The organism is Mesorhizobium sanjuanii (assembly GCF_002529485.1).
Classification (GTDB): Bacteria; Pseudomonadota; Alphaproteobacteria; order Rhizobiales; family Rhizobiaceae; genus Mesorhizobium; species Mesorhizobium sanjuanii.
The window spans coordinates 1-112,815 of the sequence record NZ_NWQG01000010.1; the positions used below are offsets into that span (position 1 = coordinate 1).

A 112,815-nucleotide genomic window follows, 5' to 3' on the forward strand; every position below is an offset into this window, starting at 1 on the left:
GCGGTCAGCCCGCCCGACGACATCATGAACATCAGATTGGGGCCGTCCGCGTCCTTGGCGCCAAGCTCCCCCGCCACCCGCCGCACATAACGCGTCAGGATCGGCGAGAGGTAGGCATCGACCACGGTCGTATCGCCCCGCCCGACCAGCTTGATCAGCGGCGAGACGGCATGGCTGGTCGAAATCTGCGCGAAGCCGATATCGCGGCAGAACGCCTCGGCCGACTTCTCGTGGTCCGGGAACTTCCAGGAATGCATGAAGACGATCGCGACGGCCTCGATGCCGTCGGCCTTCGCCTTGGCGACCTCGTCCTTCACCGCGTTAAGATCGAGCGCAGCCTCCAATGTCCCGTCGACACGCGCGCGCTCCGGAACTTCGATGACCTGCTCGTAAAGCTGCTCGGGCAGGATGATCTCCTTCGCGAAAATGTCCGGCCGCGCCTGGTAGGCGATGCGAAGCGCGTCGCGAAAACCCTTGGTGATCAACAGCAGCACCCGGTCGCCCTTGCGCTCCAGCAGCGCGTTGGTCGCAACCGTCGTGCCCATCTTCACGTCGCCGATCAGGCCTGCGGGTATCGCGTCGCCTGACTTCAAACCCAGCAAGTCGCGGATGCCTTGGACGGCGGCGTCGCTATACGCCGCCGGATTCTCCGACAGCAGTTTGCGCGGGTGCAGTGAGCCGTCCGGCGCGCGGCCAATGACGTCTGTGAAGGTGCCGCCACGGTCGATCCAGAAATCCCAGTGGTTCATTCACCGCCCCTTATTTTTTTATTTGACGAGGTTGGGATATCAGCGCAATTCACGTGCGTTGCTTCGAGATCGGGCTGTCAGATCAGAAGATGCCGTCGGATACTCTCGGCGTTCATTTCGAGGCCATGGATTTCTGATACAATGCGGCCCTTCTCCATCACGTAACAGCGCTCGGCGATGGAGAGTATTGTATCCATGTTCTGCTCCACGAACAGGATGGTGGTTCCTATCTCCACGCGGATTCTCTGCAGCGCGGCGCAAATCATCTGCACGATCGACGGCTGAACACCTTCGGAAGGTTCGTCCAGCAACATGAATGTCGGGCGCCCGATCAATGCACGGCCGATCGCGAGTTGCTGCTGCTCCCCACCGGACATGGTTCCGGCGATCTGACGTCGCCGCTCGGATAGCCGCGGAAAGACCTCGAAGACGAAATCGCGCAACTTGGTGCCTCCAGTCCCGCCGATAAGTTCACCGACGGTGAGGTTCTCGTCCACGGTCATGCGCGGAAAGACTTCGCGCCCCTGGGGAATATAGCCGATCCCCAGTCGCGCGCGCGCGTCGGCCGTGGCGGACGTTATGTCTCGGCCGTGAAGGCGGATCGCGCCGGCGTCGGCGCGAAGCAGGCCGGTGAGCGTGCGAACTGTCGTAGTCTTGCCGACACCGTTCCTGCCGATCAGCGCGACGATCTCGCCAGGCGATATCCGCATGTCTACGCCCTGAAGGATAGGCGTTGCCCCATAGCCGGCGCGCAGGCCGGTCACTTCCATTGCGAGTTCAGTGGCCATGACCCTTGCCCAGGTAGATTTCGGCGACGCGTTCGTCGGCGATGATGTCTTCGATCTTGCCGCGCGCGAACACTTCGCCCAGATGCATGACAGTGACGTTGTGCGCGATCTGCCTGACGAATGACATGTCGTGCTCCACTGCGAGTATCGTCATGCCGTCGTCGTTGAGCCGCTTAATGAGTTCGCCTGTCCTGAAAGTCTCTTCTTCCGACATGCCGGCGGTCGGTTCATCAAGCAACAACAGCTTCGGAGACAGCGCCAGCGCCATACCGATCTCCAGCCATTGCTGCTGCCCATGAGACAGAAGGCCGGCATCCTTTTGCGCATGCGTTTCCAGGCCAAGCAGCGACAGGAGCTTCTCCTCCTCGGCCGCAATGTCGTTCCTGCCGGCCTTCTGCTGGAGCGCCACATGCAAGTTGAGCCGCGTGGAAAGCTCCTTGAACACGCTGGGCTTTTGCAACTTGATGCTCATGCCGCGCTGCACGCGGGCGAACGACTTGGCGCGGGTGATGTCCGTGCCGTCAAAGTCGATCTTGCCACCGTCCGGCTGATGATAGCCGATGATGAGCTTGAACATCGTGCTCTTGCCGGCCCCGTTTGGACCGATGAGGCAATGGATTTCACCGGGAATGATTTCCAAGTCGACGTTCTTGACGGCTTTCATGCCGCCAAACTGCTTGGAGACGCCGTAAGCACGCAGCAGCGCGGTCATCCTTCGTTGCTCCTCATTCCGGCAGTGGGAGCATCTCCCGGCCGTCTCGAGAACAGGTTCTGCACGGCCCTGAAGATCCCGAGGAGGAACCCATCCGGTGCAAACAACACCGTGGCGAGCAGGAGGGCACCCATGAGAATCAGCGCCCATTGCTGGCTGTAGATCGTGATGGTCTGGAAGGCGAGGAGCAGGACGAATGTCCCGAGCGTTGTCGCGGTGATGTCCTTGCGCCCAGAGAACGCGACCCAGACAATCGGCATCGCCGCGGCGGGGAGACCGACACTGGACGGCGTGATGAACTGGCCCCAGGCCGTGTATAGGACTCCGCTGAGAGCTGCCAGCGCGCCGCCGACGATGAAGACTATCAGTTGATAGAGCCTGATATCATAGCCGAGCAGTTCGACCCGGTCCGGATCTTCGCGGATGGCTACAAGGACGTAGCCTATCGGCGAGTTGAGGAACATGCGCACCGCGAGATAGACCACCAGCAGCAGTGAGATCACAAAGTAGTAGAGCGCGGTGTCGAGGAGCTCGATACTGCCGCCGAACCAAGGGAGGGTGAGCGGCGGCATGCCCTGCATGCCGTTGAAGCCGTTGAGCCTGGCCTTGCCAATAGCCCATTCAGGCCCTGCCGTCTGACCGAGGAAATAGGCCAGGGCCAGCGTCATCGAAAGCGTCATGATGCCGAAGAATACACCGGCGACGCGGCCGTAGATCATGAAATATCCGAAGATGACGGCAGCAGCGCAGGCGAAGCCGATTGCCAGGAGCAGCGCGACGATGGTCAAGCCGTAGTCCGCTCCCATCAGGATCGAAAGCACGCCATAGCTATAGCCGCCGATGCCGAAGAAGAAGGTCTGGCCGAACGACATCATTCCGGTGTAGCCCCACATGACGCATAGGCCCATCGCCATGAATATCCAGAGCAGGAAGTAGGCGAAGTTGCCGACATCGTAGGGATCGGCGAACAACGGATAGCAGACAGCCGCCACGCACAGCGCCACAAAGGACGCCCAGAAGGCTGGGCCAGTACCGAGCGTCTGCGGACCGTTGAGATATCTAAGCATCGTGGCCCCTATACGTTGCGCGCCCACCGGCCAAGCCATCCCGAGAACCCGTTGGGAAGAACCCGGATCATCACCATGACAGCCAGAAGCATTCCGATCTGTCCGGCTATCTGGCCGTTCCATCCGATCAGTGCTGTCCGGACAACGGCGAGCGCAAAACCGGCCGGAGCCGTCCCCAGCAGCACATTCGTGCCTCCCACGACCACGGTGACAAACGACTCCACTATGAAGGTCGCTCCCATTGTCGGTATGAGCGTCATCGTCGGCGCGTAGAGAGCACCGCACAGCCCAGCCAAGGCGGAGCCCAGGCCGAATGTCAGCGCGTAGACGACATTGGTGCGCATGCCGAGCGCACGCGCCATTCCCGCATTCTGCATGGTCGCTCGCGCGTGAATACCAAAGCGGGTCTTCATGAAGAGCAGATAGATGAAGGCGAGCACGCCGATCGACGCCAGGAACAGGATGATCCTGTAGGTCGAGAACGTGTATACGCCGACCTGGAAACTGCCCTCGGGCGTGCCGACACCGGCGAAACTGGAGCCTACCATCACCAGCATGCCTTGCGTGACGATCAGGCTGACTGCCCATGTCGCAAGAAGCGAATCCAGGGGACGCGCGTACAGCGAGCGAACCACGGTGAACTCGAGGATCATTCCCACGACGCCGGCTGTGAGAGCGCCGCACGCCTGAGCAGGCAACAACGGCATGCCGCTATGCACAAGTGCCGTCGTGACGTAGGCGCCGCACATTATGAGTTCGCCGTGGGCCATGTTGATCACGCCCATCATTCCGAAAATGATTGCGAGCCCTGCGGCGGACAGGATGAGGAAGGCGAAGACATCGGCGAATTGATAAAGGACGGAGAAGAACTCGGCATCCATTGCACGGACTCTCTGAGATTGGCGAAAAGTCGCTTCCGACTGCTCCCGCATGGAGAACCACGCGAGAGCAGGGAGTCGCGCCGGTTACTGGGCCGGGAGGTTGCTCGGCGAATACTGCGCCTGCGGATTGTCCTTGGTCAGGTCGCAGCCGATCTCGCCCAGCCAGTAGGGCTTGATCACACCGAAGTCGTGACCGGTCTCGACCTCGTGCTTGTCGTTGACGGAAATCAGCCGCATCTGATGCGACGTGTGCTGGCTCTTTGGATCGATGCAGATCTTGCCTTCGGGGCTGTCCACGCAGGCCTCGCCGGTCGCGATCACCTTGCGGATGTCTTCCAGCTTCGTCGACTGCGCCTTCTCGACCAGCATCTTATACTGGAAGAGCGCCACGTACGCATTGTAGCCCATATCATTGATGTAGGTTTCGTCCGGATACTTGGCGTGCCAGCGCTTCTTGAAGTCTTCCGCCTCAGGCGTATTCAGTTCCTCGTACCAATTCGCCACGGCCTTCAACCCCGCGAGGGCGGGCGGTGCGAAGCGCTTGTGCTCGAAGCCGAGCATGACCTTAACCGGGCTGGCCATCGGATAGTCTAGTTTCGCGGCAGCCGCCTGCTCGAAGAACGAGTCCTGAGCCGCGCCGACATTCAGCATCATCAGCCAATCGGGCTGAGCCTTCTGAATATTCTGGATGGTCTGGGCGAACTGCGACACGCCCAGCGGAATGAACTCCTTGCCGATCACTTCGCCGCCCGCGTCGCCGAGCAGCTTTTCGGTCCATTCGGTCGTCAGGTGGCCGAAATTGTAGTCCGCCGCGACGACATAGACCTTCTTGCCGAAGTTCTCCACCATGTAGGGCACGAGCGTGGACAACTGCTGCTCGGGCACGGCCCCGTTGGAGATCATGTTCGCGTCGCACACACCTCCCTCATATTGGTTGGTGTAGATGTACGGCGTGTCGGTCCGGTCGATGATCGGCCTCACGGCTTCGCGCGACGCCGAGGTAATGCCACCGATCAGCACGTCAACTTTGTCGCGCGAGAGCAGTCGGCGCGCGAACTCCTGATAGCGGGCATTGTCGCCCTGAGGATCGAGATGGATCAGTTCGATCTGACGGCCCATGATGCCGCCGGCCGCGTTGATCTCCTCGACGGCAAGTTCCGAGCCGTGCAGCTTGGGCAGGCCGATGAGGGCAAGATCACCCGAGACGTCCTCCAGCAGGCCAACCTTGATAGGATCTTCCGCCCGCACAGGAGTAGCAGTGATCATTCCCGCCGCGGTTGTGGCGATAAGGCCAAGCAATACAACTTTCATTCGCATGACATCGTTCCCCATTATTGGATTGGAATTGTCCGCGGTTCAGCCGCCGACGTACTTTTTCAAGATGGAAGCCCCCATCGTGTATTTGGGGTCTACCATATTGCCGAGCCGAACTCGGCCCACCTGTCCAAGGAGCATGTAAGCGTCGAGCTCTTTGAACCCGTAGTCTGTTGCCATCCACCGCGTCAGCTCGCGGTAGGCGATCCGCGCGGCGTCTTCCATCGGTCGCGCGCTGCCGATCGTCATGATGAAATCCTCGGTCTCGAGCCGTGGCCAGGCGAACGTCCAGTCCTTGATGAGATCGACCGTTGCGGTGATTGTGGCCGCCTGTTCCATGGCCACTCCCGTCAGTTCGCCATCTCCCTGGGTGGCATGGCAATCACCGACGAAGAGCAGCGCGCCGTCGACGTGAACGGGCAAGTAAATTATCGCGCCAGGCCGGACATCCGGCAGGTCCATGTTGCCGCCGTGATAATCGGGCTGCAGCGAGGAGATCGCCTCAATCTGTGGCGAGACACCGATGGTGCCGATGAAGGGCTCGTAGGGGAGAATGAGGTTGTCCCAATGGACACCCTTCTCATCGATCACCACCTTCTTGACGATTTCCGGCAACGGCGCGTTCAAGGTCGCGGTCATGGAAGTGCCGACGAGGCCGCCGAATTCGGGGATGAGGCATGTCGTTCCCGCCGGCTGAGGCCCGCGCGTCTCGACCGCCTTGATGTGGACGGCCAGGCAATCGCCCTTCTTTGCCCCGCGGACGAAGATCGGTCCGCTTTGGGGATTGAGATAGGGATGGTTGGTTTTCTCGCTCGGCTTGTCGCTTTCCGACTTGATGGCGCCGCCGAATGCGTCCTGCGTCTCGACCACCACTGTATCGCCTGGATCGACGGTAAGCGTCGGGGCGGCATAGGGACCATAAACGTAGTGGAACGTCTTCTGGTCGGCCTCGGTCAGGACATGCTTCTTTCCCGTTTCCTTTCCCGCGACGCCGCGCGCCGCCATGATGGAACGGGTGACCCAATGTTTGTCGTTCACGGTGCTCTCTCCATTTACAGAGCTGGATGTCTGCGGTGCCATTCGGTGGCCTGTTGAAAGGCGTGGCCCGCACGGAACAGTTTGGCTTCGTCCCAGTGGTTCGAGACGAACTGAAACGCGACCGGCGTACCCTGCTCGGTGAATCCGCAGGGCACTGTGATCGTCGGATTGCCTGACATGTCGAAGATGCAGGTGAAGCGCAACAACCCTTGGAGCAGGTCCGCGTCCTCACCGAGCGTGGCCATCTTCTCGACGGTGGGCGAGGCGAAAGCCTGCGCCGGCACGATGAGCAGGTCGATTTCTTGGAACATAGCCGCGACACGGCCCCGGAAGGCGTTGCGACGCAGGGCGATTTTCTGGAGTTCCATGCCGGAAAGGCCGCGGCCAAGCTCGATGAGGCCCGCCAGGCCCGGCCCGTATTCACTTTTTCGGGTGGGATAGGTGGCCTCGTGCGCGACGGCCGTCTCCACGCCGCAGGCCGGCAGCCAGTCGGCCACGATCGCTTCGCTGTCAGGGAACCTGATCTCCCTGACATCGCCGCCAATCGACCTGACAATCTCGATGGCGGAAGCAAGCGCCGCGGTCGTCGCCGCGTCAAGGCCGCGTGCGTTGAAAGTAGGATCGATGCCGATCCGCAACCCGTTGAAGCCATCGGCGATCCCGGCGAGATAGTTTGGCACGGGCACCTGCGCGGCGGTGGGATCGTTGGGGTCGGAACCTGCGATCGCGGTCAGCATCGCGGCAGCGTCCTCGGCATTGCGGGTCATCGGTCCGATATGGTCCAGCGTGGCCGCGAGCTCGAAAACACCGTAGCGGCTTACGCGCCCCCAAGTAGGCTTCAGCCCGGTAACGCCGTTCGCAGCCGAGGGGAACCTGATCGAGCCTCCGGTATCGGAGCCCAGGGAACCGAAGCAGAGCCCCGCCGCCGTCGCCACGCCCGACCCGCTGGAGGAGACGCCTGGCCAGTGGGCGGCGTTCCACGGATTGACCGGCGACGCGATCTCAGGGTGATGGTCCGCGAACGCGCCTTCCGTGTTCTGCAGCTTGCCGAGGCAGATCGTGCCCGCGGCCTGCAATCTCCTTGTGACGGTCGCGTCCTCCTCCGGCCGGAAGTCCGCATAGATTGTCATGCCGCCGGCGGTCGGAATTCCCTTCGTCCAGCAGAGATCCTTCAGACCTATGGGGGCTCCGTGCAAGGGCCCGCGAATTTCGCCGCGCCGGATTTCCTCTTCTGCTGTCCTCGCTTGGGCGCGCGCCAGTTCCGGCGTCACCAGCGCGAAGCTTTTGAGGCCATCGTCTAGCACTTCGATGCGCCGTAGCTGGGCTTCGGTAACCTCAACCGGCGAGAGCTCGCCCGCGTGCATTCTTCGCGTCAACTCCAAGAGGCCGAGGTAGTGGATGTCGTCGTCCATGGTGGTCCTTCCTCAGTTGCTCTTGCGCCTGGTCGTGCGCTCGACAGCGGACGCAGCCGAAATCAGCGTCATTTCAGCGAAGCGGCGACCCACGAGCATCATCCCGACCGGATGCGGGGTGCGTGTCGGGGATGTAGGCAATGAAAGCGCCGGCAGATCGAAGAAATTGAAGACCGAAGTATTTCGAAGAATGAGCGAATTCGCCCGATCGAGATTGTCCATGCCCTGCAGGTCCGTGAACTTGGGAGCGATGAACGGTACGGTCGGAAGCAGAAGGACATCGAAGCCCTCCATCGCCGCGTCGAGCTTGGGCAGGAGAGCCGCCCGCTCCTTCTGTATCGCGAGATAGGTCGCGGCATCCAGCGATTGCCCCCTGCGGATGCGCGCCAGGACGAAAGGATCGAGCCGGTCCGGATTGTCGAGGTGCCTGGCGTGTATGAAGGCCGCTTCGGCTCCGACGATGGTGCCTTTTTGCTGAAGGCGGAACGGTTCCCTTAGAAGCTCATCCAGGTCCAGGTCGCAGATAGCGTATCCGGCTCCTGCGAGCATTGTCACCGTGTCCTCGAACGCAACACGGGTGTGTTCGTCCATCTCGGTGAATAGGAAGCCGCGGGGGACACCGAAGCGAGGCTTCAAAGGCGTTGGCTCCAGCAGCGCGTCATCGTCCGCGAGCGCGCTGTATGCAGCCTTGATCTTGTCAACGTCGCTCGCAATAAAGCCCGCGCAGTCCAGGGTGAAGGACAACGGGTACATTCCCCTACGCGAAATGCGATTCTGCCCGGGTTTGAAACCGACGAGCCCGTTCAGCGCCGCCGGTATGCGGATCGACCCGCCGGTATCCGAGCCGATCGCGATATCCGCCAGGCCAAGTGCGACGGAGAGTGCCGCTCCCGACGACGATCCGCCCGGAATCCGCTCGGGATCGCGAGCGTTCGCGGGTGTTCCGTAGTGAGGATTCAAGCCGAGGCCGGAAAAGGCGAACTCGGTCATGTTTGTCTTGCCGATTATGACGGCGCCGGCATCGCGCAGGGCCGCCACCGCCGCCGCATCGCTCGTGGCGGGCTCCGTCTCGGGAAAAGGCAGGCCTCCCGCTAGGGTCGCTTCCCCCTTGACGTCGAAAAGGTCCTTGATCGAGACGATGGCTCCATCCAGGGGGCCTAGCACGGCTCCGCGTTCAGCCCGCATGTCCGCAGCTTCGGCCTCCAGACGGGCCATATCGAAATACACGCGCGTGAATACGCGTTTATCGTCCAGTCCTGCGCGTTGCAACGTCGCAAGCACGGCATCTAGCCTGTCTTTCGCAGTCAAGTTGGAGCGACCTTCCAAAACCCACGCCACCGCCGTCTCCTATGCGACCAGAGGCAGGGTTTGGATTGAATAGCTGTGGAGGATTGAGCGTCGGATTCGGGGGTCGCACAACTCCATTTCGAACACAGAGGAAGGCCGTATCCGTCCAATGACGCCGACAGTCCCACAGAACAATCCGGTGCCGTCGGAGAGACCTGGAGAGTTGGAACCATACCCGGCAATCAGGTCGTCGGGTCGCAGCAGAGTGGCCAGCTGGCCTTCCTGGTATAGCGTGCGCCCACCTTCCTCCTGGATCCATGACCTTATGTAGAGCTCGTCCCAATGGTCCGCGATGTCATTGTAGCGCCACGCGGTTCGGGCGATCGGCTTGGGGCATACCTGCTTGGATTGCGCCACGCCGTGCGCTTCGAGTTCGCGGTCGGTGTGATCGGAGGCCAGTGTGACATAAAGCTGATCTGCCGCAGCGAAAAGGAAGCATTCGACTTCACCGGAAGAGGCGCCCCCAAGAACCTGGATGCGATCGCCTTGGGTCAGATTGTTTTCGGCGACCCGATAGTAAAGTGGAACCCTGCTTGGACGTGATACGCCGAGCGCTGCAAGCTCGGAGATATGATGTTCGACTGTCGCCTTGTCACGACCTGCCCAACCCGCGACCACCAGTTCGGAGATCTCCGCCTTGAGAACCTCCTTGGCCTCGCCTTCGACAACAAATTCGAGCTGCATCAATTCCCCGATCTACACTCCGTATTCGGGCAAGGCCGACCGTCATCGCCGACAGGTTGCTCGTTGAACGGTGTGTAAAATTTCACCGTGATACTACATATCTCTATGTAGCATTTCAAGCCTGTGACGTGATAAATGACGACGCGCTATTCGAGGTGTCGTGGAAGTTGGGGAGGATCATGAAGAAGCGCGGTGGAGGAGATATCGACAAAGGTATCGTATCCCGGAACGAACTTGCCTATGGCATGCTCCGGGAGAAACTGATTACGCTCGCCTATCGTCCGGGCGAATATCTTAACACGGCCACGTTGGTCGACGAACTCGGACTGGGAAGAACGCCCATCAATCACGCGCTGCATCGGTTGGAGACCGAGCGACTGGTGCAAATTCTTCCGCGAAAGGGTGTCATCGTCGCGCCGCTATCGATCGACGACGCGCTCGATCTCATTGAAGTTCGATTAGCGAACGAGACCTTGTGCATGAGGCTGGCGGCCGACCGCATCAATGGCGAGCAGATCGAGGGGCTCGCCAAGTCTTGCGATGCTTTCACCGAGGCTGTCGCGTCACGCGCCATGCTGAAGGTTATGGAGTTCGACCGCCAGTTTCACGAAGGGATCGCCCAAGCCTCGGCAAATCCTATTCTGATCGACATTCTGAACGTTCTGCACGGGCGGGCGCAGCGCTTCTGGGCGCTGTCCTTCGAGAATGAGGCGCATCTTGCAGAGATCGACGAAGAACATAGGAGTATCCTGCGCGCCATGGAGCGTCGAAATGCGGAGGAGGCGGCGGTGGCAATGCGTGCCCACATCGAATCCTTCCGCGATTCGCTCCTGCGCAGCAATCGACGCTGAGTGGCGGGAGCGAGACGCCCGATAGCCTATCCGACTTCAGATCACCGCGCCGCCGAACTGCCTGTCTGGCTGCACAGATACAATTGGCATCGCCCACACGGCAGCCTAAAGTCCAAACCACGCATCAGTCGCCTCGATCTAACCCTGGACAACCTGTTGAGGCTCCACAGCTTAGTCTAGGTCTCGAATGACCGCAGTGGGCCGAAACCTGCGGCGATCTGGGCCATCCGGCGACGGCCCTGTTCTAGCCTCGGTCACGCCGCCAAGCCGGCGATCCTCGGCACCAGCCATAGCATCGCCGCCGTGCCGATCGCGTAGGCGCCGGCCAGGCGGGCCGGGGCAGGCGGCACCCTGACCAGCGCGCCCGCCGCCGCGATCAGCACCAGCGTCGCGGCGACGAAGATCAACTGGCCCGCCTCGACGCCGAGGTTGAACGTCAGCAGGCTGAGCGGCACGTCGGCTTGCGGCAGGCCGATTTCCTTCAGCGCGCCGGCGAAGCCGAAGCCGTGCAACAGCCCGAACGCGAAGGCGACAACCCATGGATAGGTCTCCGAAAGCCGCCGCTCGCCCGGCTTCATCTTGACCAGTTCGCTCGCCACGAAGGCGATGCTGAGCGCGATCGTCGCCTCGACCGGCGCCTGCGGCAGGCTGAAATAGCCGAGCGATGCACCGGCCAGCGTGATACTGTGCGCCACCGTGAAGGCTGTGATCGTCTTCACCAGCATCCAGCGGTCGCGGATGAGCAGCATCAGCGCCAATACGAACAGCAGGTGGTCGAGGCCCGACAGGATATGGTCCACACCGAGCAGGAAATAGGTCCGCGCCACTTCGAGGCCGGTCTGCGTTCCTGCCGCGACGAAGGCCGGCTCCTCCGGCAGCAGGCGAGCGACCTCCGTGTCGCCCGTCGCGTACTGGATGCGGACCAGCGCGTCGGTCATCGTCGATCCAAGCCCGTCGACGCCTATCTCGCGGCCTTTCAGACCGCCGGGGCAGGCGACGGACCATCGCTCCAGATAGGCCCCGGCCTCGATAGAGCCGACCGGCTCGGTCTTCTCCACGCAGGAGCCGGGCAGGCGGGCATGGAGCCCGAGGCGCATATCGCCCACAGCGGGGACCTTCCAGACGATGGCGAACGCGTCGCTCGCCGTCTCGCGCATGTCGAGATAGGCCGGCCGGACCTCATGAGCGATCGCGGGTACGGTGAGAAGCACCGTGACGACGGCGGCGAGCAAGGCGGTGAGTATCGCACCAAGTCGCGTCACTGGCTGGCGTCCGTGCCGTCCGTGCTCTCGATGGTGACCTGATAGCCCTTGAGCAGTTCAGCCAGGCGCTCATCTTCGAGTTCCTTGCGCCTGGCGTTCGTCCACTCCCGTGCCACCGCCTCGCGCACCTCGACGAGCGCCGGCGTCCGGCCTTGCACGCGTTCCGTCACGCGCACCAGGTGCAGCCCGAAGGTGGAGGTGACGGGACCCGTCCAATGGCCCACGGGCGCCTTGCCGAGCGCTTCGGTGAAATCGAAGCCGAAGGTCTGGGCGATCGATGCGGCGCCGGAAAGCGGCAGCCCGGGCGGCAGCAGGGTCGGGTCACCGAGCGGAGAAGGGTCCGCAGCCGGGTCGGCCAGCAGCGCCTCCAGTACAGATGCGGCGTCCTGGTCGATCGCGTCGCCGCGCCGCTGCGGGTTGAGGAACACCTGCTGGAAGGCCAGCATGCCGTCGACCCTGAACGCGTCCGGATTGGCGGCCAGATAGGCTTGCAGCTCCACCTCCGTCGCGTCCTCCGTCTCGGCGTCGGCGTCGTTCAGGAACTCCATCTTCTGGCGAAGACGCCGTCTGACGACCGTGTCGTCCTTGTCGAGGCCGAGTTCAAGCGCCCGGCGGACGAAGATTTCCTCCTTCACGTGATCGTCGATCAGCCCCTTGAGTTCGTCAGCAGTCGGCGGGCGCTGCCAGGTCTTGGCGAACAGGGTGGCCATCTGCTCGATCTTCGGCGCCGTGACGACGATGCTGGCCTTCTTCTCCTCCGCGTCATCGCCCAACAGCCCGTGGACCGCGAAGATCGCGAGAGCGATCAAGAGGAAGTGGAGGAGCGGTTCTTTCAACAGCGGCTTCAGCATTGGGCCGTGCGCCCATGGCCGGGGGGCGGTGCGGACGCCAGGGTTCATCTGCGAAATAGGGCTCATCTGCGAAATCTCGTTCTAGATGTTCGGCTCGACGCCCGGCCCGCGTTCCGGCGCTGCCGAATCTGGCCGTTTCGCTCTCGCCAAGACGTTCGGTATGGTGGCGATCTTCTCCTGGCCGCCGTAGAAGCGCAGCAGCCCATGATCCTCGGCCTCGGCCGCGTTCAAGCTGCCGTCCACCAGAGCCCGAACGACCTTCTCGCTGGTGACGATCACGACGTCGCCGCTTGCCGGCCCGTCGGCGTGGCTCTTGGCGCCGACGCCTTCACGGCCGACTTCGAAACGCGTCCACATGACCTGCGGAATGAGCACGACTGACATGGCCTCGCCCGCCTCGGCCAGCTTCGCCTCCGCCAGACTCGCTCCAAGCTGCTTCATGAGTGCGGCGGCGCGGTAGAAGGCGACCGGTCCCGGGCCATCGCCGTCAATCCGCGGAGGGTACTTTTCGTTTTCATTTGAAACCGGATCCTTCGCAATGCTTCCAAGCATCGTTGCCTAGAAATATACCACGACGTAGCCGCCACCGGATCTCTGATAATAGACGCCCCCGCAGTAGTAGAGGCTATAGCCGTAGTAGCTACCATACCGACAGCCGGCGGGAATGGCGCCGATATAGGCGCCGCGGCGGATCACGCGGCGCGTGGTCCTGCGAGCGACGCCCGCAACGCTGCCGGGGGTCGCCGGACGCCCAACGCGCGCTTCGGCATCGGAGACCGGGTTGAAGAGACCCATGCCCACCCGCCAGTCGGCGATGTGGAAGTCCGAGGCGCCGAACAACAGCGCGAATGATGCGATTACCGCCTTGGTGGACGACCTCATTGCGCGTCTCCTTCTTCAAGCAGGCCGGCGAGATCGTCCAGCCCGGGCATCTCCTCGATCTTCACTTCCTTGGCATCCCCCGTCTGCAGCATGAAATCGTCAGCGGCCACGTCCTTGCCGGCCTTCCAGTCGGAAATCTGCACTGTGTATGACGGCGCCATGGCCATCATCCTGCTGGTGATGGTGAAACGGCAGGGACGGGGCGTATCGCCATCGGCGATCCATATCTCCCAGTCGGTGTCCTTGGTGCGGAAGGCCAGGTGGTTGCAGACCTCGCCACCGATCACGCCGCTTCCCAGGTCCTTGCCCGCCGTGACGTTCTCCATCATGATCGCGAAGGCGTTGGCCGACAGAAGGTCGGCGGCCGGCGCTTCGACGCCATGAGCGAAGCGGAGCGTGTCGATCATGTCGTCGACCGAGCCCTCCAGGGGGATCTTCGTATAGACGTTCAGGTTCTTCCCGATCGCTGACACTGTCTTTCCGTCATAGGTCAGTTCGACATCGACCACGCCGGTCCTGGTCATGCGCGCCTTGTCCGGGCGTTGCAGCGCGAGTGAGCCGGAACTCGCGAGGCCAACCTTCATCATGTCGGCCGTGACGACGTCGACTGTCGCGTCATAGTTGAACGAGAAAGCCTGCTGACCGGCAAGGTAGTCGGTCATGGCCTTGAACATTTGCTTCGCCCCGGCGTCATCGGCCGCGGCGGACTGAGTACCCGTCACGCCGGCCAGCCCGCAAAGCGCCAGCACCGTAATAACGGTCCGAACTGTCTCGCTCAGACTTCTCGATGGATGCATCATGTTACCATTCCTTGTTCTCACGCGTTGGCGGCAAGGCTTTTACGGCGTGTACCAGATGGGCGAGGTATAGGCGCGCTCGGTAACGGTCATCAGCGTGCCTTCGAGCGGCTTCGTGCCGAACCGCTTGGCGTCGTAGGCGGTCCAGCGCGGCGTCGGTATCTCGATGACGCGCCCGTAGTAGAAGGCCTTCAGCTTCGGGTCGAAGTCCGGGTCCTTCCACACCGCAATCAGCTCGGGCGCGCCGATCGTGTTGGTCCATGTTGCGTTCTCGATATCGACCGTGCTGCCGACCGACGGCACCTTGCCGTCAGTGCCACGCTTGCGGTCACCGCCCCACACCACGTCGTAGACCTGCTCATGGGTCTCGCCCTTGTCGTCGAGCCAGCCCTTGATGATCTGATAGCGGTCGAGATTGGCCCCGATCGGATCCTTCAGCGCCGCCACGAGGAAGGTCGGCGTCTTGCCTTCGGGCGCCTTGGTCAGGTCGCCGCCCATGGGAACGCCCTTGCCGTAGCCGATCGCGCCGGGGTTGCGGGTCTCAGCATCGGCCGGCTCGAAATCCCAGCCGCCGAAAAGGCGCACCGCCATGCGTGGCCCTGTTGTGGCGTAGGTCTCCTTGCGCTGCATGGCGTCCCACAGCGACTCGCGGGTGTTCTCCGCCGCCCACACGGCGGCGTAACCCGACGCGCCGACCTCCCAGTCCATGACCGTAATGCCGGTCTTGGCATCCTTGACGAACGTCGCCGTCAGACGCTCGCGGCTCGGCTCCTGCGGCGTCGTCTTGCCGAAGAAGTTTTCCTCTTCCATGGCAGCAAGGCCGGTATGCGCATCGGAGCTGCCGACCAGCCCGAACTTATAGGGGTTCGTGCCGAGTTCGGCTTCGAGCTTGAGGCCGTTCTTTAGCGCGGACCGCGTATATTCGAACTCGAGCATGTCAGGCGTCTTCGGCTCGCTGGCATCGAGATTACCAAAATCCCAGGTCTCGAAATCCGCAAACTCGTCATTGGGCGATAAGACCGGGTGCGCCTCGCCGTCGCCCTTTGTCTGGGTTGTCTCGTAGAGGCGTTCCCACCTGGAGCGCTGCTCGACATATTCCTTGTCAACCGGCTTGCCGGTGAAGGATTCGATCAGCGGGAACATGCGGCCGTTGGACAGATTGCCGTTGTGCGCAATCGCCAGCACGTTGCCGCCGGTCTTGTCCTCATAGGCCTGCATCCACTTCCATAGATCGCGCGGATTGTCGCTGCCCAAGGGCTTAAGCGTCGTATAGGGCACGACCTGATCGGCCTTGTCGGCATTGTCGCGGAAGATGATATTGCGGTGCAAATTGTTGCCCGCCGTGTTCGAGGTCCATTCATAGCCGATGAAGGCGGTGAACCGGCCGGGATCGTTGTATTCCTCAGCGGCCTTTACCGTATCCTGCCAAGCGTTCTTGTAGGGGCGCGTGTCCGGGCCATAGATCATCGCCTTGGGCAGCGTGCCCTTGCCGAAACTGAAGATGATCTCCAGCGCCGCCTTGCCGCCCTGTCCCGCCTTGATCTCCTCGTACCAGGACTTGGCCTGCGGATCGGCAATGACCTCCGGCTTGCCGGCGAAAAGGTCGGGGAACATGCCCATATTGTCGGAGTGGTCGGCCACCACCAGGAAGTCGAGCGGCCGCGACAGCTTGGCAGGCTGGCCGCTCGACGCCGTGATCTCCTCGCCGCGGGCGAAGCGGTAGGCGTCTCGCGGCGTCAGCCGCGCGCCGAACGCGCCGGCGTCGAACGAGGCTCCAGTGTGCAGATGAGTGTCACCGAACAGTGGGCGGGTCGGAAAGTTGCGCCCCGCATAGGGTGAGTAGATCGGCTTGCTTGAAAACGCCTTCTCCGCCTTCGCCGCGTCGAGGGTGCCGACATCGGTGGTCTCCTGGGCGGTGGCTGGCCGTGCAAGTCCAAACCCGGCAATCCCGAAGGCGGCGAGCCCTGCTAGAATCGAAATTGCGCCTATTTTCCTCATTATTCCCTCCCTTTTCGCCAACACTGGTATTTGTCGACGAGCACGTCTCGTTTCCTTGATCTGGATCAACGACGCTCCCGGTCCGTCTGGCGTCGCCCCCTCGGGACCTGCCGGTATCAACTTGGACACATGGAACGCTTTTCTCTCAATCGGCGACGACCTCCCAAGTTTCATCTGGATTGAAGCGATCGATGTATTTGACGATCTGCCCGGTAGTCGGACCGAGGTCGGTTTCGTAGACGACGCCGTGCTGGTTCACGGCGAAGGTCTTGACGCCCGTCTCGCCGTATTTGGCTGGCCAGGCGATGAGGCCGAAGCCGGCGATCATGTTGCCGTTGATGAGGTAGTCGTAGGCGCCGCCGGCGATCCTGTCGCCCTGTCCGGTCAGGATCTTGTACTTGTAACCGAAATAACCTTCGCCCTTGGCCGCGTCGTCGAGCTCGGACAAGCTGAGGTCGCCCGCCGGGCTTTCGCCGTTGACCGCGTCGGTCGGCCAGTAGATCCCGTCGGCTGTGCCTTCCGAGCTGATCAGCTTCTGCGCGAACTCCGCGACGCCGTCCGCGTCGCGATCCCGGGAGGCATAGTCCTCCTGTGCGTCGACATAGGCGCGCATCGTCTCGATCGCGGTGAGTTCATTCTCACCGACGCGACGGTTCACGATCTCCTCCAAACCCGCATAAGTGTCGAAGGCCCATTTGCCGTCCTTGCCCTTGACGATCGGGAACGGCAGGGGCCACAGCTTCTCGCCGATCTGCACCGTGCGGCGGTCACCCTCGCCGTCGAGCACCAGCTGCTTTGCGGCGCCTTCCTTGATCGCCGCGAGCGTGTCGTCGGTGTTCTCGTCGGCCTTGAGTTTTGCGGCGTCGAGGCCGAGCAGTGCTGCGACCGCGTCCGAGCCTTCCGCCTGAAGCGCCTGTTTAAAGGCATCGAGCGCCGCCTCCGGCGTGTCGAAGAGGGGTGGCTCGGTGGCGGCCGCCAGCGAAGCGATCTCGGGGGTGGCGGCATCCGGCGCCGCCACATCCTGCGCGGAGGCGACTGGCGACAGCGACAGAGCGAGGCCGAAGGCGATGGCGGCTGCGCAGACGCGGTGATGAAGACCCGTGAAACGGGTGGTGCCGAACATCCTGGTCATGATCCCGTCCTCCCGTTGCCTCAACGCCGCCGCCCGCCGCCGCTGGGTCGCCTGATCTGCTTGTGGGCGCCGCCTCCGCGACTGCCACCGCCCATCGACTTGTGGCCCCGGTTGGAGCTGACCCTGGTTGCCTTGCCGCGGTCGACGTTGCCGAGCCCGGACGGCTTCTTCGGGCGATTGTCGACCCTCGTCGCCGGCTTGGGCTTGCCGGCCGGGCGGCTGACATTGGCCGGCTTGGCTGCTGGACGGTTGGCGGTCGGCTTCGCCGCAGGGCGATTGATGTTCGACTTGTTGGCCGGCCTGTTTGTCGCCTGACCTCCCTGGCCCTTCAGCCCATCCAGCGTGCTCTTGCGAATGTCCCTGGTTCCAGCCGCCTTGCCCGGCCCCCTGTTGGCGACATGGTCGCGCTTCTTGATGTCCTTGGCGCGATCGCGAATGGCGTTGTCGCCGTTCTTTTCGATCCGGTTCTTGATGTTGTTCTGGTTGAACTGGTTGCGGTCGATGTTGATCTTGTCGCGGTCGACGTTCCTCCAGTCCACGTCATTGAAGTTGACCTTGCCGTTGAAGTCGCGGTTGTTGAAGCAGTTGTTGCAATCGATGTCGATGTCGCCGCCGTCCCAGCGGCCGCCCCACACGCCCCAGTCGTCCCAGTCGACGGCGGCCGCCCAGATGGCGCCCGTCACCGCCCCGGCGAAGAAGGTAGCCCCGGGATACCAGTAATAAGGGTAGGGGTCGGGATAGTAGCGGATCGGCTCCCACACATAGTCGGGCTCATAGAGCATCTGAGGCGGATATTGCGGCACGTAGATCACCTCGGAACTCGCCGACTTGATGACGACGTTGTCGTTCTCCTTGACCACCTGTATCTTGTCGTCGGTCTTGATGACGCCCTTGGCGACCGCTTCGTCGCGCAGTTGCTGGATGGCTACCAGCACGTCCTTCTGCTGGTAGGCGATGGCGTCGCCGAGCGCCTGCGTCCATTCAAGGTCGTCGCTCATCATCTTGACGATGTCCGGATAGTTGAGCAGCGACACCACGGAGCCGTCCCAACTCTCCTTCGGCTTCAAGCTCTTGTCCTTCGCGTACCGGTCGAGGAAGCGAGCCGCCTCGACGATCTCAAGCGGATAGAGCGCTGCCGCCGTGATCACCGCGATCAGCTCGTCCGGATAGAGCGCAATCCGCGCAACCAGGACCTCCATTTCGTCGGCGCCCAGTGGCTCCGGGGAAGTCATCGCAGCGCCCGAAGCGTCAGCCGCCGCGACCTGTTCTTGTGCAAGGACAGGGTGCGCCGAACCAAGCCCGGCAAGCAGCAGCGCCAGCGCCGCAGCGCCCGCCTTCAACATGTCACTGCCCGTCATGCTTTGATCCTCCCTGCTTGTCGTCGTCCCGGCAGGCCTTTGTGCCGGCCCGCCTATCCGTCTGCGAAAAGCAGTCCCGGAAATAAGAAAGCCACGACAGCTCCGGCGGCAAGAAAGGTCCCCATCTCACCCCCTCCTCCCAGGCGGCAGAATGGCTTTCCAGGCGGCAGAATGGCTTTGAGGGCCGGCGCCAGCGTCCTTAGTTGGGGACGCTTGTCCACAGGCGAAAAGATGCGCCAATAGGCCCCGCTGCACCAGCGACTTTATGTAACTTACGTCGAACGCACGCAGCCCAATGCGAGGCAACAGCACAATTGACAGTGGGGGAAAACTGCACTTTGCCGGGGCCATTACTCGACATATCGCGCCGATGAGAGATGTTCCGGGCAAGGGTTTGTGGAGGTAAGCGATGCAGCCTGCTTCAAGGGCCTCCGTCCCAGGAGCCTCGTCGTCAACGGCGTGATGAAAATGACCGGCGAACTGAAGCCGGCGTCGCGAAAGCGAACTCGCTGAAAGCGCCGATGACGTCGGAAGGCAAATTGAGCTTTGACGCGCTGTCGCGACCAAAGCCGCAGAATACGCGTCGCCACAGCATCGGAACTAAGCAGAGCAGACCGGATCGCACAGAGCCGGCGATCTTTTGATCCACATAGCTGCCTTAGCCAGCCAGCCACGTAACTTACATTCCCCACAGCCCCTCCACGCGGTACCCTGACGCCAGCCTCCCGGCCGTTGCCGAAAGCCGCAAGAATAAGAATTGCTCAGGTCGCGCCCCTAAACTAGACGAATCGGCCCCGCCGCGCCTCTACGAGAGCGCGACTTGCGCCGCTTCAGGCGGCCAACGGGCTGATGATGTTCGGGGTTACCACGGCCCTCTTCATCGCCGCTGTCCGGTATGCCACGGTTAAGTGGTCCGCTGCGCATCCGGCCCGCCGCAGGATGCAGGTTGAAATTCTGCATGCCGAGCCGCGCTTAAGCGGCCGAGGCAGTGGGACGGGTCCTCATAAATCGAAAACCACCTCTGATGCTGCTAGTTGCCAGGCATTGCAACGAGGAAGCCACTGGCCAGCAGATATTCATAAAGATGCAGTAGAGGGGGTGCGGGGCGCAACTGATCGGCAGTTATCCATTGCCGGCTGCCGTCAACCTCCCATCCGCGTCCCAGCTCAGTTTCGAGCAGGGGAAGCAACTCGCGAGGGCATGGATAGGCCAGTACACGCACGTTGGAGCCGAAAAGCCGCGCGATACCCTCGAGCAGGCGGCCTTCCAGGTGCTGGTATCTCACATCGTCGAAAATCCGTATCAACGCAGGCAGCGGCACGGCAAAACGCAACGGAGCCTGCGTATATCGACGCGCAAATGCGGTGGCACGGTACAACTGGCGATGCCGCGTCATCATCGCCGCGCCCTTGCCCATTGCAGGCAGCGGAGCATCAGAATCGACGACCATCAGGCGCACGCCGATGACGTCCTTCACCTCAGGATTCCCAACGACCTCGCGGCGGAGCGTTTCCAGGCACGCCGCAATCGCCTCCGGTGAAAGATCGTCGCGCGGGTCGCTCGCCAACGGTATGATAGCCACAGACTTCTTATAGAGAAATTCGTTGGCAGCGACAGCCACACCGTCACTGTCTAGCGTCACCGCCTGAGCCCGGCCGTCGCGTGCCAAGGCCGTGTGCAGTTCGTCCATCTGGCATCCCGCGAACGCGCTGCCTCGCATCACGATCTGATCAATTTCGAGGCGATCATTCGCAAGGTTGTCGAACATTCTCGCCGGCAAATCACCGGGGGCTGCCCGCTCATTCAGCAACGCATGTAGCAGGTTCACACCCAGAATGCCGACCGCCTCTTGCTGAAGCAGGTTGGCATTATCGCGAAGGTTTACGTGCAGCAGAATGTCGCTCGCCTCAGCCCGCGGGTGATCCTGAAAGCGGACGCCGATCCAGCCGTGGCAATCGTTGGTGCCGGCAAAGTTGCGGGCGGCGATGGTATCGGCGAAGGCGAACAAGCGTGTGTCTTTGCCGCGCGCATCTCCGACCTGTTGCACGAGGGATTTCCATTCACAATCGAGCATCGTCTCAAGCCGCGGTCTGGACACGTAACGTGTCCCGGAGCCGTAAAGGTCGTCACTCACTTCCTTGTCGTAGGCTGAGACGGTCTTGGCCACTGTGCCCGACGCGGCGCCGACGCGCAGAAACCATCGCGCCACTTCCTGACCCGCCCCGATCTCGGCGAACGAGCCGAAACTCGTCGCATCGAGATTGACCTCCAGCGCCTTCTGATGCGTGTCAGCAACGGTAGTGGCGGTATTGTTCATGGCGGGATGGCGAGCACGAAATCAGTGTGTGACGCTCGCGGTGATGATCCCAAGTTTGACCAATCCGCTAACGACCAGTTGGACGGCAACCGCGGTCAGCAGAATGCCGAAGACAACCTCCGAGACGATAAGACTGGCCGGCTTCATTCGCTTCGCCAGCGCGTCGATGTTGGTGAACACCAGGTAATCAAATGCGGCGACGAGCAGGATGAGCCCCACCACGAGCGCCGCACTTGCAACCGAGACCACTTCGCCGGAGGCAATGATAACGACCGTGATGCCGACGGGGTTGAGCAAGTAGGGAATGGCAAGTGGAAAAATCGCGATCTTTTCCGGGTCCTGCGGCAGGCCCGAATCCTCCTCGTGCTTTTCGGTCGGTCCAGACGCCATCTTGATCGCGAGGAGCGCCAGGATAATGCCGCCAGCGACCGCAACCGCACCGCCAGTGATATGTAGCAGTCGCATCAGCAGAGCGCCGGTGGCAAAGAGGATCAGAGCCGTGACAAGAGCCGCCAAAACCATCTGGCGGCCTATCTTGACCTTGGTTTCTGCGTCGAACTTCTGGGTCTTTTCCAGAAATGGCACCAGCGCGATCTTCGGTCCCATGCCAATCAGCAGGAGCAGGAGAAGTTTTGTCACGAGAGCTGCATCAATGACTGCGAAATCCATCGGAAGGTCCCTCGATCTCGACAACACTGCTAGTGAGGAATTGTCGGTTATCGGAAACGGATTGTCTAGCAAATCCGAAAATCCGGCAGCTCCCACATGTAACTTACCCCCGATTGACTGGAACCATCTGAAGACAGTGTATAGTGTGGATACGATGAGGGGTCGCTTAGCTCTTGCCTTCGCGCAGTTTATCCTTGCGGGGTTTTCCGGGCCGAAGCTGACAATCAAGCAAGCATCCGCCCATGGCGCGATATTAGTCTGACTGGGAGAAGATGCCATGGCGTCCGACGCAACCGGGACCTCTCAAGACAACGCCGCTGACGGGCCGGATACGCCTGCGACGAAGGGCAACCCGCTGCGCCGGGTCGCGCTTGGCGTGCTGCTGCTGGCTTGCCTGCTGTTCGTGATAGCTGTCTTCATGGAAAGGCGCACGCCTTCTTCATCGCAGGCGACGGTCAGCGCCTATGTCGTCGGTATCGCGCCGGAGGTCACCGGCCGGGTCATCGAAGTGGGCGTGGCCGACAACAGCGGCGTGAAGCCTGGCCAGGTGCTGTTTCGCATCGATCCCCAGCAATACCAACTGGCCGTCGCAGAGGCTGAAGCTCGGCTTGCCCGGGTAGGCCAGACGATCGGCGCTTCGACAGCCTCCGTCGATGCCGTCCAGGCACGCCTCGTGGAAGCAAGGGCGATCCGCGACAACGTCCAGGAGCAGGCCAACCGGGCCATGGAGTTGGTCAAGCGCGGCGTCTATGCCAAGGCGAAGTACGACGAGGCCAAGGCGGCGGTGGACCAGGCAAATGCCTCGGTCGTCGCCGCAGAAGCGGACCTCAAGCAGGCGCAGGAAGAGCTTGGGCCAGCCGGCGCCGACAATCCGCAGCTGAAGGAGTCGCTGGCCGCGCTTGAACGCGCGCAGCTCGATCTCTTGCGCACTACGGTCCTGGCGCCGGCCGAGGGCGTCGTCACCAACCTGCAGCTTTCCGTCGGAGGCGTTGTCGGCGCCGGCCAAAGCGCCATGACCTTCATCGACGTCGGCACGGTGTGGATCACCGCGGCGTTCAAGGAGAACAGCCTCGAGAACGTCGCAGCCGGCAACCACGCGGACGTCTTGTTCGATCTCTTGCCCGGCCAGGTCTTCGGTGCGACGGTCGAGAGCGTCGGGATGGGCGTAGCCCAGGGAAGTGTCGACCCCAAGACCGGGCTGCCGAAGATCTCCACCGAAAGCGGATGGGTGAGAACGCCACAGAGCTTTCCGGTCCGCCTGATCCTCGACGAGGGCAGGCCCAAGGGCGTGCGCTACGGCTCGCAGGCGAACGTGGTGATCTATACCGGCGACAATCCGGTGACCAACGCGATCGGCCGCATCTGGATGCGCGTGTTGTCGGTCCTGACCTATGTCAGCTGATGGCGAGCTTGCGCACGCCAATGCCAGGCGCAAGGGTTTGCGCATCGCGCTGGCCGTAGCCGTCGGCTTCACGTGGTCGGTTCTGTCGGGGGCGATCATCCCCTTTCTGGGACCATTGTTCGCGGCGCAGTTCCTGATCACCAGTTCCCGCCCGCTGCAGCTGAAACAGGCGCTGGGAATGGCGATCCTCATTCTTGTCGCCGGCGCGCTTCTGCAGGCCGTCGCGGTACTGACAGGCGACCGGCCGCCAGTCCTGCTGCTGCTGCTCGGGCTCGTCTATTTCGTCTGTTTCTACCTGCAGGCGAACGGCAAGGGCGGCGGGGCGATCTTTCTTGTCCTTGTGGTCGCCGTAATGGTGCCGTTGCTGACCGTGCTCAACCGCGATCTCGGCGATTCCATCCTGTCGATCCTTGTACAGGGCGTGGTCAGTGGAGCGATCCTGATGTGGATAGCCCATGCGATCATACCCGACCGAGGTAGTTCTGATATCCAAGCCCCGGCACCTGCTGCAAACCCTCGCGCCGTGCGCTATGCCGCCGCCAATGCCATCATTCTGCTGATCGCCGTGCTCGCTTGCCTGACACGGGACGGCCTCGCCACGGCGATCGTCATTCCAATCACCGTCGCATCGCTGTTGTCGCAGCTCGATGTCATCGCGAGCGCAAGGGCAGCCTTCGGCCTCGTCATGGTCAATCTCCTCGGAGGCGTGGCTGCATCCTTTGCGTTCGCCTTGTTGCAGGTTCGTCCCACTACCCCCTCGCTGTTCGTCCTGGTGCTGGTTGCCGGCCTGGTGTTTGGCGGCCGCGCGGCGCTGAGCAACCCTGCCGCCAAGCTCTACGCAGGCGCGCTTACAATCTTCCTCATCCTGTTCGGAACCGGTGTCTCGCCGTTGCCGGGATCGGCAGCGGAATCCTTTGCCACGCGGGTCAACTACATATTGGTGGCCATCGCCTATACGATCTTCATGACGGCGCTGCTTTGGCCAGGACCGAGGCGCAGCGCTGAAGACAGGGTGCCGTCATGAAGTGCTTGCGACCGCTCGGGCCGTCGGTCTTTTGTTCCTCTGCAAGTCGTGAAATTGATGAGTATCTGCGCACGGGACATTCGATCCGAAAGCCGGCCTCGACGTCGACTGATCCGCTGGCAGGGTCTCCCAGTTCTGGACGTAGCATACAGTTACTTACCTTCCGCATCGGAAGGCAATGCGCCAACGTTGCGCCAAGGCAGGAACATTCGCCCTGGACTCGGCGCCGCGACGTCGCTGACAACCGGGTTGACACAACCTGGAGGATGACGATGCAGATCAAGTTCCGCGCTGGCATGCTGGCGCCGTGGCCATGATCGCGATCTTGATATGCTCCGGCCATAAAGCATGACAAAATGGCAGCTAACAGATGACTAGCTTCAATTTGAAGCCGTGGGTCCAGTCGCCAGTCCCCACCTCGCGGCCAGAGGACATTTCATGATCAACCAGAACTGGTGGTTCACAACCTTACTGACCAAGCAGTTCAAATACTGCCCGCCGCTAAATCGGTCGATCAAGTGCGACGTGTTGATCGTTGGCGGAGGAATGAGCGGCATCAGCGCCGCAGTGGGATTCCTGCAACGAGGGTTCAGCGTCGTCCTGATCGAAAAGAATATCGTTGGCGGAAGCTCTTCGGGCCGCAGTGCCGGATTCTTGACTCCGGACAGCGAACTGGAATTGCACCAACTGGTTCGCAGATACGGGATCGATGCCGCGCGAGAGATATGGGAGATGCCCTGTCGGGGAATCGATCGCATCGTGCAGGCCATCAGGAAGAACGGTGCGCCCTTGGCTTACAGCCGCTCTCCCCGGAGACGTAGCATGCAGCCAGAACAGTTGCCCATAAAAGGGCGAGGAGCCAATATGTGCAGCTACGGCATTCAAAACTCGAGGCGCTCATGAAGAACAAGCTACGGCTCGGGTTCTTGCCAGTTGTCGTCGTGCTCTTGCTAGCGCTCTTGCGGGGAACTTCGCTAGCTCAACAGCCTTCCCCCGACCTTCCGCCCGAAAAGGCAAAGCAGTTCCTCGAGCTTTTGTCCGATCCGGAACTAAAGGCATGGCTCGAGGGAAAGGTTCCAGCGGCCACGGACAAGCCCGGCCTGTCCATTTCCGAGGACATCTTGAGCCTGGAGGCGGGTATTCGCGCCCGTATCGGTGCGCTCGGCGCCGCTATCCCGCGCCTGCCGGAAGAACTGTCGCGCGCCGCCGACGTTGTCTCGCGTGACGTGAACACCGGCAGGCCAGGGCTGGTTATGGGCATCCTGGCGGTCTTGATCGCGGTCGGATTCGGAGCCGAGTGGGCGGTCCGGCGAGTGCTCGCCAGGACGAGGAGCGCGGTTGCTCGGGAAGACGCCGGACAAGCGATCCTCTTTGAGACTGTCGCCTTGCTGACTTTTGCGCTCGCCAGCGCCGGTTCGTTCTTGGCATTCGGATGGCCACCCTTACTCCGCAGGATCATTCTGACCCTGCTTCTTGCATTCATCGCGTTCCGTGTCGTTCGTACGGCAGCCCGATTGCTGTTTGCGTTCGGCGGTGCGACGAGCGACCCCTCGGACAGGCCGACTCCGCTTTTCGAAAGCGAGGCTTCGACCCGTTTCTGGCATTGGCGAGTCAGCCTTGTGGCCGGGTTCCTGTTGTTCGGCTGGGCGATCGCCAGCCTCATGCCTGGCCTGGGCTTCCCTCTAGAGGTTACGGGGCTCGTCGCCTTCCTGTTCGGGCTTGGCATTCTGGCAACCGCAATCGACGTCGTCTGGCAACGGCCCGACGGGCGAGGTTCTCTGGTCAAGCAATCGTTTCTCACCTTGTTACTGATCGTGCTCTGGGTAGCTTGGGTCGCCGGCCTGCTCGGCGTCCTGTGGGTGGGGATTTTCGCCCTGGTGCTGCCGACGGCCTTGCGTGGCGTCGGCGCCGCGGCACAGGCCTTCGCCGGCAGGTCGAAGCGCAGCGGCGCGATGGGTGTCGTACTCAACGTGCTCATTGTCAGGGGCGCCAGGGCGGCGGTCATTGCCGCGGCGGTCGCATGGCTCGCCCATATCTGGCGGATCAGGGCCGCGAGCCTCGCCGGCAGCGAAACCGGCGGCTTCCTGATAACCGGGCTGCTCAACGGCATCATCATTTTGCTGATCGCCGACCTGCTCTGGCAACTGTCGAAGGCCTTGATCGAATATCAGATGAACCTCGCGCCGGCGGATGGGAGCAGCGCCGACCAGCTGGCCCGCAGCGGCCGGCTGCGCACGCTGTTGCCGATATTCCGCAACGCCCTTGCCGTGTTCATAGCCGCGCTCACCGCGCTAACGATCCTCGCTGGGCTCGGCGTGCAGATACTCCCGCTGATTGCGGGCGCCGGCATCTTCGGCATCGCCATCGGCTTCGGCTCGCAGACCCTCGTCAAGGACGTGCTGAGCGGCGTGTTCTACATGATGGACGACGCCTTCCGGGTCGGTGAATACATCCAGAGCGGCAGCTACAAAGGCACGGTCGAGTCCTTCAGCCTGCGTTCGGTGCGTCTGCGTCATCATCGCGGCCCCATCTACACCGTCCCGTTCGGTGAGCTCGGGGCGGTCCAGAACATGAGCAGGGATTGGGTGACCGACAAGATCACGATCGGCGTGACCTATGATTCCGACGTGGACCTGGCGCGCAAGCTGATCAAGAAGATAGGCCAGGAACTGGCAGCCGATCCTGAATTTGCGGCCGACACGATTGAGCCGCTCAAGATGCAGGGCATCGACAATTTCGGGGACTATGCGATCGTTCTGAGGATAAAGTTGACGACAAAGCCGGGTACCCAATTCGGCATCAAGCGGCGCGCCTTCATGATGATCAAGGCGGCATTCGCGGAAAACGGCATCAAGATCGCGGTTCCCACCGTTCACGTCGAGAGTGGCGGGGAGACCGCGGCCGCTGCTCATCAGGCAGACCAAATCCTGAAAAAGAGCAAGGCCCCCTTGGAGGCGTGAGGGACACGCCATAGAGCTGCGCGGTCGTGTCCACGTCATCCGAACTCGGCCTGACCTCTCTGAGAAAGGCATCGATGAATTCGGGCCGTGCCAAAACCGACATCCGACCAAGGGCAATGGCTGTCGCGCGATAGTCGTTCGCAGAATGCCGGCTATCTCTCGGGAACGGCCGCGATGGGAGTCAAACCGGGACATCATGCCGTCGTTGCGGACGTTCTGACGAACATAGCCGGATGGCAAGACATTAGGCGGCGTGCGTATGTGTGCCAACCGCCATTTGTCGATGGCGTCGAGGACTAAGCGGCCCGCAGTGAGCTGGCCAGCATTAGCCCGTAGGTTACAGTTAGTTACGTTCCCTGACGTGAGCCGATCGGCCAAGGTCACTCACAGCGCGCAATACCGCCTCGCCCGCAAGGGGACACCAGCCTCCGAGCAATCGAATAGGGCGCCCATAATAGCCATAAGCAATTTAGCCTGCGCACAAAAGGGGAATATCGATGCGAAAATTCATGACACTGATCGCGGCAACGTCAGTAGCACTTTCGTCTGGGATGGCAGCCTACGCACAAGATCAAAACCCCCTTCCCAGGGCCAGCGATGTGCTTGTCCGATACGGGGACGATGTCGAGGGCTGGACCGTCTATGCCAATCAAACCCGCGGAGATTGCTTGATCGTGCGCTCAGATGGCCCAAGTTCGGTGCAAATGGGCGTTACCGCAAATCGGGAGGTCGGGTATCTTGGCGTGTTCACGAAGGTGGATATCGGCCTTCAGAACGGGGCCAAGTCGGACATCTTCGTCTCCATTGACGGCCATCTCTATCGTGGTGTGGCCACTAGCACGAGCGGCGAACTCAAGGGCGGATACTCTGGCGGCTACATCTTGACAGATGACCCGAAGTTCAAGCGCGACGTAGCGAAGAAATATAAAATGACCGTGTTTCCGGAAACCAAGGGGGCCTTTGTTGTCGATCTGAAGGGGACTTACAAGGCAATGGCAATGGGCCACAAGTGCCTCACGCAGTGACCCCGCTGCTGAGCGGCTGGAATTGTCCACGGCGGCGGACCACCGGCATCCTGGAATCCTTGCATATATCGTCGGTCCTTGCCGGACATGATGCAGATCAATGCGCATTTGGGATGGGAGAGGGCACGCCAATCCGGATCAATTCCGAAAAATCTGGCGAAAGGCCCGACTCTCGCGCACGGCCGTCAATGTGAGCTGCCTCCCTCAAAACCGACATCGGCAAGCTGACATCGAGTGCACCCCGTGCATACGCATATTCGGGAAGATAACCGTTAACGATGAGGCGCCAGTCAAGCGGGACCACGTCACCGACCGCTCGCATCATCTTGACGATGGTGGTCGTGCAGTTCGTCGTGATGGAATTATAGAACTCCGGAGTCGTGGAAAGTGTATTTGCGTCCAAGACGTATTCCAGCAAGAGCGCCCGGGCCGCCTCCGGTGACGCTTTTAGCCGATAGATTTGGACATCCTCTCCGCGAACGTTTGACCTGACGCCGACGACGTCTTGCTCGTCAGCCGCAATAATGACCAGGGTATTGCTCTTGAACAGGTCTGCCATGGGAGAAAACTTGCCGCCTCCATGGCGTCGCACCTCAATCGACCAGGCAAGATAGTCACCTCCTGCAAAGCCGAAGCTCATGATGACATGGGCGATTTTGGTCCCGGACCAATAAGACATGAAGAGGTCGACCGTCTGAATGGTGGAGAGGTCGTAGGTCCGCTTTGTCCAGCGTTCGGTGAAATCAGTAGCGCTACGCCATTCGAAGTCGCGCACATCAGTCAGCGTCAACAGGTTCCCGTCGCGGGTGCCGGTCACCTGACGGGCGACGTCTGGCGCCCAGTCCGCGTGATCGAAAGGCCTGATGGTGCTCCACCAAACCAGAACCACAGCAAACGCAGCGGCAAACGGGACAAGCGCCCTGATGCGAAACCGGCTGAAGAGTGCGATGATGGTGGCGAGGCCGAACAAGATGAAAAGGACGCTGGCCAGAGCCCGTCCAAGCTCAGCCACAGGCAGACGATACCACATGGCAAGTCCGGCCCAGGCAGTCAGGATTGCGACGGCGAGCGAAAGGATGATGGCAAGCGAGATCCGAGCGATGCGACGCATCCATTCCCCTTTCAGCCAGACGGGATCGCGGCGACGTTCCTGCGGATGCGGTTGACTCTCCCCGTAATCGGCTTCAGTGCCGCCGCTCGGCTTCGACGAATGATTGCTTCTTGCAGTCTTTGATACTCCGGGAGGAGACAGCGCAATCCTCACTGCCAGGGACAGATTTCTGGCTGGTCTCGGAACCTGTCAGGGCGCCGATGTGATTGCCCAGATTTTCCCTGCTGTTTTGATCGACCGCTGCAACAGGTGCCGCGATCACCAACCCTGCGGCGCTGCCCGCCGCTGCCGCCGCACCGGTCGTTGCGTTAATGATCGTATCGCCCAGGCCTATCCTGTTGTCGGTCAACGTCTGGCCGCCGGTCATACGCCTCCCAATCAGTTGCACGATCTGCGGTGACGACGCGAACTTGCCGTGATGCAAACGGTCCCCGGATTTGACCTTCGTCAGATCGATGACGGTTATATTGTTGTTCGCCAGTTCTTCCCTGTATGGAGCTTGTTCCGGATCGATCGATCCGAGCCGGGGGATATTGCCCCAGACCCGTCGCGAAACTTTGAGCGCGCGATCGTCCTGCGAGACAAAGAGGGTGAATTGCGGGTGCTGTTTGCCCATGTCGGCAATCTGAGTGCGAAACACGTCGACATCGACATCAGGCGCGGCCAGCATGACGTTTTTGAACTTCGCCGGGAGGCCGCCATTGCGGATGGCCATCTGCCGCAAGCCTTCCAACGCAAGCCAGTTGCCCATCGAATGGGCGAGGATCGACACTTCCTTGATTTCAGCGTCGCGTGCAAGATATTGGAACAGCAGTTCAAGCGCATTTCGCGTGTAGTTGGTGCTTTCACGATCGTAGCCATAGGCCAGCGCACTGCCTCGGGAGGGCCATGTGACCAGGATCGGGACGCTCTGCGTGCCCGTGTCCTTTGCGATCTGCGCAAAACGATAGACCGAGTCTTCAAAGCGATTGTTGAATCCGTGAATAAAGACGAGGACGCTGTGATCCGGGCTCTTCCTGACAGAGGCGTTAAGCCACCCCTTCGCTGTCTCGACCGTCAATTCTTGGGCCTGCACGACTGCGAAATCAGTCGCCGGGTTTGATGGCAGTTTCTTGGGCCATGCGACCTCTCCAACCTTGCGGACCGATGCTGGAGGGATCGACACCGTGATCTCCGTGAACGAGGGGGCCAGTCCGCGCTCGCCCGTATACATTTGTGCCGGATTGGAGGAACGACTGCGTGTCGTTGTGACCAGCATCTCCACCTTGCTGGAGGAAGGGGAGGTATCGGCCACGGGCAGCAGCACATTCGTCGGACGGGACGCGCACCCCCACAGCAGGCCGACCAACGCCGACACCAACAAAGCGGTGCTGATACGCCTGACCTTGGACAGGCTCGCGAAACAGTTCCCCAAACTCTCCTCCCGTTTCGAAGTCGTCCCAAAGCGTCCTCGGGCTGCAAAAGCCGCCCCGCAACCGGGAGCGAAAACGATCAGCACTGTACTGCTAGCGCGAACTTCGCGATGCGATTACTCCGACAAGCGACCATGATCTATTTGAACCCCCGGCCCAGATCCGATCAGAACCGAAATCTGGCGCCGATGATTGGTCCCTGCATTGCTATGTCAAACACAAATCCGTCGTCCTCGTAGTCCACGGCAAGGTAGCGATAGCCGGCTTCCAGCGTGACCGAATCACTGTACCGGTATTGAAGCGTGCCCTGCACTTGCCAGTCGATGTCGGCGCCAACGCCGAAGCCACCGACATCCGCCTCGCCATGGAGTCCGAATCCGTTACCGAGAGCAACGTCGCCGGCCACACCAATCAAGGGGTCGACCCAGGTCTTGCTGCCGCTGGCCTCCCTTACGGCGAGAGGGCCAGCAACAGTCAAATCCGTGTCCAGGTACCAAAGCCGTCCGCCGGCCAGAACGTCCAGGGTCGCGGTGCCATTGTCGATGACCCGATAGGAGCCTCCGAAGGTCCACACCACCGTGTTCATGTCCGCCTCGGCCGAAAGCGGCAATGGGCCAGGCGACGATCCATCGGCCTCGAGTCCCAGGTAGATGAAGTCGGTGAAAAGAGCATAGCGGCCATTGCGCGCCTCACCGGCAAGCATGACCGGCGGAGGGGACCAATCGATGCTGTTGAAAATCTGGCTGAAATCGACGTCGATATCGACCGGCGACAGGCCCCTGACGCCGACCCTGCCCTTCATGCCTGCCATCCAGAAATAGGGCTCTGCGGTGAAGGTCCAGACCGGCGCCGGCGCGGCTTCAGCAGGCGCGGGTGCGGTTTCAGGAAGTAGCGTCGCAGCGTCCGCGGCGACCGCCGGCACCGCAAGCAGCGCTGCCGCCGTTCCCGCCGAAGCCAACACGAGAGCTCGGATGATTCCCATATGAAGTCCCCTCCAATTCCGAATTTTACTTCATGTCCGATGATCGTCCTGCATGCCCGCAGTGACAACATATATGTATTCGTGCGGCTCAGCTAATGGATATCGGATCTCGATCGTTTTCATGTCGACAGCGGTCCATTTGTTTGTTCGTGGCTATCACGGACAGTGCTGGTCTACTTTGGGAACAGCAGGGCAATTCCCGTGCGAAATCCGAAGCCGTCCGGTCCGCTATCGGGGCTTACCGCCCAATACCGCACACCGGCGAAGAGGCTGATTGGCTGCTTGTCGATCACAACCAGCTTCGAGACCTGGAAGTTGACCGGGACCGACCACTGATGTGCTTCCCAATTGTAGGCGCTTTCGGTATTGAGCGTGAAGGTCCAGGCATCCTTCGTCGTGTAAGAGACGAAAGGCTGCAGGAAAGTGGAATTTATATCGCTGCGGTCGCTGTCGCCTGCAAATGACCAGATGTGGTTGGCCAGCATGCCGACCGTCCACCCATCGAATTGCTTCAAGACGACGCCGGTCGGTCCTGCCCCCCATTTTTTCCCGCCAAGCAACTCGTCAGTCGCAGTGGGCAACAGAAACACCGGGCCGACACCCCAGATGATCCCGCTCGCGGTGGGGTGGGAAGGCGAGAAGAACAGGCTTTGGGTTATGTCGCCGAGGCCGAACTGGTCGCCGGATGGTCCTGCAATGTCGTGCTGCCAGGCAATCGGCAAGATGGTGCGCGATATCAGGTTCCAGTTGTCGTTAAGCGTGATCGGCATGACCGGCTGCACGTTGACGTAGGCTTTGTCACCATCGCTGGGGCCATAGCCGCTGTCGTAGTTGAACTGGAACGGCACGCTGATCAGCGAGGCGATCGGATTGGACAGCTTCTTGGCGAGATCCTGGGTGTTGTCCTGAGCCGACGCGGCCGTGACGACAAGCAGGCACGAGAACAGGGCTGCTACGGTTTGCAGAGGTCGATTGCCTAACAGAAATTCCAAGCCAGCCTCCGCAAATTCTGGCCACTCACCGTGGCGGCCAAGGAATGACACGCGATTTTCGGGTAGCGTCGGCGTGCAGCACGGCTCCGATTTCCCCAACCAACCGGTCCACCAGTTCCTGCCATTCGGCTCGTCTGGACTCGCGCAATGCCGGCGGAACCTTGTCGATCCTCGAGAGTGCGAGCTCCGCTTCAGCAAGTTCCTCGCACATATCCTGAAAGCCCTCGCTTCGGTCCATCAGCCGATGGATCGGCAGTTCAAATTGCGGGAACCGGCGGATTGCCGCCGAGACCGCTCTTTGTCTATCAGCCGGTTCGCCGTCCATCCTCGTGGCGCAAGTTCGTGTTTCCCGAAACCGCCGTAGCCTATCGCATGGAGGCGGCTGCGGAATGTAAGTTACGTGGGCGATAGGGTAATTTCTGAATATCCCGAAGCGGTCTCGGTCGGCACCAAGGCCCATAAAGTCGAAAATTCAAACTGCGTTGCCAGCGAGGTCGCCTATCTAATTGACCCGCTGCAATTCGCCGCTGCACGCGCGACCCGTCGCCTCCATCCGAACGTTATCCGTTTAGACTATTAGGAGCATTGCACGAACAGGCTCGCGCATATAAATTAGGCATCGAGAGGTAACCGGCGAAAAAGAAAATATAACTGGGGAGTAGTCACCCCAGAACGTCAGGTGAGGGAACCAAGGTGATCCCGGCGGAGACAGCCGCAGAGGGGGGGCATACGCTCCCCGCAGAGGTTTGTCGTGCCCAGCTTGCCCTGATCCTCAACAGCGCGGACTTCGATGCAACTGGGCGCGAGCGCCGCTTCCTCAGCCATGTGGTGGAAGAGACGTTGGAGGGTCGCGGTGATCGTATCAAGGCCTATTCGATCGCAGTCGAAGTGTTTGGCCGCGACATGTCCTTCGACCCGCAGACGGATCCGATTGTCCGCATCGAGGCTGGCCACCTCCGGCGCGGGCTCGAGCGTTACTACCTGACTGCCGGACACAACGATCCAGTTCTCATCACGATTCCGAAGGGCGGTTACGTTCCAACGTTCTCGGTGCGATCGCCGCCCGAGACCTTTGAGCCGCCCTTGCCGGTGGCAGAGAAAGTCACGACCCCTTATCGACGGATGAGGGCATCATGGCTCACAGTGGTTCTTGCGGCTGCCGTCGCGGCATTGGCTGTTCTGGCGTTGGGGTTGGCGAGCAGCGGCGTCCGCCCAACTTCGCCTGAGATTCCGCGACTGCTGGTCGAGACGTTTGACGATCTTTCAGGAACGGAAGCCTCCAGGGCGATTGCGAGCGGATTGACACAGGAAATTGTCGGGCAACTCTCCAAGTTCAAGGATGTCATCGTCGTCCAGTCTTCCGAAAATTCGGTCGCGCCGTCGCGCTTTGTTCTTGCGGGAAGCGTCCATCTGTCGGCGGATGCCTTCCGGCTTCGGGTCAGGTTTATCAACCGCGCCGACGGCTCCGTCCTGTGGGCGGACAGTTATGATGGAGAGATGAAAGTCGCCGCGCTTCTCGAGACCGAGACGAGTATCGCACAGAAAGTGGCGACGAGCCTGGCCCAGACATACGGCGTGATCTTTCAGGCCGACGCCTCGCTCAACGTCTCGAATCCTCCCGACGATTGGGCTGCCTATTCCTGCACGCTTTCCTTCTACGCATATCGGGCAACGGTCGATCAAACGGCACTTCCATCAGTGCGTGCGTGCCTGGAGAAGGCCGTTGAGCGCTTCCCGGGCTACGCCACGGCCTGGGGTCTGCTGTCGCAGGCCTATATCGACGAGATTCGATTCCTCCCTTTCGACGAAGCCGCGACTTCGGCCTCGATCGCCAGCGCTCTTGCCACGGCCAAGCGGGCCGTGGAACTGGACCCGCTCAACATCCGCGGCCTGCAGGCGGAAATGTTCGCGCTCTATTTCAGCAAAGAGATCGAGGCGGCGCTGTCCGTGGGCAAACGTGCTTTGACCATCAACCCCAACGATACCGAACTGATGGGCGAGTACGGATATCGGCTGGCGCTCTCAGGAGAATGGGATGACGGCTGCCCGCTGGTCGAGGAAGCTCGCACGCGCAATCCGGGTCCGTTAGCCTATTACGAGACCGCGCTTGCCCTTTGCGCCTATTTTCGCGGCGATTATCCGCAGGCGGCCATGTGGATCAGGAAAGCAACGGTTCCCGGCAATGCCAACTATCACGCTATCGCGGCCGCGATTTTCGGCGAGGGCGGATATGAAGCGGACGCCCGGCGCGAGCGTGTCTGGCTTGAAGAAAACGCGCCAGGCTTGATCAAGAACCTCCGGCAGGAGGTCGCGATGCGGATCATTCGACCAAAGGACGTCGATTTCTTCCTCGGTTCGCTCAAAAAGGCCGGGCTCGCATTCAAGGACTTGGCCGGGCAGACCTGAACTCTGCCCTAGGACACGGCAACTTACATTCCCCTCCGCCGCCTTATGCCGCAACGTCAGCCGATTCGTAGCGCCCGTGGAGGGCATCATGAACATGCCGGGCTGGAGGCATTGGCACTCCCCGATATCGCGCCGATGCTGTTCGGCCGCACGCCTAACCGCAACCTCGACCATCGCGACAATTGGCCGATCTTCGAGACGGCGGCAGCCCTTCGCGCGCCGCTCTATATCCATCCGCAGTCACCGGTGCCGGCCGTGCGCGACGCCCTTTATGGCGGATTCGGCGACGATGTGGACGCTGCCTTTGCGACCTTCGGGCTCGGCTGGCATTGTGAGACGGGCGTGCAGATTCTCCGCATGATCCTCGCGAGAACAGCATCAAATTCTATCAGGCCATGCTTCAACATTGTCCCGCTTTCCGCAACGCCACATGCCAGTTCAGCCCAGTTATCAGGAATGATGTCTATCGCTAAATTGTCCTTGTCACGTCAAGGAGCCGAGCGATGCCGATCGAACTACCCAAGCCCATAGCCAACTATGTCGAGGCGAACGCCCGTCTCGATGTGGACGGAATGTTGAGCCCGTTACGCGCGACGCGGTCCTTTTTGCTGATGGAGGCCGTCACGAGGGCTACGCCGGGATGCGGGCCTTGTTCGAAGAAGCGGTGATCCCGGTCAGGGCGATCTTCACGCCAGATGCCGTTCGCCACGAGAACGGCCACGTCGTGGTCGAAGGCCCCGCCCATGGCGACTTCAAGGGCAGCCCGATCCGCTTCGCCTACCGCTTCACGCTCGAGAACGACGCCATTAAGGCCTTGGAGATCACGGCATGACCATCAAGGCTGATCCGACCGAGTTCGAGGGAAAGCGCGTGCTCATCAGCGGCGGCACCAAGGGCTTGGGCGCGCCACCGTCGACCGCTTCCTGGCTTGCGGCGCCCGGGTGATCACCTCCGCCCGCGGAGCCCTGGAACCTATCGATGGCGTTGAGTTCGTCCAGGCGGACCTGACGGCGGCCGAGGGCGGCGAAGCCCTGGCCAAGGCGGCGCTAGATGTGGAGCCTCAACAGGTTGTCCTCGGTTAGGCCGAGGCGGCTGATTGGTGTTTTGGACTTTAGGCTGCCGTGCGGTCGATGCCAATTGTATCGGTGCAGCCAGACAGGAAGTTCTCCGGCACGATGATCGGAGGTCGGGTAGGCGAGGGGCTGAGGTCAAAGCGTTTTGACACGCTTGTTCCGATTGGGGAGCAAGATCCGCCATCTCCACCTCGATCAACGGCCGGAACTTCTCTCCGATTTCGCGCGCCTCGGGCTGCGTCCGACTACCGGAACAGAAACACCGGGATCTTACAGGACCGGGTCATCTCCGCCATGGTCGAGCCGAATATTGAGCTGCGGATAAGCGAATGCCCATAGGCGCCCATGCCGACCGCCTAAAGTGGAAAAAGCAACGCTATGACGGTCGCCAGCGTCACGATGCTGAAAAGGGTGCTCGCGATGACCATCGAGCCGATTGCAGCGTAGTCGAGGCGATAGTTCACGGCAAAGAGAATGCCGAAGAAGCCTGACGGCACAGCGGAGATCAGGATGGCGATCTTCGCCGTCTCGATGGGAATCGGCAACGCAAACACGACTGCCGCAGTCAAAACCGGTCGACCGACGTCGGCAAGCCCCGTCGCAGCAACCACCTTCCAATTCAAGCGAAAGGGTTGCGACGAGAGGATGAGGCCAGTCAGGAATAGCGCCACGCCGGGAGCGACGCCTCCGATGAGCATCAGGCTCGTCCTGGCGAGAGAGTCCAGTTCCAGTCCCGCAAGGGAATACAGGACGCCGACCGCGGGAGCCAGAACGACCGGCTTCGTCACTGAGCGCAGCAATGCCTTCGGAATCTGCTGCGAGGACTCGGTCGGGATTCCTTCCTTCGGCTTCCTGGAATTCAGTTCGACGAAAATCAAAGACAGAGGGCTGACGATGATCGAGCCGGCGGCAAGCGCGACAGCGATGGGGACCGTGCCGCCTGGTCCGATGACGGCAGCCGCTATGGGGAGGCCGACGCCGGCCAAATTCGGGAAAGATACGGTCAGGGCCTGAAGGGCGGCATCCGCCTTAGAAACGTCCGAAGACGCACGGACGAAAAAATACCATGCGAGATGAACGAGCAGCATAACGACACCGAGGATCAGGAAAAGCGGCGCTTGCTCGAGCATCTCGCTTCGCGGCGCGGATGCGGTCGCCACGAACAGCGAGGCAGGCAGGGCGAAGTTCATCACGAGAGCGTTGAGGCCGTCCACGTGATGGTTTTCAACTATGCGGAGCCTTCCGGCAGCGTAGCCTACAAGAATAACGAAAAAGACCGGGGCGAGTGCCAGAAGGATCGTATTGGCTGTCATGTCGGCAGCCTCCTGAAGATGCAAGTCGCCTCGTGGGTGTCGCCCAGGATGCTCCAAACGCGTTTTGCGCTGCTGACAATGTGCCGGACCGACTGATTCAATTCGGCTTCAGTCGAGCTCCCAAATGCGTCCCTCAATCGGATTGCTTCGGCTTGGAAAACGATGGCCGTGAGGGCGTCTGCTATCTGAGATCTCGCGCAGTCCGGGGCAGCTTGCCCGGTGCAATGCCCGTTGCTGCCTCGTCCGTTCGGTGCGGACGCGCGGCCAGCCTTGTCCGTGTCAATCAGAATGCTCTTTGGGGGCTGCATCTGGATAACGTCCTCAGCGTCACGATCATATAGGCTCGCCATCAGAAGCACAGGCTTGCACAGGCTCGCGCGTGCCGCGCGTAAATTGTTGGAAAGTGTTGTTGAGGGCCGAAGGCAGAGGGCTCGACCAGTTTGCGTTCCGCGGTGCCGTGCTGAGACGATCAGATCGCCGGCCCGAGCCGACATTCCGATATAGTAACCGAACCGAGCGCGGTTTCGGTGCCGCCGAAGAAGCTTTCCTATCGTAGCCTTGCAGTTATTTACGCAACTTAACGGGCGCGCTGCTCCTTCGCGTGTCAGCATCCTGGTCGTTCACAGTGTCCGAACGTCAACCAAACACTGAGGTGCTGCCATGCCATTTCGACGCATCTGTTACGCCGCCATGCTGGCGTCTTCCCTCGCCCTGATCGCCCCTGCTGCGGCTATGGCCGAACCCATCAAGAACATTGTCCTGGTGCACGGCGCCTGGGTCGATGGATCGGGCTGGAAACCGGTCTACGACATCCTGATGAGGAAGGGCTTCCGTGTATCGATGGTCCAAGAACCCGAAACATCGTTCCAGGACGACGTCGCCGCCGCGACGCGCGTCCTCGACATGCAGGACGCCCCGGCCATCCTGGTCGGACACTCCTACGGCGGCTCGATCATCACCGAAGCCGGCATGCACCCGAAGGTCGCGGGCCTTGTCTACGTCGCTGCTCACGCTCCCGACGTTGGCGAGGACGAGGGCGAACTCGGGAAGAAAATGCCGAGCGTGCTGGGCAAGACCGAAGGCGCGATCAAAGCCACGCCGGATGGCTACACCTACCTCGACCCGGAACTGTTCCCCAAGCTGTTCGCCCCTGACCTGCCGCGCGAACAGGCCGAGTTCGCCGCCCGCTCGCAGGTGCTGGCCAAAGCCGAGGTGTTCGGCACGCCGCTGACCACCGCTGCGTGGAAGACCAAGCCGAGTTGGGGCATCGTCGCGGGCAACGACCAGATCATCAACCCCGACCTCGAGCGCTTCTACTATGAACGTGCCAAGGCGCCCTTCATCGTCGTCGAAGGCGCCAGCCACTCGGTCTACGAATCCCATCCGGAGCGCGTTGCCGATGTGATCGAGGAAGCCGCGCGGAAAGTCGGCGAGAAGACGAACTGAACGCAGTCCAAAGCCGTCGTAGAGCGCGAGCCATGCGACGGCTTCCTTCAGCGCAAGAGGGTCGGCCATGGTCGCTCTTTCAAATCTCTCGCCAGGCAGAATCTGGGACACATCGCGTCAGTCGCGCGCGCAACGCATCGCGGCCGGCAGCACTTATGCCCGCGGCAAACTGGTCGCGCCGAAGGATGCGACGAAGCTGCTGGGGGCAGTGATACGGCCGGGTGACCGCGTCTGCCTGGAAGGCGACAACCAGAAGCAGGCGGACTTCCTCGCCGCCCGGCTGGCGGAAGTCGATCCCTCCGTGGTGAAGGATTTGCACATCGTGCAGTCCGGCGTGGTATTGGCCGAGCATCTCGACATGTTCGAGGCCGGTATCGCGAGAAAGCTCGACTTCTCCTACTCCGGCCCGCAGGGCGAGGCGATCGCGCGGGCGCTCAAGGCCGGCAAGATCGAGCTCGGCGCCGTCCATACCTATCTCGAGCTGTTCTCGCGCTATTTTGTCGATCTCACCCCGCATGTGGCGCTGACCGTGGCGCGGTGCGCGGATCGCGACGGCAACCTCTACATGGGTCCGAACACCGAGGACTCGCCGGTCGTCATCGAGGCGACGGCGTTCAAGCAGGGTATTGTCATCGCCCAGGTCAACGAGTTGGTCGACAAGGTGCCGAGAGTTGATGTGCCGGGCGACCGGGTCGATTTCGTCGTGGTCGCGCCCGAGCCCTTCTATGTCGAGCCGCTTTTCACCCGTGATCCGGCGCAGATTACCGAGACGCAGATCCTTGGCGCCATGATGGCGATCAAGGGCATCTATGAACCATATGGCGTGAAGCGGCTGAACCACGGCATCGGCTTCAACACGGCGGCGATCGAGTTGATCCTGCCAACCTATGCCGAGCGGCTGGGGCTTAAAGGCAAGATCGCCACGCACTTCGCCCTCAACCCGCATCCGACCCTCATTCCCGCCATAGAGTCGGGCTGGGTCGAACAGGTCCACAGCTTCGGCTCGGAAGTCGGCATGGACGACTATATGCGCGCCCGGCCGGACATTTTCTTCACCGGCCGAGACGGCTCGATGGCGTCCAACCGCATGTACTGCCAGTCGGCGGGGCTTTACGCGACCGACCTGTTCATCGGCTCGACCCTGCAGATCGACTTGGCCGGCAATTCCTCAACCTTCACCAAGGATCGCATCGCCGGCTTCGGCGGAGCGCCGAACATGGGCTCGGACCCGCGCGGGCGCCGCCATGCCAGCGAACCCTGGCTGAAAGCCGGGCGCGAGGCCGCGAGCTTGGGGACGGTGCTGCCGCGCGGGCGCAAGCTGGTTGTGCAGATCGTCGAGACCTTCGGCGAGAAGCTCGTGCCCACCTTCGTGGAAACACTGGACAGCATCGAGCTCGCCAAGTCGCTCGACCTCGCGCTTCCACCGGTGATGATCTATGGCGACGACGTCAGCCACATCGTCACCGAGGATGGCATCGCCAACCTCCTGCTCTGCCGCAACGCCTACGAGCGCGAGCAAGCGATCCGCGGCGTCGCCGGCTACACAGATGTAGGTCGCGCCCGCGACGCCAGGGCGGTGGAGGGACTGCGGGCGCGCAAGGTGATCCTGCGGCCGGAAGACCTTGGCATCGATCCGCTCGATGCCAACAAGAGCCTGCTCGCCGCGCGCTCGATCAAGGAACTGATGCACTGGTCGGGCAATCTCTACGATCCGCCGGCCAAGTTTCGCAACTGGTGAGGAGGTGTCAGATGGAAACCCTCAAATTCCGCCATACGACCCCCGCTCCCGCCGCCGGCGAGATGCGAAGCGCGCTGATCGGTGTCGTCGCCTCCGGCAATCTCGAAGTCCTGCTGGAGCGCACGTTGCCCGAGACCGAGTGCACGGTGGAGATCGCCACTCAGGTGCGCGGCTATGGGGAACTGTGGGAGGCAGTCGTCGCCGATTTCGTAGAGCGCGCCTCGCCTGGCGGCCTGCGCATCTCCATCAATGACGGCGGAGCGCGGCCCGACACCGTGATGCTGCGGCTGCTGCAGGGCGTGCGGACCATGGAGGCCGGCCGTGAGTGACACGGAGAATTCTACATCCGATACCGGGAGTTGGTTCCTCTCGACCGCCCGCGAGCGGCTCGCGGGGCTGCTCGACCCGGGCAGCTTCACCGAGTTCCTGCAGCCCACGGAGCGTGTCGTGAGCCCGCATCTCGCCCTGTTCGACCTGCCGGCGGCCTTCGACGACGGCGTGGTGATCGGCCGCGGCAGGCTGGAAGGCCGCGAGGTGCTGGTCGCCGCACAGGAAGGGCAATTCATGGGCGGCACCTTTGCCGAGGTGAGCGGGGCCAAACTCGTCGGCCTGCTGCGCGCCGCGCGCGCCGATGCGAAGCTGCCGCGCACAGTCCTTCTGCTGCTCGACAGCGGCGGGGTGCGCCTGCAGGAGGCCAATGCCGGCGAGCTCGCAGTGGCCGAGGTCATGCGTGCTGTCGTTGAGGCGCGCGCCGCTGGCGTCACGGTTGTCGCCTTGGTGGGAGGGCGGGCCGGCGCCTTCGGCGGGGCGGGGCTGACCGCGGCGACCTGCTCGCGGATCGTCCTCTCAGAACAGGGGCGTACCGGCGTGACGGGTCCAGAGGTTATCGAGACCAATAAGGGCGTCGAGGAGTTCGACTCGCGGGACAAGGCGCTGGTATGGAGCGTGACCGGCGGACGCAGCCGCCGCCTGATCGGCGGGGCCGACGCCTATGCCGACGACACCGTCGCCGGATTCCGCAAGACCGCGCTCATTCTGATGGAGAGGGCGCCGGCCTTCGACCTCGCTACGCTGCAGGCCGAGCAGGCAAGGCTCGCGGCGCGCGCGCAGCGCTTCGGCGCATGCGAGAGCGCCGCGCAGATGTGGAAGGCGCTCGCGATTCCCGATGCCCAATCCGTGCGGAACATGGACGATGAGGCCTTCACTGCGCTCGTCGCCGGTGTGGGAGGTGCCGATCATGACGCTCGCTGAGATGCTCGCCGGCCTGTTTCCCGCCGGCCACGACGTCGTCACCCGCCCGGATCATCTGATCCTCGGTACCGGCCGCCGCGCGAACGGAAGCTCCGTAGAGGTTATCGGCATCGCCGACGGCGAGGCGCTCGGCATTGCCGGTGTCCTGCCGTTGTCCGCGCGCGTGCTCGACGTTGTGGCAGTGGGCGGCAGTGCCCCGATCCTCGTCCTGGTCGATACGCAGGGCCAGCTTATGTCTCGCCGCGACGAGATGCTGGGGCTCAACGAGTATCTCGCCCATCTGACGAAATGCCTGCTGCTGGCAAGCCATGGCGGCCACCCCACCATCGGGCTGAACTACGGCAAGGCTGTCGCCGGCGCTTTCCTCGCTACTGCGCTAGCTACCGACATCCTGGTCGCGCTGCCAGACGCCTCGCCGGCGGTGATGGACCTGCCTTCCATGGCGCGGGTGACCAAGCTGCCGATCGAGAGGCTGACCGAGTTGTCGAAGACAACACCGGTCTTCTCTCCGGGTCTCGCTTCCATGGTCGCAGTTGGCGCCGTGGCCGAGGTCTGGGACCCGGCGAAGCCCCTCGCCGATCAGCTCGAGGCAACGCTGGCGGCCGTTCCCACGCGCGATATGCGGGACGAACTCGGCGCTGAGCGCGGCGGCCGGCGCCTCGCTGCCGACATTGCCTTGCGCGTGGCGCGCCAGGCGTCAGGTGTCCACCATGCCTAGCCAGGCGTATAGCCGCCACGACCTGCTGCGCGTGGATCCGGAAGCCTGGAGGCGGATACTTCTCGCCACCGACGGTCTCGGCCCGCTTGCCGCTGAGCCCCGTCGGCTGGTGGAAGGTTGGGCCGGGCGAGGCTGGCCGGTGATCGTGCGACGGAGCACGACGGGCGACGATGAGAGCGCAATCGCCGTCGGCCTCCCACTGCCGCCAGCGCTCGGCAAACTGAGGCTTGGTCTCGCAATTCCGGCCGGGTGCGTGGTCACCAGGGTTGCAGCCCTTCGCCCGGCTCAAGCAATGCGGTCTGCCCCCGCGCACCTGCGACCGCAACTGGCAGCCGCTGCCGATCTTGGCGCGCGGCTCGGGTTGCGGCCGGCTGTCTTCGGCGCGCTGCTCTGGCAGCATCTGACCGGGCTCGACTATCTGCGGCCCACCTCCGACATGGACCTCATCTGGCCGATGCCGTGCGGTGGGGTGCTGGAAGAGTTGCTCGACGGTCTCGCGGCGCTCGACGACGCCGGTCCGGCCCGGCTCGATGGGGAGATCATCCTCGGCAAGGACGAAGGCGTGAACTGGCGCGAACTGCGCGGCGAACTCGCCCGCCCTGGCGGCACAGTCCTGGTCAAATCGATGCACGGAACGGAGCTCAGATGCGCACGACATCTCTTCGTGTGACGGAAGGTTTGGCGAAGCGCGCTCCAGCCCACGGGCGAGCATCGCTCGCACCTGGTGACGCCGAGCGGATCGGGCAGATTGCGTCGGATGCGCTGCTTGCCGAGCTCGAAACCTGGCCCAAGCCAGGGCTCGTCAGTCCGTTTGACAATGGAAGCCATGACGACATGGACTACGGCACCTTCCTTCGCAGCATCGACGTGCTTCGGCCTTACTATGCCCAGCTAGCCGCAGCCGGGGGCGCTGGGGCCGACATGGACGAGTTGCGGCGGATAGGCGGGCTGGCAGAAGACGCCATGCTGGCCGTCACCGGCGGCGTAAACACGCATCGCGGGGCAATCTTCGCGCTGGGGCTGCTCTGTGCGGCCGCCGGCGTCGCACGCGTCGAGCGCTCCGGTCTTTCGGCAGGGCGGCTGGCGCGGACAGTCGCAGAGCGTTGGGGCCGTGGCATCATGCGCGGTCCGATCAACTTGACCAGCCACGGCAGTGATGCGTTGCGCCGCTTCGGCGCCGGCGGCGCCCGGGCGGAGGCGGCGAACGGATTTCCGCATGCCCTGCGGATCGGCCTGCCCGCACTGCGGGCCGGACGGGCGCTCACGGGCGAAGAGGAGCCTGCGCGCGTGCACGCCTTCTTCGCATTGCTGGCGGCGATGGACGACACCAACCTCCTCCACCGCGGCGGCATGGAAGGGTTGCGCGTCGCGCGCCGCGCGGCCAGCGATTTCCTTCTCGCGGGAGGCGTCGGCGCGGCGGACTGGCTCTCTCGTGCCACGGCCGTGCACCGCAGGTTCGTGGCACGGCGGCTCAGCCCGGGCGGCTCGGCCGATCTCTTGGCCGCGACCATCTTCCTTGATCGCCTTGAGAAAAGACGATGAGCGGCGTCGCCATTGTTTGCTCGGGGCAAGGTAAACAAGGGCCTGGAATGTTCGACGTCGTCGCCTCCGAGCCTGAGGCTGAACCCATCTTCGCTGCCGCTGGCCGCGTGCTCGACAGCCGCGATCCGCGCGATCTTGTCCGGCAGGGTGGCGACGTCATACACCGTAACGACGTTGCGCAGGTGCTGTGTTGCACCGCGGCGCTTGCTGTTTGGGCGGTAATCGGCACGTCAATTCCACGCCCGCTCGTCGTCGCCGGCTACAGCGCGGGGGAAGTGCCTGCCTGGGCGATTGCCGGTGTCATCGAAGCGTCGAGCGCCTTCGACCTCGTGGCACACCGTGCCGCCGCCATGGACGAGGCGACGCACGAGCCCTCCGGGCTAGCCGCCATCGTCGGCCTGCGGCGCGATGTGGTCGACGGACTTTGCCGCGCCTACGGGCTCGACGTCGCCATCATCAACGGCCTGCTGCACTTCATCGTCGGCGGACGCGCGGCGGACCTCCGGCGGGCGCTCGCGGACGCCACGGCGCGCGGCGCCATCCGTGCGACGATGCTGCCTATCCATGTCGCCTCGCATACGCCGTTTCTCAAGTCAGCGAGCGAACGGTTCGGCGGGCTGCTGTCCGAAACCGGCGCTGAAGCCGTTTTACCGCGCGACGTGCGGCTGATCAGCGGGATTGACGGCCGGCCCGTTCGCAGCGTCGCCGAAGGTCTCGTCAAGCTCGCCGTGCAGATCTCGACGACCGTTGACTGGGCGGCCTGCATGGATGCATGCCGCGCTTCCCGGCCGGCTCGCGTGATCGAACTCGGGCCTGGCGACGCGTTGGCGCGAATGATGGCCGAGTTCGAGCCCGGTATACCGGCGCGCAGCGTCGCCGATTTCCGCTCCGTTGCGGGCCTGCGCCGCTGGATGGAAGCGGCAGTTTGAACTCCGCAGGATGATGAAGAGAAGTGCATGCGAGGAAACGACGAATGACTATTCTCTACTCGACCAGGGTCTCCGCGACCGGCGGTTCACAAGGTAGAATCCGCAGCGAGGATGGCGTCCTCGACCTGGACTTCGCCGTACCGACCGAATTGGGCGGACCGGGCGGCGCCACCAATTCCGTGCAGCTCTTAGCGGGCGGTTACGCCGCGTGCTTCGAGGATTCCCTGCTTCGCGTTGCCCTGCAGTTGGGGCACCGATTCTCCGCGGGCGACCTGACGGTGGTCGCCGAAATCGGACTGAGCTGCACCGAGCCGGAGATCTTTATCATGCACGCCAGCCTTTCCGTGACCATCGCCGGCGTTGACCAGACGACGGCCGACACACTGGTCGCCAAGGCAGACGCAATCTGCCCCTACACATATGCCTTTCGGGGAAACATCGATATCGTCAAGACGGTGACTACGTGGTGATCTACCCGCCTCGGGTCTCCTGATTGTCGCGTTCTCGCAGTCGCGACCAAAGGGGTACCGGACGGGAGGCTGGCCGGTCACCGAATGCCAGGACGTCGAGCAAGCAGAAAGCCAAGGATCCAACTCACCAAGGCACGGACGCTGCAATTCTTGAACGCTTGGGTGTTTAATGCCATCATTCCTCTGCAATCCGGGATTGTGCAATTCGTGGGTGCCCAAATGAGCGAGACACCGCTCTCCGGAAATCAGACTATCAGAGGTCGCGCCTACGGTTCGCAATTGGGCGAACGCCTCGGTTTGCCGAAGCCCCTGACTCACGTCAATCGCACGTTGAATCGGGGTTTTCTGGCTGTCACGGAATTGCAATCCCGAGCGCCGCCGCGGGATCCGACTCCGTCCTTCGGCTATGACGACGCCTATCAGGTGATTGTAAACCTAGGGCATATGAGGCTGGGACTTTGGCTGAACGATAGTTTCCTCTTGAGTGACGCCTTCCAGGCGGGGAAGACCTATATCGCCGATCTAAGACAGGAACCACGGGTCCTTATACAGGATCCTTTCCACACCGTGAATTTCTACATGCCCATCCCGACCTTGAGGGCGTATGCCGAGCAGAACGACATGCCGGTCTTTGCAGATTTTCCTCAACCTCCCAATCTTGGCCAGGACGATCCGGTGATGCGCAAACTTGCCGGGGCGGCCTTGGCCGCATTTGCCCATCGCCACCAAACGAGCGAACTGTTGCTCGACGCAATCCTCGATGCCGTTTGCGCCAATGTGCTCGGGCGGTATGGCGCCTCAAAGAGCACTGCACCCGTCCGGTTCCATGGTCTGGCGCCATGGCAGGAGCGTCGCGCCAAGGAACTTATGGACGAGCGCCTGGATGTATCAATGGCGGAACTGGCCCAGGAATGCGGTCTTTCAGCCGCCCATTTCGGTCGGGCCTTCAAGCGATCCACTGGTATTACGCCGCATCAGTGGCAACTCGGCCGTCGCATGAATCGGGCGCAGGCGCTGCTGTCGGGCTCATCCCTTCCGATTGCGGATATCGCTCTCAAGTGCGGGTTTTCGAGCCAAAGCCATTTCAATGTTGCCTTCAAGGAGAATACGGGGCTCAGTCCTGGGAACTGGCGTAGGTTGCAAGCCACAGGTCTCCGCACCGCAGACCCTCACTGAGGCGGCTCTTGCGGGCTGTCCCGGCGGAAGCCGGAAGCAAATGTCGTGTTTTTGGAACCCGCGCCTATTTTCCGGAAGACGGCTCTGCCGGATCCCCAACATGTTGCTGCTCTGGGCGTGTCAGAGCAGGCAGGGAAGGCAGGCGGGACACTATGAGTCGAATGGATCGAATGATCCCTTCGACTCATGTCGGGCTGCCACCATGCGTATTGCGGATGGCGCATATGACGGTCTCGTTTGGGAACTTTCGCCTGGACCGCGCGAGCCGCCTGCTTTTGCAGGATGGCGAACCCGTGCGCGTAGGCTCGCGCGCTTTGGATCTGCTGATCGCCCTTGTAGATCGTGCCGGAGACGTCGTCGGCAAGCACGAATTGTTGGAACTCGTATGGCAGGGGGTGGTCGTCGACGAGGCTGCCGTCAGAGTGCACCTGGCATCCCTTCGCCGCGCCCTTGGAGACGGTCGCGATGGTGCCCGATACATCGTCAATGTGGCCGGCCGGGGATATAGCTTCGTCGCGCCCATCACGCAGGATGAACCCAAGGCGCCCCCGCCGCAGGCCGGGCTTCAGGTTCGCCGATCTACAGGCAGTATGCCGCCGCCGCCGCGTCCAATTATCGGCCGAGAGCATGTCATCGACAGCCTGAGCGAACTCGTCCTGGCGCGAAGGTTTATCAGTATCGTCGGATCGGGAGGCATCGGCAAGACGACCGTGGCGGCAGCCGTTGCGGAGAAACTGCTATCCGACTTCGACGACGAGAATGTCGTCTTTGTTGATTTCGGAGCTGTTTCCGATCCGGACCTGGTTCCCGGCGCCGTCACCTCGGCGGTCGGCTGTGCGATCGGAGGGGCCGATCCGGTTGCAGAACTGCTTACTTTCCTCTCCGGCAAGCGGATGCTGATCGTCTTCGACAGTTGCGAGCATCTCGTCGACCGGACCTCACACCTGGCAGGCGAAGTTTATCAGCGCGCGCCCAGCGTCCATATGCTGATCACTTCCCGGGAGTCGTTGCGTGTCGAGGGAGAGACCGTCCATCTGCTCAGCCCCCTGGCCTACCCGACCGACGAAATGCCGACCGCCGCCGAGGCGCTGGCGACCCCGGCCGTGCAACTCTTCATGGATCGGGCAGCCTTCAGCGGACTTCATGGAGAATTGACCGACGGTGATGCGCCGGTCGTAGTCGAGATATGCCGGCGGGCCGACGGCATCGCGCTCGCCATCGAACTTGCCGCCAGCCGTGTCGGGACTTACGGCATCCGGGGTGTCGCCAGTCTGCTGGCAAATGCGGAACTGCGCCTGGTTGGCCGACGCAACGTCGTTCCGCGGCACCAGACACTGGAAGCGATGCTCGACTGGAGCTTCAATCTGCTCGCGCAGGACGAGCAGCGTATCCTTTGCCGGTTGTCCGCGTTTGTCGGCCTCTTCACGATGGAGGCTGCCGGCTCTGTCGCGGGTGATGGAGAGCAGGATGCAGAAGTCGCGGCGACGCTGGCAAGTCTTGTCGACAAGTCCCTTGTGTGGGTCCATCTCGTAGGTGAGAGCGTCTTCTATCGGCTTCCCGACATGACGCGCGCCTATGCGAGGGCCAAGCTGGACGATAGCGATGCTTCGGGATCGATCGCCGAGCGTCACGCGCGCTATTTTGCGGCCTTGTTCAAGGCAATTGCGCTGGAGCACGGCGCCTACACCGATATCGATCGCTATGTGCCGCACGTAGGCAACGTTCGCAAAGCACTGGAATGGAGTTTCTCCAGTGACGATCGGCACGCGGTCGGCGTTGAACTTGCCGCCGATTCCGCATCGCTGTTCCTTGGTCTCTGGCTGCTTGCCGAATGCAGACATTGGTCACGTCTTGCATTGGGGGACATAAAGGGCACAAGCGACAAGACGGAGCGGGAGGTGCGCTTGCTGGAAGTGCTAGCGCTCTCCTCGATGCATACACAAGGCAACTCTCAGGAGGTTCGTGCCGCCCTCGAGCGCGGGCTGGATCTCTCAGAGGCGGACGGCGGCAGGTTGACGCGGCTTCACCTCTTCGCCGGGCTGAACATCTTTCTCACCAGAGTCGGAGACTTTGAGGGCGCATTGGCAGTTGCGAAGAGATTCGATGTGATCGCTCGGGGCAGCGACTCAAGAGGCGACCATGCTATAGCTGAGTGGATGCTCGGTTCCGGTCACCATTTGGCAGGAGATCAGGTGGCTGCATGGGAGCACCATGAACGAGGCTTCCGAATCGAAGCCGATACTGGCGACTTGGATGCCGACATCTTCGGGTACAACCATCGGCTGCGCGCTTTGCTAGGACGCGCGCGCCTTCTATGGCTTCTCGGTTCACCTCGGAGCGGGTGCGAGCTTGCTCGCGCAGTCATCGACGAAAGTGCAAATGCGCGTCATCCGACGAACTATTGCATATGTGTGCTTTATTGCGTTCCTGTCCTGCTCTGGAGCGGCGATACAGAATGGTCATATACGCACATCGAGCGCGCGCTTGCGCACGCCGAACGACATTCCCTCTTCCCTTACGCAGGCGCGGCGCTGGCCTTGAAGGGAGAATGGCTTGTGATGACCGGCGAGGAATTGCCCGGAGTGGAAGATCTGCGCCGGGCGCTCCAACTGTTGCATCGCGAAAACTACGGCATCGTCGTTCCGGCGACCTTGGGGGCGCTGGCGCGAGGTCTTGTTGACTGCGGCCGGTATGACGAAGCCCGGGCCACGGTAGATGCTGCTATTTCCTCGGCGATTGAAGTGGGCCAGAAGTTCTATCTACCGGATCTGCTGCGCACCCAAGGCGAGATCCTATTGAGACAGCCTTGTCCCGATGCGGAGGCGGCTGAATTAGCTTTCCGCAGGTCCATCGAGCATGCCAAGGCTCAGGGCGCCCTCGGTTGGGAGCTGAAGGCTGCCGTTCCGTTGGCTCACCTCTTGTTTCAACAGGGACGTGACGCCGAAGCGCAGGCACTCCTGGCGCCCATCTATGACGCTCACGCGGAAAAGGACGGCACGAGGGACCTCACCGAAGCCGTGAATATATTGAGGAGAGCGCCGCGGGAACCTGATTGATCTGACCCATTCCAGTTTGCGTCTCTTTACGCCGCTTTGCGCCTCTTAGCGCCTCAAGTTCCGCCGTCCGGCCTATATTCGTGAAGACACAACCGTCCAGTGGCTAGACGATCCGATGATCGCCAGTCGGCGAGGGTCGAGTGACACCGCCACGAGACGGAGGCATGAGATGACGGGTATGGTCACACTATCCCAAGCGCAATCCCAAGGGGCCACTGGCCGCCATAGCGTCACGCTGACGGTCAATGGCGCCGTCCATGCTCTTTCCATCGACGCACGCACAAGCTTGCTCGACGCTTTGCGCGAGCACATCGGCCTGACCGGCGCCAAGAAGGGGTGCGACCATGGCCAGTGTGGCGCCTGCACCGTGCATGTCGACGGTCGCCGCATCGTTTCCTGTCTGACGCTCGCGGCGCAAGCTCAAGGCCACGAGGTCACCACGATCGAAGGCCTCGGGGGCGACGACGGCGCGCTGCATCCGATGCAGCAGGCGTTCATCGATCACGACGCGCTCCAATGCGGCTACTGCACACCCGGACAAATCATGTCCGCGGTCGCTTGTGTGCATGAAGGCCACGCCGGATCGCTCGACGACATTCGCGAATACATGAGCGGCAACCTCTGCCGCTGCGGCGCCTACGTCGGGATCGTCGCGGCGATCGAGGACGCTGCAGTCAAGATGCAGGGGTGAGCTATGCAGCAATTCGACTATATCCGTGCGGTCGATCTCGGCGATGCCCTGCAAGCCCTCGGCGGCGGCGCGAAGCTGCTCGCGGGCGGAACGACGCTCTATGACCTCATGAAGCTGCGCATCGAACGACCCGAGCAAATCGTCGATATCAACCATCTGAGCGAGCTGAGTTATTTCGACACTTCGGGAGATCGCGAACTGGTGTTCGGAGCGCTCGCGCGGATGAGCGACGTTGCGGCCGATCCCCGACTCGTGCGGGACTATCCCGCCATCTCGGAATCGCTTTGGCGGGCGGCATCCCAGCAACTGCGCAATATGGCAAGCCTCGGCGGTAATCTGTTGCAGCGAACGCGGTGTCCCTACTTTCGCGGTGGCGAGCCCTACGCTTGCAACAAGCGCCACCCAGACAGCGGCTGCGCGGCGATCGAAGGGCTCGACCGCGGGCAGGCCCTTCTCGGCGCAAGCGGAGCCTGCAGCGCGGTATATCCCGGCGACTTGGCCGCGGCACTCGTCGCCTTCGACGCTGAGGTCGACGTGGTTGGTTCCCAAGGCGCACGGTCAATTCCGGTCGAGGAACTCCACCGCGAGCCGGGCGATACACCACATATCGAGACGACGCTTGCGCCTGACGAGATCATCGTTCGGATACGTGTTCCGGCCACGCCGCTCGGCCGGGGTTCCACCTATCTCAAGGTGCGGGATCGCGAGTCCTATGCTTTCGCACTCGCCTCGGCCGCGGTCGCGCTCGTCATGGACGGCGAAGTCGTCCGCGACGCCCGCATTGCCCTGGGCGGACTTGCAACGCGACCCTGGCGTGTTCGCGCAGCCGAACGTCTGCTCATCGGGCGCCGGTTCGACGAGGACGCAGCACGCGCGGCGGGCGAAGCGGCGCTCGAGGGCGCGACACCGGGCCGCTTCAACGGCTTCCGGATCGAACTAGGCGTCCGCACCGTCGTCGACGCTCTGACGATCGCACGACAGAGGGCCTGACACCATGACCGAAATTTCCTTCCCCGATATTCTCCGTATCGACGCGCGCGACAAGGTTCGCGGCGCGCCGATCTTCGCGACTGACCGCACACGGCCAGACCTGCTGCATGCCGCGCTGGCGGTCTCAACCATCCCAAGAGGGCGCGTCTTGAACATCGATACGCAGAAGGCGCGCGGCGCAGCTGGCGTGCGCCTGACCCTCACGCATGAGGATCTGGGCGAACTCCAGCTTCCCGGTTTCCTTCTTGGAGGCTACGGCTTCCAGAATTTCCAGCCGTTGCGTTCGCCGGAAATAGCCTATCGTGGCCAACCCATCGCCATAGTGGTCGCCGATACATTCGAGGCGGCGACCGAAGCGGCCGCGCTGATCCAAGCCACATACGCCGAGGAGCCGTTTTGCCCGACGATCGGTACGCCTGGTGCGGAAATCCTCGACCAGGCCGATACCCCTCTCGCTCCGTTCCTTCATGAACCGCTGGCCGGCGACGCCGACGCGGCGTTCGCGGCGGCCCCCGTCAAGATCGACATTGAGTTTTCTTGCCCGACCCAACATCAGAATCCCATCGAGCTTGTCGCCACGGTAGCCGAGTGGGAGGGCGATAGGCTGATCATCCACGAAGGAACGCAGAACAGTGGCAGCGTCCGCCACGGCGTTGCGCAAGTGCTTTCGATCCCGGCCGCGCAAGTGGAGGTGATTTCGCCTTTCGTGGGTGGTGCCTTCGGCCAAAAAAACTCATTGCAGATGCAGACGGCGCTCGCCGCCGTGGCTGCTCGGCGCGCCGGTGCCCCCGTGAAGCTGGTCGTTCCTCGAACCCAGCTTTTCCAGGGTGCGAGCTTCCGCCCCGCCAGCCGGCATCGCATCCGGATCGGGGCGGACAGTTCAGGCACCCTGCTCGCCGGCATCCATGAGTCGGACGCTCAGACATCGCGCCACGATTTCTTTCCCGGTGAGTATGCGGCAACCAGCGCTCGCCTGTATGGCTGGGGCGCTTTTCGCGGCCGCCACCGCCTCGTGCGCACGGACACGCAGACGCCGGGCTTCATGCGTGCTCCGTTTGAACACCCGGCCTGCTTTGCCATGGAAACAGCTATCGACGAACTAGCCTACGCGATCAAAATGGATCCCGTCGACCTGCGCCTCGCCAACGATACCGCCATCGATCCGATCACCCGGCTTCCTTTCTCCTCCCACCACGCCGCCGCCTGCCTCACGCGGGGTGCCGAGCGCTTCGGCTGGTACGCACGAAGCGCCGAGCCGCAATCCATGCGCGCCGCCGACGGAGCGTTTGTCGGCTGGGGTGCCGCGCTCGGCGCCTATCCAGGCATGATGATCGCAAGCATCGTAAACCTACGCGTCAGCCACAATGGCAGCGTCGAGATCGCCCTCGGCGCCCATGAGATGGGACAGGGCATTCGAACCGTGATCGCGGCGGCTACGGGCCGCAGACTGGGAGTGTCGCCAGGCGAGATCACCGTGCTCATCGGGGACACGCGGGCAGCGCCCCAACAACCGACTGCGGGCTCCTGGGGTGCTGCCTCCGCCACCCTCGCCGCTGAAACCGCTGCAGACGCGATGCTGGAGGCGTTGGCCAAGCTTGTACCAGAAGGAACCATCAAAGGCCGGACCCCCGCGGAGATTCTCAAGGCCATCGGCCGGGCATCGCTCGAGGTAGAGACGATGGTGAAGGCGCCAGGCCAGTCTGATGAGGTGTTCGCCCTGATCCGTTCTGGCAAGATGCTGCGGGCCGGGCCGGTGTTCGAGGATCGCGTCACCTTCAGCTTCATCTCACATTTCGTTGAGGTACGAGTGGAGCCCCACCTCAAACGCATTCGCATACCCCGCGTGGTCAGCGTGGCGGACTGCGGTCGTGTAATCAGCCCGCGGACTGCGGCGAGCCAGATGCGCAGCGGCGTCGTATGGGGCATCGGCGCGGCGTTGCGGGAGGCAAGCGAAACCGATCCGCGCTACGGCGGGTTCTTGAACGCAGACCTTGCCGAATATGCGGTCCCCGTCAACGCCGACATAGGCCGGATCGACGTGGACTTCATCGACGAGCCCGACTCTCTCTTGGCCAGCGGCGTCAAGAGCCTTGGCGAGGTGTCACTCTGCGGTGTGGCGCCGGCGATCGCCAACGCCGTGTTTCACGCCACCGGCCGGCGCCTGCGCAAGCTGCCGATCCGCATCGAGGACATGATCTAGAGGTCCGACAACCCGCGTGATCGGCGCACGCCCTGAAGACCTGGCATTCCGTTCTCGGACTGTCTCATCACGCAATCAGTCCCCTCTACGAGAGGTCGGAGCACTGTCCGGCATTTGGGGATCTGCGCGAATGCCACTCTCGGGACTGCGGCCGTGACTGCCAGCAAAGCGCCGGCTGCGATGACATGACGGCGGTTCGACCGACGGGCGGCCAGTTGACAGATATTTGCAACTCTTAACTCGCGTTGCGGGAGCCGGACGCAAAGATTGCATGCGTGGAGCCGCGGACGTCTCGGACCCAAGTCGGGTCGGGAGTGGACGAGCACTGGAACCCGAGAGGACGAACCCGAAAATGAAGATCGATGTTCACGCTCATTTGTATCCCGTCGCGTACCTGGATTTGCTGGACAGCTTCGGCGGCTCAGGCGTCGGTACCGCGATCGCGCGCGGTCGCCACGCCGACCAGACGCCCGATGACCTCGACCGACGTCTGGCGATGATGAACAAGGCGGGCGTTGACGTTCAGGTCCTCTCCGTTTCGCCTCAGGATCCTTATTTTTCCAACGCGGATCAAGGGGTGAGCGCGGCGCGCCTCGCCAACGACATTCTTGCGGACGTCGTGCGACAAGGTGGAGGCCGCTTTGCCGCTTTCGCCTCTTTGCCGCTGCCACATATCGACGCCGCGATCGCCGAAATGAGACGCTGCTTCGACAAACTGGGGATGGTCGGCATTACGGTCTCAACAACCATCTTGGGTAGGCCGTTGGCTGACGCCCAGTTCGATGGCCTGTTCTCCGAACTCGATCGCCGCGAGGCCGTCGTGTTTATCCACCCTTCCGGCGTGAGCCTCGCCTCCAGCATCGTCACGAACTCACATCTCGACGGACCGATCGGCTCCCCGTTCGAGGACACGGTGTGCACCCTCCAGCTGATACAGGCGCGCGTGCCCGAGCGTTTTCCCGGAATAAAGTTCATTTCGTCGCACCTGGGCGGATGTCTCCCATTCCTGATGAAGCGCATTGACATCCAGGCGCCCGTCTTCATGCAGGGCCCGGTGTTGCCGAGCACGGAAGCGAAGCGCTTCTGGTACGACACCGTAAACGCCCATCCCGCGGCGCTTCGGTGCGCATGCGAGACATACGGGAGCGACCGCCTTCTGCTCGGGACCGACACGCCCTATTGGCAGGACAGCCTGTACCAGCTTGCAGTGGACTATGTTCGTCAGTCGGGCCTCTCCAATGAAGTTGCGGAGAGAATCTATCACGAAAACGCCTTGGCCTTGTTTGGCGCGAAGCTGTCGAAACCCCTCAATCAATCAGACGCGTAGAACCCCGATGACCTTTCGATAGGAGAGCATGTCATGAGCAGCGACTTCATCAAGACCGAGGACGGCACTGAAATCTTCTACAAGGATTGGGGTCCAAAGGACGCCCAGCCCATTCACTTTCATCACGGCTGGCCGCTGTCGGCGGACGACTGGGACAACCAGATGCTCTTCTTCCTGGCCAACGGCTATCGTGTCGTTGCCCACGACCGGCGCGGTCATGGCCGCTCCACGCAGGTGGATACCGGCAATACGATGGATCAATATGCGGCCGATGCTTCGGCCGTCGTCGAGCATCTCGATCTCAGGAACGCTATCCATATCGGCCACTCGACCGGCGGAGGCGAGGTTGCTCGCTACGTCGCACGCTATGGTCAGCCGCAGGGCCGCGTAGCCAAGGCGGTGCTGATCAGTTCGGTTCCCCCGCTCATGCTGAAAACCGAGCAGAACCCCGGCGGCACGCCAATCGAGGTCTTCGACGGCTTTCGCAAGGCTCTCGCCGCCAACCGGGCGCAGTTCTATATCGATGTCGCCTCCGGCCCGTTTTATGGCTTCAATCGCCCGGGCGCCAAGATCTCCCAGGGCATCATCGACAACTGGTGGCGTCAGGGCATGATGGGAGGCGCGCTGGCGCACTACGAAGGCATCAAAGCCTTCTCGGAAACCGACCAGACAGACGATCTGAAGGCAATCACCGTGCCGACCCTCATCCTGCAGGGCGAGGACGACCAGGTCGTGCCCTACAAGGACGCTTCGGTGCTCCAGCATAAGCTGATCAAGGGAAGCACACTGAAGCTTTACCCCGGCTACCCGCACGGCGCCTTTACGATCCACGCCGATGTCATGAATCCCGATATGCTCGCCTTCATCAAGAGCTGAGCCGCGTGCGGGGCGGGTGCGAGCGTCCGCACCCGCCCCGCACAACCAACGTCATCCGCGGCAGTCCATGACCATCGACCACATCGAAACCGAACCGCCGCGTCCATCAAGGCAGCAACACGGGGATTGGGGAAACGACCATGAGCATCTCCGAGCGGAAATCCCGCCACGTCGCATCTCTGGCGCGCCTGACGCCGCGTTTTGAAAATCAGGAAGGCTCGGTCAGCTGCGTGGATTCCAGCGATCTGCCGATCCTGCGTCGGCTTTCCATCCGGCGCCTGCTTCTAGAAGTACACGGCGTACGCGAGCCGCACTGGCACGCCAACGCCCATGAACTCGGGTATTGTGTGCGCGGCGAGGCCCTGGTCACAATCGCCGGCAATCATGCCCAGCGCGAAAGCTTCACAGTCGCCGCCGGCGAGATGTTCTTTGTTCAATCCGGCGCCATGCATGCCATCGAAAACATAGGCGACGCCGCCGCGGAATTCGTTCTGGCGTTTTCACATGAGAAACCCGAGGACTTTGGAATGAAATCCGCCTTCGGGGCGATGTCGGATGCGGTGCTTGGAAACACGTACGACCTCCCTGCCGCGGCATTTGCCGGCTTCGACCGCTTGGCCCGCGGCAGCGAGATACTGAGCATTCCCCGCACCACCAAGGTCGAGGCCCAGGCCCGCCACGTGAACCCCTACAAATACAGCATCGAGGCGATGCCACCGCAGATCGATTTTCCGGCCGGCACGGCGCGCACCGCGCGTGCGCCGCTGTGGCCCGTCCTGCGCGACATCGCGATGTATTCGGTCACCATCACCCGCGAAGGGATGCGCGAACCCCATTGGCACCCGGAAACGGCCGAGATGGGATTCGTCGCCGCAGGCATGGCTCGCATGACTATCCTCGATCCCGACGGAAGCACCGACACCTACATCATCGGGCCGGGCGACACCTATTTCATCCCGCGTGCGTACCCTCATCACATCGAGAATGTCGGCGAGGAGACGGTCCACCTCCTCATCTTCTTCGACCAGGCCTCGCCAGGCGACGTCGGCTACAGATCGCTGATCGACATGTTCCCCGGCGGCGTCGTCGCCGCCGCTCTCGGGATACGGGAAGACGACCTGCCGGCCTTTCCCTTCACCGAAATCGACCCGTTGCTGGTGGCGCGCTGCAACCCAATTGATCCGGTTCCTTGAAATTCTAGCGCGCCCGCAGGCGAGCTTGAAGATTGCCCAGGAGAGGAACTGTCGGGCAACGAACCCACGGAGATATCCATGAATGTCGTGATCCATCCCGCAAGCTTGAAAGCGGACGCTTCGCGTCCGGTCACTTTGCCATCGGAAAGACCAGGCATGTCGCCCGTGCGTCGCGTGTTGTTCGCCGCCGCCGGGGTCGCGGCACTTGGCGTTGGGGCATGGCTCGGCTGGGAATACTGGACGGTCTGGAGCTTCGAGGAAACGACAGACGACGCCTATGTTCAGGCCGACATCGTCGCCATCGCGCCGCAGGTGGCAGGATATCTTGCTAGCGTTGTTGTTTCCGACAACCAGCATGTCAAGGTTGGCGATATCCTGGCCACGATTGATCCTCGCGACTATCAGGCGGCCGTCGACCAGGCCAAGGCCGACGTTGCCGGAGCCGAGGCTGCCGTCGAGAGCATCCAGGCGCAACTGGGGGAGCAGCAGGCCCTGATCGAGGAGGCGACCGCCACCCTCGATGCCGACCGGGCGGCCGAGACCTATGCCCAGCAGAACAACAAGCGTTTCGGCACGCTCGCCGGCACGGGCTACGGCTCGGTCCAGAATGCCGAGCAGGCGGCCTCCCAGATCGCGGTGGCCTCGGCGATGGTCGCCAAGGACAAGGCAGCGCTCGATGCCGCGCAGGCGCAGGTCGGCACCCTCAATGCTCAGCTCGCAGGCGCCAGAGCCACGCTGCAGCACAACAAGGCCGCGCAGACGCAGGCTGAATTGAACCTTGGCTATACGGTGTTGCGGGCGCCGGTCGACGGCGCGGTCGGCATGCGCCAGCTGAGAGTCGGCCTCTACGTCCAGCCCGGCACGCAACTGCTCGCGGTCGTGCCGTTGGCAAATACGTATGTCGTCGCCAACTACAAGGAAACTCAGCTCGCCGATGTCGAGCCCGGCCAGCCCGTTCGGATCGATGTCGACACTTTCGCGGGCACTCCCGTGCGAGGCACCGTCGAAAGCATCGCACCGGCGAGCGGACAGGAATTCTCGCTGCTGCCGCCTGACAACGCAACGGGCAACTTCACCAAGATAGTCCAGCGCATACCGGTCAAGATCGCCATCGATCGGACGGATCCTCTGGCGAGACGACTGCTGCCGGGCATGTCCGTAACCACCACCATCGAAGTCGGCCACTCTCCTTCGGCCAAGTAAGGGCGCAGGTTTCATGTCCGGCTCCGAACAGTCCAGCGCGCCGCCGGAGCAACGGAACGCCAGCTTCCGGGAATGGGTATCCGTCTTCGGATGCATGCTCGGCGCGCTGATCGCCGTCCTCGACATCCAGATCACCAACTCTTCGCTGCCGGAGATCGAAGGCGGCATCGGAACGGGCGCCGACAACGGGACGTGGATTTCCACCGCTTACCTGATCGGCGAGATCATCATGATCCCGCTGACAGACTATTTCAGCCGCGTCTTCACCGTGCGCCGCTTCCTGCTTACGAGCGTCTGGCTGTTCCTTCTCTTTTCTGTCGCCTGCGCCTTCGCGACCAGTCTTCCCGAGATGATCGTGCTGCGCGGCATGCAGGGCTTCTGGGGCGGCGTGTTCATCCCTCTGGCGTTTGCACGCGTGCTGACCACATTGCCCAGGCGCCAGCAGCCGGCGGGGCTCGCTGTCTTCGCGATGACCGCGACCTTCGGACCCTCCATCGGCCCCACGATCGGCGGCTATCTGACGGAGAACTACGGATGGCAGTACATCTTTCTGGTCAATCTGGTCCCGGGCGCCGTGATGCTGACGCTGCTCTATCCGACGCTCGAACGGCAGAGCATGAATCTCGGTTTGCTTAGACATGGCGACTGGTGGGGCATTGCCTTCATGGCGATCGGCCTTGCCTGCCTCCAGACGGTCCTTGACGAGGGCAACACCGACGACTGGTTCGGCTCGCCGCTTATCGTGCGCCTTTCCATCATCGCGGGTGTCGCACTCGCAATTTTCGTCGCAATCGAGCTCAGGAGCCACAACCCGGCGGTTCACCTCAGGCTTCTCGGCCATCGCAACTTCGCGCTCGGCACGCTGGCCAATATCGCTGTAGGGGTCGCGCTGTACGGTTCGGTCTATGTGCTGCCGGCCTATCTGCAGGAGATTCAGGGCTACAATGCCGAGCAGGTTGGCCTGGTGCTGGCATGGGTAGGCCTGCCGCAGCTCCTGATCATACCGTTCGTGCCCTTGCTGCAGAAGCACTTCGACGCGCGCGCCATCGTCGTTGCCGGCCTGTTGGTCTTCGCCGCCAGTTGCTTCATGAACATTCATCTTAGCGCAGACAGCGGGGCCGACCAGTTCATGTCGTCCAACATCGTTCGCGCGCTTGGTCAGGCGGTTGTGCTGGCGCCGCTTGCGGGCATCGCCCTCATAGGCATTCCGAAGGAGATGTCGGGCGCGGCGTCAGGCGTATTCAACATGATGCGCAACCTGGGAGGCGCGGTCGGCACGGCGGCGCTCGCCACAGTCATCACCAAGCGCGAACAATTCCATTCCAACATCGTTGGACAGTCAGTCACGGCCTATGACGCCAACGTCGAGCAATTCCTCGCGGAAGCGCAACACAGGTTCCTGCAGCAGGGAACCGGTGACCCAGCCCTTGCCCGTCATCAGGCCGAGGTTCTCCTGGGCACGCTGGTCGAGCAGCAATCCCTGGTCATGGCCTTTTCGGACACGTTTCTCGTGCTGGGATGCATTCTACTCGTAGCGGCGGTAGCGGTGGTCTTCACGCGCAGCCGCGAGCCGGTCAGCTCAACCTGACGATCACGCAAATATGCCGCGAACCAATTTGGCTTTGTGGTTTTGGCGCCAGACTTTGAAGCTTGCCCAACGTCGAGCCTCGGCTGGACGTTATACGGCCGCAGGTTGAGCGCTGCCCTCGTGAGCAACGCTCAACCTTCATTTCGGAAGTGCGGCCGCCGACAACGGGCGTTCTCACACTATTTACTCGAAATCTGCCGGATTTGGCGACGTGGCTTTGCCTGAACCAGATCCTCAGCGCTTACGCCAGTCATCACTTGAAGATATCAAGTGGGCAAAGTGCATAGCTAACTATTTGGTAAACAAAGAGAAATTGGCGCACCGCACCGGGTGATGATGAGAACTATGTCTACGCTATAGCACTCTAAGGCCCTTCTCGGAGCAGATAGAGGAGATCTGTCCCGCCTCACATGCTGGTTTGCGACTATGGAGGACGGCCGAGCGTGACCTGGCGCAGGTTGTAGGAATGAGTATCGGCGGGCGATACCATCTGAAAGTGGTATGGATATGTTTAGCCGGCCAGTCGGCTTTCCGTGACACTGGCCCGCGACCCTCAGAATATGATAGCTCGCGGCAAGGAAGCCGGTGCTGATTTATCAAGCGGCCCCGCAGGCGGCGGAATAGTCAGAGCCATCGGCGAACCTCGGCCTTGTAGCGGCGGTAGTCGTCGCCGAACTTCGCTTCGAGATAGCGCTCCTCGCGGACGATCACCTGCGTCTGGATCGCGATCAGCACCAACGGGAGCAAGGCGAAGGCGATCGGCCCGTCGAACCCGATCGCAAGGCCGGCATAGATAAGCGCCATGCCGAGATACATGGGATTGCGGGTCCACCGATAGGGACCGGTCGTTGCGATGAGGGTCGTTGGCTGCGACGGCCGAACGTTGGTGCCCAACCGCCGGAACAGCCCCGCCGCCGCAAGCATCACCGCCGCGCCGGCAACGAACAGCAGCGCGCCCGTCGCGACCAGCAACCGCCAGTCGATGCCGAAAGAGCGCAGGGTGACGAACCGCTCCGCCGCCAGCCCCAAAAGCAGCGCTCCCAGATAGATGACGGGCGGAGGGAAGCGCACAGCCGCGCTGTCCGGTTCGACGGCCATGCTCATCTCCAATATATGCTCTCAAACCAGCATCGACTGCTGGCGAAGATTCCCGCCGTCGCGCCTTGCCATATTTCCGGAGTCAGGCCGTGCAGAAGCCGGGGACGGCGACCTTCTGGAACAGGTGCGGGCTGGCCACGACGGATGAAGGATATGCTGGAAGTTTCGCGAGGAACTCGGGATCAGTGAAGGCGGCGCGGACCGCCTCGGTGGATTCCCACACCACATAGTTCAGGTAAGTCGGGCTATCGCCGATCGCTCGATGTAGTTGCATGGAAATGAAGCCCGGTTGCTTCGTTATGATCTCGGCAGCCGCCTTGAAAGCGTCCAGGAAACCCGCTTCGTCGGCGGGATCGACGACCGTAAAAAGGTTGATGAGTACGAGAGGCGCGGCCGCGATACCGAGTTGGCGGTCAAACGGAAATTTCTCGTCTAGAGGTTTGAATGGTTTTATGGCAGCCATGGTGGCGCTCCTGTCTATTGTGAAATTGAGCTGGGGTGATCGATGCTGCTTGCACTCAAGCGAGCATCGACTGCTGAGCGAAGATACCCGCCATCGCGCCTTGCCATGTTGCCGTGGTGACCGAGGGGATGCCGGGGTTGGCAAGGTCACCGGCGGCGTAGATGCCTGGCATGCTGGTTTCGCGGCGCTCGTCGGTCTTGAGGGCGATGCCGGTTGGCGTATTGACCGTGGCGAGGCCCAATGAGTCATGAAGGCTTGCGGACGGCTTGGTACGCGGATGCGCGAACAGGATGTCGACCGCGACATCGGGGCCGGTATCGAGCTTGATAGTGGCATTGTGATCCCCGTGACGGGCGATCCCGGTGATCCGGCCATCAACGAGAGGTACCTGGCGGCCCGCCAGATCGGCCCGTATGTCGGGGGTGATGTCGTGACCATTGCCGAAGACAGTCAACCTGTCGGTCCAATCGTGAAACAGCCTGACCTGATTCATCGACTGCGGGCCAGACCAGACGAGGCCCCAATGCTGGTCAGCAACTTCGAAGCCGTCGCAATAGGGGCACGGGATGACGGATGTGCCCCAGTTTTCAGCATAGCCCGGAACATCAGGCATCTGGTCAACAACGCCGTAGCTCAGGATCACGCGGCGCGCACTTAGGGTTTCGCCGTCGCCAGTGAGGACGGAGAAATTGTCGATGGTACCGGAGATGTTGTCGGCGCGGGCATTGACCATTTTGATCGCAGGATAGCGCGCGAGTTGCTGCCGCGCCTCGGTCAGGATGGCCGATGGTGGCTTGTCATCGTGGCCGAGCACACCGTGCGAGCGGCCGGCGAAGCGGTTGCGCGGCAGGCCGGTATCGAGAACGGTGACCTTGCGGCGGGCGCGGCCGAGCTGAAGCGCAGCTGCGAGGCCGGCAAAGCTGCCGCCGATGATGATGACGTCATCCATGGTGATAGGCTCCTTGTTGTGGATGTAAGAGGATGGGCCGGACTTGGCGGTGGCCGGGGCGCGGGCGATGCCGATGGCGGAAAGCGCCGCGGCCAGCTTCAGCAGGGTTCGTCGTTGCATGGATCTCTCGTATTTCAGGCCGTCGATCGTCCGACAAATGCGCTTGCACATTTCGGATACTGCATGGTATCGTAATACGAGAATTACGATACTGTCAAGGACTGGAATTGTCGTGACCGAAAACAGACAGGGCCGGCGCGGCCGGCCCGCCAACGAGGCGCTTGGCCAAACGATCGTCGACACCGCGGGCGAACTTTTCGCAGAACTGGGTTTTCAAGCGACGACATTGGACAAGGTTGCCCAGCGAGCGAAGATATCCAAGCTCAGCATCTATCGGCACTTCGAGAATAAGGAGGCGCTGTTCAGCGCGGCCATCGCGGCCGGCTGCCATCAGTTGTTTGCACCACAGGCCCTTGTTGAAGGCGTCGACGGTTCGGTCAAAGATCAGCTCATGGCGGTGGGATTATCACTGCTTCGCACGCTGTTGAGATCAGACGTCCGCAGTGTCGAAGCCATGGTCATGGCCGACAAGACGAACCAAAAGTCGCTAAGCAAGCTCCATTACGAAGCCGGCCCCGCCCATGTCATCGCCCAAATCGAGGCCCTGTTGCGTCAGTTGCACACGAAGGCGCTTCTGAACGTGCCCGATCCTCTCCGGTCAGCCCGCTTGTTTGCGGCGCTGTTCAAAGGATCCGATCTCCTAATTATCGCACGTTTCGATGAGGCGAGAGCAGAGGACGACAACGAAATCGAATCTTATTGTCGGTCTGCCGTCGCCATGTTCATCGCCGCGCACGGTGGCAGCGATCACGCGGGGGATAGCCTGGGACTTGCATGAATTTTGAATGCTCCATTGACATCAACGCGAATATTATCATTGGCAGCGGGCTGACCGGCGGAGTAACCGCTACCCCCCATCGGCAAAATAGATGGCGCATAGAAGCCACTCAAAACCCATACCGGTGCATGCGGCGGGTAAAAAAGACCGTTCGACCGGAAGCGATTCGAACTCTTCTGCCGCCAAACACCGCCATTTGTATGTCTTTCCGTCCGGCGGTTGTTCACCGCTCTTACCGTAGGCGCAGTTTCGGAGGTTATCGGCGGCAATAGAGGGCAATCTGCGGAGTTTGGCGCACCCGACAGGATTCGAACCTGTGACCTCTGCCTTCGGAGGGCAGCGCTCTATCCAGCTGAGCTACGGGTGCTTTCAGGATCGGCGATCCGGAAAACGAACCAGCCGGTAAACCGGCAAGCCATGGCTTCTTAGCGGAAGCGGAGGCGGGCTTCAACGGTCAATTGGGATGGCTTCCTTAGGGCATAGCGCGACCCCACCCGGCCGCGTCACCTTTCGCCACCCGTCTCCGTCCCGCCCGCTTCGGTTTCTTCGCCCCCGCCAGCTCGTGCATCGCATCCAGTTGCATCTCTGCCAACCGCGTCCATTGCCGCGAGATCAAATAGCCGAGCTTTCCGTGGGTGCCGCGCTTCCAGCTCTTCTCCGATTGTCTATGGACCCGGCAAACCAGGTGGCGGCAAACCGGGGGGTGGCGAAGCGGTCTGCTGCTGCCCGGCGTACATCAGCCTCGTTTTCGTATCCGCCGCCATCGGCGAGAGACTCCGCTGGATCAGTGCCTCGACATGGTCGTTGCGCTGGCGTGCGCTGTCGGCGCCCATCACCACGATGATGAGCCGGCGTCCGTCGGCCTCGTAGGAGGTGACGATGTTGAAGCCGGAGGCCCTGATATAGCCGGTCTTGATGCCGTTGACGCCGCGCACGCGGCCGAGCATGTCGTTATGGCCGCGCACCAGCCGGCCGCGGAACATGAAGTCGCTTTCGGAGAAATAGTGGAACTGCTGCGGGAAGCGGGCGCGGAGCGCCATACCGAGCACCGCCATGTCGCGCGCCGTGGTGTGCTGGTCGCCGTCCGGCAGGCCCGAAGCGTTGTGGAAGACGGTGTTGCGCATGCCGAGCTGGCGGGCTTTAGCCGTCATTGCGCCGGCGAATGCGTCTTCGCTGCCGCCGAGATATTCGGCGACCGCGACCGCCACGTCGTTCGCCGATTTGACGACGATCGCCCGGATCGCCGAATCGACATCGATCGTCTCGCCGCGCCTGAAGCGCAGCTTGGTCGGCGGCTGCCTGGCGGCATTGTCCGAGACCGGGATCTGCGTCTCTTTGCTGACGCGGCCTGAATCCAGCGCCTCGAAGAGCAGGTAGAGCGTCATCATCTTGGTCAGCGACGCCGGGTAGCGCGGCGCCGTCGAATTCACCTCGAACAGCGTCTGGCCGGTTCTGGCGTCGACGACGATTGCAGCATATTTTTGTGGCGCCGCCGGCACCGCCAGTATGGTCTCGGGCGGTGTCGTCGTGCAGGCAGCGCCGAACGCCAGCAGTGCGAACGCCGCGACAAATCTGAGGATAAGCGGAAAGAGACGCGGTTTGAACAAAATGGTCTATTCTGAAAGCATAGCTGTTGCTGAGACGGACGAAACCTAGCCTAACCTGCTTGCCGCGTCCATTTGGTTAATATCGGTCCCGCCCGGGATTGCCGCCCGTCCACAGGCAGCGCAGACGAGATGGCCGTCGAGCATACGCCGCCGGGAATCGACTGTTTCCTGACAGAACCGCGGTTGTCTGATGGGAATCGCCTGCGGCCGCGCTTGCATAACAGGCGCTGAGCGGGTTTTGCTGGCGCGACAGAATCGGCAGGTGCGCATGGACATTGTCACGATCGAGGCAAAGGGTATTTCGGTGTCGGTCGATCTTGCGGTCGGCCATCTCTCCGACATGGCGGTAGATATAGACGGCCGCCGGCTGAAGCCGCTGCATCGCGCCCCCTGGATCGACGAGCCGCGCGAGACGCTGCCGCAAGACCTGCCCGAGGGCACCATGCATCTGTCCGGCGATTTCCTCTGCGCGCCGTTTTCGCGCAGCGATGTCGAGGCAGCGCCCTTGCATGGCTGGACGGCGAACAGCCCCTGGGATGTTGTTGCCTCCGAGGCGACGGGCGATGGCTGGCGGGCCACCTTTCGGCTGCGCCGCAAGGTCATGGGCGCTGCGGTCGACAAGATCCTGACCTTGCATGACGGCCATCCATTTCTCTACCAGGAGCACGTCTTTTCCGGCGGTTCGGGAGCGATTTCCGTCGCCCATCATCCGATGACGGCAATGAGGAATGGCGGCAGGCTCGCCTTTTCGCCGAAGCGGTTTGCGGCAACGCCGGACGATCCGCTGGAGCCCGATCCGGCGCGCGGCCGCTTCCGCCTGGCCTATCCCGCCCGTTCAGCCGACCTGACGCGGTTTCCTGCCGCCGATGGCGGCACGCTCGATCTCGGCGACTACCGCATGGACCTCGAGCGCGAGGACTTTCTCACTTTGGTCGAGGCCGACCATGGCGGGCTGGGCTGGACCGCTCTGGCGCGGCACGCCGAGCAGGATCTGGTGCTGGTGCTGAAGAACCCGGCCGAACTGCCGGTCACCATGCTGTGGATCAGCAATGGCGGGCGCGATTACGCGCCGTGGAGCGGCCGCCATCGCGGCGTGCTCGGCATCGAGGATGGGCGCACGGCGCTCGGCCATGCCGCGTCGCTTGGCGACAACTGGCTGAAGCGGGAAGGCGTGGCGACCGCCTTTGCCCTTGCCGAGGGCCGCAGCCTCTCCTTCCGCCATGTCATCGGCGCCTTGCCGCAGTCCCGGGAAGGGTCGCAGAACAACGGCGAGCCGCCGCGCGATATCGTGACCGGACATGGAATGATGCACGTCCTGGCTGCCGAAAGCACGATGCGGGACGTTGCTTTCGACAGCGATTTCCTGCGGATCGGCCGGTCGGTTCCTGCCTGATTGCGCAACGCCGCATAACGGAGCCGAACTCATGCCCGAAACCGGGGTTTGAAATTTCCGTCGACTGTTGCCAAGATAGTGACGAAACATCGCTGGGAATGCCATGTCCGAGATCGCCCATCTTGCGGCCACCATCTTCAAGCGCGCCGGCAAGGCGAGCCGCTTCATTGTCGCCATCGCCGGCCCTCCGGGCGCCGGCAAATCGACATTGTCGGCCAGCCTGCATGATCTGCTGCCCGAGGGTGCCTCGGAAGTCGTGCCGATGGACGGCTTCCACTACGACGACATCGTGCTCGAGCGGCGCGGCCTGCGTGCGCGCAAGGGGGCACCTGAAACCTTTGACTTTGCCGGCTTCGAGACGCTGCTGAAGCGCATCCGCGCCGGCGAGCCGGATATCGCGATTCCCGTGTTCGATCGCAGCATGGAACTGTCGCGCGCCGCCGCCTCGATCGTCGCCACCGGGACCAAATTCATCCTGGTCGAAGGCAACTATCTCTTGCTTGACGAGGAACCCTGGCCACGGCTGGCGCCTTTGTTCGACTTCTCGATCTTCGTCGATGTACCACGCGCCGAGCTCGAGCGCCGGCTGCTCGAGCGATGGCACGGTCATGGCCGCTCCGATGAGGATGCCCGCGCCTGGATCGCTTCCAACGACATGCCGAACATCGACCGCGTGCTTGCCCGCCGCCGGCAAGCCGATCTGGTGATCGGCGATCACGCCTAATTCGCAGAAGGCGCGGGCCGGAACCTTAAGACTTTCAGGCCGTTATGGTTGACACGGCAATTGTGCCGCCACGAGGGAACCGTCCGATGGCAACCAAGGCAAGAAAGCCCGCGCCCGCCAAGGGCAAGGCAGCCCAGTCCAAATCAGTCCAGTCGAAGACAGGCGCCGGTCCGGCAATCGCCGCGCGCTCCAAGGACGCGAAGCCGGCTTTCGGCAAGGCAGCGCCGAAGAAGGTCATGCCGCCGGCCAAGGCAGCTGCAAAATCCGCCCCAAGACCTGCCAAGCCTAAAAAGCCGGCAACCAGCGGCGGCTCCGTTGCGGGCAGCGCCATGCGCACGGTCAAGACGACAGCCAATGTTGCCGCCGGCGCCGTTGTCGCCACTGCCAGGGGCGCAGCCTCCCTGGCCGCTTCCGTCATGGGCAAGGGTGGCTCCAAAACCAGGGCCAAGGCAAAATAGGCGGCTGCGGCCGGTTTACTCAGGCCCGGGCCGGGATGTTGAGGCCCCTTTGAACCGCCGGCCGGGCAAGGCCGCGCTCCAGCCATGCCGCTACATCGGGAAAATCGTCGAAGCCGACGAGTTCCCGCGCCTCATAGAAGCCGATCAGGTTGCGCACCCAGCCCAGCATCGAGATATCGGCGATGGTGTAATCGTCGTCCATGATCCATTTGCGGCCCTTCAGCCTGGTCTCGAGCACGCCGATCAGTCGTCGCGACTCATCGCGGTAGCGCTCCAGCGGCCGCTTGTCGGCGATCTCGCGCCCGGCGAATTTGTTGAAAAAGCCGACTTGTCCGAAGATCGGCCCGATCGAGGCCATCTGGAAGAACACCCACTGGATCGTCTCATAGCGCCGTATCGGGTCGGCGGGGATGAGCTTGCCGGTCTTGTCGGTGAGATAGAGCAAAATGGCGCCGGATTCGAACAGGCCGATCGGCTTGCCGCCCGGACCGTTCGGATCGATCATCGCCGGTATCTTGCCGTTCGGGTTCAGCGACAGGAATTCCGGCGTCCAGCTTTCGTTTTTGCCGATGTCCACAAAATGCGCCTCGTAGGGCAGGCCGAGTTCCTCAAGCGCGATCGAAATCTTCACGCCATTCGGCGTCGGAGATGAATAGAGCTGGACGCGGTCGGGATGGCGGGCCGGCCAGCGCGTGGCGATCGGAAAGGCGGACAGGTCGGTCATCGGAACTCCTGGGCGGGGATTTGCGCCGGGCGGCACGGGCATGGCGAAGAAGAGCTAATACAGCGCCCGGCGCGATCAATGTGTGCGCACAAAAAGTTTCAGCCTGTCGGGATCATGGCACGGTGCTTGCGGTCAGACGGCCTTGAATGCCAGCACCGCATTGGTGCCGCCGAAGGCGAAGCTGTTGCTGATCGCTGTACGCACCTTGCGCTCGCGCGCCACGTTCGGCGTGATGTCGAGATCGCAATCGGCGTCGGCTTCGCGGAAATTGGCTGTCGGCGGCACGATACCTTCGCGAATCGCCATGACGCAGGCGATCAGTTCCAGCGCGCCCGACGCGCCAAGACAGTGGGCGTGCATCGATTTGGTCGACGAGATGGAAAGCCTGTGGGCATAGTCGCCAAAGACGCGTTTGATCGCCGCCGTCTCGATCTGGTCATTGGCCTTGGTGCCGGTGCCATGCGCGTTGAGATAGTCGATATCTTCCGGATTGAGCCCGGCATCGACGAGGCAGAAGCGCATCGCCGCCTCCGGCCCTTCGATGGTCGGCGCGACAATGTCGGACGCATCGCCGGAAAGGCCGGCGCCGGCCACCTCGGCAAGGATTTCGGCGCCGCGCGCCATGGCGTGCTCATAGGTTTCCAGCACCACCATGCCGGCGCCTTCGCCGAGCACCAGGCCCTGGCGATCGGCCGAGAACGGCCGGCACGTGTCGGGCGCCAGCACCCTCAAAGCCTCCCAGCCCTTCAGAATGCCCCAGACCAGCGGCGCATCGGTGCCGCCGGCAACCATGACGTCGGCGCGGCCGAGCCTGATCTGGTCGACCGCCGAGGCGATGGCGTGATTCGACGAGGAGCAGGCCGAGGTTATGCCGAAGACCGGTCCGCGCAGGCCGAGATTCATGCTGACATGGCCGGCCGCCGCACCGGGCATCACCTTCGGCACGGTGAAAATGCCGGCGCGGCTCTTTCCTTCGAGCAGGATGGCACGATAGCTCTCTTCGATCGCCTCCCAGCCGCAGACGCCGACGCCGACGATGGTGCCCATCCGGAAGGTATTGGTCTCGTGCGGCATCAATCCGGCTTGCTGCGCGGCTTCCCGTGCGGCGATCGTCGCCAGCAGGCTGAAGCGGTCCATCGACACCAGCTGCTTGCGGTCGATGCCATGCTCGGGCAGTGCCTTGATCTCGCAGCCGACCCTGACCTTCAGGTCATGCAGTTCCGAATTGACGATCGGGCCAATGGCCGAGCGGCCGGCGCGCATTTCGCCCCAGATCGCGGACGCATTGGTGCCGAGCCCGCAAATGCCGCCGATGCCGGTAATGACGACGCGCTTGTGCATTCGATCAGGCTTTTTTCGCGATCAGCGCGCGAACCGCCTCGACCATGTCGCCCACATTCTTCAGATTGCTCCAGGCATCGACCGTGTTCATCTCGATCTCGATGCCGTACTCCTCCTCGAGATCGAAGATGATCTCGGTCAGTTCCAGCGAATGGATGCCCAGTGCAGTCAACTCGGTATTGGTGGTGATTTCTTCGCCGCTGGGCTCGGCGTGAGCCTTGATCTTCGAGATGATGTCTGTTGCCAGCTGATCAGCCATTCGGTTTCTTCCCCAACCTTCGTTTCCCGACGCCAACTGATCAGCGCCCCTTTTGTCCCTGGATTCGGATCGTCGTCGCCCTTTTACCCCATCAGGCGCTGCATGACCGCTCCAAGGTGGCTCCCTCTATAGAAACCGAAACGCTGTCAGGCAACAAGCTATATATCGACAAAGCCGTGCGAGTGCTTAACGTTAGCGCCATGGACACGATCGAACATGGCCAGATTTCGGTTCTGCCGGCCGCCCAGCGCGTCGCCGGAATGGCACGGCTTGCCTGCGACAGGAATGGCGGCCGCACGCGCCTGCGGCGCCTCTATCAGGATGGTTCAGCCAAGATCCGCATGCCGGCCGTCTCGGCCGATCCGCTGGAAGCCGTGCTGATCAACACCGCCGGCGGACTGACCGGCGGCGACCGCCTTGGATGGGAGATCGAAGTCGGCGCCGGCGCTTCCGCCACCATAACCACCCAGGCCTGCGAGAAGGTCTATCGGGCGGCATCCGGCCGTGCGGAGGTGCGGGTGAAGCTAAGCGTCGGCGAACATGGCCGCATTGCCTGGCTGCCGCAGGAGACCATAGTCTTTGACCGATCGGCCTTTGCCCGCAGGCTCGATGTGGAACTTGCCGCCGGCGCCGAGGCGCTCTTGCTCGAGGCGACCGTCTTCGGCCGCCTTGCCATGGGGGAACGCGCTGCCCAAGGCAGTTTCCACGATCGCTGGCGGGTCAGCCGGGAGGGCGTGCTCGTTCATGCCGAGGATTTCCGCATCGGGCCCGGCATCGCGGCTGCTCTTGGCCGATCCGCGGTCGCCGGCGGCGCCATCGCCATGGCGACGCTGCTGATGGTTTCGCCGCGCGCGGAGGCCTTGCTCGACCCGGCCAGGCAGATCATCGGCGGCGAGGGTGACGCCAGTGCCTGGAGCGTGAGGAAATCTGGCAAGCTTCTTGCGAGGCTGTTCGGCGCGGACGGCTACCAGCTTCGCAAGCGGCTGGTTCCGCTCGTCGAATTGCTCAACGGACGGGCGGGTCTGCCCAAATTATGGTCACTCTGATTCCGATTACGCCACGCTGTTGATACCATCTAGGGAAACGCATGAACCTGACGCCGAGGGAAAAGGACAAGCTGCTCATCGCCATGGCAGCCATTGTGGCGCGCAAGCGGCTCGAACGCGGCGTCAAGCTCAATCATCCGGAAGCGATCGCGCTGATCAGCGACTTCGTCGTCGAGGGTGCCCGCGATGGCCGCCCGGTGGCAGAGCTGATGGAGGCCGGCGCCCATGTCGTGACCCGTGCGCAGGTGATGGACGGCATTGCCGAGATGATCCACGACGTCCAGGTCGAGGCGACCTTTCCCGACGGCACCAAGCTGGTGACCGTGCACGAGCCGATAAGGTGAGGGCCGATAAGGTGAGGAGAGGATAATGCTTGAGCTGCGCCCCAACTGCGAATGCTGCGACAAGGACCTGCCGCCGGAGGCGACGGAAGTGGTGATCTGCACCTTCGAATGCACCTTTTGCGCCGATTGCGCCACAAATGTGCTGGGTGGCGTCTGCCCGAACTGTGGCGGCAATTTTGCACCCCGCCCGATCCGCTCTGCGGCGAAGCTGAAGAAATATCCCGCCTCGACCAAGCGCGTGCTCAAGGCCGAAGGCTGCGGTCCGCGCAAGGCCGCCTGACCGGCATGATCCCCAGTAGAGAAGGCTTATCGATGATCCCCGCAACGATGAAACGCACCACCCTCTCGGCGATCCTGCTGCTGGCCGCGGCGATACCCGCCTATGCCCATGTCGGCATCGGTTCGACCTCGTCCCTCACATCAGGCTTCCTCCATCCGCTTTCCGGTCTCGACCACATGACGGTGATGATTGCCGTCGGCCTGTGGGCTGCACTCAAGGGCGGCAAGGCGATCTGGGCCTGGCCGCTGGCCTTCGTCGGCGTCATGCTGGTCGGTGGCGCGCTCGGCATGGCACATGTGCCCGTACCCTTCGTCGAGCCGGGAATCCTGGCCTCCGTCGTGGCGCTGGGATTGCTGGTCGCGCTGGCTGTCGATCTGCCGGTCTCGGCCGGCATCGCCATCATCGGCCTGTTCGCGCTGTTCCATGGCCACGCCCACGGCACCGAAGTGCCGGAAAATGCCGGCGGGTTGGAATACATGGCCGGCTTTGCCGTCGCCACCGCAGCGCTCCATGCCGTCGGAATCGCTGCCGGGCTCGGTCTTGGCGCGCGGTTTCGCAGCCTTGCCCGTGTCGCCGGCGGCGCCTGTGCCGCCATCGGTCTCGGCCTCGTGTTCGCCGTTCTGTGAGGCTGGCGATGATCCCGGGCGAAATCATCACAGCAGGCGGCGACATCGAGCTGAACAAGGGGCAGCCGACCGTCACCTTGAAAGTGGCCAACAGCGGCGACCGGCCGATCCAGGTCGGCAGCCACTACCATTTCTTCGAAACCAATGAAGGGCTGAAATTCGATCGCGACAGGGCGCGGGGCATGCGTCTCGACATCGCCGCCGGCACGGCCATGCGTTTCGAACCGGGGCAGGAGCGCGACGTCACGCTGGTGCCTCTCGGCGGCAGGCGCGAGGTCTACGGATTTCAGCAGAAGATCATGGGCGCCCTGTGAGATCCAGGGCGTCGAGCGGCCTAGTTGGACGGCTTGGCCGCGGCATAGATGACGACCCGTCCCGGATCGTCGAATTCGACAGCGAGCACGTCTTCGGTCGTCACGCGACGCGAGTCGATGGCGTTGAACAGCAGCGCATTCGCCTCGATCTCCTTGCGCAGTTCCGCAATGTCGTCCCGATGTTGCTCGACCTTGCTCTCGATCGCCGGCGGCGGGCCGCCTTCCGCGCGTGCGGCGTCGGTCAGGAAAACGATATCGACCTTGTCGAGCTTGGATGTCTTGCGAACCGTGCCGATGTTTTCGCGCGTCCGGTCGATCGCGGTAGCGACCTTGCGGGCCTCCACGACCGTGTTGGTCTCTTCCTGCCTGACCTCAGAGCCGACGATCCGGTTGACGGTATCAGGGCTCTCGAGACTTTGCGCGTTGAGCGCGGTGTGGGGGACGCTGGCCGCGAGAAACGCCACCGCGGCGGTCGCATGAAGCCATTTGGCATCGGGGAAGGTGGTTATCGCCATCATTCGCTCTCGGCGTCCTTTTCGAATTTGGCTTCAGGGTCAAAAGATCGAAACGAATCCTGCCCGCAGAAGGTTCCCCCATCGACGCGGCAGGCCGACCTTGTGCCGGCCCGCCACGGCCTGTCGTCAGCTCGCTTTCTTGGTGATCAGGGTCAGCGCGCCATCATTGCTCATGCTGGCCGCGATCACCTGCGCCGAGGTGAGCCCCTTGGCTTCAAGCGCGGACTTGACCTTCGGTGTCGCGTCGATCGAGCTGCGCAGTTTCTGCAGGCCGGCGTCGCCGCGCTGGGCGATCACCTGGTTGACCTGCGTCTGTGTGGTCTGGGGCAGCTCCTTGATGTCGACGATGTTGACGCTCTGGATCGTCGGCGCGGCCGGCTGAGCTCCGGGCGCCGGAGCGGGGGCCGCGGGCGCCGGCGCGGGCTGGGCAGGCTGTTGCTGGGCGCTGGCGGCGCTCGCCAGGGCAAGAGTGGCGACGGCTGCGACAAATACGATTTTGCGCATGGATTTTCCTTTCCATCGATTGGCAAACGGTCGATTTGGGGTGACCCGGCCACCTCAAACGCTAAATGGGATCGCAAGGTGTCGCCCAGCGGGTCATTGCGTGACCATAGGATGGCGACAATGTGGGACGGACCTCGACAAGCCGGATCTTCGGGAGCAATTGCTGATGGCTAGAATCACCCGCGCCGCTTATGCCCAGATGTATGGCCCGACGGTCGGTGATAGAGTTCGGCTTGCCGACACCGAATTGTTCATCGAGGTCGAAAAGGATTTCACCCTGCATGGCGAGGAGGTGAAATTCGGCGGCGGCAAGGTCATTCGCGACGGCATGGGCCAGAGCCAGGTGTCACGCGCGCAAGGCGCGGTCGACACCGTCATCACCAACGCCCTGGTCGTCGATGCCGTGGCCGGCATCGTCAAGGCCGATATCGGCCTCAGGGACGGCCGCATCGCGGCAATAGGCAAGGCCGGCAATCCGGACACGCAATCGGGCGTCACCATCATCATCGGCCCCGGCACGGAAATCATCGCCGGCGAGGGCAAGATCCTGACCGCCGGCGGCTTCGACGCGCATATCCATTTCATCTGCCCGCAGCAGATCGAGGAGGCGCTGATGTCCGGCATCACCACCATGCTCGGCGGCGGCACCGGCCCGGCGCATGGCACGCTGGCCACCACCTGCACGCCGGGGCCTTGGCATATGGCGCGCATGATCCAGTCCTTCGACGCCTTCCCGATGAATATCGGCCTGTCGGGCAAGGGCAACGCCTCGCTGCCGGCAGCACTTGAGGAGATGGTGCTCGCCGGCGCCTGCTCGTTGAAGCTGCACGAGGACTGGGGCACGACGCCGGCGGCCATCGACTGCTGCCTGTCGGTCGCCGACGATTACGACGTCCAGGTGATGATCCACACCGACACGCTGAACGAATCCGGCTTTGTCGAAAACACAGTCGCGGCGATCAAGGGCCGCACCATCCATGCCTTCCACACCGAGGGCGCCGGCGGCGGCCATGCGCCTGACATCATCAAGGTCTGCGGCCTGCCCAATGTCATCCCGTCCTCGACCAATCCGACGCGGCCTTACACGGTCAACACGCTGGCCGAGCATCTCGACATGCTCATGGTCTGCCACCATCTGTCGCCGTCGATCCCCGAAGACATCGCCTTTGCCGAAAGCCGCATCCGCAAGGAGACCATCGCGGCGGAAGACATCCTGCACGACATCGGCGCCTTCTCGATCATCTCGTCGGACTCGCAGGCCATGGGCCGCGTCGGCGAGGTGGCGATCCGCTGCTGGCAGACCGCCGACAAGATGAAGCGCCAGCGTGGTTCGCTGCCGCAGGAGCGAGGTGACAACGACAATTTCCGCGTCCGCCGCTACATCGCCAAATACACGATCAATCCGGCCATAGCGCATGGCCTGTCGAAAGAGATCGGCTCGGTGGCGGTGGGAAAACGCGCCGACCTCGTACTGTGGAACCCAGCGTTCTTCGGCGTCAAGCCGGAGATGGTGCTAGTCGGCGGCTCGATCGCCGCCGCACCCATGGGTGATCCCAACGCCTCGATCCCGACGCCGCAGCCGATGCACTACCGGCCGATGTTCGGCGCCTATGGCAAGGCGCTGACCAACTCGTCGGTGACTTTCGTCTCCAGGGCTGCTTTCGACTCAGGCCTGCAAGGCCGGCTCGGCGTCGACAAGCAGATGGTCGCGGTCGAGAACACCCGTGGCGGCATCGGCAAGCATTCGATGGTGCTCAACGACGCCACGCCGCATGTCGAGGTCGACCCCGAAACCTACGAGGTCCGCGCTGACGGCGAGCTGCTCACCTGCGAGCCGGCCACCGTGCTGCCGATGGCACAAAGGTATTTTCTTTTTTGAGACGAAACCGGCCTGCGGCCTGAGTTCATCCACGATTGGCTTGCTATCGAAAACGGCGCATTATGCAGCCATGAACAAGATTCAAATTCAGCGTCGGCATAAGTCTACACCCTATGAGACAGACTATGCTCAGTGGTGCGCCGAACAGGGCGCGCTGCTGCGTGAAGGCCGTCTCTCCGACCTCGATCGTGAGAACCTTGCCGAGGAGATCGAAAGTTTGGGGCGGAGTGACAAACGAGAGATCGAGAGCAGACTGGGTACTCTGCTTCTGCACCTGCTTAAATGGCAGTTTCAGCCAGAGAGACGCAAGACTGGCTGGCTGTTGACGATCCGCGAGCAGCGACATCGGATCAAGAAGTTGATCAACGAAAGCCTCAGCCTCAAGGCCTATCCACGCAAGCAACTCGCTAGCGAGTTCGAATTTGCGAGATTGAAAGCGGCTGACGAGACGGGGTTGCCTGAAAAGGATTTTCCTGCCGATTGTCCCTATCAGATCGCGGACGTGCTGGATCAGGATTTTTTCCCCGGCGCTCCATGGACGTCAGACCAGCTTGTACGCGAATGAACCATCCCTCCAGCGTCGAATGGCCTTACTGACCTCCTATGGAGCAACAACTCGTCTCCACTCACGACATCTTCCCGCATGTCCGCATCGTCATGGGCATGGTGATCGGCCTCGGCGTCACGCGCCTGTTGTCGGGTCTGGCCCGCATCGTCCAGCATCCCGGCCAGTACCGGCTCTACCCGGTGCATCTGGCCTGGGTCGGCTCCATGCTGTTGTTTCTGGTGCATTTCTGGTGGTGGGAGTTCGGACTCTACACCCTCGAGACCTGGACCTTCGGCAAATACCTGTTTCTTATCTTCTATGCCGTCACCCTGTTCATGCTGTGCGCGCTGCTGTTCCCGGACTCCATGCTCGACTACACCAGCTACGAGGATTTTTTCTATTCGCGCCGCGCCTGGTTCTTTGGCCTCTTGGCATTGACCTATCTGCTCGACATCGTCGATACGCTGCTGAAAGGGCCGGAGCATTTCGCCCATTTCGGCATCGAATATTTGATCCGCACGCCGGTTTTCGTTGCGCTCTGCATTGTCGCGATCCTGGTGCGCGACCGCCGCTTTCACATCGCCTTCGTCGCCGGCACGCTGATCTACCAGATATCGTTCATCCTGCGGCTCTTCGACACGATCGCTTGAGCCCCGTTGGGCCGACGGGCAGGATGGTCTAGGCTTCTTGGGAAAGGCAGATTTTTACAATGAAGCTCGACATTCGCACCGATTTCACCAAATTCCCGCGCGCTGTCTCCGTGCTGACCGCCAGCGAGGCGGGAACGACCGCGCCATATGATCGTGTCGTGCTTGCCCATGACGAACGGCATCTGCGCCGCCGCGCCATCGAGACGTCAGGCGGCGACAAGGTGCTGGTCGACCTGCCCGAGCCGGTTGCCTTGGGCGACCGCGACCGGCTGGTGCTCGAGGATGGCCGCCATGTCGAGATCATCGCCGCCGGGGAACCACTCTACGACATCCGCGCCATAAACCCTGTTCATCTCACCGAGCTCGCCTGGCATATCGGCAACCGGCATCTTGCCGCCGCGATAGAGGCGAACCGCATCCTCATCCTGCGCGACCATGTCATCAAGGCGATGCTGGAAGGGCTCGGCGCCACGGTCACCGATGTCCTGGAGCCGTTCGTGCCGGTGCGCGGCGCCTATTCCGGCCACGGTCATGCCCATGCCGAGGCACATAGTCATGCCGAAGCGCATTCGCATGCCCATGGCGAGTCGCATTCTCATTCGCACAGCCATTCGCATGACCACCATCATCATGACCATGACTGACCAGCCGTCGAGCATCGCCCTGTTGCGGCTGATGGCGTGGCTGTCGCCGGCTTTCCCGGTCGGCGGCTTTTCCTACAGCCATGGCCTCGAACGCGCGGTGCATGACGGACTGGTGGCCGACCGCCACGGCCTCGCCGCGTGGCTGGAGACGCTGGTCGAGATGGGCTCGGGCTGGAACGATGCCGTGCTATTCGCCGAAAGCTGGCGACGCGCCCGCGAGGGCGGCGACCTCGATGAGGTCGCGGCACTTGCCGAGGCGCTGGCCGGCTCGCGCGAGCGCCACACCGAGACAATGCTGCAAGGCCAAGCCTTCCTCAACGCGGCTTCCGCCTGGCCGCGCCAGGTGCTGGAACGTCCGCCGGCGGAATGCCCCTATTGCGTCGCTGTCGGCGCGGTGGCCGGCGGCAACGGCATTGCCTTGCCAGACGCGCTGTCGGCCTTCCTGCAGGCCTTCTTCTCCAATCTCGTCCAGGCCGCGATCAGGCTCGGCGTCGTCGGCCAGACGGAAGCCACGGCGCTGCTCGCCGGCTTCGAGCCGCTGGCGCTGGACACGGCCACCCGCGCCTCCAATTCGACGCTTGACGACCTCGGCGGCTGCGCCTTCGTCTCCGACATCATGGCGATGAAGCACGAAACCCAGTATTCCCGTTTGTTCCGCTCATGATCGTGCTTGCTTTCATTCTCTCCCTCGTCCTGCTTTTGATCACCACGCTGCATGTCTATTGGGGCATTGGCGGCATCTGGCCGGGCAGGGATGCCACCTCCTGCGCCCATGCGGTGGTCGGCTTTCGCGGCGTCGACGAGATGCCGGCGCCCTTCGCCTGTTTTGCCGTCGCCGCTTGCCTCGGTCTGGCGACGCTGTGGCCGATGGCGCTGGAGGGTGTTTTTGCCACGCCCTTTCCCAAGGCAGGGCTTGCCGCCGCATCGCTGCTCATTGCGCTGGTTTTCCTCGGCCGCGGCATTGCCGGCTTCACGCCCTGGTGGCGGCGGCTGGCGCCCGAACAGCCTTTCGCGCGGCTCGATGTCAGCTATTATTCGCCGCTCTGCCTGTTGATCGGGGCAGGTTTCGCCGTTCTTGCCATCACGGGGTTTTCCGCATGACACAGACCAACGGTCCTCTTCGCATCGGCATCGGCGGTCCCGTCGGTTCCGGCAAGACGACGCTCACCGAAAAGCTCTGCAAGGCGCTGCGCGACGAGTTTTCCATCGCCGTCGTCACCAACGACATTTACACTAGGGAAGACGCCATGATGCTGGCCAGGCTGCAGGCGCTGCCGGAGGACCGCATCGTCGGCGTCGAGACCGGCGGCTGTCCGCACACCGCCATCCGTGAAGATGCCTCGATCAATCTGCAGGCGATCGCCGAGATGAACAGGAAATTCCCCGATCTCGACATCGTCTTCATCGAATCCGGCGGCGACAATCTCGCCGCCACCTTCTCGCCCGATCTTGCCGACCTGACGCTCTATGTCATCTCGGTCTGCCAGGGCGAGGAGATCCCGCGCAAGGGCGGTCCGGCGATCACCCGCTCCGATTTCCTGGTCATCAACAAGAGCGATCTCGCGCCCTATGTGAACGTCAATCTCGATGTCATGGAGGCGGATGCCGCCCGCATGCGCGGCAAGCGGCCGTTCGGCTTCACCGACCTGTCGCGCGGCAAGGGCCTGCAGGAGGTGATCGATTTCATCGTCGAGCAGGGTGGATTGCGGGTCGGCGCCGCCACAAGCACTGCCGCGTAAGGCAACGATGCCCGTCTCCACCAAACGGTGTGTCTGCACCAAACGAAACCGGTTGCGCGCGTCGGCGGTGCGCGGCATCCTTCATTCTTTGACGGAGGTTTTCAATGAGCATCGCCCGCCTGCAGAAGGAACCGCTGACCAACCTGCCCTTTTACGAGGAGCGCGTCGATCTCGCTTGCGCCTTCCGTTGGACGGCGCGGCTCAACATGCATGAGGCGGTGGCCAATCACTTCTCGCTGGCCGTCAACGAGGACGGCTCGCAATTCCTGATGAATCCCAACCAGGTGCATTTCTCCCGCATCAAGGCGAGCGACCTGCTTTTGATCGACGCCAACGATCCCGAAACGCTGTCCGGCCCCAATGCGCCCGACCCGACAGCGTGGGGCCTGCACGGCGCCATCCATCGCAATGTACGCCATGCGCGCTGCGTCATGCATGTGCACTCGATCCACGCCACCGTGCTCGCCTCGCTCGCCGATTCGACCTTGCCGCCGATCGACCAGAACTCGGCGATCTTCTTCAACCGCCATGTCGTCGACGGCCATTATGGCGGGCTGGCCTTCGAGGAGGAGGGCGAACGCTGCTCGCAGCTTCTCGTAGATCCGAAGGTCAAGGTGATGGTCATGGGCAATCACGGCGTGCTGGTCATCGGCGACAGCGTCGCCGACACCTTCAACCGCATGTTCTATTTCGAGCGCGCCGCCGAGACCTACATCAAGGCGCTGTGGACCGGCCGCCCGCTGCGCGTGCTTTCCGACGAGATCGCCGAAAAATCGGCGCGCGAGCAGGAAGACTATCCAGGCCAGGCCGAAAGGCACCTTTCGGAGCTGAAAGCGATTCTCGACGAGCAGGAACCGGTCTACCGGAACTGACTATTTAAGCCCCAGTTCGGCCCGCAATTCCTCGGCGCTGTTGATGACGATGGCGCCGGGCGGTCCTTCCATCGGCGCCTCCGGCCAGAAGATCGTCTTCATCCCTGCCGCCAACCCGGCCATGGCGCCTGTCCGGCTGTCGTCGACTGCGACCGCTTGCGTGGGATCGACGCCGGCCAGCCAGGCGGCGCGCAGGAACGGCTCGGGATGCGGCTTGCCCTCGCGCACATCGTTACGGCTGATGGTTTTCATGCCGGGATAGGAAAGGCCAACCGCCCGCAGATTGGCGTCGACGATAAGCCGATCGGAATTGGACACCACCGCCTGTTCCACGCCAAGCGCGCGCAATTCGTTGAAGATCTCGATGGCGCCCGGACGCGGCACCAGCGTCTCGGCCATCGGCAGGTAGTGATCGTATTTGCGCACGATCCAGTCGTCGAACGGCAGGTCGAGACCGAACTCCTCGCGCAACATCTCATAGACCGGCCATGCCGCGACACCGAGCACCCGCTGATGCAGGTTGCTTGGAGGCGGGATGCCGACACTGTGCAGCGCCGCCACCAAGGCCGCCTCGTGCAGCGGCTCGCTGTCGACCAGCGTTCCGTCCATGTCCCAGAAAACCGCTTTTTGTGTCATGCGAGAATCCCTCTTTCGATCCCCATAACGGGTTTGCACCGGGAGATAAACTGTTGAGCCCGTCTATCCGCGATGTCGACGGGGCGATTGCCTCGTTGAACGATGCAAGCAATTGCTCTGGCGATAGACAATTGCGCACGGGGCAATTCCCTGCAAGACTATGGCATCTGTCCTGTGATGGGTGGAGGTGGGAGGACTGAAGTTGAATTCGCGGCAGGAAGGCAGCAGCAGGCTGGACGACGCGGCGCGCGCCGGCTGGCTCTATTATGTTGCCGGCAACACGCAGGACCAGATCGCCGCCACGCTCGGCATTTCCAGGCAGACCGCGCAACGGCTGGTGTCGTTGGCGGTGTCGGAAGGGTTGATCAAGGTGCGGGTCGATCATCCGATCGCCAATTGCCTCGACCTCGCTGCACGGCTGAAATCGCGCTTCGCGCTCGATCTGGTCGAGGTGGTGCCGAGCGATCCCGCCTCGTCCTCCACCACCATCGGCATCGCCGAGGCGGCGGCCGCCGAGATCGAGCGGCGGCTGAGGTCACCGGAGCCGATCGTCATGGCCATCGGCACCGGCCGCACGCTGAAGGCGGCCATCGAGCAGCTGCCGCCGATGGAATGCCCGCAGCACAAGGTGGTGTCGCTGACCGGCAACATCTCGCCCGACGGTTCGGCCGCTTTCTACAACGTCATCTTCACCATGGCCGACCGGGTCAAGGCGCGCTCCTTCCCGATGCCGCTGCCGGTCATCGCCTCCTCGCCGGAGGAGCGCGAGATGCTGCTCAACCAGCCGATGATCCAGCCGACACTGGCGCTTGCGGCGGAGGCCGACGTCACCTTCGTCGGCATTGGCGATCTCGGCCCCAGGGCGCCGCTTTACGAGGACGGCTTCATTTCCGAGAGCGAGCTGAAAGCGCTGCAAAAGGCAGGCGGTGTCGCCGAAATCGTCGGGTGGGTGTTCGACCGCGAAGGCCGGATGATCGAGGGCATCACCAATGAACGGGTGTCGTCGGCGGCATTGCCGTCGCGCGAAAAGTCGCTGGTGATCGCGCTCGCCATGGGCGAGCGCAAACTGCCGGGGATCCTTGCGGCGGTGAACCGGCGGCTGGTCAACGGCCTCATCACGGATGAGAAAACCGCCGCTGCCCTGCTGGCGGCAGGCTGATTTGGGATAAATCCAGCACGGCTATTGGCGCGGGCCGTATGGGTCGTTGCCGTCGAGAAAACCCATGTCGCGTTGCAGATGCGGCGGCAGTTCCCTGATGTCGAGATAGGTCCGTTTCCGCGCTACGTGCCGTGCAAATCCGCGCACCAACCGCGAAAACCAGCCGTGGCCTGGAGTGAGAAGCAGTTTTTCCTGGACCGTGGTCATGATCGTCAGCCTTCGCTATGAGGGATCTTCAATCACAAATATCGGCCTGGCGGCGCCTTGCCGCCAATCAAACGTCGATTACGGCCCATAAGGAGTCCTTATGCCCGAGCTCAATTCACGGCAAATCTCACAGCTCCCGCCGCTCGCCGCGATCCGGGTGTTCGAGGCGGTGGCGCGGCATCTGTCCTTCACCAAGGCAGCCGAGGAGCTCGGCATGACGCAGGCGGCGGCAAGCTACCAGATCAAGCTTTTGGAAGAGCGTGTCGGTGCGCCGCTGTTTTTGCGCCGTCCCAAGCAGATCGTGCTGACCGAGGCGGGGCAGCGCCTGGCGCCGTCGGTCAGCGAGGCCTTCGCTCTGTTGAGCGGCGCCTATGCCGCCGCGCGCAGCGGCGCCGACGGCGTGCTGTGCGTTTCGACGCTGCTGACCTTTGCCTCCAACTGGCTGGCCCGGCATCTCGGCTCTTTCCAGGTCGCGCATCCGTCGCTGGCGGTGCGTCTAGATACGTCGAACCGCCTTGTCGATTTCGCCCGCGAGGACATCGATATCGCCATCCGCTCCGGCGGCGGCGCCTGGCCGGGCGTCGAGGTGCACAAGCTTTTCAATGCGGATTTCACGCCGGTTCTGAGCCCGGCGCTGGCGGCCAGCATCGGCGGCGTCAGGGAACCTGCCGACCTGCTGCGCCTGCCGATCCTCGACCCCGGCGACATCTGGTGGCGGGACTGGTTTGTCGCCGCCGGCCTGCCGGTCGAGGAACTGGCAAAGCGCCCCGGCACCAGCATGGGCGCGCAGGCCTATGAGGCGAACGCCGCCATCGCCGGACAGGGCGTGGCCATTGTGACCAGGGCGCTGTTCAAGGCCGAGCTCGCCGATGGCCGCCTGATCCAGCCTTTCGACCTGGTCGGCGACGATGGCCACGCCTATTGGCTGGTCTATCCCCAGGCGCGGCGCAACGTGCCGAAGATCCGGGCCTTCCGCGACTGGATCCTGGCCGAGATCGCCCGGCAACAGGCAGGCTAGAGTCGGATGATTTCAGGTCAAATCGACCTGAAATCTGAATCCGGCTCTAAATCAAAGAGATAGAGCATGATGTCGTCCGAAAACCGCTTCATACTTTTCGGGACCATCTTCCGATAGCCCCAAAACGTCAGGCGCGAGTTGCCTTCGGCCTCTTTGTGCTGCGCTGCAGCAACGAATCCGGCTTGACATAATTAACGGAGAGTGAGTAATTGCCCAAAGCCAAGGCAAATGCTCAACTTGGTTTATGGGAGGAATTGATGAAACTTCGCACGCTCACCCTGGGCCTGTTGTCGGCCAGCGCCCTTGCATTCGCCGCGCATGCCGAATCCATCACCATCGCCACGGTCAACAATGGCGACATGGTCCGCATGCAGAAGCTGACCGACGACTTCACCAAGGCTAACCCCGATATCCAGCTCAACTGGGTCACGCTCGAGGAAAACGTCCTGCGCGAGCGCGTCACCACCGACATCGCCACCAAGGGCGGTCAGTATGACGTGATGACCATCGGCACCTACGAAGTGCCGATCTGGGCCAAGCAGAGCTGGCTGTTGGCGCTCGACAAGCTCGGCGACGACTATGACGCCAAGGACATTATCCCGGCCATTGCCGGCGGCCTCTCGGTCGACGGCAAACTCTATGCCGCGCCTTTTTACGGCGAAAGCTCCTTCGTCATGTACCGCAAGGACCTGATGGAGAAGGCCGGGCTGACCATGCCCGACGCGCCGACCTGGGACTTCATCAGGCAGGCCGCCGACAAGATGACCGACCGCGCCAATGGCGTGAACGGCGTCTGCCTGCGCGGCAAGGCCGGCTGGGGCGAGAACATGGCCTTCCTGACCGCCATGTCGAACTCCTTCGGCGCTCGCTGGTTCGACGAGAACTGGAAGCCGCAGTTCGACCAGCCGGAATGGAAGAACACGCTTCAATTCTATGTCGACCTGATGAAGGCCGACGGCCCCGAGGGCGCCTCGTCCAACGGCTTCAACGAGAATCTGGCGCTGTTCCAGCAAGGCAAATGCGGCATGTGGATCGACGCCACGGTCGCCGCCTCCTTCGTCTCCGACCCGAAGAACTCGACGGTTGCCGACAAGGTCGGCTATGCGCTGGCGCCCGACAACGGGCTCGGCAAGCGCGGCAACTGGCTATGGGCCTGGTCACTGGCCATTCCCGCCGGCACGCAGAAGGCGGAAGCGGCGGAGAAGTTCGTCGCCTGGGCAACGAGCAAGCACTATGCCGAACTCGTCGCTTCGAAGGAAGGCTGGGCCAATGCTCCGCCCGGAACGCGCTCCTCGCTCTACGCCAATCCCGAGTACCAGAAGGCAGCGCCCTTCGCCAAGATGACGCTGGACTCCATCAACGCCGCTGATCCGACGCACCCGACTGTCAAGCCGGTGCCCTATGTCGGCGTCCAGTTCGTCGCCATCCCCGAATTCCAGGGACTTGGCACCACCGTCGGCCAGCTCTTCTCGGCGGCACTCGCCGGCCAGTCGAGCGTCGACGATGCCTTGAAGCAGGCTCAGGACGCCGCCACCGCGACGATGACCGAGGGCGGCTACATCCAGTAAGGCTCCTCCCGGTGCCGAGCCGGTAGCGCATCGCGACCGGCTCCACCGTGACCAGCAGGGCGGCCGCCCGAGTCCCAGTTCGGGCGGCCACCTTCACCACCTGAAAATTGTGGCTGACCTTTGAAGGGTGACCGTCATGGCTACTCAGCAGACCCGTTCGCTTGCCCGCTTCATGATGGCGCCATCCGTGGTGCTGCTGTTCGTCTGGATGATTGTGCCGCTGGCCATCACCATTTGGTTCTCCTTCCAGCAATACAATCCGCTGAACCCGATCCGCGACGGCTTCATCGGCTTTTCCAACTACGCGCTGTTCTATTCCAACCCGGCCTTCCTGCAGTCGATCATCAACACGCTTGTCCTCGTGGGCAGCGTTCTGTTGATCACCGTGATCGGCGGCATCGCGCTCGCGCTGCTGATCGACCAGCCGATGTGGGGGCAGGGGATCGTCCGCATCCTCGTCATCTCGCCGTTCTTCGTCATGCCGCCGGTTGCGGCCCTTGTGTGGAAGAACATGATCATGCATCCGCAATACGGCGTCTTTGCCGACATTGCGCGCTTCTTCGGCGGACAGCCGATCGACTGGTTCGGGCAATATCCGCTGACCGCAATCATCATCATCGTGGCCTGGCAGTGGCTGCCATTTGCGACGCTGATCCTGCTGACCTCCCTTCAATCACTTGATGGCGAGCAGAAGGAAGCCGCCGAGATGGACGGCGCCGGCTTCGTCAGCCGCTTCATCTACCTGACGCTGCCGCACATGTCGCGCGCCATCACCGTGGTGATCCTGATCCAGACGATCTTCCTTCTGTCGGTCTATGCCGAAATCCTCGTCACCACCAATGGCGGCCCGGGCTACGCTTCCACCAACCTGCCCTTCCTCGTCTACCAGAAGGCGCTGCTCGAGTTCAAAATCGGCCAGGCATCCGCCGGCGGCGTGATCGCCGTCATTCTCGCCAACATCGTTGCCTTCTTCGCCATGCGCGCCGTCGGCAAGAACCTGGACAAATAGGGAGGATAAGATGGCACGTGCAGTCACACCCCAGCACAAGACGATCGCGACCGCGGCCGCCTGGATCGTCGCCCTGCTGATCTTCTTCCCGATCCTCTATACGGTCATCACCTCGTTCAAGTCGGAACAGGAGGCGATCCAGGGCTTCAACCTGTTCCCGTCGGGGACCACGGAAAGCTATTCCGAGGTCCAGGCGCAGAGCGGCTATTTCAAGTTCTTCCTCAACTCGGTGCTGTTGTCGGTCGGCTCGACCATCCTGGCCTTGCTTGTCGCCATACCGGCGGCATGGTCGATGGCCTTCTCGCCGACCAAGCGCACCAAGGACATCCTGATGTGGATGCTGTCCACAAAGATGATGCCGGCGGTCGCCGTGCTGTTCCCGATCTACCTGATCTTCCGCGATGCCGGATTGCTCGACAGCCGCATCGGCCTGATGATCATGCTGATGCTGATCAACCTGCCGATCGTGGTGTGGATGCTCTACACCTACTTCCGCGAAATCCCGGGCGAGATCCTGGAAGCGGCGCGCATGGACGGCGCCTCGCTGTGGAACGAGATCGTCTATGTGCTGACGCCGATGGCGGTGCCGGGCATTGCCTCGACGATGCTTCTCAACATCATCCTGGCCTGGAACGAGGCGTTCTGGACCATCCGGCTGACCACCACCGAAGCCGCGCCGCTCACCGCCTTCATCAGCTCCTTCTCCAGCCCGCAAGGCCTGTTCTGGGCCAAGCTGTCGGCGGCCTCGACGCTGGCGATCGCGCCGATCCTGATCATGGGCTGGTTCAGCCAGAAGCAGCTCGTGCGCGGCCTGACATTTGGTGCCGTGAAATAGGGACGTTGCCCGAAGCATCTGGCGAAAAATAACCCCTCGGGGAGGAAACCATGGGAAACATCACGCTCAAGAACGTCTCCAAGTCCTTCGGGTCGACGGTCATCATCCCGGGCATCGATCTGGTGATCGAGAATGGCGAGTTCGTCGTCTTCGTCGGACCGTCGGGCTGCGGCAAGTCCACGCTGTTGCGCCTGATCGCCGGGCTGGAGGACACCAGCGGCGGCACCATCAACATCGACGGCCGTGACGTGACCGGCGAAGCGCCGGCCAAGCGCAAGCTCGCCATGGTGTTCCAGTCCTATGCGCTCTACCCGCATATGACGGTGGCCAAGAACATCGCCTTCCCGCTGAAAATGGCGGGCGAGGACCAGGCGACCATCGACAGGAAGGTGAAGGACGCCGCGCGTGTGCTGAACCTCACCAACTATCTCGAGCGTCGTCCCGGCCAGCTTTCCGGCGGCCAGCGCCAGCGCGTAGCCATCGGCCGCGCCATCGTGCGCCAGCCTTCGGCCTTCCTGTTCGACGAGCCGCTGTCCAACCTCGATGCGGCGCTGCGCGGCACCATGCGCCTCGAGATCAGCGAACTGCACCATCAGCTCAAGACGACGATGATCTACGTCACCCACGACCAGGTCGAGGCGATGACCATGGCCGACAAGATCGTCGTGCTCAACGCCGGCAACATCGAGCAGGTCGGCTCGCCGATGGAGCTTTACAAGACGCCACACAACCTGTTCGTCGCCGGTTTCATCGGCTCGCCCAAGATGAACCTGATCGAAGGTGCGCCGGCGGCCAAATATGGCGCCAAGACCGTCGGCATCCGGCCCGAGCACATGAACATCTCGACCAATTCGGGCGACTGGAAAGCCACGGTCGGTGTCGCCGAGCACCTCGGCTCCGACACCTTCCTGCATGTGCAGGCAGACGGCGTAGGGCCGCTAACGGTGCGTGCCGACGGCGAACTGGCCGTTCATCACGGCGACACGATCTATCTGACACCCGACAAGGCGAAGTTGCACCGCTTCGGTGCCGACGGAAAGGCGCTGGCACAGTGAGACTGAAGGGCAAATCGGCGCTGATCACCGGGTCGGCACGCGGCATCGGCAAGGCCTTCGCCGAAGCCTATGTTCGCGAAGGCGCCACGGTGGCGATTGCCGACATCAATCTCGAAGCGGCGGAAAAGACCGCGTCGGAGATCGGCAAAAACGCCTATGCGCTCAGGCTCGACGTCGCCGACCTGTCCTCGATCGAGGCGGCGATCAAGGCGGTCGAGGCCAGGACCGGCGGGTTGGACATACTGATTAACAACGCCGCGCTCTTCGACCTGGCGCCGATCGTCGAGATCACCAAGGCGAGCTACGAAAAGCTGTTTTCCGTCAATGTCGGCGGCACGCTGTTCATGCTGCAGGCCGCGAGCCGCGCAATGATCGCCCGGGGCAAGGGCGGCAAGATCATCAACATGGCGAGCCAGGCCGGCCGGCGTGGCGAGCCTCTGGTCGCCGTTTATTGCGCCACCAAGGCCGCCGTCATTTCGCTCACCCAGTCAGCCGGGCTCGCCCTGATCAAGCACCGCATCAATGTCAACGGCATCGCGCCCGGCGTCGTCGACAGCGACATGTGGGACGAGGTCGATGCGCTGTTCGCCAAATACGAGAACCGGCCGAAGGGCGAGAAGCGGCGGCTGGTCGGCGAAGGCGTGCCTTACGGCCGCATGGGTAAGCCGGAAGACCTGACAGGCATGGCCGTGTTCCTGGCCAGTGACGAGGCCGACTACATCGTCGCCCAGACCTACAATGTCGACGGCGGCCAGTGGATGAGTTGAGGGGGGTGAGGGCGCTCTTCTCTCCGTCCCTCCACGGGGAGAAGAGCCGTCCCGCCAAAGGGTAAAAGCAGATGACCGTGAAGCTCTCTTCGTCAATCCTCGCCAATCTTCCCGCCAAGGTTGCTGGCCCGAAATACGATCGCGCTGCGCTGAAGGCCGGTATCGTGCATTTCGGCGTCGGCAATTTCCATCGCTCGCATCAGGCCGTCTATCTCGACGATCTGTTCAATTCGGGTGCCGGCCATGACTGGGCGATTGTCGGCGCCGGCGTATTCGCCGGCGAGAAGGTCGGCCGTGGCAAGCTTGAAGAGCAGGACTGGCTGACCACTGTCGTCGAGCAGGATAGCGGCCATATGAGCGCCCGCGTCACCGGCGTCATGATCGACTTCCTGATGCCGGGCGATGCCGAAGCGATCATCGAGCAGCTTGCCGATCCGGCAATCAGGATCGTGTCGCTGACCATCACCGAGGGCGGCTACTTCATCGACCCCGCGTCGGGCCTGTTCAATCCCGCCCATTCCGACATCGTCGCCGACGCTCAGCCGGGTGCTGTACCGAAGACTGTCTTCGGCATCATCCTTGCCGGCCTTGTGCGCCGTCGCGATGACGGCATCGTGCCGTTCACGGTCATGTCCTGCGACAACATCCCTCACAATGGCCACGTCACATCCGATGGCGTCATCGGCCTCGCCCGCCTGATCGATGAGGATCTCGCCGACTGGATCGGCCAGAACGTCGCCTTCCCGAATGGCATGGTCGACCGCATCACCCCGGCCACCACCGATCGCGAGCGCGGCATATTGGCAAACGAGTTCGGCCTTGAGGACAACTGGCCGGTCTTCTGCGAGCCGTTCCGGCAATGGGTGCTGGAGGATCATTTCACCGACGGCAGGCCACCGCTGGAAAAGGTCGGCGTGCAGTTCGTCAGGGATGTCGCGCCCTATGAGCTGATGAAGATCCGCATCCTCAATGGCGGCCATGCGACCATTGCCTATCCGGCAGGCCTGATGGATATCCATTTCGTCCACGAGGCGATGCAGGAGCCGCTGGTGCGCGGCTTTCTCGCCAAGCTGGAGCACGATGAGATCATCCCGACGGTGCCGCCGGTGCCGGACACGAAGCTGGAAGACTACTACGAGCTGATCGAGAGCCGCTTCTCCAACCCGAAGATCGGCGACACCATCCGCAGGCTTTGTCTGGACGGCTCCAACCGCCAACCGAAATTCATAATTCCGACCATTGCTGACCGGCTGAAGGCGGGAAAGAGTATCACCGGTCTCGCGCTGGAATCGGCGCTCTGGTGCCGTTATTGCTTCGGCACGACGGATAGCGGCGCCGTCATCGAGCCCAACGATCCGAGCTGGGACCGGCTGCAGACGACGGCAAAAGCGGCAAAGGATGCGCCGGCCGCCTGGCTTGCCATGGAGGACATCTATGGTGACGTCGGCCGCTCGGCGCCTTTCGCCGAAGCCTTCGCGCGCGCGCTCGAGCTGCTCTGGGCGAACGGAGCGCGCGCGACGCTGACGCAGTACCTCGCCGGCAAGCTCTGAGATCGGCCACCGCGATGGCGCCCGAACTGGTCATCTTCGACTGTGACGGCGTACTGGTCGACAGCGAGGCGCTGTCGGTCGCCGCACTTCTCGGCATGATCGCGCTCGCCGGCGGTACGGTCGGCGAGGATGCGGCCTACGAGCATTTCCTCGGCAGGAGCATGAAGAGCGTCCGCGAAATCCTCGGCCGTGACTTCGGGCTCGACATCACCGACGGGCATCTCACCGCGATGCGCGTCGAGCTGATGCGCAAGTTTCGCGAGGAGCTGAAGCCGATGCCCGGCATCACGGAAGTATTGCCCAGGCTCGGCGTGCCATACTGCGTCGCCTCATCCGGTACGCTCGATCGTATCCGCTATGCGCTCGACATAACCGGGCTGCTCGGGCTCATGGAGCCGCATCTGTTCAGCGCCGCCATGGTCGCGCGCGGCAAACCCGCGCCCGACCTCTTCCTCCACGCCGCAGCCAGCATGCGGGCACATCCGAGCAACTGCCTCGTCGTCGAGGACAGTCCGGCCGGCATCGCGGCGGCGCGGGAGGCGGGCATGCGCGTCTTTGCCTTCACCGGCGGCTCGCATGCCGGCAACCCGGCCTTGAAAGCGCGGCTTGCGTCGAGTGAGCCGGACTTTATATTCGCTGACATGCTGCAATTGCCCGATCTGATTGCAGGCCTGGGAGCGAGAGTAAAAGCATCTTGACCAACAGTTTCGTTTGCGCGGTCGACGTCGGCACCGGGAGCGCCCGTGCGGGCATTCTCGACACCAAAGGCACCTTGCTCGGCCGCGCCGAGCATCCGATCGCCATGAACCAGCCCAAGGCCGATCATGCCGAGCACAATTCCGAGGACATCTGGTCGGCGGTCTGTCTTGCCGTACGCGCCGCGCGCGAAAAATCGGGCGTGACGGCGAACGACATTGTCGGCATCTCCTTCGATGCCACCTGCTCACTGGTCGTGCGGGACAGGGACGGCGGCCAGCTCAGCGTATCGGTGTCAGGCGAAAGGCGCTGGGACACCATCGTCTGGCTCGACCACCGCGCCATTGCCGAGGCCGACGAATGCACCAAAAGCGGCCATGCCGTGCTCGACTATATCGGCGGCGTCATGTCGCCGGAGATGGCGACGCCGAAGCTGATGTGGCTGAAGCGCAACCTGCCCGGCACATGGAATGAAGCCGGCTACCTTTTTGATCTTACCGATTTCCTCACCTGGAAAGCGACGGGGTCGCTTGCCCGCTCGCAATGCACGCTGACCGCGAAATGGACCTATCTGGCGCATGAGGAAACCGGTTGGCGGCGCGACTTCTTCGAGACGGTGGGGCTAGCGGATCTCTTCCAGCACGGCAATCTGCCGGAGAAGGCAAGCCCGGTAGGGACCGATATAGGCGCTCTCTCTGCCGAAGCGGCGGCGGAGCTTGGCCTGACCGAAAAGTGCCGGGTGGGAGCCGGCGTCATCGATGCCTATGCCGGCGCGCTCGGCGTGCTCGGCGGCTTCGCTGGCGATGACAAGAATATCGGCCGGCACCTGGCATTGATCGCTGGAACATCCTCCTGCGTCATGGCGATGTCGCCCGACCCGCAGCCCTTCGCCGGCGTCTGGGGCCCGTATTATGGCGCGGCCCTTCCCGGCCTGTGGCTGTCGGAAGGCGGCCAGTCGGCTACCGGCGCGCTGCTCGACCATATCATCCGCTGGCATGGCGCCGGCGGCGAGCCGGACGCCGCCATGCATGCCAGGATCGCCCGGCGTGTCGCCGAACTGCGCGCCGCCGACGGCGAAAACCTGGCGGCAAGGCTGCATGTGCTGCCGGATTTCCACGGCAACCGCTCGCCGCTCGCCGACCCGCATGCGGTCGGCGTCATCAGCGGGCTGACGCTCGATTCCTCCTTCGACAGCCTGTGCAAGCTCTATTGGCGCACCGCCGTCGGCATCGCGCTTGGCGTGCGCCATGTGCTGGAGGCGCTGAACGAGAACGGCTATCTGATCGACACGCTGCATGTCACCGGCGGCCACACCAAGAACCCGCTTCTGATGGAGCTTTATGCCGACGCCACCGGCTGCACCGTGGTCGAGCCGCTCGCCGACGAGGCGGTGCTGCTCGGCACCGGCATGGTGGCTGCCACCGCCGCCGGGCTTTTTCCCAGCGTGAATGCTGCTTGCGTCGCCATGCAGCAGGGCGGCAAGAAGCGGCTGTCGAATCCGGCAGCCAGCGGCCGTTTCGATCGCGATTACCGCGTGTTCCTCGAGATGCACCGGCAGAGGCAGGCGCTCGACGAGATCAGGTAGTTTCGCGCTATCTCTGGTTCCAGCGCCGGACGACCGGCTCGCCAGGGTCGTGCTCGTAGCCGAGCACGCTTATGCTGGCGGTATCCAGGACGAAGAGAGCGCCGCCTTGCGGCGGCAGGCCGACCCAGCGCGCCGCCAGCACCCGCAGGAAATGCGCGCTTGAAAACACCAGCACATTGCCATTGACGGAGCGCAGTTCGCTGACGATCCGGTCCGCCCTCGCGCCCGCATCCTGCGCCATCTCGCCGTCTGGACAGCCGTCGCGGAAAAGCTGCCAGCCCGGCCGCTCGGCAAGGATCTGCTTCGTGGTCAGCCCTTCGTAGGCGCCATAATCCCACTCCGCCAGGTCCGGCTTTTTCAGCCCGGCCGCACCGAAGCCGGCCAGCGCGCAGGTCCTGAAGGCGCGCTGCGAGGGGCTCGACCAGACGGCCTGGAACGACAGGCCCTGCAGGCGCTCACCGACCCGCCGGGCGGCCTCCTCGCCGGCAGGCGTCAACGGTATGTCGGTCCGTCCCGTGTGCTTTCCCGACGCGCTCCATTCGGTCTCGCCGTGCCGAACCAGGGTGATTTCCGCAAACGCGCTCATCCGCATGCCTTTCGATGGCAGCTCCGGCAGGACTGCCGGTGACGCAAACCATAGCGGCTTCCGCGGCGCCGCCAAAGAGCGTGTTTGAAAATCGCTCCGCATGCTGGCTTAACCCTTGCCGATACCAGCCTCTTGCCACGGCAGCTCATTTCGTGGACAAGCCATGCCGTTAATGCGGAATCCGGACCGACCACGGTCATTTTCCGCGCTGAGACGCGGCTTCCGGCTTTTTTCGCCGACGCGCCGCAATCGGATAGGCGAAACAATGTCTGTGATGGAAGCCGGCGCTTGCGCACCGGAAAATCCTTGGCGTCAGGAAATCAGGGCGATGCTGGCGCTCGCCTGGCCGATGGTGCTGACCAATCTCGGGCAGACCGCGATGACCGCCACCGACGTCATGATGATGGGCCGGCTGGGGCCGGACACGCTGGCCAGCGGCGCGCTCGGCGCCAATCTCTATTTCATGCCGATGATCTTCGGGCTCGGCCTGATGCTGGCGACCTCGCCGATGATGGCGACCGAGCTTGGCCGCCGCCGCCATTCCGTGCGCGACCTGCGCCGCACCGTGCGGCAGGGCCTGTGGCTGGCGATCCTCATCTCGATCCCGATCTGGATCTTTCTCTGGCACGGCGAGCCAATTCTGCTCGCCATGGGCCAGGAGCCGGCGCTGGCGCATCAGGCCGGCATCTACCTGCGCTGGCTCGAATGGGCGGTGCTGCCCTTCTACGGCTATATCGTGCTGCGTTCGTTCATTTCGGCGCTGGAGCGGCCGGGCTGGGCGCTGGTCATCGTATTCGTTGCCGTCGCCTGCAATGTCCTCTTCAACTGGATGTTCATGTTCGGCAATCTCGGCGTGCCGGCGATGGGCATTGCCGGGTCCGGCCTGGCCACCACGCTGTCCAGTATGCTGATGTTCGCCGGCATGGCGGCGGTGCTGTTGCTCGAGCCGAAGTTTCGCCGCTACCGCATGTTCGGGCGCTTCTGGCGGGCCGACTGGCCGCGCTTCAAGGGGCTGCTGCTGCTCGGCCTGCCGATCGCCGGCATCCTTGCCTTCGAGGTGACGATCTTCAACGCGGCGGCCCTGCTCATGGGCCTGATCGATGCGGACTCGCTTGCCGCGCACGCCATCGCCATCCAGATCGCCTCGATCTCCTTCATGGTGCCGCTCGGCCTCAATCAGGCGGCGACCGTGCGCGTCGGGCTGGCACACGGTGCCGGCAATCGGGAAGGCGTTTCCCGCGCCGGCTGGACCGCCTTCGTCATCGGCGTGTCCTTCATGGCGCTGACGGGACTGGTGATGATCCTGTGGCCGCGGCTCTTGATCAGCGCCTTCATCAATCTCGGCAATCCGGCCAATACGAGAGTAATCGCCCTTGCCGTATCATTTCTGGCCTTTGCCGCGCTTTTCCAGATTTTCGACGGCGCGCAGGCCGTGGCCGCCGGCATGCTGCGCGGCCTGCACGACACCAAGGTGCCGATGATCTACGCCGCGATCGGCTATTGGGGCGTCGGCCTGCCGCTCGGCGTGCTGCTGGCGTTCGATTTCGGTTTCAACGGTGTCGGCATCTGGATCGGCCTGTCGTCGGGATTGGCCGCGGTGGCGGCGCTGCTCATGGTCCGCTGGCTGCGGCGCGACCGCATCGCGCCGCCGCTGGCGTTTGGTCATTGATGGCCCCGGCTGACGGTTCGTCCGGTGGTCGGCCGGTCCTCGCCACGAGGGCTCAGCTTCTGCGAACTGCGTTGGCCCGACGCCAGGCGGCGGGCGGAACGCCGTATTCGCGCTTGAAGGCCCTGTTGAAGGCTTCTTCGGATTCGTAGCCTACTTCGTAGGCGATCCAGGCGATGGGATTGGCCGTTTCCTTCAACTGCGCCGAGGCCTGCTCGAACCTCTGCCGGGCAAGGTAGCGCATCGGCGGTTCGCCGATGGCGCGCGTGAAGCGCTCCGCGAAGGCCGAGCGGGAAACGGCCAGTTCGCGCGCGAGATCCTCGGTTGTCCATCGCCGCGCGATCTGCGCGTGCAGAATTCCCAGCGCGCGACCGATCACGGGGTCCTGCATCCCCGCTGCCCAAGCATTCGCGGAGGGCGGTTGGGAGGCGAGGTAACGGCGGACCGCTTCCATGAACAGCAGTTCGGCGAGCTTCGCGAGGATCATCGGCGAATTGGCCTGCCCGGCCGCGAGTTCCCTTGCAGCAAACTGGAATGTGCCCTTGATCCAGTCTCCCGAGGCGCCGTCGGCAGCGTTGAGCTTGAGCACGCTCGGCAGCAGTGTGATGAGTGCGTTGTGTGGAAGGTCATTGCCAAGGAAGCCGCACAGGATCGTGGTCCGCTCGCCGCCGCCGCCATAAACGATCTTCGCCAGCCCGCCTTCAGGCGCCTCCTGGATCAGATGGTCGGCATTGACCGGCCGGAGGCTCGCAGCACTCGCGATGACATGGTGGTCGTTGCGCGGCAGGACGACTATCTCGCCGCTCTCGACCTCCACCGGCCGCTGATCGCCGACCGTCAGCAGGCACCGACCCTCAGTGACGTAGTGATAGGCGATGATGTGCCGGGGCTCGGTCGTGAACGGGACGCAATCCTCCGGCGCGACCTTTGCCGACACGCACCACGGTGCGGAGAACTGCGCGTCGAGGAAGATGCCGCCGGTAAGGCGCATCGCCCGCAGCATGTCCATGAGAGCATCCATGGAGGTTCCCTCCAGTAAAGCCGGCGGATCGGTCAAGAATTTCGGCGCATCGCTCATTATCCCTAGCGACGCGCCGGACTATCCAGACATCGAAGCCGCCATGCCAGCCGACGGACTTGATGTCCGGACGGTCGGGTGACGTTGTGGTTCTTTTATACACATCATTGAAGGAAATTCCGATCATGCTTACTGACCAGCAAGGCAATGTGCTCTCCGGAGCGACAGCCGAGGCCTCTGGCCTGTTCGACCGGGCCGTCGAGGCGTTCAACATCTATCGCGGCGATCCAGTCGGCCTACTTGAGCAGGCCATCGAGGTCGCACCCGATTTTGCGATGGCGCATATCGTGAAGGCGCATCTGCTGGGTCTGACGACCGAACCGGAGGCGACGCGCGATGCCAAGGCAATCCTCGGCACGGTGAAGTCGTTGCGGCTTTCAGAACGCGAGACCTCGCATGTCGCGGTCCTCGACCTGCTGGTCGAGGGAGAGTGGACAGCGGCTGCGACGGCGTTAGATCGCCATAATGCGGACTTTCCGCATGACATCGTTGCGCTCCAGTCGGGCCATCTGGTGGATTTCAGCCGAGCCAATGCGCGCAGCCTGCGCGACCGCATCGCGCGCGTGCTGCCGAAATGGTCTGCTGACATGCCAGGCTACTCGATCCTGCTCGGCATGCATGCGTTTGGGCTCGAGGAGACCGGAGACTATGCACGCGCCGAGGAAGCCGGCCGCCGCGCCATCGACCTTCAGCCGCTCGACTGCTGGGCCCATCATGCCGTTGCCCACGTCATGGAGATGCAGGGCCGCGCCGAGGACGGCATCGGCTGGATGATCGCGCGCGAACCGCACTGGTCGGGCGACGACAATTTCTTCAAGGTCCACAACTGGTGGCATCGGTCGCTATGCCATCTCGATCTCGGCCAAGCCGACGAGGTGCTGGCGCTCTATGATGGGCCGATTCGGCAGGACCGCAGCATGGTCGCGCTCGACATGGTCGACGCCTCGGCGCTGCTCTGGCGGCTGCATCTGAGCGGCCATGATGTCGGCGACCGCTGGCAGGAACTGGCGGCGGGCTGGGACGACCACGCCGACGGAGGCACCTATCCGTTTAACGACTGGCATGCGGTCATGGCCTATCTCGGTGCGGGCCGCACAAGCGAAATCGACCGCATCGCCAACGCATACCGGACCAGTGCCGCTGCATCCGAGACCGCCGGCTGGGGCAAGGTGACCGCCCTGCCTCTGGTGGATGGGTTCACGGCGTTCTGGCGCGGTGACTACGAAGCGGCGGCGGGCCACCTGCATGGCGCGCGCTCTATCGCCAATTCCTTTGGCGGCAGCCACGCCCAGCGCGACATCGTCGATTGGACCCTGACGGAAGCGACGGTACGCGGCGGTATGACCAGCATGGCCGAAGCGCTCGCCAGCGAGCGCCTGGCGCTGAAGCCGCACAGCCCGGTCAACCGTTCGTTCCTGCGCCGCGCGCAGGCGAATGCGCCGGGGATCCGGAAGGTGGCCTGAGCAATGCCCAAATTCCTGCAATCCATGTTCGGACGCCGGCAAGTCATGCGCAGGCGCCGGCGCTCTCACCGCGAGTTGCGCGCCACCTTTGACCTGCTCAATGATCACACCCTGAAGGACATCGGCCTTCGACGGTCACGATCCGCCGGCGATCGCTGGCTGTAGCGCATCGTCGAAGAAGCCCTCCGGGCGCGTCCGCCCGGAGGCAAGCGGGCAGCGGCTTCCAGGCATGCCTCCCGCGATCAGAACGGCCCGTTTCCGCAGATGGAAGTCGTAGCCCATGGCACGGACCTGAAGACGGTCCGGGTCTCCCCTTCCCATGCCTTCGAACCACGCCAAGGAGCCGAACCATGACCACCGGGAATGCCCGAGCAGCCACGATAGCCCTGTTGTCGGCACTTATCCTGCTGACTGCCTTCATCGCGCATGTCTGGCTGTTCGCCGGACCCATCGTTGACATGCGCCTCTAGCCCGGACCGTTCAAGGGACAATCAGGCCGAACGCCACATCCCTCACCAACGCCGCACGCAAACAGGCCTCGCGAAAGGAACGATCATGCCGAAAGACACAGCGATGACACGGTACATCATCCGCCATGCCCGCCCGTCAGACATTCCGGCAATGCGGGCTATGCAGGAGCGCTCAATGTGGGTTCTCGGCGGCAATTTCTACACCGCGGACCAGATCGCCGACTTCCTGACCTTGTTCGGCACGATGGATGATGCCGTGGTGTTTGAAGGGCACTATTTCGTGGCCGAGGATCGCCATGGCGCGATCCTCGGCAGCGGCGGCTGGACGCGTTCGCGACCGGGCTATGCCCAGGGGCTTGGCGCATGCGAAACTCTATTCGATGTGCAGACCGTGCGCAGCGTGTTTGTCGATCCGGCCGCCACACGCCGCGGTATCGCATCAGCAATCATGAACCGGACAGAACGGGACGCCCTCCAGCACGGTGTCGATACGCTCCATCTCACGGCCACGCTCTCCGGCGTCGCACTCTACGAAGCGCTCGGCTATCAGATGGAAGAAGCCACGGAGTTGAGCTTCCCGAACCAAACCCGCTTCGGTTGCATCAGGATGGAGAAGTCGTTGGCAAAGCTCAGGATCCGAGCTGCCTAAGGGCCGGATCGCAGGACAGCATGCGCCTCGCCGCGCGTGCACGCTGCTGGCCCTTGGATGGCGCAATCGGCGGGTTGCTTCCTGGTGAGCTCCAGCCTCATGCGAGTCTTCCCATCAAGGTCTGTAAATCGCACAATCACGGTCCGCGGTTCGCTATCGCCGATGTCTGCTATTGGGTTGTGGCAAAGGCGGGATGGCTTCCCAGCTTGTAGTCGCCATCTACGCAGGTCAACGCAACATGCTTTCGGATCAATGGCCGGCCGCCCGCCGTTCCAGCGAACGCGCATACTGCGTCAGCGGGAAGCACAGGGCGAAGAAGATCAGCGCCACCAGCCCGTAGACCTTGAACGGCTCGAAGGTCGCGTTGTTGATCGCGTTGGAGGTTCTCACCAGCTCCTCGAAGCCGATGATCGAGGTCAGCGCCGTCGACTTGATCAGCTGCACCAGGAAGCCGACGGTCGGCGCGCGGGTGATCGAGAACGCCTGCGGCAGGATGATCAGCCTCAGTTCCTGGAGATAGTGCAGACCGAGGCTGGCGCCGGCGTCCCACTGGCCGCGCGGCAGCGCATCGACGCCGCTGCGCCAGATCTCGGCCAGATAGGCACTGGCGAAGAAGGTCAGGCCAAGTGCCGCCGCAGTCCACGGCTCGATGCGCAGGCCGAGCATCGGCAGGCCGAAGAACATCAGGAAGAGCTGCATCAGCAGCGGCGTTCCCTGGAACAGCGCGATATAGCCCGAGGCAATGCGCCGGGCCCATTTATTCTCGGCGATACGGAAGAACAGGACGACCATGCCGACCACGCCGCCGCCGACGAAGGCGGCCAGCGACAGAAGCACGGTCCAGCGCGCCGCCAAGAGAAGGTTGCGCAAAATGTCCCAGAAGGTGAATTCGATCATGACACGCCGGCTCCCAGAACCTTGCGCCCGCCTGTTACCAGCAGCCGGCGCAGCCCCATCGACAAGACGAGATAGACCATCGTCACCACGAGGTAGGTCTCGAAGGCGCGGAATGTGCGCGCCTGCAGCATGTCGGCCTCATAGGTCAGCTCACGCACCGCGATCTGCGACACGACGGCCGATTCCAGCATCATGATGATGATCTGGCTGGTCAGCGCCGGGTAGATGACCTTGAGCGCCTGCGGCAGCACGATCTTGACGAACACCTGGCGTGGCCTGAGCCCAAGCGCGAGTGCGGCTTCCGTCTGCCCGCGCGGCACCGCGTCCAGCCCGGCGCCGACAATCTCGATTGTGTAGGCCGCCATGTTGAGCGTCATCGCCAGCATGGCGGCCAGGATCGGATCGAGCCTGATGCCGATGCTTGGCAGGCCGAAGAAGATGAAGAAGAGTTGCACCAGGAACGGGGTGTTGCGCATCACCTCGACGTAGACGCCGATAGCCCGCCTGAGCAGGGCGGGGCCGTTTCGCCGCCCCGCCGCGCCGAGGATGCTGAGGAACGTGCCCGCCAGCGTGGTCACCACGATCAACAGGATGGTCGTGGCTGCACCGCGCGCGATCGCGCCCACAGCACCCGCAAGCCAGCCGAAGTCGAGGCCGTAGCCCATCGCAATGGTCCTGTCGCGCCAGAGTATGATCCCCCAAATGGAGCTCATCCCGATTTCATCGGGATGGAACAGGCTCCGGAGATCAGTCCTTGAGGTTGTCGGGGTTGAGTGGCGTCTTCAGCCAGGCCTTCGAGCTCTCGTCCAGTCTGCCGTCGGCCAGCATCTTGGCGACCGCGTCGTTGACCGCTTGCTTCAACCGGCCCTCGCTCTTGTTGAGGCCGATATGCGAAGGCGAGGTCAGCAGCTGGAATTTCTGCTCCGGCTTCAGCGCCTCCTGGCGCGCAAGCACCTGGGCGCCGACATCGTTGCCGACGACCATCAGCTGGGTCTGGCCCGAGATGAAGGCCTGGATGACGGAATTGTAGTTGTCGAAGCGGCGGATGTCGGCTGAAGCCGGTGCAGCCTCGGTCAGCGAAGTATCCTCAAGCGTGCCGCGGTTGACGGCGATCGACTTGTCGGCAAGGTCCTCCTTGCCTTTGACCGCAAGTGCGGCCGGGCCGATGACGGCGATGTAGTAGGGGGCGTAGGCGGCGGCAAAATCGATCACCTGCTCGCGTTCCTTGGAGTAGCCGACGCTCATCAGTATGTCGACGCGCTTGTCGGTGAGGTACGGGATTCGGTTCTGGCCGGTGACGCTGACCAAATTGAGCTTGACCTTCAGGGAATCGGCGATGGCCTGCGCCACGTCGACGTCATAGCCCTTGATGCTCATGTCGGCGCTGGCCGAGGAGAAGGGCGGAAAGTCCGAGAATATGCCGACATTGATGGCGCCGGCCTTGGCGATGTCGTCGACCGCGTCGGCACTGGCCTGGCTGGCGAAACCAAGGCCGGCGAGCATCAGCGCCGCGGCGATGGATGATTTCAGCTTCATGTGAAGTGTCATTGTCGTTCCCCTGCTGGAAGCTTGTTTGTTTGTGATCGGTCGCCGGCTCCAGAGCGGCGACCGTCTGTGGAATGTTCCTGTAGCCTGTCAGGCTCCCTTGCCGGTGATGGCCGGGCTGAACACCATCAGGCTTAGAATCTCGAACAGCACCTGCGCCCCGGCATGGGCGGTGTTGGTGGTCGCGTCATATTGCGGCGCCACCTCGACGACGTCGCCGCCGACGATATTGAGGCCCTTGAGGCCGCGCAGCAGTTCGAGCACCTCGCGCGTCGTCAGGCCGCCGACTTCCGGCGTGCCGGTGCCCGGCGCAAAGGCCGGATCGAGGCTGTCGACGTCGAAGGAGACATAGGTCGGACCGTCACCGACTATTCTGCGCGCTTTCTCGACGATGGCGGGGATGCCGAGGCCGGTCACCTCCTCGGCGTGAACCACGGTCATGCCGGACTCGTAGGTGAACTCCCACAGGTACTCGGCCGAACCGCGAATGCCAATCTGGATGGTGCGGGTTGGGTCGAGCACGCCGTCCAGCACCGCGTTGCGGAACGGCCCGCCATGGTGGAACTTGGTCATGTCGAAAAGCCCGCTGGTGTCGCAATGGGCGTCGATATGGATCATGCCGACCGGCGCCTTCTTGCCGACCGCCTTCAGGATCGGATGGCTGATCGAATGATCGCCGCCGACGGACAAGGGCAGGACGCCGGCATCGACGATCTGGTTGGTGCGGCGCTCGATGTCGTCATGGCTGGTCTCCAGCCGGTAGCGGCTCTGGAAAGGCGTGTCGCCGATGTCGGCAACCCGAAGCTCATGCGTCGGCGCGCATTCCAGCACATGATTGTAGGGGCCGATGCGCTCTATGGCGCGCAGCGCCCTCGGCCCGAAACGCGAGCCCGGCCGGTTGGTGACCCCGAGATCCATCGGCACGCCGATCATCGCCACTTGCAGGTCGCCGAAATCCGGGTTCTCGGCTGCGATTTCGCGGTAGGGCGCGGCGAGGAAGGTCGGGATACCGGAATACGGCGCCAGCCTTGTACCGCTCTTGGAAAAGATCTTGTCGGCGACCTTGCGGAATTTCGGGTCGAACATCTCGCCGCCATGGCTTTCGCCATATTTGCGACGCAACGCTTCGAGCTTGCCGCTGTTATAACCCATGTCCGCTCCTCCTCGATGGCCTATCCAGTGTGGCCGTCGGTGACGCTTGGCGATGACCGTCATCCGGCCGGGTCGCTGTCCCGCTGGCTGCCTGCAGATTTCACGTCTTGATGCTGTTTCCAGGGAAAGTGTCGGGCAGCCGCATTGAAAAATCAATTGATATTGTTAGGGTGTCGGTTGTGAGAAAATCTCACAATGTCTCCGGGTTCCCATGGTCAAGCGTCTGCCTCCGCTGAATCCGCTGCGCGCCTTTGAGGCGACGGCCCGCCACGCCTCGCTGACCAAGGCCGCCGCCGAGCTCAACGTCACCCATGGCGCGATCAGCCACCAGATCAAGGCGCTCGAACAGTCGCTCGGCGTCAAGCTGTTCGAACGCACCGGCCAGCGAGTGACGCTGACACCGCACGGTGCTGAACTTTTGCCGGCGGTGTCGACCGCTTTCGACGGCATCGCCGCCGCCACCCAGCGCATGACCAGGCCGGCCAGCGCCGGCACGCTTTCGGTGGCCTGCGTGCCGGCCTTGCTGTTGCTCTGGATGACCCCGCGGCTGGGCAGCTTCATGGCCCAATATCCCGATATCAGGCTCACGCTGATCCCCTCCAACGACGCCAGGGACGTTCGCGCGCCTGAGATCGACGTCTGCGTGCATTATGGCGATGGCAGTTGGACCGACTGCTGGATGCGCAAATGGTCGGGCCTCGAACTGTTCCCTGTGGTCAGCCCGACGTTGATCAACAACCGGCCGATCCGCACCGTGCGCGATCTTGCCGACCACGTCTTCCTGCATGGCGACGACGGCCGCGAGTGGCACACCTGGCTGGCGGCGGCCGACGGGCTGGATCTGGAGCGTGGCCGCCGCCACCATCTCGGCGACGCCCGCACGGCGACAGAAGCCGCAGTCCATGGCCATGGCGTGGCGCTTGGCGATTCCGTCACCGCAAGCACGTTGCTCGCCAGGGGCATGCTCGTCGCGCCGTTCAGCCTGTCGGTGCCGGCGATCGATGATTTTTACGTCGTCTGCCGCAACGAGATGCGATCGACGCCGATCGTGCAATTGTTCATCGACTGGCTGTTCGCAGAGAAGGAGCAGGCCGACAGCCGCGCCGACGCACCGGTGGCGGGCCGCATCGGCATCCGCCGCAAGCGGCCAGCGCTGAGAGTGATCGGCGCCAAGCCAGTCTCCTGAGGCCGCCCAGATGAAATGAGGCCATGGCCGCAGGATTTTCTTTTTGTCGGGCCAGCCCGCAAAGCGGGCAGCGCTTTCGAAAATTCAATGCTAATAGGCATTTGGAGCAATCCAGGAAAAGTGCGCGGCGGCTTCCCGTGAAAAGCGCTAAACAAAAAAGCTAATGCATGTCGCCCAAAAGTGTGCAGCGGTTTTGGGACAACGACATGCATAAAACAAAGACCTAAAGCGCGTCGCATGTATCCGATTTACATGCGACGCGCTTTAGAGCGAGCAGCGAAGGCGGCATCGAGACATGGCAAAGACCGATATAGCGCGGCGCGTCTACAACCACACCTGGAAGCTCGACCCGATCGTCCGCAGCCTGCTCGACACCGATTTCTACAAGCTTTTGATGCTGCAGATGATCTGGGGCATGTATCCCAAGGTCGACGCCACCTTTTCGCTGATCAACCGCACCACCTCGGTTCGCCTTGCCGACGAGATCGACGAGGAGGAACTGCGCGACCAACTCGACCATGCCCGCACCTTGCGCTTCTCGAAGAAGGAGATGATCTGGCTCGGCGGCAACAATTTCTATGGCCGCAAGCAGATCTTCGAACCGGAATTCCTCGCCTGGCTGGAGAATTTCCGCCTGCCCGACTACGAGCTCTCCAGGCGCGACGGCCAGTACGAGCTCTCCTTCAGTGGCCCGTGGATGTACACGACGCTGTGGGAGATCCCGGCACTCGCCATCATCAATGAGCTGCGTTCGCGCGCCGCCATGCGGGCCTTCGGGCCTTTCGCGCTCGACGTGCTCTACGCCCGCGCCAAGGCCAAGATGTGGGCCAAGACCGAGCGGCTGAAGGCCTTGCCCGGCATCCGCATCTCCGACTTCGGCACCCGCCGCCGCCATTCCTTCCTGTGGCAGCGTTGGTGCGTCGAGGCGCTGAAGGAGGGCATCGGCGAGGCCTTCACCGGCACCTCCAACGTGCTGCTTGCCATGGACAACGACCTTGAGGCGCTGGGCACCAATGCGCATGAATTGCCGATGGTGTTCGCCGCGCTCGCCAAGTCGGAAAAGGAACTGAAGCAGTCGCCCTACAAGGTGCTGCAGGACTGGCAGCGCTATTATGGCGGCAATTTGCTGATCGTGCTTCCCGACGCCTTCGGCACCGCTTCGTTCCTGCGCGACGCGCCGGACTGGGTCGCCGACTGGACCGGCTTTCGCCCCGACAGCGCGCCGCCGATCGAGGGCGGCGAGAAGATCATTTCCTGGTGGCGCGAGAAGGGCAAGGACCCAAAGCAGAAGCTGCTGATCTTCTCCGACGGGCTCGAGGTCGAGACCATCGAGGAAACCTACCGCCACTTCCGCGGCAAGGTGCGCATGTCCTTCGGCTGGGGCACCAATCTCACCAACGATTTCGAGGGCTGCGCGCCGACCGAAACCAACAGCCTCGACGCCATCTCGCTGGTCTGCAAGGTGACGGAAGCCAATGGAAGGCCGGCGGTGAAACTGTCGGATAACCCGGCAAAGGCCACCGGTGATCCCAGTGAGATCGAGCGCTATCTCAGGATATTCGGCGCCAAGGACCGCGTGGAGCAACTGGTCAAGGTGTGAGGGGTCGACGGATGGCAAGAAGGCATTCCTGGTAAGCATGAGTTCCTTCGCCGTAGAGCGCCGTCTTCGCCGGCTAGCCCTTGTCACTCCTGCGCTTGCATTCCTTCCAACCCCCGCCTTCGCCCACGCCTCCGATCGCGGTCACGTGCTTCTGCTCCCGACCGGCTACTACGTCGCGGGCGGCGCGTTCGCCGTGGCCGTCAGCTTCCTCGTTCTGGCCTTGCTGCCGCCCGACGCGCTCGACCGCTTCTGGCGCCGGCGGCTAGCGCTTCTCACCTTCGGCGACGGCCCCCGCACGATCATCAGCCTGCTATCATTTGCCGGCTTTGCAATTCTTGTCGCGGCCGGATTGTTCGGCAGCCGAGATCCGCTTTCCAACCCGTTGCCGCTGGTCATATGGACGCTGCTCTGGGTCGGCCTGGCCCTCCTGCAAGGCCTGCTCGGCGATCTCTGGTCCTGGCTGAATCCCTGGTACGGACCTTGGCGCCTCGCAATCCGCCTGATCGGCAGGCGCGGCGACAAAACGCTGCAATCGCGCCTGCCTGCGTGGCTCGGCTGCTGGCCGGCTGTCATACTGTTCTTTGCCTTTGCCTGGTTCGAACTGATCGATCCGGCGCCCGACGATCCGGCGCGGCTGGCCTGGGCCGCCGGTCTCTATTGGCTGCTGAGCTTCGCCGGCATGCTGGTCTTCGGTTATCCCGACTGGAGCCGGCGTGGCGAATTCCTGACGATCTTCTTCGCCATGGTGGGGCGTTTCGCTCCCCTTGAGCGCAAAAAAGACGAACGCAGTAACAAAGGCTGGCTCAGTCTTTGCTGGCCGGGCGCCAAGCTGCTCGATGCCGCGCCGTTGCAGGCTAGCGGTATCGCTTTCCTGCTGCTTGCCTTGTCTTCGGTGTCCTTCGACGGCCTGTCGAGGACCTTCTTCTGGCTGGGCTGGTTCGGCATCAATCCGCTGGAGTTTCCGGGCCGCACCGCGGTGATGGGCATCGGCAGTTTCGGGCTCGTGCTGACGTTTGTTCTGCTTGCGGCTGCTTTCATGGCTGCCGTGGGCCTTGGCCAGCGTCTTGCCGGCGGCAAGCATTCCTTCACTCAGGCGGCGGGACTGCTGGTCTGGTCGATCGTGCCGATCGCGCTTGCCTATCATTTTGCGCACTATCTGACGGTGCTGCTCGTCGACGGCCAATATGCGCTTGCTGCTCTTTCCGACCCATTTGCGCTTGGCTGGAACCTGTTCGGCACCGCCGACATGGAGATCGAGGCCGGCGTGGTTGCCGGCGCCGGCTCGGCCTGGTGGTTGTGGAATCTCCAGGCCGGCGTCATCATCGCCGGTCACATGCTCGCCGTGCTTGTCGCGCATGGCCTCGCCTGGCGGTTGCACCCGGTTCCCGCCCGGGCCGCGCTCAGCCAATTGCCGCTCACTGTGCTGATGATCGCCTACACGGTTTTCGGCCTGTGGCTGCTTGCCACGCCGACCGCCGGATGAGACAAGGACGTCCCTCGATACCCCCTGGGGGGAAAGCTCGCTTGCCACGCCAGGGCTTTGGTGATTTAGTTTGTACACATGCAATTTTTGCATCCTCTGATCGAGGGTGCTCAAACCGCCTTATCGTTGGTCAAGACTGAAAAACAGGGGAACGAACATGGCTGACAAGAACGGATTCTTCGAGCTCTCCAAGACCAATCTTACCCGGCGCACGGCGCTGAAAGGTCTGGCCGCCGGCGCCGGCCTTGCCGTTGCTCCCGGCTTCGTGCGTTACAGCCAGGCGCAGAGTTCGGCGCCGATCAAGATCGGTTTCCAGTCGCACCGCACCGGCATCGGCGCCGCCTATGGCCGTTGGTATGAGAAGACCACGGCGGCGGCAATCAAGGCGATCAACGACGCCGGCGGCATCAACGGCCGGCCGGTCGAGGTGATCATCGAGGATGACGGCACCGATCCCGGCCGTGGCGCCGAAGTGGTCGGCAAATTCGCCACCCAGCACAAGACCGACATCGTCTTCGGCACGCTGTTTTCGCATGTCGTCATCGGCTCGGCGCCCGCCGCCGGCGAAGCCAAGATGCCCTACTTTGTCGTCAGCGAGGGCCACCACGTCGCCTCGACCAAGCTCAACCGCTACGTCTTCCAGCCCGGCATCACCGACGTGAAGAGCCAGATCCAGTCGATGGCGCCATGGATCGCCGCCAATGCGGGCAAGAAGGTGACGCAGATATTCCCCGATTTCGCCTTCGGCTACGACCACCGCGACTACCTGCCGCCGGCGCTGAAGGCGCAGGGCGCCGAGGTCATCGCCCAGATCGCCATCCCGCCGACGGAATCGTCCTTCACCAAGTATTTTCCGCAGATTCCGGCCGAGACCGAGGTGATCTACCACGTCATGGTCGGCCCGGCGGTGCTCACCTTCGTCAAGGAGCTTGGCGAGTTCTACGGCTCCAACCGGCCGCAGTTGTTCGGCTTCATCGATTCGCTCGAAGCCACCGACATCAACAGTCCCGGCCTCGAATTCCTCGACGGCAGCCATTTCTGGGAAGGCTCGCCGCGTTATGCCCAACCTGACGATTCCGCCGCGCAGAAGGCCTACCGCGCCGCCGTCGGCATCGATGACAATGGCGCCGCCGTCGGCGACCCGAAGGACGTCTCCACCGCCGCGCATATGTTCGGCTGCTGGGAAACGCTCTATGTCGTCAAGAAGGCAATGGAGGATGCCGGCTACAAGGGTCCGGAAGACCGCGCCAAGCTGGTCGAGGCGACCGAGGCCTTGACCGAATTCGCCGAGGGACCTGAGCATCCGCAGGGGCCCAAGACCTTCAACGGCAAGATCCACCAGTGTTTTGGTATCCAGAACATCTCCAAGGTCGAAGGCGGCCGGCTGAATGTCGTCCACAAGACCAAGATCGAGGACGGCCTCTACGAGCCGGAAGGGGATTACACGACGCAGGCGCTCTAGACACGGCTTTGTCTGTAAGCGTGGGAGCCAAGCCACCCCCCTCTGTCCTGCCGGACATCTCCCCCTCAAGGGGGGAGATTGGCCGTCATCGCTGCTTTCGCCAATCGCCAAGGCTGGTAGGCGGTCGCAGTCGCAGGAACTGCCAATCTCCCCCTTTGAGGGGGAGATGGCCGGCAGGCCAGAGGGGGGTGTGCCTCGCACCTCCCTTGGACGCGTAACCGATGCACTTCGGACCCCACCTTCTCCTCGCCGCCCTCGAGGGCCTCGTGACCTCCGCCGTGCTGGCGCTGACGGCGCTTGGCTTGTCGCTGGTGTTCGGCGTCATGCGCGTCGTCAATGTCGCCCATGGCGAGTTCTTCATGCTGGGCGCGGTGCTGGCCTGGGCAATCTCGACGGCGATATCGGGCCATCCGGCGCTCGGCTTCCTGGCCGCTCTCGTGCTGGCGCCGTTGATCGTCGGGGCCATTGCTCTGGTCGCCGAGCGGCTGGTGCTGCGCCAGCTTAATTACAATCCGGAAGCCACCATCGTCGCCACCATCGGCATGCTCTACATCATCCAGCAACTGGCGCTGACCTTCTACGGGCCCGAAGCGCGGCCGGTCGAGCCGCCCTTCAGCTATCGCATCCTGCTGCCCTGGTTCGGCTATTCCGGCTACAAGCTGTCGATCATCGCTGCTTCGGCGCTGCTGCTTGCCGCGACCTGGTTCGTGCTGACGCGCACGAAGATCGGGCTCGTCATGCGCGCCACGCAATATGACAGCGAGACGGCGCAGGCCTTCGGCATTCCGGTCGACCGGGTCTATGCCGGCGTCTTCGCGCTCGGCGCCATGCTGGCCGCGGTGGCTGCGGTGCTGATCGTGCCGATCAGCCAAGCGCATTACCTGATGGGGCAGGACCCGCTGCTGCTCTCCTTCATCGTCGTCATCATCGGCGGTCTCGGCTCGCTGCGCGGCACCCTTGTCGCCGCCGTGCTCATCGGCCTGTCCGACGGCATCATCTCGGTGTTCTTCTCGCCGACACTGGCCAAGATCATCGCCACGCTGCTGGTCGCCATGGTCCTGGTGTTCCGGCCGCAAGGCCTGTTCGGAACGGCATCGCGATGAAGGATGCTTCGCCGGCAAAACCCTATGCGCTGCATCTTGGCGTCATCGCCTTGCTCTTCGCCCTGAGCTTCGTCTTGCCGGACTATCATCATGGCCTGCTCGCCCGCATCATGGTGCTGGCGGTCTTCGCCATGGGCTACAACATGCTGTTCGGTTATGTCGGTCTGCTCAGCCTCGGCCACGCCATGTTCTTTGCCGCCGGACTCTATGGTGCGGGTCTCGCCGTCATCCATCTGGGCTGGAGCGTGCCGGCTGCCTTCGCCGTCGGCATCGTCTGCGGCGCGGTCCTCTCCTTGGTGATCGGCGTGCTCGCGCTGCGCACCTCCGGCGTCGCCTTCATGATCGTCACCATGATGTTCGCGCAGGTCTTTTACCTCGTCATCCTCTATTTCGCCTCATGGACCGGCGGCGACCAGGGCATGGTGGTGCCGCAGCCGGCGCGGGTGCTCAGCTTCGGCGCGACATCGTTGGAACTCACCAATCCGACCGTGCGCTATATGAGCGCGCTGGCACTGTTTTCGATCGTCCTGCTCATAACCCTCGCCATCGTCCGCTCCAGATACGGCCGCGTGCTGGTCGCCATCCGCGAGAACGAGGAGCGGACCAAAATGCTGGGCTATGACACGTTTTCCAACAAGCTCGCCGCCGTCGTCGTCTCCGGCACCATCTGCGCGGCTTCCGGTGCTGCCTACGCACTGCTGTTCGGCTATGTCGGTTCGAGCTTCGCCTCGGTGCAATATTCCATCCTGCCGCTGCTCTGGGTGCTGCTCGGGGGAGCTGCCACCACGCTCGGGCCGCTGATCGGCACGCTGTTCATGTACTACGTCGTCGACATCACCAGCGGCTACACCTCGGCCTATCTCTTGATCGTCGGCATCGCGCTCATTCTTTTGGTGCTGTTTTTCCCGAAGGGCATTCTCGGCACCATCCGCCATCGCTGGCTCGGGTGGCTGCCATGATGCCGCTGCTGACTACCAAGGGACTTTCGCGCAATTTCGGCGGCCTGCGCGCCGTCGACAGTGTCGACTTCGCGCTGATGCCGGGCGAGATCCGCGCCGTCATCGGTCCCAATGGCGCCGGCAAGACCACCTTCGTCAGCCTGGTCAGCGGTCGCATCCAGCCATCCTCCGGGATGGTCGTCTTCGACGGCGCCGACATCACCGGCCTGCCGGCCTATGCCAGGGTGCGGCTCGGCGTCGCCTATACTTTCCAGATCACCAGCGTCTTTGCCAATCTCAGCGTCTACGACAATGTCGCGCTGCCGGTGCAGCGCACGCTGACCGACGGCCGCTCGAAAGGCGCGGTGCAGGCCGGCGTCATAACGGCGCTCGAACGCACCGGCCTGGCCGACCGCACGCATATGCTGGCCGGGCAATTGTCCTACGGTCACCAGCGCCTGCTCGAAGTGGCGATGGGGCTGGCGCTCAAGCCGCGCCTGCTGATCCTCGACGAACCGACGCAAGGCCTGGCCGACAGCGAGATCGACAATTTCATCGAACTGGTGCGCGAGATCGCCAAGAGCGCCACCGTGCTCCTGATCGAGCATAATATGCCGGTGGTCATGCAGCTTGCCGATCGCATCACCGTCTTCAACGCCGGCAGGATCCTGGCCGAAGGCACGCCCGAGCAGATCCGCGCCAATACCGAGGTCCAGGACGCCTATTTGGGGACGACCCATGGCTGAGGCGCTGACGATCTCCGGGCTCGACTGCTTCTACGGCGAGGTCCAGGTGCTCTACGGCCTCGACCTCGCGCTGAACAAGGGCGAGGTGCTTTGCCTGTTCGGCCGTAACGGCGCCGGTAAGACGACGACGCTGAAGGCGATCATGGGTCTTGTCCCGGCAAGTGCCGGTTCGATCAGGCTCGATGGCAAGGAATTGACCGGCCTGCCTGCGCATGAAGTGCCGAAGGCCGGTGTCGCCTATGTGCCGCAAGGCAGGCGGCTGTTCGCCGAGATGACGGTGGCGGAAAACATCGAGATCGGCCTGATGACGCGCAACAAGGGCAAGGCGACGCGCGAAAACGTGCTCGATCTTTTCCCGCTGCTTCGCCAGCGGCTTAGGCAGCGCTCCGGCACGCTGTCCGGCGGTGAGCAGCAGATGCTGGCCATGGCAAGGGCACTGTGCCTCGAACCGCAAGTGCTGTTGCTTGACGAGCCGACCGAAGGGCTGATGCCGTCCATGATCGCCAAGATCCGCGAAACGGTGGCGAAGCTGCGTGATCTTGGTGTTTCGACCATCCTCGTCGAGCAGCGGGTCGATGCCGTGCTGTCGGTCGCCGACCGCGTCTCGTTCATCGAGAACGGCCGCAACCGCGAGACCGTCGATGTCGAGGAGCTGCGCGCCGATCCGTCGGCGGTCCGCCGCTATGTCGGCGTCGGCTGATCAGTCAAGGAACAGAAAGCCCGCGATCAGGAATATCGGGATCAGCACCGCGCCCGACCACGCCATGTAGCCGAAAAAGCCGGGCATCTTCACGCCGCGATGCCGGGCGATGGCATAGACCATGAAGTTCGGCGCATTGCCGATATAGGTGTTGGCGCCCATGAACACGGCGCCCGCCGAGATCGCCGCCAGCGTGGAAGCGAATTCCGTCATCAGATGCTGCGGATCGCCGCCGGCGAGTTCGAAGAACACCAGATAGGTCGGCGCATTGTCTAGGAAGGACGACAGCGCCCCGGTCAGCCAGAAATAGGCGAGGTCGTTGGGCTGGCCCGAGGGCGAGGTGACCAGCGAGACCAGCGGCGCCAGAGCGCCGTCATGACCGGCCTTCAGGATGGCGACCACCGGCACGATGCAGATGAAGATGCCGGCAAACAGTTTTGCCACCTCTGCGATCGGCTCCCAGTTGAAACCATTGGCCTCGCGATGGCTCTTGTACGAGACGCGAAGCGACAGGAAGGCGAGCGCCAGGATGATGGCGTCGCGCACAAGATCCTGCAGTTCGAGGCTGACCCCCATCACGGAGACACTCACGCCCGGCTTCCACAGGGCGGACAGCAGGATCGCGCCGATCACGCCTGCCAGCAATGGAATATTGGCCAGGCCGCGGATGCGGACCTTCGTGTCCGGCGTTGGGTCCTTGATCTTCGGCATACCGGCCTCGCGGCGGTGCAGGATTATGTCGATGGCCAGGAAGGTCGCCAGCACGACCCCGCCGACGAACAATGTCTCGCGCCACAGATTCTGCGTGGTCCAGAAGAAATCGACGCCGCGCAGGAAGCCGACGAACAGTGGCGGGTCGCCGAGCGGCGTCAGCGAGCCGCCTATGTTCGACACCAGAAAGATGAAGAAGATGGCGACATGGGCATTGAATGGCCGGTTGTCGTTGGCGCGCAGGATCGGCCGGATCAGGATCATCGAGGCGCCGGTCGTGCCGATGACCGAGGCGAGGACCGCGCCGATCAGCAGCAGTCCGGCATTGACCAGCGGCGTGCCATGGATGTTGCCGGCCACGAGGATGCCGCCCGAAATGGTGAACAGCGCAAACAGCAGGATGATGAACGACATGTATTCGGTGAGCAGCGCATGCAGCACCGCTTCCATGGCTGAAGACATGCCGAAAGCGATTGCCAGTGGCACAATCACCAGTGCCGCCCAGAAGGCGGTGATCTTGCCGTAGTGATGCTCCCAGGCGTGATGGAAGAGCAGAGGTCCGGTGGCGATCGACAGCAGCAGGCCGGCGAAGGGCAATCCCCACCACAGCGACATTGTTTGGCCCGGCAGCGCGTGGTTTTCAGCAGCGACAGCCAATTGCGGAAATGCGGCTGAGGCCAGGATGCCCGCCGCCAAAACCGTTACGAACTGTGAGAAGCCCCCTCGACGCCCCACGATCCGGTCAATCCGACAAATGGTCTTCGAGAGTGACGCCTGCCTGGCGCATCCGCTTCAGCATCGCCTCGACGGAGCCGTTGAGATCGATGCCGCGGCAGGCGTCGAGCCGCACCGTCGTCTTGAAACCCTGCTTGACCGCATCGAGCGCCGAAAAGGCGACGCAGAAATCGGTGGCAAGACCAACCAGGGTCAGCGTATCGATGCCACGCTCCTTGAGATAGCCGGCCAGGCCGGTCGGCGTCGTATGGTCGTTCTCGTAGAAGGCCGAATAGCTGTCGATCGCAGTGCGGAACCCCTTGCGGATCACCAGTTCGGCCTTGGTCCAGGCGAGCCCCGAATGAAAGTCCGATCCGAGGCTGCCCTGGATGCAATGGTCCGGCCACAGCGTCTGCTGGCCGTAAGGCATCTCGATCGTCTCGAAGGACTGCTTGCCCGGATGACTGGAAGCAAAGCTGGAATGGCCGGCGGGATGCCAGTCCT

At 62.8% G+C, this 112,815-nt stretch carries 113 protein-coding genes, 1 tRNA gene and 2 pseudogenes (1 of these 116 only partly in view); 69 read left to right on the plus strand and 47 right to left on the minus strand.

The genetic code is table 11. From position 1 onward, the window contains the following. The 10 genes from CN311_RS01675 to CN311_RS01720 form a co-directional block, all read right to left on the minus strand. Positions 1-749: hydantoinase/oxoprolinase N-terminal domain-containing protein (locus CN311_RS01675; protein ID WP_133117117.1), on the minus strand; the 749-nt coding region annotated here is incomplete at its 3' end. Between the two features lie 77 nt (positions 750-826). Continuing rightward, on the minus strand, positions 827-1,537 hold the full coding sequence (locus tag CN311_RS01680) for an ABC transporter ATP-binding protein (protein WP_097571707.1): 711 nt from the start codon (positions 1,535-1,537) through the stop codon (positions 827-829). Then, a complete protein-coding gene (locus CN311_RS01685) occupies positions 1,527-2,249 on the minus strand; it encodes an ABC transporter ATP-binding protein (RefSeq protein WP_097571708.1) in 723 nt (240 codons plus the stop codon). The genes CN311_RS01680 and CN311_RS01685 overlap by 11 nt, the downstream gene beginning before the upstream one ends. Then, complete coding sequence (locus CN311_RS01690; protein ID WP_097571709.1) at positions 2,246-3,316, minus strand: ABC transporter permease subunit; 1,071 nt, start codon at positions 3,314-3,316, stop codon at positions 2,246-2,248. The genes CN311_RS01685 and CN311_RS01690 overlap by 4 nt, the downstream gene beginning before the upstream one ends. Before the next feature lie 8 nt (positions 3,317-3,324). Then, a complete protein-coding gene (locus CN311_RS01695; RefSeq protein ID WP_097571710.1) occupies positions 3,325-4,197 on the minus strand; it encodes an ABC transporter permease subunit in 873 nt (290 codons plus the stop codon). An 84-nt stretch (positions 4,198-4,281) separates the two neighbouring features. Next, positions 4,282-5,514 (minus strand): urea ABC transporter substrate-binding protein, encoded by a 1,233-nt coding sequence (locus CN311_RS01700; RefSeq protein ID WP_245440683.1) that lies wholly within the window; start codon positions 5,512-5,514, stop codon positions 4,282-4,284. Between the two features lie 39 nt (positions 5,515-5,553). Further along, positions 5,554-6,516, minus strand: coding sequence for an acetamidase/formamidase family protein (locus CN311_RS01705; RefSeq protein ID WP_245440690.1), 963 nt, complete (start codon positions 6,514-6,516; stop codon positions 5,554-5,556). Positions 6,517-6,563: 47 nt separating this feature from the next. After that, a complete protein-coding gene (locus CN311_RS01710) occupies positions 6,564-7,961 on the minus strand; it encodes an amidase (RefSeq protein ID WP_097571712.1) in 1,398 nt (465 codons plus the stop codon). 12 nt (positions 7,962-7,973) lie between these two features. After that, positions 7,974-9,299: an amidase family protein gene (locus CN311_RS01715; protein ID WP_245440684.1), complete on the minus strand. Its 1,326-nt coding sequence runs from the start codon at positions 9,297-9,299 to the stop codon at positions 7,974-7,976. A gap of 9 nt (positions 9,300-9,308) precedes the next feature. After that, positions 9,309-9,992, minus strand: coding sequence for a DUF2848 domain-containing protein (locus CN311_RS01720; RefSeq protein ID WP_097571714.1), 684 nt, complete (start codon positions 9,990-9,992; stop codon positions 9,309-9,311). A 179-nt stretch (positions 9,993-10,171) separates the two neighbouring features. Between CN311_RS01720 and CN311_RS01725 the strand changes: the two genes are divergently transcribed. After that, positions 10,172-10,843, plus strand: a complete 672-nt coding sequence (locus CN311_RS01725; RefSeq protein WP_097571715.1) for a GntR family transcriptional regulator — start codon at positions 10,172-10,174, stop codon at positions 10,841-10,843. Positions 10,844-10,864: 21 nt separating this feature from the next. Beyond that, a pseudogene (locus CN311_RS01730) lies at positions 10,865-11,023 on the plus strand (IS481 family transposase); the annotation flags it as partial. 74 nt (positions 11,024-11,097) lie between these two features. Here the strand turns inward: CN311_RS01730 and CN311_RS01735 are convergent. From CN311_RS01735 to CN311_RS01780, 10 genes are all read right to left on the minus strand, one after another. Beyond that, positions 11,098-12,105, minus strand: coding sequence for a HupE/UreJ family protein (locus CN311_RS01735; RefSeq protein WP_097571716.1), 1,008 nt, complete (start codon positions 12,103-12,105; stop codon positions 11,098-11,100). Beyond that, positions 12,102-12,956 carry a peptidyl-prolyl cis-trans isomerase gene (locus CN311_RS01740; protein WP_245440685.1) on the minus strand — a complete coding sequence of 285 codons (855 nt, stop codon included), beginning with the start codon at positions 12,954-12,956 and terminating at the stop codon, positions 12,102-12,104. The genes CN311_RS01735 and CN311_RS01740 overlap by 4 nt, the downstream gene beginning before the upstream one ends. Before the next feature lie 81 nt (positions 12,957-13,037). After that, positions 13,038-13,508 (minus strand): hypothetical protein, encoded by a 471-nt coding sequence (locus CN311_RS01745; protein ID WP_097571717.1) that lies wholly within the window; start codon positions 13,506-13,508, stop codon positions 13,038-13,040. A gap of 6 nt (positions 13,509-13,514) precedes the next feature. Further along, the gene (locus tag CN311_RS01750; protein WP_208866392.1) at positions 13,515-13,838 is read right to left on the minus strand and encodes a hypothetical protein; all 324 of its coding nucleotides are present in this window, start codon (positions 13,836-13,838) and stop codon (positions 13,515-13,517) included. Beyond that, positions 13,835-14,638: a DUF2092 domain-containing protein gene (locus CN311_RS01755; RefSeq protein ID WP_208866393.1), complete on the minus strand. Its 804-nt coding sequence runs from the start codon at positions 14,636-14,638 to the stop codon at positions 13,835-13,837. The genes CN311_RS01750 and CN311_RS01755 overlap by 4 nt, the downstream gene beginning before the upstream one ends. Positions 14,639-14,677: 39 nt before the next feature. Beyond that, positions 14,678-16,633 (minus strand): DUF3604 domain-containing protein, encoded by a 1,956-nt coding sequence (locus tag CN311_RS01760; RefSeq protein ID WP_097571718.1) that lies wholly within the window; start codon positions 16,631-16,633, stop codon positions 14,678-14,680. A 145-nt stretch (positions 16,634-16,778) separates the two neighbouring features. Continuing rightward, positions 16,779-17,756, minus strand: a complete 978-nt coding sequence (locus CN311_RS01765; protein ID WP_097571808.1) for a DUF2950 domain-containing protein — start codon at positions 17,754-17,756, stop codon at positions 16,779-16,781. Positions 17,757-17,785: 29 nt separating this feature from the next. Then, positions 17,786-19,123: a DUF3300 domain-containing protein gene (locus CN311_RS01770; protein WP_165779550.1), complete on the minus strand. Its 1,338-nt coding sequence runs from the start codon at positions 19,121-19,123 to the stop codon at positions 17,786-17,788. Between the two features lie 1,030 nt (positions 19,124-20,153). Further along, positions 20,154-21,440 (minus strand): hypothetical protein, encoded by a 1,287-nt coding sequence (locus tag CN311_RS01775; RefSeq protein WP_097571720.1) that lies wholly within the window; start codon positions 21,438-21,440, stop codon positions 20,154-20,156. 21 nt (positions 21,441-21,461) lie between these two features. Beyond that, the gene (locus CN311_RS01780) at positions 21,462-22,109 is read right to left on the minus strand and encodes a MarC family protein (RefSeq protein WP_097571721.1); all 648 of its coding nucleotides are present in this window, start codon (positions 22,107-22,109) and stop codon (positions 21,462-21,464) included. A 277-nt stretch (positions 22,110-22,386) separates the two neighbouring features. Between CN311_RS01780 and CN311_RS01785 the strand changes: the two genes are divergently transcribed. The 5 genes from CN311_RS01785 (at position 22,387) to CN311_RS01805 (ending at position 28,520) form a co-directional block, all read left to right on the plus strand. Further along, entirely contained in the window at positions 22,387-23,511 is a 1,125-nt protein-coding gene (locus tag CN311_RS01785) for an HlyD family secretion protein (RefSeq protein WP_097571722.1), read from the plus strand. Continuing rightward, on the plus strand, positions 23,501-24,535 hold the full coding sequence (locus CN311_RS01790; protein ID WP_097571723.1) for a DUF2955 domain-containing protein: 1,035 nt from the start codon (positions 23,501-23,503) through the stop codon (positions 24,533-24,535). The genes CN311_RS01785 and CN311_RS01790 overlap by 11 nt, the downstream gene beginning before the upstream one ends. Positions 24,536-24,973: 438 nt before the next feature. Then, the gene (locus tag CN311_RS01795) at positions 24,974-25,438 is read left to right on the plus strand and encodes an FAD-dependent oxidoreductase (RefSeq protein WP_097571724.1); all 465 of its coding nucleotides are present in this window, start codon (positions 24,974-24,976) and stop codon (positions 25,436-25,438) included. Beyond that, positions 25,435-27,495, plus strand: coding sequence for a mechanosensitive ion channel family protein (locus tag CN311_RS01800; protein ID WP_097571725.1), 2,061 nt, complete (start codon positions 25,435-25,437; stop codon positions 27,493-27,495). The genes CN311_RS01795 and CN311_RS01800 overlap by 4 nt, the downstream gene beginning before the upstream one ends. Before the next feature lie 497 nt (positions 27,496-27,992). After that, positions 27,993-28,520, plus strand: a complete 528-nt coding sequence (locus CN311_RS01805) for a hypothetical protein (protein WP_097571726.1) — start codon at positions 27,993-27,995, stop codon at positions 28,518-28,520. Between the two features lie 97 nt (positions 28,521-28,617). Here CN311_RS01805 and CN311_RS01810 read toward each other — a convergent pair whose 3' ends face one another. From CN311_RS01810 to CN311_RS01830, 5 genes are all read right to left on the minus strand, one after another. Continuing rightward, entirely contained in the window at positions 28,618-29,631 is a 1,014-nt protein-coding gene (locus CN311_RS01810) for an Lnb N-terminal periplasmic domain-containing protein (RefSeq protein WP_097571727.1), read from the minus strand. A 73-nt stretch (positions 29,632-29,704) separates the two neighbouring features. Next, entirely contained in the window at positions 29,705-31,045 is a 1,341-nt protein-coding gene (locus tag CN311_RS01815) for an alpha/beta hydrolase (RefSeq protein ID WP_425351044.1), read from the minus strand. Positions 31,046-31,209: 164 nt separating this feature from the next. After that, positions 31,210-32,001: a porin family protein gene (locus CN311_RS01820; RefSeq protein WP_208866396.1), complete on the minus strand. Its 792-nt coding sequence runs from the start codon at positions 31,999-32,001 to the stop codon at positions 31,210-31,212. 197 nt (positions 32,002-32,198) lie between these two features. Continuing rightward, positions 32,199-33,008: a transporter gene (locus tag CN311_RS01825; RefSeq protein WP_425351045.1), complete on the minus strand. Its 810-nt coding sequence runs from the start codon at positions 33,006-33,008 to the stop codon at positions 32,199-32,201. A 34-nt stretch (positions 33,009-33,042) separates the two neighbouring features. Continuing rightward, positions 33,043-33,342, minus strand: a complete 300-nt coding sequence (locus CN311_RS01830) for a hypothetical protein (RefSeq protein ID WP_097571730.1) — start codon at positions 33,340-33,342, stop codon at positions 33,043-33,045. A gap of 368 nt (positions 33,343-33,710) precedes the next feature. Between CN311_RS01830 and CN311_RS01835 the strand changes: the two genes are divergently transcribed. From CN311_RS01835 to CN311_RS33155, 3 genes are all read left to right on the plus strand, one after another. After that, positions 33,711-35,423 carry a hypothetical protein gene (locus tag CN311_RS01835; RefSeq protein ID WP_097571731.1) on the plus strand — a complete coding sequence of 571 codons (1,713 nt, stop codon included), beginning with the start codon at positions 33,711-33,713 and terminating at the stop codon, positions 35,421-35,423. 45 nt (positions 35,424-35,468) lie between these two features. Beyond that, complete coding sequence (locus CN311_RS32145) at positions 35,469-35,954, plus strand: amidohydrolase family protein (RefSeq protein WP_208866398.1); 486 nt, start codon at positions 35,469-35,471, stop codon at positions 35,952-35,954. A gap of 118 nt (positions 35,955-36,072) precedes the next feature. Then, complete coding sequence (locus tag CN311_RS33155; protein WP_245440687.1) at positions 36,073-36,255, plus strand: hypothetical protein; 183 nt, start codon at positions 36,073-36,075, stop codon at positions 36,253-36,255. A gap of 214 nt (positions 36,256-36,469) precedes the next feature. On the opposite strand, the pseudogene CN311_RS01850 reads toward CN311_RS33155, so the two are convergent. Next, positions 36,470-36,622, minus strand: a pseudogene (locus tag CN311_RS01850) (integrase core domain-containing protein); the annotation flags it as partial. Positions 36,623-36,852: 230 nt separating this feature from the next. Continuing rightward, positions 36,853-37,809: an AEC family transporter gene (locus CN311_RS01860; RefSeq protein WP_097571732.1), complete on the minus strand. Its 957-nt coding sequence runs from the start codon at positions 37,807-37,809 to the stop codon at positions 36,853-36,855. 660 nt (positions 37,810-38,469) lie between these two features. Between CN311_RS01860 and CN311_RS01870 the strand changes: the two genes are divergently transcribed. The 19 genes from CN311_RS01870 (at position 38,470) to CN311_RS01960 (ending at position 60,203) form a co-directional block, all read left to right on the plus strand. Next, the gene (locus tag CN311_RS01870) at positions 38,470-39,255 is read left to right on the plus strand and encodes an alpha/beta hydrolase (RefSeq protein ID WP_097571734.1); all 786 of its coding nucleotides are present in this window, start codon (positions 38,470-38,472) and stop codon (positions 39,253-39,255) included. Between the two features lie 67 nt (positions 39,256-39,322). Then, on the plus strand, positions 39,323-40,993 hold the full coding sequence (gene mdcA, locus CN311_RS01875) for a malonate decarboxylase subunit alpha (protein WP_097571735.1): 1,671 nt from the start codon (positions 39,323-39,325) through the stop codon (positions 40,991-40,993). Positions 40,994-41,004: 11 nt separating this feature from the next. Continuing rightward, entirely contained in the window at positions 41,005-41,322 is a 318-nt protein-coding gene (gene mdcC, locus CN311_RS01880; RefSeq protein ID WP_097571736.1) for a malonate decarboxylase acyl carrier protein, read from the plus strand. Further along, positions 41,315-42,244 carry a biotin-independent malonate decarboxylase subunit beta gene (locus CN311_RS01885; protein ID WP_097571737.1) on the plus strand — a complete coding sequence of 310 codons (930 nt, stop codon included), beginning with the start codon at positions 41,315-41,317 and terminating at the stop codon, positions 42,242-42,244. Before mdcC ends, CN311_RS01885 begins: the two co-directional genes overlap by 8 nt. Next, positions 42,231-42,962, plus strand: coding sequence for a biotin-independent malonate decarboxylase subunit gamma (locus CN311_RS01890; protein WP_097571810.1), 732 nt, complete (start codon positions 42,231-42,233; stop codon positions 42,960-42,962). Before CN311_RS01885 ends, CN311_RS01890 begins: the two co-directional genes overlap by 14 nt. Beyond that, on the plus strand, positions 42,955-43,632 hold the full coding sequence (gene mdcG / locus CN311_RS01895; RefSeq protein ID WP_097571738.1) for a malonate decarboxylase holo-[acyl-carrier-protein] synthase: 678 nt from the start codon (positions 42,955-42,957) through the stop codon (positions 43,630-43,632). The genes CN311_RS01890 and mdcG overlap by 8 nt, the downstream gene beginning before the upstream one ends. Beyond that, positions 43,608-44,504, plus strand: a complete 897-nt coding sequence (gene mdcB, locus CN311_RS01900; protein WP_097571739.1) for a triphosphoribosyl-dephospho-CoA synthase MdcB — start codon at positions 43,608-43,610, stop codon at positions 44,502-44,504. The genes mdcG and mdcB overlap by 25 nt, the downstream gene beginning before the upstream one ends. After that, positions 44,501-45,433 (plus strand): acyltransferase domain-containing protein, encoded by a 933-nt coding sequence (locus CN311_RS01905; protein ID WP_097571740.1) that lies wholly within the window; start codon positions 44,501-44,503, stop codon positions 45,431-45,433. Before mdcB ends, CN311_RS01905 begins: the two co-directional genes overlap by 4 nt. Positions 45,434-45,477: 44 nt before the next feature. Continuing rightward, positions 45,478-45,903 carry an Ohr family peroxiredoxin gene (locus CN311_RS01910; protein ID WP_097571741.1) on the plus strand — a complete coding sequence of 142 codons (426 nt, stop codon included), beginning with the start codon at positions 45,478-45,480 and terminating at the stop codon, positions 45,901-45,903. Between the two features lie 219 nt (positions 45,904-46,122). Beyond that, positions 46,123-47,079: a helix-turn-helix transcriptional regulator gene (locus tag CN311_RS01915; RefSeq protein WP_165779551.1), complete on the plus strand. Its 957-nt coding sequence runs from the start codon at positions 46,123-46,125 to the stop codon at positions 47,077-47,079. 224 nt (positions 47,080-47,303) lie between these two features. Beyond that, positions 47,304-50,135: an ATP-binding protein gene (locus tag CN311_RS01920; protein ID WP_165779552.1), complete on the plus strand. Its 2,832-nt coding sequence runs from the start codon at positions 47,304-47,306 to the stop codon at positions 50,133-50,135. Between the two features lie 115 nt (positions 50,136-50,250). Continuing rightward, entirely contained in the window at positions 50,251-50,826 is a 576-nt protein-coding gene (locus CN311_RS01925) for a (2Fe-2S)-binding protein (protein ID WP_097571744.1), read from the plus strand. Positions 50,827-50,829: 3 nt separating this feature from the next. Next, positions 50,830-51,816: an FAD binding domain-containing protein gene (locus CN311_RS01930; RefSeq protein ID WP_097571745.1), complete on the plus strand. Its 987-nt coding sequence runs from the start codon at positions 50,830-50,832 to the stop codon at positions 51,814-51,816. 4 nt (positions 51,817-51,820) lie between these two features. Further along, entirely contained in the window at positions 51,821-54,016 is a 2,196-nt protein-coding gene (locus CN311_RS01935; protein ID WP_097571746.1) for a xanthine dehydrogenase family protein molybdopterin-binding subunit, read from the plus strand. A gap of 352 nt (positions 54,017-54,368) precedes the next feature. Beyond that, entirely contained in the window at positions 54,369-55,343 is a 975-nt protein-coding gene (locus CN311_RS01940; protein WP_165779553.1) for an amidohydrolase family protein, read from the plus strand. 33 nt (positions 55,344-55,376) lie between these two features. Beyond that, positions 55,377-56,219 (plus strand): alpha/beta fold hydrolase, encoded by an 843-nt coding sequence (locus CN311_RS01945; protein ID WP_097571748.1) that lies wholly within the window; start codon positions 55,377-55,379, stop codon positions 56,217-56,219. A gap of 140 nt (positions 56,220-56,359) precedes the next feature. Further along, positions 56,360-57,412: a cupin domain-containing protein gene (locus CN311_RS01950; protein WP_097571749.1), complete on the plus strand. Its 1,053-nt coding sequence runs from the start codon at positions 56,360-56,362 to the stop codon at positions 57,410-57,412. A gap of 78 nt (positions 57,413-57,490) precedes the next feature. Continuing rightward, complete coding sequence (locus CN311_RS01955; RefSeq protein WP_097571750.1) at positions 57,491-58,615, plus strand: HlyD family secretion protein; 1,125 nt, start codon at positions 57,491-57,493, stop codon at positions 58,613-58,615. Between the two features lie 13 nt (positions 58,616-58,628). Next, entirely contained in the window at positions 58,629-60,203 is a 1,575-nt protein-coding gene (locus tag CN311_RS01960; RefSeq protein WP_097571751.1) for an MDR family MFS transporter, read from the plus strand. Between the two features lie 624 nt (positions 60,204-60,827). On the opposite strand, the gene CN311_RS01965 is transcribed toward CN311_RS01960, so the two are convergent. From CN311_RS01965 to CN311_RS01975, 3 genes are all read right to left on the minus strand, one after another. After that, positions 60,828-61,301 carry a methyltransferase family protein gene (locus CN311_RS01965; RefSeq protein ID WP_097571811.1) on the minus strand — a complete coding sequence of 158 codons (474 nt, stop codon included), beginning with the start codon at positions 61,299-61,301 and terminating at the stop codon, positions 60,828-60,830. 82 nt (positions 61,302-61,383) lie between these two features. Next, complete coding sequence (locus tag CN311_RS01970) at positions 61,384-61,764, minus strand: antibiotic biosynthesis monooxygenase family protein (protein ID WP_097571752.1); 381 nt, start codon at positions 61,762-61,764, stop codon at positions 61,384-61,386. Positions 61,765-61,819: 55 nt separating this feature from the next. Next, positions 61,820-62,713 (minus strand): NAD(P)/FAD-dependent oxidoreductase, encoded by an 894-nt coding sequence (locus CN311_RS01975; protein ID WP_208866401.1) that lies wholly within the window; start codon positions 62,711-62,713, stop codon positions 61,820-61,822. Positions 62,714-62,945: 232 nt separating this feature from the next. Between CN311_RS01975 and CN311_RS01980 the strand changes: the two genes are divergently transcribed. After that, a complete protein-coding gene (locus tag CN311_RS01980; protein WP_097571753.1) occupies positions 62,946-63,611 on the plus strand; it encodes a TetR/AcrR family transcriptional regulator in 666 nt (221 codons plus the stop codon). A gap of 290 nt (positions 63,612-63,901) precedes the next feature. Here CN311_RS01980 and CN311_RS01985 read toward each other — a convergent pair. Both CN311_RS01985 and CN311_RS01995 read right to left on the minus strand, forming a co-directional pair. After that, positions 63,902-63,978, minus strand: a tRNA-Arg gene (locus tag CN311_RS01985). 298 nt (positions 63,979-64,276) lie between these two features. Next, positions 64,277-65,218, minus strand: coding sequence for a D-alanyl-D-alanine carboxypeptidase family protein (locus CN311_RS01995; protein ID WP_097571754.1), 942 nt, complete (start codon positions 65,216-65,218; stop codon positions 64,277-64,279). A 268-nt stretch (positions 65,219-65,486) separates the two neighbouring features. On the opposite strand from CN311_RS01995, the gene CN311_RS02000 reads away from it, so the two are divergent. The 3 genes from CN311_RS02000 to CN311_RS02010 all read left to right on the plus strand — a co-directional run bounded on the left by CN311_RS02000 (position 65,487) and on the right by CN311_RS02010 (position 67,793). After that, complete coding sequence (locus CN311_RS02000; RefSeq protein WP_097571755.1) at positions 65,487-66,611, plus strand: hypothetical protein; 1,125 nt, start codon at positions 65,487-65,489, stop codon at positions 66,609-66,611. Positions 66,612-66,714: 103 nt separating this feature from the next. Next, on the plus strand, positions 66,715-67,335 hold the full coding sequence (locus CN311_RS02005; protein WP_097571756.1) for a nucleoside triphosphate hydrolase: 621 nt from the start codon (positions 66,715-66,717) through the stop codon (positions 67,333-67,335). An 86-nt stretch (positions 67,336-67,421) separates the two neighbouring features. Beyond that, on the plus strand, positions 67,422-67,793 hold the full coding sequence (locus CN311_RS02010) for a hypothetical protein (RefSeq protein WP_097571757.1): 372 nt from the start codon (positions 67,422-67,424) through the stop codon (positions 67,791-67,793). A 19-nt stretch (positions 67,794-67,812) separates the two neighbouring features. On the opposite strand, the gene CN311_RS02015 is transcribed toward CN311_RS02010, so the two are convergent. From CN311_RS02015 to CN311_RS02025, 3 genes are all read right to left on the minus strand, one after another. After that, the gene (locus tag CN311_RS02015; protein WP_097571758.1) at positions 67,813-68,517 is read right to left on the minus strand and encodes a glutathione S-transferase family protein; all 705 of its coding nucleotides are present in this window, start codon (positions 68,515-68,517) and stop codon (positions 67,813-67,815) included. Positions 68,518-68,649: 132 nt separating this feature from the next. Beyond that, positions 68,650-69,858, minus strand: coding sequence for a beta-ketoacyl-[acyl-carrier-protein] synthase family protein (locus CN311_RS02020; RefSeq protein WP_097571759.1), 1,209 nt, complete (start codon positions 69,856-69,858; stop codon positions 68,650-68,652). 4 nt (positions 69,859-69,862) lie between these two features. Next, positions 69,863-70,117 carry an acyl carrier protein gene (locus tag CN311_RS02025; protein WP_097571760.1) on the minus strand — a complete coding sequence of 85 codons (255 nt, stop codon included), beginning with the start codon at positions 70,115-70,117 and terminating at the stop codon, positions 69,863-69,865. Between the two features lie 200 nt (positions 70,118-70,317). Here CN311_RS02025 and CN311_RS02030 point away from each other — a divergent pair, with 200 nt between their 5' ends. From CN311_RS02030 to CN311_RS02050, 5 genes are read left to right on the plus strand one after another with little or no spacing between them, the layout of a single operon-like run. Then, positions 70,318-71,163, plus strand: a complete 846-nt coding sequence (locus CN311_RS02030) for an urease accessory protein UreD (RefSeq protein WP_097571761.1) — start codon at positions 70,318-70,320, stop codon at positions 71,161-71,163. Positions 71,164-71,204: 41 nt separating this feature from the next. Next, positions 71,205-71,507: an urease subunit gamma gene (locus CN311_RS02035; RefSeq protein ID WP_097571762.1), complete on the plus strand. Its 303-nt coding sequence runs from the start codon at positions 71,205-71,207 to the stop codon at positions 71,505-71,507. A gap of 25 nt (positions 71,508-71,532) precedes the next feature. Next, the gene (locus CN311_RS02040; protein WP_097571763.1) at positions 71,533-71,787 is read left to right on the plus strand and encodes a DUF1272 domain-containing protein; all 255 of its coding nucleotides are present in this window, start codon (positions 71,533-71,535) and stop codon (positions 71,785-71,787) included. Positions 71,788-71,819: 32 nt separating this feature from the next. Then, complete coding sequence (locus CN311_RS02045) at positions 71,820-72,413, plus strand: HupE/UreJ family protein (protein WP_097571764.1); 594 nt, start codon at positions 71,820-71,822, stop codon at positions 72,411-72,413. An 8-nt stretch (positions 72,414-72,421) separates the two neighbouring features. Beyond that, positions 72,422-72,727, plus strand: a complete 306-nt coding sequence (locus CN311_RS02050) for an urease subunit beta (RefSeq protein ID WP_097571813.1) — start codon at positions 72,422-72,424, stop codon at positions 72,725-72,727. A gap of 20 nt (positions 72,728-72,747) precedes the next feature. Here the strand turns inward: CN311_RS02050 and CN311_RS02055 are convergent, their stop codons facing one another. Then, on the minus strand, positions 72,748-73,242 hold the full coding sequence (locus tag CN311_RS02055) for a hypothetical protein (protein WP_097571814.1): 495 nt from the start codon (positions 73,240-73,242) through the stop codon (positions 72,748-72,750). Between the two features lie 126 nt (positions 73,243-73,368). Then, positions 73,369-73,746: a hypothetical protein gene (locus CN311_RS02060; protein ID WP_097571765.1), complete on the minus strand. Its 378-nt coding sequence runs from the start codon at positions 73,744-73,746 to the stop codon at positions 73,369-73,371. A gap of 166 nt (positions 73,747-73,912) precedes the next feature. Between CN311_RS02060 and ureC the strand changes: the two genes are divergently transcribed. The 8 genes from ureC (at position 73,913) to CN311_RS02100 (ending at position 80,077) form a co-directional block, all read left to right on the plus strand. Beyond that, positions 73,913-75,625, plus strand: coding sequence for an urease subunit alpha (gene ureC / locus CN311_RS02065; protein ID WP_097571766.1), 1,713 nt, complete (start codon positions 73,913-73,915; stop codon positions 75,623-75,625). 70 nt (positions 75,626-75,695) lie between these two features. Further along, complete coding sequence (locus tag CN311_RS02070) at positions 75,696-76,190, plus strand: DUF29 domain-containing protein (RefSeq protein WP_097571767.1); 495 nt, start codon at positions 75,696-75,698, stop codon at positions 76,188-76,190. Between the two features lie 38 nt (positions 76,191-76,228). After that, the gene (locus tag CN311_RS02075; protein WP_097571768.1) at positions 76,229-76,822 is read left to right on the plus strand and encodes a hypothetical protein; all 594 of its coding nucleotides are present in this window, start codon (positions 76,229-76,231) and stop codon (positions 76,820-76,822) included. Between the two features lie 59 nt (positions 76,823-76,881). Further along, positions 76,882-77,466, plus strand: a complete 585-nt coding sequence (locus CN311_RS02080; RefSeq protein ID WP_097571769.1) for an urease accessory protein UreE — start codon at positions 76,882-76,884, stop codon at positions 77,464-77,466. Next, positions 77,459-78,130 (plus strand): urease accessory protein UreF, encoded by a 672-nt coding sequence (locus CN311_RS02085; RefSeq protein WP_165779559.1) that lies wholly within the window; start codon positions 77,459-77,461, stop codon positions 78,128-78,130. The genes CN311_RS02080 and CN311_RS02085 overlap by 8 nt, the downstream gene beginning before the upstream one ends. Further along, complete coding sequence (locus tag CN311_RS02090; protein WP_097571771.1) at positions 78,127-78,567, plus strand: DUF3995 domain-containing protein; 441 nt, start codon at positions 78,127-78,129, stop codon at positions 78,565-78,567. The genes CN311_RS02085 and CN311_RS02090 overlap by 4 nt, the downstream gene beginning before the upstream one ends. After that, positions 78,564-79,205, plus strand: a complete 642-nt coding sequence (ureG, locus tag CN311_RS02095) for an urease accessory protein UreG (protein WP_097571772.1) — start codon at positions 78,564-78,566, stop codon at positions 79,203-79,205. The genes CN311_RS02090 and ureG overlap by 4 nt, the downstream gene beginning before the upstream one ends. Positions 79,206-79,309: 104 nt before the next feature. Next, the gene (locus CN311_RS02100; RefSeq protein WP_097571773.1) at positions 79,310-80,077 is read left to right on the plus strand and encodes a class II aldolase and adducin N-terminal domain-containing protein; all 768 of its coding nucleotides are present in this window, start codon (positions 79,310-79,312) and stop codon (positions 80,075-80,077) included. On the opposite strand, the gene CN311_RS02105 is transcribed toward CN311_RS02100, so the two are convergent. Then, entirely contained in the window at positions 80,078-80,713 is a 636-nt protein-coding gene (locus tag CN311_RS02105) for an HAD family hydrolase (protein WP_097571774.1), read from the minus strand. A 202-nt stretch (positions 80,714-80,915) separates the two neighbouring features. Between CN311_RS02105 and CN311_RS02110 the strand changes: the two genes are divergently transcribed. Beyond that, the gene (locus tag CN311_RS02110) at positions 80,916-81,872 is read left to right on the plus strand and encodes a sugar-binding transcriptional regulator (protein ID WP_097571815.1); all 957 of its coding nucleotides are present in this window, start codon (positions 80,916-80,918) and stop codon (positions 81,870-81,872) included. Between the two features lie 21 nt (positions 81,873-81,893). Here the strand turns inward: CN311_RS02110 and CN311_RS02115 are convergent, their stop codons facing one another. Then, on the minus strand, positions 81,894-82,079 hold the full coding sequence (locus CN311_RS02115; RefSeq protein WP_097571775.1) for a hypothetical protein: 186 nt from the start codon (positions 82,077-82,079) through the stop codon (positions 81,894-81,896). 100 nt (positions 82,080-82,179) lie between these two features. On the opposite strand from CN311_RS02115, the gene gcvA (CN311_RS02120) reads away from it, so the two are divergent. The 9 genes from gcvA (CN311_RS02120) to CN311_RS02160 all read left to right on the plus strand — a co-directional run bounded on the left by gcvA (CN311_RS02120) (position 82,180) and on the right by CN311_RS02160 (position 92,162). After that, positions 82,180-83,097 (plus strand): transcriptional regulator GcvA, encoded by a 918-nt coding sequence (gcvA, locus tag CN311_RS02120; RefSeq protein ID WP_097571776.1) that lies wholly within the window; start codon positions 82,180-82,182, stop codon positions 83,095-83,097. 257 nt (positions 83,098-83,354) lie between these two features. Further along, on the plus strand, positions 83,355-84,665 hold the full coding sequence (locus CN311_RS02125; RefSeq protein ID WP_097571777.1) for an ABC transporter substrate-binding protein: 1,311 nt from the start codon (positions 83,355-83,357) through the stop codon (positions 84,663-84,665). 136 nt (positions 84,666-84,801) lie between these two features. Then, a complete protein-coding gene (locus CN311_RS02130; RefSeq protein WP_097571778.1) occupies positions 84,802-85,674 on the plus strand; it encodes a carbohydrate ABC transporter permease in 873 nt (290 codons plus the stop codon). A 10-nt stretch (positions 85,675-85,684) separates the two neighbouring features. Beyond that, a complete protein-coding gene (locus CN311_RS02135; RefSeq protein ID WP_097571779.1) occupies positions 85,685-86,509 on the plus strand; it encodes a carbohydrate ABC transporter permease in 825 nt (274 codons plus the stop codon). 50 nt (positions 86,510-86,559) lie between these two features. Then, entirely contained in the window at positions 86,560-87,564 is a 1,005-nt protein-coding gene (locus tag CN311_RS02140; RefSeq protein WP_097571780.1) for an ABC transporter ATP-binding protein, read from the plus strand. After that, a complete protein-coding gene (locus CN311_RS02145) occupies positions 87,561-88,331 on the plus strand; it encodes an L-iditol 2-dehydrogenase (RefSeq protein ID WP_097571781.1) in 771 nt (256 codons plus the stop codon). The genes CN311_RS02140 and CN311_RS02145 overlap by 4 nt, the downstream gene beginning before the upstream one ends. Positions 88,332-88,402: 71 nt before the next feature. Continuing rightward, a complete protein-coding gene (locus CN311_RS02150) occupies positions 88,403-89,881 on the plus strand; it encodes a mannitol dehydrogenase family protein (RefSeq protein ID WP_097571782.1) in 1,479 nt (492 codons plus the stop codon). Positions 89,882-89,895: 14 nt separating this feature from the next. Next, the gene (locus CN311_RS02155) at positions 89,896-90,579 is read left to right on the plus strand and encodes an HAD family hydrolase (RefSeq protein WP_097571783.1); all 684 of its coding nucleotides are present in this window, start codon (positions 89,896-89,898) and stop codon (positions 90,577-90,579) included. After that, positions 90,576-92,162: an FGGY-family carbohydrate kinase gene (locus tag CN311_RS02160; protein WP_097571784.1), complete on the plus strand. Its 1,587-nt coding sequence runs from the start codon at positions 90,576-90,578 to the stop codon at positions 92,160-92,162. The genes CN311_RS02155 and CN311_RS02160 overlap by 4 nt, the downstream gene beginning before the upstream one ends. 7 nt (positions 92,163-92,169) lie before the next feature. Here CN311_RS02160 and CN311_RS02165 read toward each other — a convergent pair whose 3' ends face one another. Beyond that, positions 92,170-92,748 (minus strand): histidine phosphatase family protein, encoded by a 579-nt coding sequence (locus CN311_RS02165; RefSeq protein WP_097571816.1) that lies wholly within the window; start codon positions 92,746-92,748, stop codon positions 92,170-92,172. A gap of 265 nt (positions 92,749-93,013) precedes the next feature. Here CN311_RS02165 and CN311_RS02170 point away from each other — a divergent pair, with 265 nt between their 5' ends. Next, a complete protein-coding gene (locus CN311_RS02170; RefSeq protein ID WP_097571785.1) occupies positions 93,014-94,417 on the plus strand; it encodes an MATE family efflux transporter in 1,404 nt (467 codons plus the stop codon). A 52-nt stretch (positions 94,418-94,469) separates the two neighbouring features. On the opposite strand, the gene CN311_RS02175 is transcribed toward CN311_RS02170, so the two are convergent. Next, a complete protein-coding gene (locus CN311_RS02175; RefSeq protein WP_097571817.1) occupies positions 94,470-95,435 on the minus strand; it encodes an AraC family transcriptional regulator in 966 nt (321 codons plus the stop codon). On the opposite strand from CN311_RS02175, the gene CN311_RS32825 reads away from it, so the two are divergent. The 4 genes from CN311_RS32825 to CN311_RS02190 all read left to right on the plus strand — a co-directional run bounded on the left by CN311_RS32825 (position 95,434) and on the right by CN311_RS02190 (position 98,074). Further along, positions 95,434-95,574 carry a hypothetical protein gene (locus CN311_RS32825; RefSeq protein ID WP_208866403.1) on the plus strand — a complete coding sequence of 47 codons (141 nt, stop codon included), beginning with the start codon at positions 95,434-95,436 and terminating at the stop codon, positions 95,572-95,574. The genes CN311_RS02175 and CN311_RS32825 overlap by 2 nt on opposite strands. Positions 95,575-95,617: 43 nt before the next feature. Next, entirely contained in the window at positions 95,618-96,955 is a 1,338-nt protein-coding gene (locus tag CN311_RS02180; RefSeq protein ID WP_097571818.1) for a tetratricopeptide repeat protein, read from the plus strand. 3 nt (positions 96,956-96,958) lie between these two features. After that, the gene (locus CN311_RS02185) at positions 96,959-97,120 is read left to right on the plus strand and encodes a DUF1127 domain-containing protein (RefSeq protein ID WP_097571786.1); all 162 of its coding nucleotides are present in this window, start codon (positions 96,959-96,961) and stop codon (positions 97,118-97,120) included. 480 nt (positions 97,121-97,600) lie between these two features. After that, positions 97,601-98,074 carry a GNAT family N-acetyltransferase gene (locus tag CN311_RS02190; protein WP_165779554.1) on the plus strand — a complete coding sequence of 158 codons (474 nt, stop codon included), beginning with the start codon at positions 97,601-97,603 and terminating at the stop codon, positions 98,072-98,074. Between the two features lie 249 nt (positions 98,075-98,323). On the opposite strand, the gene CN311_RS02195 is transcribed toward CN311_RS02190, so the two are convergent. The 4 genes from CN311_RS02195 to speB all read right to left on the minus strand — a co-directional run bounded on the left by CN311_RS02195 (position 98,324) and on the right by speB (position 101,668). Beyond that, positions 98,324-98,971: an amino acid ABC transporter permease gene (locus CN311_RS02195; protein ID WP_097571788.1), complete on the minus strand. Its 648-nt coding sequence runs from the start codon at positions 98,969-98,971 to the stop codon at positions 98,324-98,326. Beyond that, on the minus strand, positions 98,968-99,636 hold the full coding sequence (locus CN311_RS02200) for an amino acid ABC transporter permease (RefSeq protein WP_097571819.1): 669 nt from the start codon (positions 99,634-99,636) through the stop codon (positions 98,968-98,970). Before CN311_RS02200 ends, CN311_RS02195 begins: the two co-directional genes overlap by 4 nt. Positions 99,637-99,718: 82 nt before the next feature. Further along, positions 99,719-100,519, minus strand: a complete 801-nt coding sequence (locus CN311_RS02205; RefSeq protein WP_097571789.1) for a transporter substrate-binding domain-containing protein — start codon at positions 100,517-100,519, stop codon at positions 99,719-99,721. Positions 100,520-100,606: 87 nt separating this feature from the next. Next, positions 100,607-101,668 (minus strand): agmatinase, encoded by a 1,062-nt coding sequence (speB, locus tag CN311_RS02210; protein ID WP_097571790.1) that lies wholly within the window; start codon positions 101,666-101,668, stop codon positions 100,607-100,609. A 211-nt stretch (positions 101,669-101,879) separates the two neighbouring features. Between speB and gcvA (CN311_RS02215) the strand changes: the two genes are divergently transcribed. The 8 genes from gcvA (CN311_RS02215) (at position 101,880) to CN311_RS02250 (ending at position 110,886) form a co-directional block, all read left to right on the plus strand. Then, complete coding sequence (gene gcvA, locus CN311_RS02215) at positions 101,880-102,854, plus strand: transcriptional regulator GcvA (protein WP_097571791.1); 975 nt, start codon at positions 101,880-101,882, stop codon at positions 102,852-102,854. Between the two features lie 295 nt (positions 102,855-103,149). After that, positions 103,150-104,454: a nicotinate phosphoribosyltransferase gene (gene pncB, locus CN311_RS02220; RefSeq protein ID WP_097571792.1), complete on the plus strand. Its 1,305-nt coding sequence runs from the start codon at positions 103,150-103,152 to the stop codon at positions 104,452-104,454. 37 nt (positions 104,455-104,491) lie between these two features. Then, on the plus strand, positions 104,492-105,937 hold the full coding sequence (locus CN311_RS02225) for a hypothetical protein (RefSeq protein ID WP_097571793.1): 1,446 nt from the start codon (positions 104,492-104,494) through the stop codon (positions 105,935-105,937). A 157-nt stretch (positions 105,938-106,094) separates the two neighbouring features. Next, positions 106,095-107,399, plus strand: a complete 1,305-nt coding sequence (locus tag CN311_RS02230) for an ABC transporter substrate-binding protein (RefSeq protein WP_097571794.1) — start codon at positions 106,095-106,097, stop codon at positions 107,397-107,399. Positions 107,400-107,620: 221 nt separating this feature from the next. After that, the gene (locus CN311_RS02235; protein ID WP_097571795.1) at positions 107,621-108,502 is read left to right on the plus strand and encodes a branched-chain amino acid ABC transporter permease; all 882 of its coding nucleotides are present in this window, start codon (positions 107,621-107,623) and stop codon (positions 108,500-108,502) included. Beyond that, positions 108,499-109,461 carry a branched-chain amino acid ABC transporter permease gene (locus CN311_RS02240; protein WP_097571796.1) on the plus strand — a complete coding sequence of 321 codons (963 nt, stop codon included), beginning with the start codon at positions 108,499-108,501 and terminating at the stop codon, positions 109,459-109,461. The genes CN311_RS02235 and CN311_RS02240 overlap by 4 nt, the downstream gene beginning before the upstream one ends. Further along, positions 109,458-110,186, plus strand: coding sequence for an ABC transporter ATP-binding protein (locus CN311_RS02245; protein ID WP_097571820.1), 729 nt, complete (start codon positions 109,458-109,460; stop codon positions 110,184-110,186). Before CN311_RS02240 ends, CN311_RS02245 begins: the two co-directional genes overlap by 4 nt. Beyond that, positions 110,179-110,886: an ABC transporter ATP-binding protein gene (locus CN311_RS02250; protein WP_097571797.1), complete on the plus strand. Its 708-nt coding sequence runs from the start codon at positions 110,179-110,181 to the stop codon at positions 110,884-110,886. Before CN311_RS02245 ends, CN311_RS02250 begins: the two co-directional genes overlap by 8 nt. Here CN311_RS02250 and CN311_RS02255 read toward each other — a convergent pair whose 3' ends face one another. After that, complete coding sequence (locus CN311_RS02255; RefSeq protein WP_342586596.1) at positions 110,887-112,212, minus strand: sodium:proton antiporter; 1,326 nt, start codon at positions 112,210-112,212, stop codon at positions 110,887-110,889. Between the two features lie 127 nt (positions 112,213-112,339). After that, on the minus strand, positions 112,340-112,815 hold the 3' portion of the coding sequence (pncA, locus tag CN311_RS02260) for a bifunctional nicotinamidase/pyrazinamidase (protein WP_097571799.1). It continues 139 nt past the right edge of the window; only the last 476 of its 615 coding nucleotides appear in the window; the start codon falls outside the window, past its right edge — the gene reads right to left on this strand; its stop codon occupies positions 112,340-112,342.

Bases quoted from the DNA above. Each gene is read 5' to 3' on its own strand.
- CN311_RS01680 (WP_097571707.1), bottom strand. From the start codon at position 1,537: ATGGCCACTGAACTCGCAATGGAAGTGACCGGCCTGCGCGCCGGCTAT.
- CN311_RS01685 (WP_097571708.1), bottom strand. From the start codon at position 2,249: ATGACCGCGCTGCTGCGTGCTTACGGCGTCTCCAAGCAGTTTGGCGGC.
- CN311_RS01690 (WP_097571709.1), bottom strand. From the start codon at position 3,316: ATGCTTAGATATCTCAACGGTCCGCAGACGCTCGGTACTGGCCCAGCC.
- CN311_RS01695 (WP_097571710.1), bottom strand. From the start codon at position 4,197: ATGGATGCCGAGTTCTTCTCCGTCCTTTATCAATTCGCCGATGTCTTC.
- CN311_RS01700 (WP_245440683.1), bottom strand. From the start codon at position 5,514: ATGCGAATGAAAGTTGTATTGCTTGGCCTTATCGCCACAACCGCGGCG.
- CN311_RS01705 (WP_245440690.1), bottom strand. From the start codon at position 6,516: ATGGCGGCGCGCGGCGTCGCGGGAAAGGAAACGGGAAAGAAGCATGTC.
- CN311_RS01710 (WP_097571712.1), bottom strand. From the start codon at position 7,961: ATGGACGACGACATCCACTACCTCGGCCTCTTGGAGTTGACGCGAAGA.
- CN311_RS01720 (WP_097571714.1), bottom strand. From the start codon at position 9,992: ATGCAGCTCGAATTTGTTGTCGAAGGCGAGGCCAAGGAGGTTCTCAAG.
- CN311_RS01725 (WP_097571715.1), top strand. From the start codon at position 10,172: ATGAAGAAGCGCGGTGGAGGAGATATCGACAAAGGTATCGTATCCCGG.
- CN311_RS01740 (WP_245440685.1), bottom strand. From the start codon at position 12,956: ATGCTGAAGCCGCTGTTGAAAGAACCGCTCCTCCACTTCCTCTTGATC.
- CN311_RS01745 (WP_097571717.1), bottom strand. From the start codon at position 13,508: ATGCTTGGAAGCATTGCGAAGGATCCGGTTTCAAATGAAAACGAAAAG.
- CN311_RS01750 (WP_208866392.1), bottom strand. From the start codon at position 13,838: ATGAGGTCGTCCACCAAGGCGGTAATCGCATCATTCGCGCTGTTGTTC.
- CN311_RS01755 (WP_208866393.1), bottom strand. From the start codon at position 14,638: ATGATGCATCCATCGAGAAGTCTGAGCGAGACAGTTCGGACCGTTATT.
- CN311_RS01760 (WP_097571718.1), bottom strand. From the start codon at position 16,633: ATGAGGAAAATAGGCGCAATTTCGATTCTAGCAGGGCTCGCCGCCTTC.
- CN311_RS01765 (WP_097571808.1), bottom strand. From the start codon at position 17,756: ATGTTCGGCACCACCCGTTTCACGGGTCTTCATCACCGCGTCTGCGCA.
- CN311_RS01770 (WP_165779550.1), bottom strand. From the start codon at position 19,123: ATGACGGGCAGTGACATGTTGAAGGCGGGCGCTGCGGCGCTGGCGCTG.
- CN311_RS01775 (WP_097571720.1), bottom strand. From the start codon at position 21,440: ATGAACAATACCGCCACTACCGTTGCTGACACGCATCAGAAGGCGCTG.
- CN311_RS01780 (WP_097571721.1), bottom strand. From the start codon at position 22,109: ATGGATTTCGCAGTCATTGATGCAGCTCTCGTGACAAAACTTCTCCTG.
- CN311_RS01785 (WP_097571722.1), top strand. From the start codon at position 22,387: ATGGCGTCCGACGCAACCGGGACCTCTCAAGACAACGCCGCTGACGGG.
- CN311_RS01790 (WP_097571723.1), top strand. From the start codon at position 23,501: ATGTCAGCTGATGGCGAGCTTGCGCACGCCAATGCCAGGCGCAAGGGT.
- CN311_RS01795 (WP_097571724.1), top strand. From the start codon at position 24,974: ATGATCAACCAGAACTGGTGGTTCACAACCTTACTGACCAAGCAGTTC.
- CN311_RS01800 (WP_097571725.1), top strand. From the start codon at position 25,435: ATGAAGAACAAGCTACGGCTCGGGTTCTTGCCAGTTGTCGTCGTGCTC.
- CN311_RS01805 (WP_097571726.1), top strand. From the start codon at position 27,993: ATGCGAAAATTCATGACACTGATCGCGGCAACGTCAGTAGCACTTTCG.
- CN311_RS01810 (WP_097571727.1), bottom strand. From the start codon at position 29,631: ATGCGTCGCATCGCTCGGATCTCGCTTGCCATCATCCTTTCGCTCGCC.
- CN311_RS01830 (WP_097571730.1), bottom strand. From the start codon at position 33,342: ATGGACGGCGAACCGGCTGATAGACAAAGAGCGGTCTCGGCGGCAATC.
- CN311_RS32145 (WP_208866398.1), top strand. From the start codon at position 35,469: ATGCCGCAACGTCAGCCGATTCGTAGCGCCCGTGGAGGGCATCATGAA.
- CN311_RS01860 (WP_097571732.1), bottom strand. From the start codon at position 37,809: ATGACAGCCAATACGATCCTTCTGGCACTCGCCCCGGTCTTTTTCGTT.
- CN311_RS01870 (WP_097571734.1), top strand. From the start codon at position 38,470: ATGCCATTTCGACGCATCTGTTACGCCGCCATGCTGGCGTCTTCCCTC.
- mdcA (WP_097571735.1), top strand. From the start codon at position 39,323: ATGGTCGCTCTTTCAAATCTCTCGCCAGGCAGAATCTGGGACACATCG.
- mdcC (WP_097571736.1), top strand. From the start codon at position 41,005: ATGGAAACCCTCAAATTCCGCCATACGACCCCCGCTCCCGCCGCCGGC.
- CN311_RS01890 (WP_097571810.1), top strand. From the start codon at position 42,231: ATGACGCTCGCTGAGATGCTCGCCGGCCTGTTTCCCGCCGGCCACGAC.
- mdcG (WP_097571738.1), top strand. From the start codon at position 42,955: ATGCCTAGCCAGGCGTATAGCCGCCACGACCTGCTGCGCGTGGATCCG.
- mdcB (WP_097571739.1), top strand. From the start codon at position 43,608: ATGCGCACGACATCTCTTCGTGTGACGGAAGGTTTGGCGAAGCGCGCT.
- CN311_RS01905 (WP_097571740.1), top strand. From the start codon at position 44,501: ATGAGCGGCGTCGCCATTGTTTGCTCGGGGCAAGGTAAACAAGGGCCT.
- CN311_RS01910 (WP_097571741.1), top strand. From the start codon at position 45,478: ATGACTATTCTCTACTCGACCAGGGTCTCCGCGACCGGCGGTTCACAA.
- CN311_RS01915 (WP_165779551.1), top strand. From the start codon at position 46,123: ATGAGCGAGACACCGCTCTCCGGAAATCAGACTATCAGAGGTCGCGCC.
- CN311_RS01920 (WP_165779552.1), top strand. From the start codon at position 47,304: ATGACGGTCTCGTTTGGGAACTTTCGCCTGGACCGCGCGAGCCGCCTG.
- CN311_RS01925 (WP_097571744.1), top strand. From the start codon at position 50,251: ATGATCGCCAGTCGGCGAGGGTCGAGTGACACCGCCACGAGACGGAGG.
- CN311_RS01930 (WP_097571745.1), top strand. From the start codon at position 50,830: ATGCAGCAATTCGACTATATCCGTGCGGTCGATCTCGGCGATGCCCTG.
- CN311_RS01935 (WP_097571746.1), top strand. From the start codon at position 51,821: ATGACCGAAATTTCCTTCCCCGATATTCTCCGTATCGACGCGCGCGAC.
- CN311_RS01940 (WP_165779553.1), top strand. From the start codon at position 54,369: ATGAAGATCGATGTTCACGCTCATTTGTATCCCGTCGCGTACCTGGAT.
- CN311_RS01945 (WP_097571748.1), top strand. From the start codon at position 55,377: ATGAGCAGCGACTTCATCAAGACCGAGGACGGCACTGAAATCTTCTAC.
- CN311_RS01950 (WP_097571749.1), top strand. From the start codon at position 56,360: ATGAGCATCTCCGAGCGGAAATCCCGCCACGTCGCATCTCTGGCGCGC.
- CN311_RS01955 (WP_097571750.1), top strand. From the start codon at position 57,491: ATGAATGTCGTGATCCATCCCGCAAGCTTGAAAGCGGACGCTTCGCGT.
- CN311_RS01960 (WP_097571751.1), top strand. From the start codon at position 58,629: ATGTCCGGCTCCGAACAGTCCAGCGCGCCGCCGGAGCAACGGAACGCC.
- CN311_RS01965 (WP_097571811.1), bottom strand. From the start codon at position 61,301: ATGGCCGTCGAACCGGACAGCGCGGCTGTGCGCTTCCCTCCGCCCGTC.
- CN311_RS01970 (WP_097571752.1), bottom strand. From the start codon at position 61,764: ATGGCTGCCATAAAACCATTCAAACCTCTAGACGAGAAATTTCCGTTT.
- CN311_RS01975 (WP_208866401.1), bottom strand. From the start codon at position 62,713: ATGGATGACGTCATCATCATCGGCGGCAGCTTTGCCGGCCTCGCAGCT.
- CN311_RS02000 (WP_097571755.1), top strand. From the start codon at position 65,487: ATGGACATTGTCACGATCGAGGCAAAGGGTATTTCGGTGTCGGTCGAT.
- CN311_RS02005 (WP_097571756.1), top strand. From the start codon at position 66,715: ATGTCCGAGATCGCCCATCTTGCGGCCACCATCTTCAAGCGCGCCGGC.
- CN311_RS02010 (WP_097571757.1), top strand. From the start codon at position 67,422: ATGGCAACCAAGGCAAGAAAGCCCGCGCCCGCCAAGGGCAAGGCAGCC.
- CN311_RS02015 (WP_097571758.1), bottom strand. From the start codon at position 68,517: ATGACCGACCTGTCCGCCTTTCCGATCGCCACGCGCTGGCCGGCCCGC.
- CN311_RS02020 (WP_097571759.1), bottom strand. From the start codon at position 69,858: ATGCACAAGCGCGTCGTCATTACCGGCATCGGCGGCATTTGCGGGCTC.
- CN311_RS02025 (WP_097571760.1), bottom strand. From the start codon at position 70,117: ATGGCTGATCAGCTGGCAACAGACATCATCTCGAAGATCAAGGCTCAC.
- CN311_RS02030 (WP_097571761.1), top strand. From the start codon at position 70,318: ATGGACACGATCGAACATGGCCAGATTTCGGTTCTGCCGGCCGCCCAG.
- CN311_RS02035 (WP_097571762.1), top strand. From the start codon at position 71,205: ATGAACCTGACGCCGAGGGAAAAGGACAAGCTGCTCATCGCCATGGCA.
- CN311_RS02040 (WP_097571763.1), top strand. From the start codon at position 71,533: ATGCTTGAGCTGCGCCCCAACTGCGAATGCTGCGACAAGGACCTGCCG.
- CN311_RS02045 (WP_097571764.1), top strand. From the start codon at position 71,820: ATGATCCCCGCAACGATGAAACGCACCACCCTCTCGGCGATCCTGCTG.
- CN311_RS02050 (WP_097571813.1), top strand. From the start codon at position 72,422: ATGATCCCGGGCGAAATCATCACAGCAGGCGGCGACATCGAGCTGAAC.
- CN311_RS02055 (WP_097571814.1), bottom strand. From the start codon at position 73,242: ATGGCGATAACCACCTTCCCCGATGCCAAATGGCTTCATGCGACCGCC.
- CN311_RS02060 (WP_097571765.1), bottom strand. From the start codon at position 73,746: ATGCGCAAAATCGTATTTGTCGCAGCCGTCGCCACTCTTGCCCTGGCG.
- ureC (WP_097571766.1), top strand. From the start codon at position 73,913: ATGGCTAGAATCACCCGCGCCGCTTATGCCCAGATGTATGGCCCGACG.
- CN311_RS02070 (WP_097571767.1), top strand. From the start codon at position 75,696: ATGAACAAGATTCAAATTCAGCGTCGGCATAAGTCTACACCCTATGAG.
- CN311_RS02075 (WP_097571768.1), top strand. From the start codon at position 76,229: ATGGAGCAACAACTCGTCTCCACTCACGACATCTTCCCGCATGTCCGC.
- CN311_RS02080 (WP_097571769.1), top strand. From the start codon at position 76,882: ATGAAGCTCGACATTCGCACCGATTTCACCAAATTCCCGCGCGCTGTC.
- CN311_RS02085 (WP_165779559.1), top strand. From the start codon at position 77,459: ATGACTGACCAGCCGTCGAGCATCGCCCTGTTGCGGCTGATGGCGTGG.
- CN311_RS02090 (WP_097571771.1), top strand. From the start codon at position 78,127: ATGATCGTGCTTGCTTTCATTCTCTCCCTCGTCCTGCTTTTGATCACC.
- ureG (WP_097571772.1), top strand. From the start codon at position 78,564: ATGACACAGACCAACGGTCCTCTTCGCATCGGCATCGGCGGTCCCGTC.
- CN311_RS02100 (WP_097571773.1), top strand. From the start codon at position 79,310: ATGAGCATCGCCCGCCTGCAGAAGGAACCGCTGACCAACCTGCCCTTT.
- CN311_RS02105 (WP_097571774.1), bottom strand. From the start codon at position 80,713: ATGACACAAAAAGCGGTTTTCTGGGACATGGACGGAACGCTGGTCGAC.
- CN311_RS02115 (WP_097571775.1), bottom strand. From the start codon at position 82,079: ATGACCACGGTCCAGGAAAAACTGCTTCTCACTCCAGGCCACGGCTGG.
- gcvA (WP_097571776.1), top strand. From the start codon at position 82,180: ATGCCCGAGCTCAATTCACGGCAAATCTCACAGCTCCCGCCGCTCGCC.
- CN311_RS02125 (WP_097571777.1), top strand. From the start codon at position 83,355: ATGAAACTTCGCACGCTCACCCTGGGCCTGTTGTCGGCCAGCGCCCTT.
- CN311_RS02130 (WP_097571778.1), top strand. From the start codon at position 84,802: ATGGCTACTCAGCAGACCCGTTCGCTTGCCCGCTTCATGATGGCGCCA.
- CN311_RS02135 (WP_097571779.1), top strand. From the start codon at position 85,685: ATGGCACGTGCAGTCACACCCCAGCACAAGACGATCGCGACCGCGGCC.
- CN311_RS02140 (WP_097571780.1), top strand. From the start codon at position 86,560: ATGGGAAACATCACGCTCAAGAACGTCTCCAAGTCCTTCGGGTCGACG.
- CN311_RS02150 (WP_097571782.1), top strand. From the start codon at position 88,403: ATGACCGTGAAGCTCTCTTCGTCAATCCTCGCCAATCTTCCCGCCAAG.
- CN311_RS02155 (WP_097571783.1), top strand. From the start codon at position 89,896: ATGGCGCCCGAACTGGTCATCTTCGACTGTGACGGCGTACTGGTCGAC.
- CN311_RS02165 (WP_097571816.1), bottom strand. From the start codon at position 92,748: ATGAGCGCGTTTGCGGAAATCACCCTGGTTCGGCACGGCGAGACCGAA.
- CN311_RS02170 (WP_097571785.1), top strand. From the start codon at position 93,014: ATGTCTGTGATGGAAGCCGGCGCTTGCGCACCGGAAAATCCTTGGCGT.
- CN311_RS32825 (WP_208866403.1), top strand. From the start codon at position 95,434: ATGGAGGTTCCCTCCAGTAAAGCCGGCGGATCGGTCAAGAATTTCGGC.
- CN311_RS02175 (WP_097571817.1), bottom strand. From the start codon at position 95,435: ATGGATGCTCTCATGGACATGCTGCGGGCGATGCGCCTTACCGGCGGC.
- CN311_RS02180 (WP_097571818.1), top strand. From the start codon at position 95,618: ATGCTTACTGACCAGCAAGGCAATGTGCTCTCCGGAGCGACAGCCGAG.
- CN311_RS02185 (WP_097571786.1), top strand. From the start codon at position 96,959: ATGCCCAAATTCCTGCAATCCATGTTCGGACGCCGGCAAGTCATGCGC.
- CN311_RS02190 (WP_165779554.1), top strand. From the start codon at position 97,601: ATGTGGGTTCTCGGCGGCAATTTCTACACCGCGGACCAGATCGCCGAC.
- CN311_RS02195 (WP_097571788.1), bottom strand. From the start codon at position 98,971: ATGATCGAATTCACCTTCTGGGACATTTTGCGCAACCTTCTCTTGGCG.
- CN311_RS02200 (WP_097571819.1), bottom strand. From the start codon at position 99,636: ATGGGCTACGGCCTCGACTTCGGCTGGCTTGCGGGTGCTGTGGGCGCG.
- CN311_RS02205 (WP_097571789.1), bottom strand. From the start codon at position 100,519: ATGACACTTCACATGAAGCTGAAATCATCCATCGCCGCGGCGCTGATG.
- speB (WP_097571790.1), bottom strand. From the start codon at position 101,668: ATGGGTTATAACAGCGGCAAGCTCGAAGCGTTGCGTCGCAAATATGGC.
- gcvA (WP_097571791.1), top strand. From the start codon at position 101,880: ATGGTCAAGCGTCTGCCTCCGCTGAATCCGCTGCGCGCCTTTGAGGCG.
- pncB (WP_097571792.1), top strand. From the start codon at position 103,150: ATGGCAAAGACCGATATAGCGCGGCGCGTCTACAACCACACCTGGAAG.
- CN311_RS02225 (WP_097571793.1), top strand. From the start codon at position 104,492: ATGAGTTCCTTCGCCGTAGAGCGCCGTCTTCGCCGGCTAGCCCTTGTC.
- CN311_RS02230 (WP_097571794.1), top strand. From the start codon at position 106,095: ATGGCTGACAAGAACGGATTCTTCGAGCTCTCCAAGACCAATCTTACC.
- CN311_RS02235 (WP_097571795.1), top strand. From the start codon at position 107,621: ATGCACTTCGGACCCCACCTTCTCCTCGCCGCCCTCGAGGGCCTCGTG.
- CN311_RS02240 (WP_097571796.1), top strand. From the start codon at position 108,499: ATGAAGGATGCTTCGCCGGCAAAACCCTATGCGCTGCATCTTGGCGTC.
- CN311_RS02245 (WP_097571820.1), top strand. From the start codon at position 109,458: ATGATGCCGCTGCTGACTACCAAGGGACTTTCGCGCAATTTCGGCGGC.
- CN311_RS02250 (WP_097571797.1), top strand. From the start codon at position 110,179: ATGGCTGAGGCGCTGACGATCTCCGGGCTCGACTGCTTCTACGGCGAG.
- CN311_RS02255 (WP_342586596.1), bottom strand. From the start codon at position 112,212: ATGTCGCTGTGGTGGGGATTGCCCTTCGCCGGCCTGCTGCTGTCGATC.